Here is a 113,269-nt window from a genome sequence, read left to right as displayed (position 1 = left end):
TTCATCCGCAGCGTCCAGCGCCTGGCGTTGGCGCAACGCGCTGGCGGGGTCGGTGCGCGCCAGAAACAGCATGTTGTCGAGCATCCGCGCCAAGCGTTCGAGTTCTTCGACATTGGAGGCCAACAGCTGCTGGTAGCTTTCGATACTGCGCTGCTGTTGCAGGGCAACCTGGGTTTCGCCGAGCAGGTTGTTGATCGGCGTGCGCAGTTCATGAGCCATGTCGGTGGACACCTGGCCCAATTGCACAAAGCCCTTGGACAAGCGTTCAAGCATGGTGTTGAACGACTCGATCATCGGCAGCAATTCTTGGGGTGCGCCCTGGCCGTCGAGGCGCTCGGCCAGGTTGCCGACGCCGATCCCTTGCGCGTGGCGGGCGAGGCGGCGCAAGGGCAGCAAGCCGCGATGCACCAGCAGGTAACCGGCCAACGCCAGGACGATCGCAGCGATGCTCGCCAGGATATAAACGCTCAACCGATAGCTGGCGAGTACGGCGGTGCGCTCGGTCATCAGGCGGCCGCTGGTGACTTGCAGGCTGCCCAGGTCACCCGAGTCGATGGTCGCGGCCACGGTTGAAAAAGGAATGCCGTTAAGCCCCGGCAAATGCTGCACATCGCTCAGCGCCAGTACGTGATCCTTGGGCACTGGTTTGACCGAAGGCAACTCGATATTCGCCGGGTTCACCAGCAGCAACGGTTGTTGGCCGGGGGCGCCGATGCTCAATACGGATTCGCGGTTGCCCAGCATGTTCTGGAACAACTCGGGCTTTGTCTGGATCAGGCCCAGGGTATTGCTGTCGTTGAGCAGGTTGCGCAGTTGATCCACTCGGGATATCAGCGCGGTGTCGTCGCGGCGCACCAGCTCGCGCTCCAGCTCGCGGTACAGGGCCACGCCCAGGGTGGCCAGCAGGGCAAAGGCGAGCAAGGCGAATATCAGTGCCAGGCGCAGGGTCAGCGAATAATGGCGAGCGCGGCTCATGGCTGGGTATCGAAGCGGTAGCCGATGCCACGCACGCTGTGGATCAACTTGAGCTGGAACGGGTCGTCGATTTTCAAGCGCAGGCGCCGCACGGCCACGTCGACCACATTGGTGTCACTGTCAAAATTCATGTCCCATACCCGCGAGGCAATCAGCGAGCGTGACAGCACCTGGTCCTGATGAGTGGCGAACAGGTGCAGCAGGGCGAACTCTTTATTGGTCAGGGTAATGCGCGTGCCAGCGCGGGTGACGCGGCGCTTGAGCACATCGATTTGCAGGTCGGCGATGTGCAGGTGTTCTTCTTCACGTGTCGGGCCGCGTCGGGTCAGGGTGCGCAAGCGTGCGACCAGCTCGGCGAAGGAGAAGGGCTTGATCAGGTAGTCGTCGGCGCCCAGCTCCAGGCCTTTGATGCGGTCGGCAATGTCATCGCGGGCGGTGAGAAACAGTACCGGCGTGTCGGCTTCCTTGCGCAAGCGGCGCAGTACTTCCCAGCCATCCATCTTCGGCATCATCACATCGAGCACGATCACGTCGAACGGCGTTTCCAGGGCCTGGTGCAAACCGTCCACGCCATCGCGGGCCAGGCTCACGCTGTAGCCCAGCTCCTGCAGGCCATTGAGCAGGTAATTGCCGGCCTTGGGTTCGTCTTCGACTACGAGGATGTTCATGGGAAAGCCCTGGTTCGATGGGGTGCGCAAGTTTAGCCTGATCAATTGTCACTGGCGCAACCGGTGCCCTGCACGCGGTAGTCCAGCACATGCTCACGATCCTGGTGGTCCAGGTAGCGCAGTTGTGCCGGGACGATACCGCATTGGCCGTAGGAGTCGGTACTGGACAAAACCTTGGCGACATCCAGGTGGACGAAGAAGCCGGTCTGATCATGGATCACGGGAGCGGCCTGGGCGGTGCCGGCAGCGAATACCGAGCCGGTGGCGAGCAAAGCGGCAAAGGCGAGGGCAAAGCGTTTCATGGCGAGATCTCTGTTTAAAGTGGCTGCCGGGGTTGGCAGTGAGTTCACAGTAACCAGGCGACCCGAACAGCTAACCAACAGGATGATGACAAGTTCGTCATTCAGGGTTTAACGCTGGCGCCTCGCAGCGTTTACAAGTGCCGAGGTGAACCGTAGATTGCGTGGGGTCGATCATTGCTTGAACCCATGGAGAAGCCGCGTAGTGTCCAGTCGAAATCCAGCCGTATTCAGTCAGCGTTACCGTGCCTTCCTGTTCGATATGGACGGCACCCTGCTCAATTCCATCGCCGCTGCCGAGCGTGTATGGAGCCGATGGGCTGAACGCCATGGGCTGGATGTGCAGGCTTTCCTGACGACCATTCATGGCGCCCGCGCGATTGATACGATCACGCGCCAGGGGTTGCCGGGTGTGGATCCCGAGGCGGAGGCGGCGTGGATTACCGAGGCTGAATTGAACGACGTCGAGGGTGTCGTGGCGCTTGCCGGTGCGGTCGCGTTCCTGAACCGCTTGCCGGCCGATCAGTGGGCACTGGTCACGTCTGCGCCCAAGGCACTGGCGTTGCGCCGAATGCAAGCGGCCGGTATTTCCATGCCGGCGGTAATGGTGACGGCCGAAGATGTCGCCAGCGGCAAGCCGGATCCTGCGTGTTACGTGCTTGGCGCCCAGCGCCTGGGCGTGCCGGTGCAGGATTGCCTGGTGTTCGAGGATGCGACAGTAGGCATTCGAGCAGCAGAAGCGGCGGGAGCGGACGTGATGGTCGTGACCTCGACGCACCTGGCGCCTATGGCGACTGAACATGCCTGTATCGAGGGATATGAGGGGTTGCAAGTCGTGCGAGAAGCGGATGGCCTGCTGACGCTGCGAGAAAAGATAGACAGTCAGCGTGCGGTTTTTTGATGGGCGCGATGCGCCTCGCGCTGGCACAGCTTACGCAAAATAGTCTTCTGAATCGGCTTGAGACAGAACGCAAACAGGTAGGCACACAAGAGTAAGGCGAGGTCCAGCCAGGAATGGTCTGCGGCGTCGACGGCCGCCTCGGCTTCCAAACGCAGGCCATACCCGAGCGCCAGAAAGACCAGCCCTATCAGCAAGGCGATCGTCCAGGAAAGGGAAACCATGGGCTGTGTAACGGTTGGCCTCATCGACGTGCTCCTGAAATGCACTCGGACCGCAGGATGACGTGGGATTTGGCTGCAAATGATGCAACAAGTTCCGGGGAGCATGGCAGTTTCATCTTGCAGCGCAGGCCGATGTACGAGGCGCACAGCTCGGGTAGAAAAAGAACGGGTCAATCAGGGTTTTCGCCAGCCGTTACGGTGAAGCAAAAGGCTGGCTACTGGAGGTGCTTCAAGGCGTCTGGTTTTTGTCCGGCGCAGTGAGGCCGGCCTGGATGCGCTGATAAATTTCCTCGCGGTGCACGGCAACATCCTTGGGGGCGTTGATGCCGATTCGTACTTGCTGGCCGCTAACGCCCAGGATGGTGATCGTAATGTCATCACCGATGTTTATGCTTTCACCAACTTTGCGGGTGAGTATAAGCATGGACTTCTCCTTGATTACTTTTAAGGACACATGTTCAGACAGGGCAGGTGTCGGATGTGCGTAGCTTACTGCGAAGCGCTTCCCTGTGACTGCCTCTTTTAGGACGCATAGAGGCGACATTAATTCCCATGGCGGCATCATACAGGTCGCGATACATCATTCGCATTGTTTAAGCCAATGTTTATGACGGCCAGAATAGACAGTGAATGGTAAAGTCGCCTCTTTATCTTCAAAGGAGCAGGGCAGTGCGTAAAGTAGCGATGGCAATTGCGGTGTTGGCGTTGGCCGGATGCGGCGAAGGTAAACCTGTCGATGCGCCCAAGGCCAAGCCTGTCGTGACCCAAAGCCAGCCACAAACCGGTGCGATTGCCGCTCAAGAATGGGATGTATGGGTGGGCCCGCCGGATCACAAGCTGCAGGCGATCACGGACCTGACCGCCTGGTTGCTGGAGCATGGTTTCAATTTTTATATCGTGAAGGTCGACGGCAAGGATCAGGTCCTGCTGGGGCCGTTTGCGAGCAAGGCCGAGGCTGAGGCGAAGCAGACCCTGCTCAACGAAAAGATGGCGCGGGCCAAGAAAAACGACACCGTGTCAGAGGTCATCGAACACAAGGTCACCCAGTAACAAGTCGGGTGGGCGGGTTTTGCGCCCACCTTCAGCCACAGGCCTTCAGGTTCACCGGGCCGACGAACTCATTGCCACGGCCCATCACACAGCCCACCGTCTGGTTGCGCTGGCGCTCCCAGGCTTGCACCGGATAGGTCTTGTTCCAGGCTTCATACAGCTGGCGATCCTGTTTCGACAGGCGCAGGCCGTATTGCTTGCTCATATAAAAATAGGTGCGCGCGATCATTCCGCGGATGGACGGACGCGGCATGACCTTCTTGGCCTTGAAGTCCACTTGCGTCAGGCATGAACCGTATTGCCCGCTTTGCACCGGCAGCCAGCCGAAGCTGAAGTTGTTGCGGTCGCCATTTACCTCGCCGATGCTCGGCACCAGGTTGTGCAGGTCCGCTTCGGCGCGCTTGAACACGTCGTCATGGCGCGTGCAGTTTTTACGCCCGCCATTTTGCCAGCACTGACGTTGATGGCCGATCTGCCAGGCGGGCACGATGTGTTCCCATTCGATGCGTGCGGCGCGGTTGGCGTTCTTGCGCGGGATGTAACCACAGGCTTTCAGGTCTATACGGTTACCGGTGTATTTGCAGCCGCAGTAGAACTCGGTGGACTGCGGAGCGTAGAGCTTCCAGGCGATTTTTTTGGCTTCACTGAAAGTGCGGGGGGCTTGGGCGTTGGCGGTGACAGCAAACAACAGGCAGCACACAGCAAAAAAACGGACACTCATTCAATCAATCTTCCTTCGGCACAACCCAGAAAATCTGCACGCCGCCGTCATCCCTATAGGCGAGGGTGACGTTGTCGTTTTCCGCAATCTCTTCAAGCAAGCGCGCCCATTCGTCCTCGGGCTCATCCGGCAGGCGGAAGATCAGCGCCGCCTTGGCCTTCTGCGCGTTGGTCGAATTGATGATTTTTTGGACGCGAATAGCCAGGCGCTGGTAGGCATCTGGCGGTGCGGGTGCTGCGGAGGAGGGCTTTGCCACGGAGTATTCCTTAGTAAGCTGTACGCACATACAGTATTTAACTGTAGGTAATTTCGCAACTGCTTAAATTCAAAGAACTCCGTCTGACAGCGAATTTGGAAATTTGCTGTGATTTTTTGCGAGGAACTGTAGGAGCGAACTTGCTCCTACAGATAAAGCCTGGAATCAATACTCCCAGAACATCCGTTGCAGCTCTTTGCTGTCCTGGGTCTTGGTCAGGGCGACCATCGCCAGGATGCGCGCTTTCTGCGGGTTCAGGTCAAGGGCGGCGACCCAGTCGTATTTGTCGTCGGGTTGCTCGGCGTTACGCAGCACCATGCCGCCGGCGTTGACGTGGGAAGAGCGAATGATCTGCACGCCTTGCTTACGCAATTCCACCAGAGCGGGAACGACCTTGGATGACACTGAGCCATTGCCGGTGCCGGCATGGATGATCGCCTTGGCGCCCGCTTGGGCCAGGGCCTTGTAGGCAGTGTCGCTCACGTTGCCGTAGCCGTAGGCAATTTCGACGTCGGGCAGGCTCTTGATGGTCTTGATGTCGAATTCCGAATCCATGGTGTGACGCTTGGCCGGCAGGCGGAACCAGTAGGATTTGCCTTCAACGACCATGCCCAGCGGGCCCCATGGGCTCTTGAACGCCTCGGTCTTTATATTGATCATCTTGCTCACGTCGCGACCCGACTGGATCTCGTCGTTCATGGTCACCAGCACGCCTTTGCCCCGTGCGTCCTTGCTGCCCGCGACGGCAACGGCGTTGTACAGGTTGAGCATGCCGTCTGCCGACATGGCGGTACCAGGGCGCATGGAGCCGACCACCACGATAGGCTTGTCGGTTTTTTCAACCAGGTTGAGGAAGTAGGCAGTTTCTTCAAGGGTGTCGGTACCGTGGGTGATCACGATGCCATCCACGTCCTTGTCGTCGGCCAATTCGGCGACGCGACGACCCAGTTGCAGCAGGTTGTCGTTGTTGATGCTTTCCGAAGCAATTTGCATCACTTGTTCGCCGCGTACATTGGCGATCTGGCTAAGCTCAGGAACACCCGCGATCAATTGTTCGATGCCGACTTTGGCGGCCTGGTAAGTGGCGCTGTTGGCCGCACTGGCGCCAGCCCCGGCAATGGTGCCGCCAGTGGCGAGGATCACCACGTTGGAAAGCTTGGTCTTGGTGTCGACTTCTTTTGCCTGAGCGGCAACGGGGAACAACAGCAGGAGGGCCAGCGCCCCAGGAACAAAGGTCTTCAATGCAGATTTCATTATTTTTCTCTCTGGTTTTTGATGAGTGCGGTAGCAGGTTCATCCAGAACACCCGGGCGACTCTGAACGCCTCGAGGTGCTGAGAAAGAGCAGGATTTGTACCAAGCCAATCATGCTCGGAGCGATAAAATAAGCTATTGATTTAAAACAATTTAAATGGGATTTTCAGTCTGGGTTGACGCGACGCCGTCCGGCTTTCCGAACGGAAGGCGCTTCGCTGTTCGGTTGTCCGAAAGCCAGCTCGGGTTGGCGCAGGTTATGTATGAGATCGTCGTTGCGCCTGTCGTTTCAACCAGCGGGAAAAGGGCAGGGTGGGTTCAGGATGAAAGGTGAACGACTGCCGTTGACAAATCTCGACAAGGTTCTCATAGTTCTGACAACGCAAACGTTTGCGAGATGTTTCTTCGACGCGAGCGTTGCTCACAATAATCATAAGATCGGAGTACACCCATGAAGCTGCCATTTGCAGGACGTCTTCTTGCTGTCGCTGTGCTTGCCGCCGCATCCGCTGCCCTGCCTCTCTCTTCTGCTTTCGCTGACGACGCCGCCGCCAAACCCAAGGTTGGCCTGGTGATGAAGTCCCTTGCCAACGAATTTTTCGTGACCATGCAAGAGGGCGCCAAGGATTACCAGAAATCCCACGCTGCCGACTTCGACATGATCACCAACGGCATCAAGAACGAAACCGACACCAGCGCGCAGATCGATATCGTCAACCAGATGATTCTGGCCAAGGTCAACGCCATCGTCATTGCACCCGCCGACTCCAAAGCGCTGGTCACCGTGCTGAAGAAAGCCTCGGATGCCGGCATCAAGGTGGTCAACATCGACAACCGTCTGGACCCGGACGTGCTGAAAAGCAAAAAACTCGATATTCCCTTCGTCGGCCCGGACAACCGCAAAGGCTCCAAGCTGGTGGGTGATTACCTGGCCAAGCAACTGGCCGCAGGCGACAAGGTCGGTATCATCGAAGGCGTACCGACCACCACCAACGCCCAGCAGCGCACCGCAGGCTTCAAGGATGCGATGGATGCTGCAGGCATGAAGATCGTCTCCACCCAATCCGGTAACTGGGAAATCGACCAGGGCCAGAAAGTCGCATCGGCGATGCTGAGCGAATACCCGGACCTCAAGGCACTCTTGGCCGGTAACGACAACATGGCCCTGGGCGCGGTCTCCGCCGTACGTGCGGCAGGCAAGGCCGGTAAAGTTCTGGTGGTGGGCTATGACAACATCGAAGCCATCAAGCCGATGCTGCAGGACGGTCGCGTACTGGCGACCGCCGACCAAGCGGCTGCCCAGCAAGCCGTGTTCGGCATCCAGAACGCGCTCAAGCTGGTCAAGGGCGAGAAGGTCGACGCCACCGACGGCGTGATCGAAACCCCGGTCGAACTCGTCCTCAAGAAGTAATCCCGGCAGTAGCCAACAGCGCCCGCTCGTCCTGAGCGGGCGCCTGGAGATTTTCCTATGTCATCTTCCGCCCCGAACGCTGTCCTCTCGGTCAGCGGTATCGGTAAGACCTATGCCCAACCGGTTCTGTCCGACATCACGCTCACGCTCAATCGCGGTGAAGTGCTGGCGCTGACCGGTGAAAACGGCGCAGGCAAGAGCACCTTGTCGAAGATCATCGGCGGGCTCGTCACGCCAACCACCGGGAACATGCAGTTCAATGGCCAGGCCTATCAACCCGGCAGCCGCACCCAGGCCGAAGCGCTGGGTGTGCGCATGGTCATGCAGGAACTCAACCTGCTGCCAACGCTGACGGTGGCTGAAAACCTGTTCCTGCATAACCTGCCCAGCCGTGGTGGCTGGATCAGCCGCAAACAGCTGCGCAAAGCCGCGACCGAAGCCATGGCCCAGGTCGGCCTGGACGCCATCGACCCGGACACGCTGGTCGGCAGCCTGGGCATTGGCCATCAACAAATGGTTGAGATTGCCCGCAACCTGATCGGCGACTGCCACGTACTGATTCTCGACGAACCTACGGCGATGCTCACTGCCCGTGAAGTCGAGATGCTGTTCGAACAAATCACTCGCCTGCAGGCCCGAGGCGTGGCGATTATCTATATTTCGCACCGGCTGGAAGAGTTGGCCCGTGTGGCCCAGCGCATTGCGGTATTGCGCGATGGCAAGCTGGTGTGTGTCGAGCCGATGGCCAATTACAACAGCGAACAATTGGTGACGCTGATGGTGGGGCGCGAGTTGGGCGAGCATATCGACCTGGGCCCGCGCACCATCGGCGGACCGGCCCTGACGGTCACAGGCCTGACGCGCTCGGACAAGGTTCGTGATGTGTCGTTCCAAGTGCGCGCCGGTGAAATCTACGGTATTTCCGGCCTGATCGGCGCCGGTCGTACCGAGTTGCTGCGCCTGATTTTCGGCGCCGACCCGGCCGACAGCGGCACCGTAGCGCTGGGGCCGCAGGCCAATGTAGTGAGCATTCGCTCACCGGTCGATGCGGTCGGTCATGGCATTGCCCTGATCACCGAAGACCGCAAGGGTGAAGGCTTGCTGCTGACCCAGTCGATCAGCGCCAACATCGCTCTGGGCAACATGCCGGAAATCTCCGCTGGCGGGCTGGTGAACAGCCGCGATGAAACCGCCCTGGCCAAGCGCCAGATCGACGCCATGCGTATCCGCAGTTCCAGCCCGGCGCAGTTGGTTTCCGAACTGTCGGGCGGTAACCAGCAGAAGGTGGTGATTGGCCGCTGGCTGGAGCGTGATTGTTCGGTGATGCTGTTCGATGAGCCTACCCGAGGCATCGACGTCGGTGCCAAGTTCGACATTTACGCCTTGCTCGGCGAGTTGACGCGCCAGGGCAAAGCGCTGGTCGTGGTCTCCAGTGACCTGCGCGAGCTGATGCTGATCTGTGACCGCATCGGCGTATTGTCCGCCGGGCGCCTGATCGAGACTTTCGAGCGCAACAGCTGGACCCAGGACGAATTGCTCGCCGCCGCCTTTGCCGGCTATCAGAAACGTGATGCGCTGCTCAACGATGCAGTGCCTAGGAATACCCCATGAAAACAACCACTTCCCCCGGTAAGACTGGCGGCAACTTCTACGGCCTGGGTACCTACCTGGGGCTGGCAGGTGCGCTGCTGGCGATGATTGCGCTGTTCTCGGTGCTCAGCGATCACTTCCTGTCTTATGACACGTTCAGCACCCTGGCCAACCAGATTCCGGACCTGATGGTGCTGGCGGTGGGCATGACCTTTATCCTGATCATCGGCGGCATCGACCTGTCGGTGGGCTCGGTACTGGCGCTGGCGGCATCGGCGGTCAGCGTGGCGATTCTGAGCTGGGGCTGGAGCGTATTGCCGGCCGCCGTGCTGGGCATGGGCTGCGCCGCATTGGCCGGCACACTCACCGGTTCCATCACCGTGGCCTGGCGGATCCCGTCCTTTATCGTGTCCCTCGGCGTGCTGGAGATGGCCCGGGGCGTGGCGTACCAGATGACCGGCTCGCGCACCGCGTATATCGGTGACTCGTTTGCCTGGCTGTCCAACCCGATTGCTTTCGGGATCTCGCCGTCGTTCATCATTGCGTTGCTGGTGATCATCGCCGCCCAGTTGGTGCTGACCCGCACCGTGTTTGGTCGCTACCTGATCGGTATCGGCACCAATGAAGAAGCGGTGCGACTGGCCGGCATCAACCCCAAGCCCTACAAGATCCTGGTGTTCAGCCTGATGGGTCTGTTGGCCGGCGTGGCCGCGCTGTTCCAGATTTCGCGTCTGGAAGCGGCGGATCCGAATGCCGGCTCGGGCCTGGAACTGCAAGTGATTGCTGCCGTGGTGATCGGCGGTACCAGCCTGATGGGCGGACGCGGTTCGGTCATCAGCACCTTCTTTGGTGTGCTGATTATTTCGGTATTGGCTGCGGGCCTGGCACAGATCGGCGCGACAGAACCGACCAAACGCATCATTACCGGTGCGGTGATCGTGATCGCCGTGGTCCTTGATACCTACCGCAGCCAGCGCGCCAGTCGGCGGGGCTGAACCATGGCAACGATCAAGGATGTGGCAGCGCTGGCGGGGATTTCCTACACCACGGTGTCCCATGTGGTGAACAAGACGCGCCCGGTCAGCGAGCCGGTGCGCATCAAGGTCGAGGCGGCGATCAAGCAGTTGGACTATGTGCCGAGTGCGGTCGCGCGCTCACTCAAGGCCAAGACCACCGCGACGATCGGGCTGCTGGTGCCCAACAGCCTCAACCCGTATTTCGCGGAACTGGCCCGGGGCATTGAGGACTACTGCGAGCGCAACGGCTACTGCGTGATCCTCTGCAACTCCGACGACAACGCTGAAAAGCAGCGCAGCTATTTGCGCGTGCTGCTGGAGAAACGCGTCGACGGCTTGATCGTAACCTCGGTGGGCGGCGATGACAGTGGCCTCGCCGCTGGCTTGAGTGCGGTGCGCACGCCCATGGTGATAGTCGACCGGGCACTGGACGGTATCGACGTCGACCTGGTGCGCATCGATCATGAAGAGGGGGCTTACCTGGCGACCCGGCACTTGCTTGAATTGGGCCATCGCGACATCGCCTGCATCGCCGGCCCGGCCCATACTCGCGTGGCGCAAATGCGTCTGGCAGGGTATCGGCGTGCGCTGCGCGAAGCCGGGGTTGAAATAGCGGCTGAGCGCATCCGGGAAAGTGATTTTACCAGCACCGGTGGTTATGCCGCCGCAGTGCAATTGCTTGCGCAGCAGCCCCCCAGTGCGATTTTTGCCTGCAACGATATGATCGGCTTCGGCGTGTTGCGCGCTGCGGCAGAGCAGAATATCCGTGTGCCGGGCGAGCTGTCGGTGATTGGTTTCGATGACATTCAAATGGGCCGGTATGTTTATCCGGCGCTGACCACGGTCGGGCAGTCGATCCTGCAACTGGGCGAGACAGCGGCTGAATTATTATTGCGACGTATAGCGACACCCCAACGCCCGATCGATCAACGTATCGTGACGCCGAGTATTGTCTTGCGTGAGTCGACGGCGCCGTTGGCCGGTGTGTTCGCCCAATACCGCTGAACCAGAATTGATGAGTACTGATGTATGCCAGCAAAAGTAGTGGTAGTAGGCAGCTTGAACATGGACCTGGTCACCCGCGCCAGTCGCTTGCCGCGCGCCGGTGAAACACTGATCGGCCAGACGTTTTCCACTGTGCCTGGTGGCAAGGGCGCCAACCAGGCCGTGGCCTTGGCGCGCCTGGGGGCGGATGTGGCGATGATCGGTTGCGTCGGTACCGATGCCTACGGCGGCCAACTGCGTGATGCGCTGGTGATCGAAGGCATCGATTGTCAGGCCGTCAGCACCATGGAAGGCTCCAGTGGTGTCGCGCTGATCGTGGTGGATGACAGCAGCCAGAACGCGATTGTGATTGTGGCGGGCAGTAACGGTCAGTTGACGCCCGACTCGATGACGGCCTGCGACGCGGTGTTGCAGGCCGCCGACGTGATCATCTGCCAGCTTGAAGTACCGATGGAAACCGTCGGGCATACGCTCAAACGCGGCCGCGAGCTGGGCAAGACGGTGATCCTCAACCCGGCGCCGGCCAGTGGGCCCTTGCCGGCTGCGTGGTATGCCTCGATTGACTACCTGATCCCCAACGAAAGTGAAGCCAGCGCCTTGAGCGGCGTAACGGTCGACTCGCTCGACAGCGCCAAGCTTGCCGCTACCGCGTTGATCAAGGCTGGCGCCGCTAAAGTCATCATCACCCTGGGCGCCCAGGGCGCACTGTTTGCCGATGGCAATAGCTTCGAACACTTGGTCGCGCCCAAGGTCACGGCGGTGGACACCACGGCTGCCGGCGATACCTTCGTAGGTGGCTTTGCTGCGGCATTGGCCGCAGGCAAGAGCGAAGCCGAGGCGATCCGATTTGGCCAGGTTGCGGCAGCGTTGTCGGTGACCCGTGCCGGCGCCCAACCTTCTATTCCTACCCTGCACGACGTACAAGGTTTTGTGCCCTCATGAAAAAGACCCCTCTGCTCAATATCGCCCTGTCGCGCGTGATCGCGTCACTGGGGCACGGCGACATCCTGGTCATCGGTGATGCCGGCCTGCCGGTGCCACCTGGCGTCGAGTTGATCGACCTGGCGCTGACCCAGGGCATCCCGGATTTCATCAGCACCCTGCGCGTTGTGCTCAGCGAAATGCAGGTGGAAAGCCACGTGCTGGCTGAAGAAATCCTGCTCAAGCAGCCGCCGGCGCTGACCGAGCTCAATGCGCTGACCGCACAGGCTGCGCTGGGCGAACGACGCCTGCTAAGCCATGACGCGTTCAAGCAACTGAGTGGCAAGGCGCGCGCCGTGGTGCGCACCGGCGAATGTCAACCGTACTGCAATATCGCGCTGGTCTCCGGCGTAACCTTCTAGAGTCCCCCCTACGACAAGGAGTGTTTTATGCAACGTGGTCTTCCATCCCTGAAAAACCTGTTTCGGAGTGTTCTGCTTTTGTCCGCACTCACAGCTGCAAGCGCCCAGGCGGCAGAAAAAATCGACCTGATCATCGATACCGACCCAGGTGCCGATGACGTGGTTGCCTTGCTGTTCGCCATGGCGTCGCCGGAAGAGCTGAGCATCCGCGCGCTGACGACCGTGGCCGGCAACGTGCGCCTGGACAAAACCTCGCGCAATGCACGCCTGGCGCGCGAGTGGGCAGGGCGCGAGGACATCCCGGTATACGCGGGGGCTCCGGCACCGCTGCTGCGCAAGCCGATCTATGCCGAGAATATCCATGGCAAGGAAGGGATTTCCGGTGTCACCGTGCACGAGCCGAAACAAGGCCTGGCTGACGGCAACGCCGTGGATTACCTGATCAAGACCCTGACGGCCGCCAAGCCCCACAGCATCACTATTGCCATGCTCGGCCCGCAGACCAACCTGGCCCTGGCATTGACCCAGGCACCAGAAATCACCCAGGGCATCAAGGAAGTAGTGGTGATGGGCGGTGCGCACTTCAATGGCGGCAATATCACGCCGGTGGCCGAGTTCAACCTGTTCGCCGACCCGGTGGCCGCCGAGATCGTGCTTAAAAGCGGCGTGAAGTTGACCTACCTGCCGTTGGACGTGACCCATAAGGTGCTGACCAGCGAGGCTCGCCTGAAGAAAATTGCCGACCTGAACAACAACGCAAGCAAGGTTGTGAGCAATATTCTTAACGAGTACGTCAAAGGCGATATGGAACACTACGGCATTCCTGGCGGGCCGGTGCATGACGCCACGGTGGTCGCCTACCTGCTCAAGCCGTCGCTGTTCAGCGGTCGCCAGGTCAATGTGGTCGTCGACAGCCGGGAAGGCCCGACCTTCGGCCAGACCATTGTCGATTGGTACGACGGCCTGAAGCAGGACAAGAATGCGTTCTGGGTCGAAAACGGCGACGCCCAGGGCTTCTTCGATCTGTTGACCGAGCGCCTGGCGCGTCTGAAGTAAACCCCTTACCGGTCGGCGTTCGCCGGCCGGTTCTTATGCGCGCTCGGGTGCGCCCATGTGGTCGGCCGGGTATTTCTCGAATACCTGGCTGATGAATGCTTGCGCGCCCTTGGTGCCGAGTTCCTTGACCAGCAGGTCGATACCGATGATCGCCAATTCCTCCGGACTCCCGGGGCTGTAGGAGCTTTGCCCTTGGGGCCATTTGGCTTTGATATCGGCTTGGAGCGTTACGGTGGTCATGGGAAATCTCGCGGTCTGTAGGTGCTGGGCAATGCGCTGGCGTGTGGCTGCAGCGGGCGCAGTTAACCATTTTGCGCGCAAGTTGGCACTGCTACTTAGGCATGAGGAAGGGGGTGTGCGACACTGTCCGCCTGTTTATTGGCCGGGAAACACTGCGTGCAGATCGATTTGAATAACCCCGAGAGTCTTACGCTGGTCGCTGTGCGCCAACTGCTGGCCAGCGCCAGTGACGATGAGCACACCCAGCTGCGGGTCAGCAAGGCGGGTATTGCCTACATTTCTTCAGGCGTGGTCGGGGGCGCTGATATAGGTGGTTTGCTGTTTCGCCTGGAGACCTGGGCAAAGGGTTCCGGTTATGTGGGTAACGTGGCCGCGAACGACGAAGTCTGGGTGATGCAGATTTTCAACGCGCTCAAGCAGAATTGGCCAACGCCGTCATCTGACTACATTGATATCTACTGAACATATTCATATCTAGTCACGATTGACGGGGCGCTTGCCGGGCGTGACTCAGGCAGACTTGCGCGTCAGACGTTAACGTCTTGAAACCAATCTGCTCACTCGCTGTCGCACGATCTCTGTCCATTTTTAATCATAGGAGGCTTCATGCCTTGGAAGCTCGCATCATTCGGTACTTTGTTGGCAGCGCTCGCGTTGGCGGGTTGCAGCACCCCGGGTGCCTCTGAGCCAGGCAAAGATGCCACCGTGACCGATGCTGGTCATAGCCGCTGTGAGTCGAAGGCTGCCGAGTTCACGATCGGCCAGAAAGCCTCGCCTCAACTGCTGGAGCAGGCGCGTACGCGTGCCGGTGCGCAGAACGCACGCATCCTCAAACCCAACGACATGATCACGCTGGAGTATCGCTCCGACCGCCTGAACCTGAACACCGACGATAACCTGGTGATCATGCGGGTCAATTGCGGCTGATAGCCACTGGCTTTTGCAGCATCCATAAAAAACCCCGTCACATGGACGGGGTTTTTTTAGCTCAGCGGAGAATTACTCGCCGCGAACTTGTGCAGCTTGCATACCCTTTTGGCCTTTCTCAGCCACGAAGGAAACGGTTTGGCCTTCTTTCAGGCTTTTGAAACCGTCGCTTTCGATAGCTTTGAAGTGTACGAACAGGTCGTCACCGCCACCTTGAGGAGTGATGAAGCCGAAGCCTTTTTCATCGTTGAACCATTTAACGGTGCCGGTTTGGCGATTAGACATGGTGTATCTCCAAGAAACATATATTTTCAGTAGTGCTGTGCTGCTCAGGCCAACTGGGCACACAGGGCTATCATAGTCGAAATGTTCGGCTTGGGAGCCCCCCCAAGGCATTGTTTGCTAATCAATCGCGTTGCGTTGCGTGCCTGTTTTGGCTGAAAGCCCCGTTCTACGGGGCTTTGGAGCGAAATATCAGCTGTTAAAAAAAGCCGTAAAAGCTACGTAATTTGTGAGAAACAGCCGTTTTCAGGCTGTTTTTCTGGCAAAAAAGACGCCCGATCGGTGAGCGTTCTTACTTTTTCTTAACCACTTTGCAGGACGAAATAGCCGCGACCGCTTTGTTTTTAAGCTCCGGGCTGGCGTTCTGGTTGGTCATCAATTCTTTGATTTCCGCAGTGCTCAATTCGGCGTTGATCTTGTCGGCGCCACATTCGCAATGGGCTTTGGCGGTTTTGGCGTCCACGTTCTGGCTGGCGGCAGCGCTGCAGTCGCTGACGAAGCTGTCACGGGCGCCAGCTGGCCAGTTCGAAGGTGCCGCTGCTTGCGCGCCGAGGGAAAGCAGGGTCAGGGAAGCGGCGAGGGCGAGTGTCGAGGTAAAACGCATCATGGGATGCTCCTTTGGGTCGAGGACGAACGGCGATTCTCGGGGTGTTTGAGGCGTGGCGTACAGCTCAAGTTCACTTTTGCGGCCATAAGGCATGGAATTTACTTCTACCGCAGTTCGTGTCGGCGCGATGACCGTTCATCTGTGCTAGCATCCTGGGCTTGGCTTTTTCCAGGTGCGCTCTATGCCGCCTTGCCAGCTCTTTTTTGTTCACTCCAGTCACTCTGGTTCGATTATCGGTTGGCCGAAAGGCTCCTGCCGCTGTAAGGCAGGCGTTCAGTATTGAGCGGCCTGGTGTTGGATCTTGTACTGGCTCATCCCAACCCACGTGACCTTTGGTAGGGGTCACCACTAGGAGAGGAGGCGCCATGCCAACTATTACTCTACCCGACGGCAGTCAACGTTCGTTCGATCATTCGGTTTCCGTAGCCGAAGTCGCCGCATCCATTGGTGCCGGCCTGGCCAAGGCCACCGTGGCCGGCAAGGTCGACGGCAAGCTGGTTGACGCCAGCGACCTGATCACTGCCGATGCCAGCCTGCAGATCATCACGCCCAAGGATCAAGAGGGGCTGGAGATTATTCGCCACTCTTGCGCGCACCTGATTGGCCACGCGGTCAAGCAGCTGTATCCCACCGCGAAAATGGTGATCGGCCCGGTCATCGACGAAGGCTTCTATTACGACATCGCTTATGAGCGTCCTTTTACACCGGACGACCTGGCTGCGATCGAGCAGCGCATGCACGCGCTGATCGAAAAAGATTACGACGTCATCAAGAAAGTCACCCCGCGTGCCGAAGTGATTGATGTGTTCACTGCGCGCGGCGAAGACTACAAGCTGCGCCTGGTGGAAGACATGCCGGACGAGCAGGCCATGGGCCTGTACTACCACGAAGAATACGTCGACATGTGCCGTGGCCCGCACGTGCCGAACACGCGTTTCCTCAAGTCGTTCAAGCTGACCAAATTGTCTGGCGCCTACTGGCGCGGCGACGCGAAGAACGAGCAGTTGCAACGGATCTACGGCACCGCCTGGGCTGACAAGAAGCAGCTGGCTGCCTATATCCAGCGTATCGAAGAGGCCGAGAAGCGCGACCATCGCAAGATTGGCAAGCGCCTGAACCTGTTCCATCTCCAGGAAGAAGCGCCGGGCATGGTGTTCTGGCATCCGAACGGCTGGACCCTGTACCAGGTGCTCGAGCAGTACATGCGCAAGGTCCAGCGTGAAAACGGTTACCTCGAGATCAAGACCCCGCAGGTGGTTGATCGCAGCTTGTGGGAGAAATCCGGGCACTGGGCCAACTACGCCGACAATATGTTCACCACCCAGTCGGAAAACCGCGACTACGCCATCAAGCCGATGAACTGCCCGTGCCACGTGCAGGTGTTCAACCAGGGCCTGAAGAGCTACCGCGAGTTGCCGATGCGCCTGGCCGAATTCGGTGCCTGCCACCGTAACGAGCCATCGGGTGCGTTGCACGGCATCATGCGTGTGCGTGGCTTCACCCAGGATGACGCCCATATCTTCTGCACCGAAGAGCAGATGCAGGCTGAATCCGCCGCGTTCATCAAGTTGACCATGGACGTTTACCGCGATTTCGGTTTCACCGAGGTCGAGATGAAGCTGTCCACTCGTCCGGAAAAGCGCGTCGGCTCCGACGAGCTCTGGGATCGCGCCGAAGCTGCACTGGCCGCCGCGCTCGACAGCGCGGGCCTTGCGTACGACCTGCAGCCGGGGGAGGGCGCCTTCTACGGTCCCAAGATCGAGTTCTCGCTGAAAGATTGCCTTGGCCGTGTCTGGCAGTGTGGTACCCTGCAGCTCGATTTTAACCTGCCGATCCGTCTGGGAGCCGAATACGTCTCCGAAGACAACAGCCGTAAACACCCGGTTATGCTGCACCGGGCGATCCTCGGTTCGTTCGAACGGTTCGTCGGGATCCTGATCGAGCACTACGAGGGTGCATTCCCGGCGTGGCTGGCTCCGACTCAGGCAGTGATCATGAATATCACTGATAAACAGGCAGATTTTGCCGCTGAAGTTGAAAAAACACTCAACGAAAGCGGATTTCGTGCCAAGTCCGACTTGAGAAATGAAAAGATCGGCTTTAAAATCCGCGAGCATACTTTGCTCAAGGTTCCCTATCTTTTGGTTATCGGAGATCGGGAAGTCGAGATGCAGACTGTCGCTGTGCGTACTCGTGAAGGTGCTGACCTGGGCTCGATGCCCGTCGCCCAGTTCGCTGAGTTCCTCGCGCAAGCGGTTTCCCGGCGTGGTCGCCCAGATTCGGAGTAATTATTATTAAGCGTGAAATGAGACAAGATAAACGAGCTGCACCGAAAGCCCCGATCAACGAGAATATCTCGGCACGCGAGGTTCGGTTAATTGGCGCTGATGGCGAGCAGATTGGCATCGTCTCGATTGATGAAGCGCTTCGTATTGCAGAAGAGTCCAAGCTGGACCTGGTGGAAATTTCCGCCGATGCAATCCCACCCGTTTGCCGGGTGATGGACTACGGCAAGTCGATCTTCGAGAAGAAGAAACAGGTTGCCGCAGCGAAGAAGAACCAGAAGCAGATTCAAGTAAAAGAAATCAAGTTTCGTCCAGGGACGGAGGAAGGGGATTACCAGGTAAAACTGCGCAACCTGGTACGTTTCCTGAGTGATGGGGACAGGGCCAAGGTATCCTTGCGATTCCGCGGCCGTGAGATGGCCCACCAGGAGCTGGGGATGGAACTCCTCAAGCGGGTTGAAGCTGACCTGCTCGAGTACGGTTCGGTCGAACAGCATCCTAAGATGGAAGGACGCCAGCTGATCATGGTCATCGCCCCGAAAAAGAAGAAGTAATCAACAGGGCACGGCAGGCCTTCTGATTATGTTTATCAACTGAATGCGGAGTATCCGAACATGCCAAAGATGAAGACTAAAAGTGGTGCTGCTAAGCGGTTTCTGAAAACTGCTAACGGTATCAAGCACAAGCACGCTTTCAAGAGCCACATTCTGACCAAAATGTCGACCAAGCGTAAGCGTCAACTGCGCGGTAGCAGCTTGCTGCATCCGTCTGACGTGGCAAAAGTCGAGCGCATGCTGCGCCTTCGTTAATTTTGGATCAAGAATAGAGGAAGTAACTCATGGCTCGTGTAAAGCGTGGCGTCATTGCCCGTAAGCGTCACAAAAAAATTCTGAAACTTGCTAAAGGCTACTACGGCGCGCGTTCACGCGTATTCCGTGTTGCCAAACAAGCGGTAATCAAGGCAGGCCAATACGCCTACCGTGACCGTCGTCAGAAAAAACGTCAGTTCCGCGCCCTGTGGATCGCTCGTATCAATGCTGGTGCACGTGTTAACGGTCTGTCCTACAGCCGTTTCATCGCTGGCCTGAAAAAAGCGTCCATCGAAATCGACCGTAAGGTTCTGGCTGAACTGGCCGTGAACGAAAAAGCGGTGTTTGCTGCGATTGTCGAGAAAGCTAAAGCCTCCTTGGCTTAAGTACCCCCGACAGTCACCCTGGGTTACTCCTGTAGCCCAAGGTGGTAAACGTCATAAATAGGGGAAGAGCCTTCAAGCTCTTCCCCTATTTTGTATCTGGAGTCTGTACATGGAAAACCTGGACGCGCTCGTCGCTCAAGCTCTTGAGGCTGTGCAAAGCGCTGAAGATATCAATGCCCTGGAGCAAATCCGGGTTCACTACCTTGGTAAAAAGGGTGAATTGACTCAGGTGATGAAGACCCTGGGGAATTTACCGGCTGAAGAGCGCCCGCAGGTCGGTGCGCTGATCAACGTTGCCAAGGAGCGCGTCACCGAGGTTCTCAATGCGCGCAAGGCGTCGCTCGAGGAGGCCGATCTTGCGGCCAAGCTCGCCGCCGAGTCCATTGACGTGACCTTGCCTGGCCGTGGCCAGGCCTCGGGCGGTTTGCACCCGATCACCCGGACTCTGGAACGTATCGAACAGTTCTTCACCCACATTGGCTACGGCATTGCCGAAGGCCCTGAGGTCGAAGACGATTATCACAACTTCGAGGCGCTCAACATCCCAGGCCATCACCCGGCCCGGTCGATGCACGACACCTTTTATTTCAACGCAAACATGTTGCTGCGCACCCATACCTCGCCGGTACAGGTCCGCACCATGGAAGCGAACAAGCCGCCGATCCGCATCGTCTGCCCAGGCCGTGTGTACCGGAGCGACTCCGATATTACCCACTCGCCGATGTTCCACCAGGTCGAAGGCCTGCTGGTTGATCGCGATATCAATTTCGCCGACCTCAAAGGCACCATCGAAGAGTTCCTTCGGGTGTTCTTCGAGAAAGAGCTGGCGGTGCGTTTCCGTCCATCCTTCTTCCCGTTCACCGAGCCGTCCGCTGAAGTCGATATGGAATGCGTGATGTGCAGCGGTAAAGGCTGTCGCGTGTGCAAGCAGACCGGCTGGCTGGAAGTGATGGGTTGCGGCATGGTCCACCCTAACGTGCTGCGCATGTCCGGGATCGATCCGGAAGAGTTTTCGGGCTTTGCCTTCGGCATGGGCGTTGAGCGTCTGGCCATGCTGCGTTACGGCGTGAACGACTTGCGTCTGTTCTTCGACAACGACTTGCGGTTCCTCGCGCAATTTCGCTAGTCGTAACGAATCTTTAGGAGAGCAGGATGAAATTCAGTGAACAATGGCTGCGTGGCTGGGTAAGCCCGCAGGTAGATCGCGACGAGCTGGTTGCTCGTCTGTCGATGGCCGGTCTTGAGGTCGATAGCGTTACCCCGGCCGCCGGTGTATTCAGCGGCGTGGTGGTGGGCGAGGTGCTGAGCACCGAGCAGCACCCGGATGCCGACAAATTGCGGGTGTGCCAGGTCAGCAATGGCGCCGAAACCTTCCAGGTCGTGTGCGGAGCGCCCAATGTGCGCCCGGGCCTGAAGATTCCATTTGCCATGATCGGTGCCGAACTGCCGGGCGACTTCAAGATCAAGAAAGCCAAGCTGCGCGGCGTCGAGTCCAACGGCATGCTGTGCTCCCAGGCCGAGCTGCAGGTAGGCGAGGGCAACGACGGCTTGATGGAACTGCCGGGCGACGCGCCAGTGGGCCAGGACATCCGTGTTTACCTGGAGCTGGAAGACGCCAGCATTGAGGTCGACCTGACCCCGAACCGTGGCGATTGCCTGTCCCTGGCCGGTCTGGCCCGTGAAGTGGGCGCGCTTTACAACGTGCCTGTTACCCGCCCGGTGGTTGCCAGCGTGCCTGCCGTGCACGACGACGTGCGCTCGATTGAAGTGCTGGCGCCAAACGCCTGCCCCCGTTACCTGGGGCGCGTGATCCGTAACGTCGACCTGTCCAGGCCGACTCCGCTGTGGATGGTCGAGCGCCTGCGCCGCGCTGACGTGCGCAGCATCGATGCGGCCGTCGATATCACCAATTATGTGATGCTGGAGCTGGGCCAACCGCTGCACGCGTTCGACCTCGCCGAAATCAATGGCGGCATCCGCGTGCGTATGGCAGAAGAAGGCGAGAAGCTGGTACTGCTCGACGGCCAGGAAGTCAGCCTGCGCGCGGACACGCTGGTCATCGCCGATCACTCCCGTGCCCTGGCAATTGCCGGCGTGATGGGCGGCGAGCACAGCGGCGTATCGGCGACCACTCGCGACGTATTCCTTGAAAGCGCGTTCTTCGACCAGATCGCCATCGCCGGCAAGGCCCGCTCATACGGCCTGCACACCGATGCGTCGCACCGCTATGAGCGTGGCGTGGACTGGAAGCTGGCCCGTGAAGCGATGGAGCGTGCCACTGGCCTGCTGCTGGAAATCACCGGTGGCGAAGCCGGCCCGATCACCGAGACTGTCAGCGAACAGTACCTGCCGTCCGTTGCGCCAATCACGCTGCGCGCCAAAAGCGTTGAGCAAATGCTCGGCCTGGTGATCGAGCCAGCCGAGATTGAGCAACTGCTATCGGCCCTCGGCCTCGCCATTTCTGCGGGTGGGGAAGGGCAGTGGCACGTTGAAGTGCCAAGCCATCGCTTCGATATCAGCCTGGAAGTTGACCTGATCGAAGAACTGGCCCGCCTGTACGGCTACAACCGCCTGCCGGTTCGTTACCCGCAAGCGCGTCTGGCCCCCCAGCCGAAAGCTGAAGCCCGTGCACATCTGCCGGAACTGCGTCGCCTGCTGGTTGCCCGTGGGTATCAGGAAGCGGTGACTTACAGCTTCATCGATCCAAAGCAGTTCGAGCTGTTCAACCCAGGTGTTGAGCCGCTGTTGCTGGCCAACCCCATTTCCAACGATATGGCGGCCATGCGTTCGTCGCTGTGGCCAGGCTTGATCAAGGCGCTGTCCCACAACCTGAACCGCCAGCAAGATCGCGTGCGCATGTTCGAAAGCGGCCTGCGCTTTGTCGGTCAGCTCGATGGCTTGAAGCAAGAGTCGATGCTGGCGGGTGTGGTCTGCGGTAGCCGCCTGCCGGAAGGCTGGGCACAAGGCCGCGATGCCGTGGACTTCTTTGACGTCAAGGCTGACGTGGAAGCGGTGCTGGGCTTTGCCGGTGCGCTGGACGCCTTCACGTTCCTGCCAGGCAAACACCCTGCGCTGCACCCAGGCCAGACGGCGCGTATCGAGCGCGAAGGTCGTTTGGTCGGCTTTGTCGGTGCCATTCACCCGGAACTGTCGAAAACCCTGGGCCTGGATCGTCCAGTCTTCGTTTTTGAGCTGGTCCTGGCTGAAGTTGCGTCGGGTAAGATGCCCAAATTCAGCGAGCTTTCGCGCTTCCCTGAAGTACGCCGCGACCTGGCCCTGATCGCCGGCCGTGAAGTCGCTGCCACTGCCGTTCTGGATGTAATCCGAGAAAATGCAGGGGAATGGCTGACAGACCTCAGGCTATTTGACGTCTATCAGGGTAAAGGCATTGATCCGCATAGAAAAAGCCTTGCGGTTGGCTTGACCTGGCAGCATCCATCGCGCACTCTTAATGACGATGAGGTGAATACCACGACACAAAATATCCTCACCTCGCTCGAACAAAGGTTGAACGCCACGTTAAGGAAGTGACGTATGGGGGCTTTGACGAAAGCTGAGATGGCGGAACGTCTGTACGAAGAGTTGGGTCTGAACAAGCGCGAGGCCAAGGAATTGGTCGAGCTGTTTTTTGAAGAGATCAGGCACGCTCTGGAAGACAACGAACAGGTCAAATTGTCCGGTTTCGGCAATTTTGACCTGCGGGACAAACGCCAGCGGCCTGGCCGCAATCCAAAAACGGGAGAAGAAATCCCGATCACGGCTCGCCGTGTGGTCACCTTTCGTCCAGGGCAGAAGTTGAAGGCCCGAGTTGAGGCTTATGCTGGAACCAAGTCATAACGACGAACTACCCGTCATCCCGGGCAAACGCTACTTCACCATCGGTGAAGTCAGCGAGCTGTGTGCGGTAAAACCGCACGTGCTGCGCTACTGGGAGCAGGAGTTTCCTCAACTCAACCCCGTCAAACGCACTGGGAACCGCCGGTATTATCAGCGCCAGGATGTGCTGATGATCCGGCAGATCCGCGCGTTGCTGTACGACCAGGGGTTCACCATCAGCGGCGCGCGCCAGCGCATGTCCGGTGATGAAGCCAAAGACGACACCACCCAATACAAGCAAATGATCCGCCAGATGATCTCCGAACTCGAAGATGTGCTGGTGGTGCTGAAGAAGTGATTCAGGCTTTAAAAATACTTCCACATTTCAAAAGCTTGCGGTATATTCCGGTTCGCTTCGTTAAGAAGCAAACCCAGTAACACGCCTAGTCGGGGCGTAGCGCAGTCCGGTAGCGCACTAGCATGGGGTGCTAGGGGTCGAGTGTTCGAATCACTCCGTCCCGACCATATTTTTCAATGACTTAGCCGAACTCTAACCAGTTCGGCTTTTTCATGCGTAGGGACTTTTGCGGGGGATCATCCCGATTTCCTCCTCAAGATCGTCAGCGCTGGACCCCTAGAGTCAGTTGCCGAAACTTTGTTCGCAGCCTCAATCAAGTGCTGCAGCTCCGGGGTAGAATAGTGGCTAGTAATGCTGCCGTTCTTATGCCCCAACAGTGCTTTCCGATCTTCCTCTGTCACGCCTGCTGCACGTAGCCTTCTGCCAAAGGTGTGCTTCAGGTCGTGAATCCGGAATGCCCTGAACCCTGGATGCGCCGGCGACTGGTTGCTTTGTTCCCATTTGTCCGCCGAACGCTTCTTGGCCTTCCTCAGGCCGAGTCATTCATTCTGTCCATGGTGGTGGCCCCATATTGATCTGGCTGTCCGTAGGGGAACACCAGGTCTTTGTGCAGGCCGCGTTGCTTGTCGATGATGTTCATCGCCACCCTGTTCAGGATCACCAGGCGTTCATCGCCGTTCTTCACACCTGCTTTATCACTTCGCCCGCCGAATCCGGCAGGTATCAGAAATACGCTGGTATTTAGATCCGGCACCTGTATCTCCCATTCCCATCGCAACTTGCACACTTCCTGCTCCCTGCATCCCGTGTTCACCTTGTAGAGGGCCATCCTCAACAAATGATCCGGCAGTTCGGGAAACAGACTCGCCTACTCTTCCCACGACATCGGGTAGGGCTTCCTGGCTGACCTCTTTTCCTCAAGCATCGATATCATCGGCACGCTTTCCAGCCAGGGCCGTTTTTCAGCATCGCACCATTTGCGGTGGCATAGGTTCAAGATCCTGACGACACGTTGCAGGGCTATATTGACCGTCCTGTTCGATACGCCTGGCTTGACCTTCCCTATGTCCGTCTTGCTTGGCCGCTGCCTGTCACGGATGAATGGGGCCAAGGTCCCGTCATCAATGTGTGTGATTGGCAGATCGCCGATGTACGGGTCAAGCTGTTCGATGTGGGATGCGGAAAGGCCGATCGATGCTTGGTCTTTGAACTCAACCAGGAATCGGGTCGCCGCCTCACGCCAGGTTCGCACCTGAGCAGGGCTTGGCGATTCTTTCCGTCCAGATACTGGCGCACGGCTTGGACGAATACGCTGTTCATGCTGCGATCCGCGGTGTTCGCAGCTGCTTCAATGTCAGCGCGTAGGCCGTCCGGCAGGCGCACCACAAACTTGTCGGCGGTGCGGGAATCGTATTGATTGGTGCTCATGATGATCTCCTGGGTATCTCCAAAATATGGGGGAGCTGGCTGAGTGGGTTAATCGCCTGATTTCGGCGTGGTGATAAGTAGGAATAAGCAGGCACTCGCAATGAGCCAGACTGCGGTACCGAAGAAAGCCGCAGCCACGTCGAAATCCGAGGAACTGCTGATCAGGTAGTGGGCGGCAAAAAGCAGCCAGGCGCTAGAAGCGGTGATGTAGAGCAGGATGGAAATCAACACTTTGAATAGCTGAAGCGGTGTGATGGGTTTACGTGACATTCACTTTCTACAGGGCGAGCAAGGGCCCGCCGCGTTGTTGGCTTTCGCAAAAAAATTGAGGTGCTCTTGTTTCGCCATGAGGTGGCGAAGGAGTGGCTGTAAATTAGCAATAGCTAAATAAATTAGCAGATTATTTTTGCTGATTTCAGTTTGCTAATTCACATGCCGAAATAAACCTGCCTGGGGTGGCTCGTAGTGGCGAAGTAATGGTGCTAAATTTTGCGCACCGGTCGCGTCTGGGGTTAGCCAGTCGCGCGATGGAGAGGCATAGGATGAAGATCCGTCAGATCGACAAAACACAAAATAATAATCACAGGAAGTGAATCATGAAAATTATCACCCTCGTACTCGCGGCAGTTCTTGCCGTCACCTCTGTATCTGCAATCGCTCACGGCGGTCGTACCGACAAGCAGGGCTGCCATAACGACAAGAAAGCGGGAACACGGCATTGTCACTGATTCAAGCCCTGAGGATTTTGGAGCGTCTAGGCCTTGCAGCGAATGAGGCAGATGCCCAGGCCGTTGAGGATGTGCATCGTGTTTCATTCGGACGAGGATCGGTTGGCGAGGTATGTGGATGAGGTGAAGGACGGTCGAATAACCCGTACCGCGGAACAGCGCAAATAACTGCAAGGCGAGAGCAGAGCTTCTGGAGCAGGTTTGGGGTCTGGGCTTGGCTGGCATTGCTCATGGTGATTCCTTTCACTTCCGACACTGGCTGGCCGGGTGGGGGCTCATCCAATCGTAAGCGGGTATTCAGCCCTGGCTTCGTTGTGCTCTGCGTGTTCGTTGCAGTGATTGAGTTGATAGTGCCGAACCACTTCTATGGCGTGGTCGGGTGAGCTGACGGTCGACTGATATCAGATTTATAGCTGGATGGGGCGGCATTGAGATGGTTCTAGGGATGGTGGAAGTTATAGCCAAGAGACCGAACAGCAGGCCGTCTATTTTTTGTTGTTTATCATGGAGTTAACGATGAAAAATCAAGGTTTGCAGGCCATTAAAAAGCAGTTCACTCTCGACCTAGGTGTGGAGGTCCAGCGAGATGTCAACGGGATAGAAATGGGTATTCTGGAAAACGGAATACCATTTCTCACACAGCGTGGCTTGGCATTGGCAACTGGAGCGCAGCGTAGTGCGATCCAAGAGATAACCCAAGAATGGATCGACCACTTCGACGACGAAATCCTGACGAAGGATAGAATTTCATTTATCAGAGAATACTTGTTCGCTCAGGGATACACTGATAAATCCCTATATATTGAGACCGTACGAGAAGGGAAGCCACATTACGCATACCCTGACGTCGTTTGCATGGCAATTCTCGAATATTATGCATTTGAGACGAAATCACCTAACAAGCAAGCAACTGTTAACTATAGGAATTTTGCAGCGCTCGGATTACGTCGTTTTATATACGACTCTCTAAACTATACCCCGGGTGACAAATGGCAATATCACCATGAAAGGGTATCCATACTTAACAATGCTGCACCCTTAGGCTATTTCATAATTTTCAACGAGATAACGGGTCTCATAGTGGATCTGATAACTGCTGATCTCACCGTAAACCACAAAACTATACCTGACATAAGCGTTGGTCAGATGTGGGCTAAACACTGGAGAGAGTTTAACTATTCATCTATATACGGTGAGCGTGTACCTTGCCAGCATAATTATCCGGCTCGATACCCGCAGGCAAAAAGCAATCCGCAAGAGGCTAGCGCTTATCCGAACCATGCCCTCGCCGAATTCCGCAGATGGTTTAGGTACGACTATCTCGTCACTAGATTCCCGGAGTACATATTGAAAAAAGCGCCAATGTTGACAGGGGGCAAGGCAGAGGCGCTGAAGATCGGATCTATGTACCAACCGAAACAGATAAAATAGCTATAGAGCCTGGCCCAGCGCCGGGCTTCTTGTATCTGGCGAATCCCCTACTCTGCTATCGTGGCACGCTCTGATTACAATGGAAGCAAAGAAGAATGGACTCATGGAAGACTCTGTTAATCACCTTATTGGCGCTAGTTGGTACTCAAGCAGTGGGCGCAGAAAATGCAAACCCTATCGATAAAGGGCTGATCATTACCACGTTTCTACCCACCATCTTGATTGCGGGAACCACATCCCTCACGACCGAGCCACCAGAGACATTCAAATCAGCCAAGACTGATGCCCTGGCTTTCATTGGCTCAGACGGCGAGATTCGTGGCGCGGAGTTTGAGCAGGCGTCCCGGTATTATCGTTCGGCCTACACCTCGCCTCATATGTCCGACATGCAACTGGCCCAGGCAATCGCTACCTCGTACTGAGCGCGACCTTTCACGACCTTTTCACAGTCGAGCGCCTATGGTTACCCCAGCTCCTAGTGAACATCCCTTTAAGCCCGCTATCCCCCATCGCGGGCTTTTCTTTGTCTGATCTAAAGCGATTTCGGGTCAATCCCAATCAAGCGAAGAGACTGTGCAAGGGACTCGTCCAGCACGACTTCGCCAGTGGTGGATGCCGTCTGATTGATGCCAACCGTTCTGAACTTAAGAGTCTGCCCCGCTAGCATCTGCCTCAAAATTGACTTGGCCTTGTCCCCGCCCGTAATGGTGTAAGGGCTCATTATCTTGTAAACATTTTCCATGGCCTGAGCCTGGGTCTTTCCCTATGATCCCAACGAGCTTGAACGTATTTTGAACGGAGAATCCCAATGAAGGGCGAAAATGCAGCAGACGTTGCGACGAAGATTCATGGTTCGTCGAAGATGTCTGATTTTTTCCGCCACGGGTCCGTGGAGGAAAGACGGGCGGTTTATCATATGGCAGCTAGTGCAGCCATTGAAGAGCAGAGGGAAGTGATCCGCGCAGCGAAACCTGGCGAAACCCTGACTGTAAAACCTCGATAATTCCGTATTCTTGTCCTTAAGCCCAGCCTCGCGCTGGGCTTTTGCATCTGGCTCAAGGCTTTTCAGCGTTGGCCTTCTCCAGCAGGGCAGCTATGCCCTCAAGCAGCACCAAGTCCGACTCCTTGAGTTTTCCCTTCGCCGCGGCCCTGGCGAGCTTTTCGATAACCGCAATTGCTCGCGGCGTAGCCTTGTCCTGGAGGGCTTAATAAGCCGACGCTGCCTCTCTCACCACATCCTGACGGGTGTACTCGCGCTCGATCATCGCCGGACCGCCCGTTCGGGTTGACCAACACACCAGGCGTGAGCCCGATTTTCTGCTCCAAGTTGAGCGCCGCCTTCTCGCCCAGGGAGCGATGCCCGTTGAGGATCTGGGACAAATAGGATGCGTCCAGATCGTGCTGGTCGGCGAGTCTTTCTGGCTGAATGGGCCGATGACGCGCGCCCCAGAAGCATTTGTCGAACAAGATGATCGAATTGTCCGGAATTTGTCCCAGAAACGTTTCGGCCAACCGCATTTCACTGCCCCGATAAGGGCTGAGCTGCGCATCGAGGATGACATGAGAACGGACATTCATCAGCGCAACGAGCCGCAGCATCGGAAACGGGGTCTGACGGTCGGTGCCGGTATTACCGGAGCCGAAATGCTCTCTGAGCTCAGGTGAGTCAGCAGTTCGCAGCAGTGCACCATCCACCGAAGCGGCGCCGTCGTATCGTGGCTTGCGCCGAGAGGTTCAGCGCACTCGCTACCCACTCGATAGGGATGTTCTGAGTGAAGGTACTCAGGTCAGAAAAATTGAAGAGATCGCCGAGGTCGAGCAACTGCTGCTGAATGGGCATAAAAAAATCCGATGCCAGGGGTCTGACATCGGATTCTCTAGAAAGCCCGGCTTGGACTCAAATGCTTAAGTGAACAGCATTACGGTCAGGCGCCGGGCTTTTTGCGTCAGATCTGTCGGAAGATCGCTTCCTTCGGAAGGGTATACCCCTCCATTTCTGTTGTTAGCGCGAGGCGTTTGTCCTCAGGGCTCATATCTCGAGCCTGTGCTGGTGTCCAGCCATGTTTGTTGACCAGATACAAATGCACCGCGTCCAAGCCATAGAGGTTGCCAAGATCGTGGTTTTTTCCGCCAAGTGATCGCCAAATACATCCAACGAATATGCGATATCGGCTTCAGCATGGAGTAGTCGGTAAGTAGCTTCGTAATGTTCTAGTGCTCTTGCCATGAGAGTAAAGCTCCTTAGGGTCAGGGATAAGATGTCATTGATATGCGGAAGATCACGGCGTAAGGCCGCAATATCTTTCTTTGAGGGTAAAGCCACCGCACCGGTTTTTTTGTTCAGACGTTAGCCCTGAATTTCGACCTCAGTAACGGTTACAGTTTGCCGAGCCGCATAAAAGCCACGCTTGCTAAGGGAGTCCATGACCTTTTCACTCTGAAGCCCCATCGGTAGATCTTTGAAATCTACCTGCCCATGGAAAGTTAAGCCTTCCATGAACTTCGAGCCTTCGCCAGAAATACGCGGAATTTCTTTTCCATCCTCTACGATCAGGATTTTATCCAGAGCTTTGTCGCGGTAGATATCTACGAGCATTGCAGTTCCTCGTCCATGGTGGTGCCAAGATGGCTCCTCTTGTGCAGGGCTTGTTAGCACGATTTGTTTTGATTTGCCAAACCGACCAGCGAGTCGGTTTTTATTTCTCGAATTTACCTGTAGTTAGGACATCCTTCGGGACGGCCTGGACGTCGGTAGCCGGATAGTGCGACGTACGGAAATAACACCGGCAGCCCACGTATTAATCCTTTCTATTTTTTCTTATGGAAGGGGAGAGCTCTCGCAGCAGATCTTGTAGAAACCAAGAGCCCAGCAGAGTGAAATATAGTAGCTCTAGGACCTCGGTGCGCTCTATTGGCTTTGTACTGAAACCGAATGACGCCCAGATCCATAGGGTCCAAGAAATGAATCCAATACTGACACCAAACTTCGCCATGAACCTGGCTACGTTCGCGGTCATGTTCCCTGTCAACTGGCTGATTCGATCGATTGCAGCGGATTTGCTGAGCTGGTTAGCTATGACTGTCGCGATGATTGTCACCACAGTAGTGGTGATGATAGTCATGAGGGTATCGTTCGGCATCCGGTAATCCTTCCTTTTCTTGCCTGATGTGAGAGTCGGCAAGGTTAAGCGAAGGATCATCCGGATTACAGAAAATCTCAGGGCCTCGCCAAGTGCGGGGCTTTTTATTGCTCCAGTTTCACCTGTAGCCAGTGCAGCCTTCGGGAGCTCCTGGACGCGGTATCGCCGGAAGTCACGCGTCACGAAAGAACGCCGGCAGTCCACGTATTTATTTCGCCTGCAGGTTGCTCAAGTATCCTTTGCTAGCAGTTGAAAAGTGGATTCATGCTCAATCTAGACTTCAGTCGAGCCCAGCACTCTCAATATCGGCGGGATGGCTGACCTGTGGCCTCTATGCCCACGGGAAGTCCTTGCCGGGCCATGCCTGGGCGGTGGAGTTAATGGATTTGAACTGCTGATTCCACTAGGTGCCGAAACAGCTACCACCCAGAGGATATAGCGATGACTGAAGAAAAGAAGAAAGAGCCCGAGCAGGAAACCCCAGCGCACTCCACTGAGCAAGAGCGTGAGCGCTTGAAGGACTTCAACAAAGACGGCATTCCGCCTGGCGCTTGCTGATCTGTTCGCCACTTGACCCAATAGGCAGGACGTCCTAGCTGGATGGCCTCGACGCCAGGTTCATAACATCTCGTTGCTCCGCTGAAAGCGACCTGCCTGGTCAGCAGGCCTGGAATGTCCTGCCTTACCTCCTTCTGCTGTCAGTTCAGGAACGCAAAGGACGGCAGGCTTCTTCCAGAACGGCGCGTACAGCCTGGCATAACTCATCGTGCCCGGGCTTTTGGCGGAAGTCTCGAAGTTGTTGTTGAAGGGCGGTGAAAGCAGTTCCTTTGACGGTCTTTGCCAGGCTCAGTAGGGGGTCTGGTTGAATGTATTGCAGGTGGTCGGGCGCCATGTACAGCCCATTGAGGTTCTGGTAGTCAGCGTCGATCCAGGCGTACAGGTGATGGTCAAAGCGCTCGACAAACCGATAGCGACCAAAGTCCATGATCTGCAGCTGCAGGGTCTCGACGCTGGACTTCCCGGCCAGTTGTACAGTTTAAACCTGTCAATGTCTTCCACCGTACTCAGTGCGTTTTTGCCTCATAGACCTCCTTGTTCCGGGGGAACCTTGTTGGCCGATATCCAAAGATTTTCGATGCTCAGCAACGGCGGCTGGTTGTCTGAGGGCAATGCTCCCTGTGCCAGTTGGGTCGGATCGTCGGCGCTGAATGCGCGCAGGGTCAGGTCGACCCGGGCGTTGCCCTGGGCCGTGGCTTTTTCGGCCAGGCGCCAGCGATCGATGGCCTGGCTGAATGTGCTGATGAAGGCAGGCGGGGTGTTCAGCGAAGTGCTCACCGGCAACATCAGCGCGGCCGGCAGCACGGTGCGCGCGACGACTCCCTGCCCGGCGATGTCGTAGCTGTAGCGCCCCTCCATGCCCACCTGGACCGTGGTGCCGTTGCTGCCTGAACCCAGGGCGGCAAAAAACACATTCAAGTAATCCTCCAGACTCGCCTTCGCCACTGGCACGCTGTCCAGGGAAAAGCTGTCCTGAATGATGTGGGGGCTGATGCTGTCGACAAAACGCACGACCGGTGTGGAGAAGCGGAACAGCGGGTTGGTGTGCAAGGTGCCGATCTGCGCGGCGGGGAACAGGATGCGGTTGCGCTCCACCGACAGCGAAGCCCACGCGTCCTGATGATCGAACACGTTGAGGGCCGGCAGGCTGGTACAGCGCTCGTTGACCAGCAGCGCTTGCGCATAATCGAGCCATTCTGCCGGCACCACATTCTTGAGGCGATAACGGTAGGCGACCGCCCCGGGGATGTCCGGATCGATGACACTCACCGCCTCGTACTGCGTCGGATCTATTTCCACCCGCGGCGCCGGCAGGCTGACCTCGCCCCATTGCGCCAGGGTGGCGCTGATTCGGCCGGTACCTGGATCGTAGCTGGCCGCCACATCGTTGATGGTCATGTCCAGCAACAGGGTCTGGGCCGCCTCTTGCCCGTCGACCATCACCCAAGTGAGCACCTGGCTGAAGGCGCAGGTCAGCGCCTGAGGGGGCACAAACGCGGTTTTACTGCGGATCGGACTGGCCCAGGCATGGTAGGCATCGGTGACCTCCTGGACGATGTACACGAAGGCCGCCACCGCATGCTGGGCCGCAGCGATTTGCACTTCGGTCGGCTGGCTGACATTGATCGCGGTGAGGTTCTGCTGCATGGCCACTTCGATGCTCGGGTAAACAGTGACGAACTGGGCCAATGCCGCGACCAGGCTTTTACCGGTGCTGCGCAACGCTCCGTTGGTTGTCGGGGTGTTCAGGGCTATGGCGACGTTGAGGCTGTCCTGGGCGGCACCCCGGACCAGGGAGTCAAAGGCATAAGTCCACTTGCTCAGGTCCGAAGCACTTTGCGCCGGCTGTGCCCAGGCTGTCGCGGTCTGGCGCTGGACCGTCGGGGGTTCAGGCAAGGCTCGCAGCAGCACCGGCAGGTTCATGGTCTGCCCTCCGGCCAAGGGGATCAGCAACGGCCCGCCGATCAATGAGATCCAGTTCGACTGGGTGTAGCCGCTGATCCCCGGGACGCTGCGCACGTCGTGTTCCAGGTGACTGACCTGCAACGCCAGCTCCAGTGGTACATAGCTCCTTGCTGCCTCGTTGCGCGAATTGAACACAAACGCAAGGGCGCTTTCGCCAACCGAAGCCTGCAAGCGAATGCGGCCGCTGCCGAAGGCGTAGTTCTCGTTCCCTGTGCCGAGCGTTGACTGACTGGTACCCGATACGGTCGGCTGGCCGTACAGCGACAACGTTTGGTCGGTCGCGCTGCCTTGCACGCTGAAGCCGACGATAGCGGTGGTGCTGTAGGCCGAGTACAGCTGGTTGAGCAGGGCCTGGCGCAGTTTTTCAGCCGCTGCGGCCCGGGTTGCCCCGTCTTGCGGACCTGCCGATAGCACCGGTTCCAGGGTGGACGCGATATCGTCAGCCAGCACCTGTTTGGCGCTGAGGATTTTGCCGAGATAACCGTCCTTGAGCGGGTCCTTGCTGCCGAGCAGGATGTCGAGCAGGAACACTGAGGGGGTATAGGTCGGTGACAGGAAGCCGTCGATGGCCTTGAGGGCTGTTTCGAACCAGAGGTTCTGATCGACGCCCGTGAGGTTGAGTGTCGCCAAGTCATCGCCAGGGAACGGCTGGTCCGGCCGGTAGGTGGGGTAGATCTGCACGCTGTCGGAGGTCAGGCTGTTAGCGATCGGCCGGGCTGCGAAGTAGCCTGGGACCGGATCGATGCGGTAGCGAATACCTGCCGCGCCCTCCTGCTCGGCGAAACGGACGGCCCACAGCGTCTGGCTGCGTCCGTCCGGCGTGCTGCCGGGGTCTGCGGTGCCGCTGCCGACCCGTGTCAGCCAGGCGCCGGGGCGCAGGAACAGCGCCTCGAAGGCTGCGGCGAACACGCTATATCCACTGGTGCTGGCGGTCACTGGATCGGGGACCGGCAGCAGCGTACTGGTCACTGCCACGCCGCCTGCCAGGCCGGCGACATCCGGCGCCACCAGGGTCGAGACCCTCCGCAGGCTGAGGGTCAGGCTCAGGGGCAGGACCGAGCCGGGCGCGAGGCTATCGATATCCACCGCCAGGCACAGGCGCACGGTAGCGGGTGGTGCTGCAGTTGCGCCCTGGATCAATTGCCCGAGGTACAGAATCACCCCGTTGATGTAGTCCAGCAACGGCTGCGACTGGCTGACGTCGAGCTGGCTCAGCGGCTGGGCGAACAGGCTGTTGACCAGTTCCACGCTGACCGCGCGGCCGTTGCACCAGGGCAGGTTCAAGTCCTGGTAGGACTGGTTCAGTTGGTAGTAGATCAGGCTGAACATCTCCAGATCCTTACCGGCCTGGACCTTGATGTCGCCGCCGCCGGCCGGGTCGTAGCTGGAGGTGTCGAGGCTCAGGTGGATAACCAGTTGCACGCCGCCGGCAGCGGCTTCATAGGTGTAGAAGGCGCGGGTGTTGGGCCAGGCCGACAGGGCGATCAGGCGATCGTTGTAGCGCAACGGCAGCGGAGGATGGTTGAGGCTGCCACTGTAGCCGGGCGGCGGCTGCTGGAAGGGCGTCACGGTGATATTGCCAAAGATGTCCAGCCAGGAGAGGTTCACCTGGGCGAAGCTGCCCACACCTCGATAGGGGTTGTCGGAAGCGGACGGCAGGCCTGGGGCCACCGGCTGCGGGGCGGCATTGCTGGTAGCGCGGCGGGCCAGGCCAAGGGTTTGCTGATAGAAGTACTGGCTGTCCTCGGCCAGGGCGTTGAGGGCGTCGCGCCGGCTCTGCGGGTTGCGCATGGCTCGACGATGGATTTGCGCCTCAAGTTCATCCGCCCCGATGTCCGGCCGCTGTGGCCCGAAGGGCAGGGCCAGGTCGCTGGCGATGAACCAGGGCGAGCCGTCGATGCCCGCACTCAGCACCGAGTAAAGGTTGTACAGGTAGGCACTGGCATAACCGTCCGGGTCCACACTCGGGGAATCCACCGGTGGCGGGTTGTCACGCAGGACACTGAAAGCGGCATTGCCTTGGTTGAACACCGCTTGCAAATCGAAGGTCCGGGTATCCAGCGTCAACGCACTGCCGCTGGCCAGCAGCCCGACTACCCGCTCGGCGCCGACCGCCAATGCATCGAGATCGAGCCCGTAGTAGTCGGCCAGGGACCGCACGCTGTTGCCCGGTGCAAGGCTGCCGTCAACGACATAGACCAGTGCCGGGATGAACAGCGCCACGGTGCTGGCGGCGCTGACGCCGGGGTTGAGGGCCGCGATCTGCGCGGCGCTGACCGGTTGCAGTGCCCCCACCGAGTAATAGCGGGCCAGATTGTCGAGGATTGCCGCGGGCACGCCATTGCCTGCGCTGGAGTCGGCCGGTGTCACCAAGTGAATGATGCCGTCTATCGGTACTTGTGCGTTCGTGGTCAGTGTCGCGCCCGGATTGAGTTCGGCAATGCGGCCGGAGCCGATACCGTAGAACGTCGCCAGGCTTTCCAGGCTGTCACTGGCGCGGGTCGGCTGGCTGACACCGGCGGTGCTGGCCGAGCGCAGGGCCATGTGGCTGCCTTGCTGGATCACCGTATCGGTGGTCACAAAGGCATTGATGAAGTTGCACAGGCGGCCTAGCAGGGCACCCCGTGGATAGGTCATTACCAGGGTCAGGGTCGCCGTGCCACTGTCGTCGAAAATCCCATCGGGCAACCCGCTGGCGGCGATCACGTCGTAATAGCTCAAGTAGTAGCCGCCCGAACGGACGGTAGACAGTTCCCAGAGCAGTTTTACCACTTCCTGGGGGGATTGAGGATGCCGCGCGGCCCCGCGTCGTCGGCCGTGCGCGGGGTCATCAAGTCGGGTGGCGGGTTGGTTTCGGTCGACAGGTTGGTCTGCGTCAGGAACGCGAGGAAGTCGCTCTGTGCCTGACTCAGCAGGTTGCTGGCCTTGGCATTGCCCTGGGGCATCAGCAGGAACTGGCCGCTGATGATTGACGTACCCAGCTCGCTCACCGCGCTCAACAGGCGCTCCAGTAATTGCGCATCGGTGGCCGAAGGGCCGAGCAGTTGGTAGGTATACGCCAGGCTGCTGCCATCGCTGGCAATGACGCCGGGCTGGGCCTGGGGCAGCCGCTTGATGGTGAAGTCAACCCGGGTCGCGTAGCTGTAGGAGGCTATTTCACGGCGAGTAGTTTCGAGGGTCGCGGGGTCGGTTGAAACTTCCCAGGGAGTGAAGGCCGGCAGGTAGGGCAGTTGCTGCGAGAGATCAGGCAGTTGCGGGGCGAGACAGCCTACACGCTGGTTGCTCAGTCGGACCAGGCCATCCGGCAGGGACCAGAGTATCGGTTGCACGCTGGGCGCCGCTTCGGTTGAGGCTCGCAGGTTCGGCTGGCAGAGGTCACGCAACTGCTGCAGGTCAGCGGTCGACCACAGGGAGATGCTTTTAACCGCATAGTCTTTCGGGCTGCGGGCAACGGTCGGCAGCAGGCTGATGCTCGGTGCCGGCTGGAACTTGCCTCGTTGCGCGTAGGCCAGTACCACGCAAAGGTTGCTGTAGGCCTCGTTCAGGTTCATTGAGCCGCTGCTGCCGCCGGCGATCGTTACGAACGACAAGTCGACACCATGGCTGCTGGCGTCCCGGCTCAGGCTGATGGGGAAGTCAGTCCCGGGCATCTGGTCGGTTGGCGTGGGGAACTGCTGGCCGGTCAGTTGATAGAGACCATAGGCGCTCTGGTTGTTTGGGTAGAGAAATTGCGCGCCCAGGCTCAGGCCGCCCATGCCCGCCGGGTTCGACGGCAGGCGCAGGCCATAGGCCAAAAAGCGCGAAAGCATGCCGGCCAATTGGGCCAGTTGATCGGTGCCCACCACCACGGCCCACAGGTCTTGGGTAAAGAGGCTATCGAGGGCTGTCAGGGTGATCTGTTGCGTGGCAAATAGCGGCCCGACACTGACGTTGCCGGACAGCGGATCGCTGAACAGAGCCATGGCACTCACGCCAAAGCGTGCGCCGCTGCTGTTCAGGCTGTCGCCGGCGGCGGTCTGGTACGCCAGGCTCGGCAGCAGCAACGGTTGGCCCGGCAACAGCAGGTCGGCCATGATGTACAGCGCGCTGTCCCGGGCCAGTGCGGGCAGGTCGATTCCCAGGGCCCTGGCCAGGCTGTTGAACGTTTCTCCGGGGCCCGTGGTGTATTGGTGAATGTCGTTGCCCACCATCAGGCTGATGAGTTGACCGGCGGCAATCACCGTCGAGTTGCCGTTGGCCAGGATCAAACCCGCCGCAGTGGTCGTCCAACGGGCTGGCACGGCGCTGTCGGACCAGGCCCGTGCGACGCTTGCCAAGGTGTCGCTGCTTTGCAAGGCATAGGCGGGCAGGGGGATGTGCAGAGTCAGCCCATCGGTCAAGGCGACTTCGGCATTGGGCCGGACAATATCGTCGAGGGTCAGGCTGTTGCCACGTGCTTCATTGGTCCATTGCAGGATCTGCTCGATGGAGTTGCCGTTGGCCGTGGCATAGGCGTAGTCGTCAAAGGCATTGAGGGCGACCTGCAATAGTTGCCGGCCAATAACCATGAAGGCATCGGTAAAAATCACGGCGGCCATCGATTCGTTGTCATCGTCTGCAGCGCGCAGCGGCGGCGCGCTGCGCTCATCCTTGGCCGTGACAACGGCCGCCAGTTCCTTGAATAACTGCGCGACGTTGCTGCGATAGGTGCTGTTGGTGCCCACGTACTGGAGAAAGTCCAGGGTCGCGCTGCCGGCGTTTGCCAGGGGGACGTCCAGGGACAGGCCGTCGAAGACCGGGAACAGCACCGAGCCGGCCTCCAGCACCTGCTTGATCTGCGCCTGGTTGGCAGCGTCGGGCAAGGTGATGCTGACGTCGAAGGACGACAGGAACGTCAACAACTCGCTGATGCCGAACGGCGGGTTGGCCAGGTCGGCAATGCGTTCGATATCCACCTCCAGCAGGGCCTTGTCCACCAACGTGCCGAGGATGTCGGCCAGGGTGTCCTGCTCGCTTCTGGCTGAGCCCAGGGTGCCGATCAGCCACGGCAGGTAATCGGCGCACAGGCGCTCGAAACTGCTGGAGCCAACCGCCTGCCGTGTTTGTTGAGTCGGGGACGGTGCGTCCATGGTCAACAGGAACACGAAAGCACCTTGCTGGCCGCTGTAGCTGTTCACGCCTTCGTTGCACATCACGGTGAATTGCGGCGTCGCGTACAGGTTCAATGCCGGCTTGGTTGCACTGCGCGGCACCGACATTGCCTTGGGGGTGACGGCCCGTCGCTGGCCGGCGAGCTGCAGATGCCGAGCCTGGCGAGCCAGCAGCGCGGTCGGCTCGGCCCAGGGGGCCGGGCCGCTGTTGAGGGCATTGATCTCGAAGCGCGCCGAGACGTCGGCATGGAATGAAAAGCTGATGCTGAAACTGAACAATCCCAGGTCAATCTTGACCTTGACGCTGACTTCCACTGTGGCTCTGGCGGCGATAGGAATTGGCATGTAGCTCTCGTACGTCAGCGAGAGCGACAGGGTGATGCGCACGTTGACCGCCGCCGAAATAATCGCGAAGTCGATGCTGCCGTAGAGCAGGCCGATGACTCCGACTGTGCCCTGGATCTTGAAGTAGTAGTCGTCCTGCACACTGCCGTTGGCCGTGACCAGCGCGGTGGACGGGCGATAGGCGTGAAAGGCGGCGATAGTGCCCTCCAGGATGCCGAATACCGTCAGCGCGAAGCCGGCCTTGAGCGGCCCCTTGACGAAGTTGTAGCCCAGGCCCAGTTGCAGGCCCAGGCCGAAGACAATCACCGGGTCGAAAGTGCCCTGGGTGGTCTTCGGTACCTGGGTCGCGGTGACCGACGAGAGCTTGCCCAGGTAGAAACCACCGGCACCCAGCACTGGCACGCCGTACACGATCGCGCTAATCGAGAACGAGCGGCTAAAGTCGAGATTGTAGGGGAAGCCGATGTCGATGAAAAAATCGCCATTGGTATAGATCTTCACTCCGATCTCCGGCAGCACGATCGATACCGCACCGAAGTTCAGGTTGCGGATGCTGTCGGGAAAGGTCCATTCGATCTGGTAGACGCCCACATCGTCGGTGATTTTCTTGTAGAGGATGTCGAGCACCAGATTACCCAGCGCCTTGGCCTTCTCTCCGGCAAGGGCCAGGCGCAGGCCGTAGAGGTTGGGGTCGTTGAATACCAGCATCAGGTCGACGGTCCAGTCCTTGCCGGTCTTGAGCAGCAACAGTTGCCCGGCGATCAGCCAGTCGCTGTTGCGGTTGTAGTACGGCGTGCCCTTGGTACCGCTGTCGCCAGGGTTCAGCGGGTTGCTGGAACCGGTGGTTGAAGGCACCGCTTTCAAGGCGTCGATCACCGCTTTGGTATTAGCGAAGCTGTCGTAGCCACTGATGGCCACGCGTTGGCCAAGTACCAGCAACGGTAGGCTGAAATAGTCCGTACCTTGGCCCGGAACCGAAGGCAACTTGTCCACGGGCTGACCTTTCTGGGGATCCAGCAGGTTGCTCCAGTCCTGTTGTTCCTCGGGATTGTTGCCTTTGAACACAGAAGAGCCGTCGATGCCCAGGGTGATTTTGTCAACGCCGTCGACCTTCTTGCGCTCGAACACCAGGCCGTCGATGCTCATGAAGCCCAGGTCGATCTTGCTCGCCAGGGTGTATTTGGCGGCGATGGTCGGCGTGCTGCCGTTGCTGGTTTCCAGGCTGATGATCAGCGACAGGCCGTCGAGGGAAACCTGGTTGAGCACGTCCCAGGGTGAGTCGAGCGTGAAGTAGGGGTCGCCCAGGGACTGCATGAGTTTCTGGATCAGACGCCCCAGGCTCCAGTTTTTCAGGGTGAAGGTCAGGGTTTTCTTGTCGACCTGATAAATCGCCGTCAAGCCTTCCCAGGACAGGCTCAATTGGGCATTGCTGCCCTGATTGTCGGGCGCAAAGCTATAGCCCAGCAGCACGCTGTCGTTGAGGAAGCTGAAATTCCACAGCGTAGTGGCGCTGCCACTGTACTGCTGTTGGGCGGGTTTGCTGGCGTCGTAGCTCAGGCTCAGGGTGGCCAGGGTGTCGACGCTGAAGGCCTGGCCCAGGTTGAAGGTCCAGCGCAGGCTACCGGCGACGGTGTAGCGGTCGATCGGCGTCGCACCGGTGGCAAGAGTGGCGTCCACCTCAAGCGTGTCGACCAGCAGGGTGCCGGGCAGGAAGTCGGGGAATGTGAAGGCGCCACCGAAGCTGAGGAATTGGCTGACCAGCTGTTGCACATCCACCGGTTGCGCCAGCCGTGCGGCGACGGTCCAGGTGGCTGGGGACTCGGTGCCGTCATAGTCGATGCTGGCGTTGGCGAAATACGGCCCGATGCCAACCAGTCCGCCGATGCCTGCCTGGTAAGTGGTGACCGGCGCGGTATTGGCGACACCGCTGGCACTGGTGGGGGTGGTGGCCTTGATATAAAGCTGACCGTCGGTGACCGAGAGTATCGGCAGGCCGTCGAGCGTGAACAGGTTCAGGTCCAGTTCGAAGCCGGCGTTGAAGGCGTAGCTCTTGGCGCCCACGTCAAGGCTCAGGCCTACGTCGGACAGCGAGGCATCGACGAAGCTTTTGGGAATGCGGATCAAACCCAGGGTGAGCGCGGCAATCAGGTCGTTGAGATTGGCGGTACCGTCAAAACGTGCAAGCAGCTGGAGGTCGGAATTGAATTGGACGAAGAACAGGCCGTTTTCTCCGGTGGTCTTGCCCTTGAACACCTCGGGTAACAACAGGAACTGGGTCTGGAACAGAAAACTATAGGCACTGCCCTGGGGAAGATAGTTGATGCCCCACACCAACTCGAAATCGGTGACGCCGAAAACCAACTGGTTGGTCGGGTCCTGCAAGGGGACCCAAGGGTGCTCGACATTGATCACCGTCGGGTCTGCGCCCAAGGTCACGCTGGCGCTGCTCAGGGCCAGGCTGGGGCTAGTGGTGCCGCTGAGGCTGAGGCTGCGCAGGCCGATCCCGGAGAGGAACTGCTGCAAGACCGGTGGCGTTCCCGTGAAAAAACTGCCTTTGTTGTCCAGCAACTCGATGACCGTGGCCGGGGTCAACAGGGCGCTGCCGTCGTCGCTGTGACCGAGGTAGAAATTGAACGCGTTGCCATTGTTGATCTGGGCCAGGGCGCGCATCTGGTAGTCGATGGATTGACCGCGCTGGTCCGTCAGGCTCAGGTCGAGGCCCAGATACAGGCTGACCTGCTGGTCGTAGAAGGCTTGCGCCGGGTCGTCGCCGTCCTGCAGTTCCGGTGGGCCGATGATCAACCCGAAAACCGGCGCATCGACACTCAGGTACAACAGTTTCAGGCCGCTGTCCGCGCCGAGGAAAGGCGCCTGCAGGGTCGTGGTCGGCATGAAGATATCGATCCCGTCGACCTTGGCGAAATCCATGCTGCCGCTGAAGGGCAGGGCCAGGGTTGGAAAGCCCAGGCCCTGCACCACCGCGACCGCATTGCTGAGCTGGGCGGGCGGCGTCAGGTTGGCGGCAAAACCCTGGCAGGGACCCAGGTTGTCATTGAAGGTGAACACCGCGTTGCTGATCGCTGCCCACTTGAAGGGAATCCCGGTGGCAAAACTCGACAGATCGGACCAGCTCCAACTGGCCGGCGTGGTGACGATCTCCAGGCTCAGGGCCTGCGCGCCGTCGATGCCGCTCAGGCCGAAGGTCAGCACCAGCCCCTGCTGCACGTCCTGCTGCAGAAACCGCGCACTGACGCCCGTGACCTTGAACGTCTGGCTGGCCGGGTTCAGCGGTTGCACGCTTTGCGCGGTCAGGCTGATCGACAACCCGGCGACAGACGATTGGAAGGCCGCGTTGAGGTCGCTGTCCAGGCTGTCGGAAACGCTGACGCCGGCGTCAGCCAGGCCTGCGATCAGGTAGTCACGGGTAAGGAGGATCGGGGCGCCGGCATCGCGAGTCAGTGCCGCAGCGAGGTTGCTCAGTGGGTTGTTGGCCATCTGTCTTCTCCTTGAATCAGACCGTCACGAACAGGGCCAGGTGATCGCTGGTGGAGCGGATGTGCCCCATGTTTCGCCAGCCACGGAAACGTTGCCGGTCGCCAGCGGCGAATGCCGGCGCCGGTGATGGCGGCCAGCCGAGCGGAGGCGCCTGGAAATCGCTGGCGATGGCCACCATGCCCACGGGCGCACCGCCAGGCGCGGGGTTGACCACATTCAGCGGCGTGCCGACCACGGTGTTGGCGATGGTGAAGTTCCCGGCCGCGCCGCCACGCACCAGGATGTTGTCGATCGAATACAGGTTGCTGCTGCTCGACGAGCCGATGTAGCGGTAACCCGGATAAGGCACGGCGCCCACGTTGGTCGACCAGAAGATCGTCGATTTCTTGCTCTTGAGGTGGGTGGCGAAATAGCCCATGTAGGCATCCAGGGCCGGAGGCGGGGCCGCAGCCGGTGGCTGCAGTTGCAGGGCGTACCCCAGGCCCGTGAGCGGGGCGTAGCGCAGTGGATCATTGCCGGTCTGGCTCAGCAGGTTGACATTGAAATCACCGGTGATGACCCGGGTTTCCAACGCGCCCAGGGCGGCGCTGATGTCACGCACGTTGGCCAGACCGTTGAGGTAGGCATTGGCCGCCACGTACTGCGGCGGCGAATGGATGGCAAACAGCGTGAGGTTGCGCTGCACCACCACGGGCGGGCCGTCGACGGTTTCACAGAACGTCACCATATAGGGTTCGCGCAGGCCGCCATAGTTGAGGGGCGCGCCGAGGTTATCGACGAAATCGACCCGCGCCGCGCACCGGCTTTCGGACAGGTTGCCGGGGTTAAGGGCGGCAGGGGGAATAGCGCGACCGGCGACGGTAAAACAAGCGTTGGTCTGTAGCGGCGGGTAGTTGCCGGCGGCGGGCGCGGGCAAAACGGTGGGGTTGAAGCTGATGCCATTGCCCGCTGGTGACCAGGCGTTGGGGCCGGTGAACAAGCGCCTGCCGGCCGCCACGCCGGGGCCCGCCGGGATCACCGGTTTGTAGAACACCGCGACGCCCTCGGCTCGCCCGGCCTGGCCGACCACCAGGGGCGGCACCAGGTTCCAGGCAAGGCCGGTCAGGTTGCGGATGCGCAACAACAGCTCCACGCAACCTTGCCAGCCGCCGGTTGGGGAAATCAGTGAGCCTGGGCCGTGGCTCGGGCCGCTGGCGGTCTCTACCACCACGAAGATGTCCGGGTTGAAGGCGGTGATATGGGCCAGGATCAGCGCCAGTCGGTCCGCAGCGTTCAGGTCGGGAATAAACGCCCCGGCGCGGTTCCGCTTGGTGCTCAAGGGGCGGATCTTGTTATAGCCGAAGCTCTCGATGTTCCAGTACAGGACGCGCGTCATGAGGCGATCTCCGATGGCCCGGTCAGTGCCGGATGCGTGGACGTATCCGGCGTCAGGGCCAGCAGGCGTTCGGTGTCGCTGTCCGGATCTTTGACGTAGGCGGCATACCAACCCAGGCTGCCGGAGGACCGAGGGTCGCCAAACAGGAAAAACTGCAGGGTCGCCCCTGGGGGCAACTTGGCGATGCCGAGGATCTTGATGCCGATATCGGTCAGTTGCAGGTTGAAGAATTTCGCTTGCGGATCGGGCTGTCCTGGGATGGTCTGGTAGAGCAGTTTGATCGGTCCGGTGGACACCTTGATGATTCCCTGCAGGGAAAACACGCTGGCGGATGGCGCGGCGCCCGGCAGGCTCAAGCCAACGAACAGCATGGGGTTGGCGTCGGTGCTCTGGCTGTCGGGCGACCAGGCAACCAACAGGTCGGACTCGAAACCAGCGCCCGAGACCAGGGCGCCGGGCGATCCCATGGTGACTTTGTAGACAATGCCCGACCAGGCTCCGGACATAGGCTTGAGCGACAGGTTCTCCGGCAGGACCGGGAGAAAACCGTAGTCCGCGGGTTTCTTCTGTTCCGGCGCCTGGATGAATTGCTTGAGCTGCAGGGTCAAACCCTTGTAGAGGCTTTTGCCGCGAACCTGGCTGGTGACCGGATCGAATCCCAGGTTGCCGGGATTGAAGCTGAAGCTCACGGCGTTGGGTGTGGCGCTGGGAAAACTCATGCCGATCTGCAGGTTGGTATAAGCCAGGCCCTCGTTGCGCGGACTGCCGTCTTCGCTGCCAAAGGACAACAGGTCGAATGGCCCGGAGGAGGTCTCGAGCAGGGCGAAGTCCAGCTTGCCCCACAACAGGAAACGACTGGCGGTGGTGACGCCGCTGTCCGGGCTGCCCAGGGTGTTGAACTGGATGCGATTGACGGATGCTGCCGGCAGCACGTTGCTGTCCAGGTTGAACAGGTAGCTCTGGCTTTGTTCGAAGACATAGGTGGTGGTGTCGTTTTGTTGCAGGGCGCTGCCGTCGAGGACCATGGCATTTACGGCACTCGGATTTTCGGCGCGTCGTGTGGCCTGGATCGCTGAACCGAACAGGCGGTCCAGGCTCAGTTGGATGCGACTGTTGAAGGTCACCAGCCTGGACTGACGAAACAGTGCCTGGAGCTGCAGGACGCTGAAGGCATAACCTTCGGTCGTGGCCAGGGCGATGGGCATGTCGGCGTCCGCGCCGTTGGCCCGGGCCTGTTCATAAGCCGGGTTCTGATAGTCGATCAGTCCGAAGAGGTTGGAAATGCCCTGGATATCCAAGGTGTCGTCCTGATGGCTGATGCGACTGACGCTGGCGCCGAAGTGGTGGGCGAGAAAGCGGCTGTAATCGATGCCGGCGGCGATCCCGGCCAATTGCTCGGGGAGGCTGTCCAAGGGCAGGTCGGCGTTGAGCACCATAAAGCCTTTCCATTCGGGGTCGTTGACCTGGGCGACGAAGTCCGCATAGAGGCTGTCCGGTGTTGCGGCGGCCTTGAGCTCGGCGGCGCTGATGAAGTCCTGCAGCCACTGGGACAAACCGGTGTAGGCCAGGGTCTCAAGCCCCGGCATCAGGTCTGCGGTTTTCGAGAACGTCTCGGGCAGGGTCCAGCGGTTGGGATTGTCGATGCGCTCTTTCAGGCTGCCACTGCAATATTTCATGATCAGCACGTTGCGGTAGCTGGTGGTTTGCACGCCGGCACCGATATTGGCGATGAAGTGCCAGCCGGCGATCTCCAGGTGGTTGCTGAACGTTGCGCCCTGGGTGAAAAACGGTTGCGGGTTGACGCCGACGAGAAATAACTGATTGGTTTGCAGCGCCTCGTGCAGTGCCTCGGTGGGCTGTTCGAAGGCAAAATCCAGCATGCTCTCGGCAGATTTCGAGCGTGCCAGCAGCACTTTGCGGTAGCCGATACCGTCCGGGTCCAGGTCCACCAGCAAGCCTTGCGGTGTGGTCGCCCGGTCGGGTTTTTCGGCCGCGCCAGCCGGGGCCCGTTGCAGGCGTTTGAGCCGTGCGGCCCGCCTGCCCGGCAGGGTGGCGGCGCTGATCAGGCTCTTGCGCGAGGCCGCAAGAATCTCGCTCTCGAACTGGGTCAGGTTGACGCCCGGTGTATTGGGCATGCCGGCATACGGCACCAGGGGGAAGGCGAAGCCGGGGGTTTGCGGGAGCGGTGTGCGTGGCGCGGCGGGGGCCAGCATCACGGTGGCGCCAGCTGCGGCGGCCTGGCCATAAAGCGGGCTGCCGTCGGGCTGTGCGCTGTAGGCCGGGATAGAGGCGCCGGCAATCAGGCTGCTCCAGGAGGTCCGGTAGTCGCCGGTCAGCAGGGCGGTGACCGCGCCGCTGGTGGGGGACACCAGGCTGCTGGTCGGGAATGGGAAGACGGGTGCATACGCCGATTGAGCGGCGAGCAGGCGTATGCGGTCATTTTCGGTGGGGCTGGCCGCAGGATTGTAGTTGGAAAAGCTCAGCCATTCGGTACCGAAGATGCCGCACAACAGCGATTGCCCGACGGCGGCGGGAAGGGTCGGCACACTTAAGCCATAGTCACCGCTCAGGGTGAGGCTGTAGCTCGCGCCATCATCACAGAACACCAGGCTGGCCGCGTGGGGCAGGGGCCAGCCATTGGCATCGAGGCCATTGAGCGGGACCAGATTGATAGGGTTGCCGGCAGTGCTGCGCCATTGACTGGGCAGCAAGGTGCTGCCGGCAGCGGCGAAGGCCAGGCCGGTTCGGATCAACCCGGCGGCCAGTTGCGTTGCACTGATGTGCTGGTTCAGCCGGTCCAGCGGGTCGAGGACACCGCCCATGTTCAACGTGGCCGGCATGCCGATCGGGTTGAACACCGGGTAGTTGAGCAGGGTGTTGCCGTTCCCGGTGTTGACCACATAGGCAAAGCCGGTCTGGAAATACCGCAGCGCAGCCACAGGGTTGTAGGTCAAGGCATAAACCAGGCTTGCGGCCTGGCTACCGTCCAGCGGTATATAGGCCAACGGCTGCAGCGGGGGAGTCAGTTGCAGGCCGCTGTCTGCCTGCAGTTTGTCGTTGAAGCCCATGCTGATCCCGGTACTGGACTTCAGGCGCAACGCGTTGAGGTCGGCATCGTATCTGACGAAGGTGCCGAAGTTGATGAAGAAGGTCAGGCGGTCGCCGAGCTTTATGTTGAGGTTGTTCTGCACTTGGCAGGACGTCCCCAGGCTGATGCGCAACCCATAGTCGTTGAAGCGTTTGGGCGCCGGCAGGTTGCTGCCCGGCAACCAGAGCAGCGCCCTGCCGACGAAGTTGCGCTGCTCGACGGCAAACAGAAAGGCATAGAGGGCGGTGACGAAAGCCGACGGGTCGCTGCGTAGGCTGACCGGCTCGCTGGGGGCGAACAGGTAATGGCCGGCCTGCTTATCGAACGCATCGGCAGGGCTCAGGCTGGCCGGCAAATCGGCTGGTAGGGTGCCTTGGGGCATCACGTAGCCGCGCCAGCCATAACCACTGTCATCGGGCAGGGCATAGGCCGCGCTGTTGGCAATTTGCTGATAGTCGGATGGGGTGGTGGCGCGGCTGGTCATGTCTATCCCCTGCAATTGTCGGCACGGCCACGAATCCACGACCAGTCGGCGATGCTGCCGGCGTAGTGGTTGGGCAGGTTATGGCCGGACTGGAAAGTGCCATCGAGGCTGAGCTGCCCCCGCTGTTCCTGGGTGGCGGGACGAAACGACAAGGCCCCTCCCTGGATATGCACCGGCCCGACGCTGGATTTGCGCAGGGTCACGGGGGTGGCGGTAGCCATGACGGTGTAGCGGTCGATCAGGTTCGTGGCGTAGTAGAAACTCACTTGGGCCGTCAACGCGTTGCTGCTGTCGGGTTTGTAGGGATCAAGCAGTTCCACGGTCACTTGCAGGTCCGGCAACAAGGGTTGGCGGTAGTGGGCAATCACGCTGGTGGTTGGGCTCTGCCAGCGGATAAGGTCGCCGCGATAGGCTTGCGCGCTGTCCTTGTTGTCCTCGTGCGTGCCTTCGATATTGAAGTCGGCGAGCACATGCGAAGTGTTCGGAGGGGCACAGAAAAATGCGCCCAGGCTGCCACGTATGCGTTGCCCATCGCTGGCCAGGTCAAAGGTGGCAGTGGGTGTGTCGGCCGTCATGCTCAACCCGGTCAGGCCAGCGCCGCCCATGGACAGTTCGGCGTTCACCCGGGCCTCGCGACTGTCGACGACCAGAACGAACAGCACCGGACCCACCTGACGGCTGACGCTCATGCCGGGCAGCAGTATCGGCCCTGGCAGGCAGGGTGCCGGGGTCGCCGAAGAGGCGGAAGGAGCGGGAACAAGGTCGGCGCAGCCCGAGGTCAGGGAGGCGTACTCGACGCTGGAAAAAGTATGGCTGAACCCGTCAGGCGAAGCCGTCGGCGCATGTCTGCCGGTCGCCATTACCCACAGGATGCTTGCCAGAATCGCGCCCAGTGTTAACCAGCAAACCCGGGTATAAAGCATCCGATGCTTTGTCACGGGAGGGTACCGTCCATGTCCCGTACTGCGTTAATGAAACCGGCGTACGTGCGCGTCCGCCGGCTTCAAGGATGGGGTCTGGCTAAAGAACCCGTATGGATCAGGAAAGGCTGAATGTACCGATGTTGGTGCTGGTGAAAGGCGTCTCGGAACCGCTGTCGACGATGACGCCAGTGAACAGGATGCTGAACCCCGCGCCGACGTTTTGCAGCGTCACCTTGGCGCCCGCGCGCAGGATCACCGGTCCGGCAGGGGCGTCGGCGGAGAGCGTTTGCGTTGAGGCAGTGTTATTGACTTGGGTAGCCCACAGCAGGTTGTTCTGGTAGTTGAACGTGACCTTGGTGGTTTCGTTGGGATCGCCGTTATACGTGGTCACGGAGTTGCAGTTGATGGTGAGGGGCGTGGTGACGGTATTTACCGAAGTGAAGGCGTTCATTTTGAATATCCTTTTCCAGTGTTGGTCATGATCCAGGGAGCTGAATCGAGTGAGAGTCTAGGCGTGCTTCTTCGCCTGTAAAGGCAGGGCGTAAACAGAATTTGGTGCATTTTTTCGCCAGTTTTGCGACGAGCGCGTGGCTTGCTTAGCGTCCAACTGACTGTAATCAGATGGCTTTTTGGAATGGGGCAGGGTATGGCTAAATGCCTCTAATAGCGTTTTATAAGCATCGTTAGGCCGAAATAGTCGTTCGATCAGTTCCCTGGGCATGCCCATGCGAAAAAGCAGTATTGGCCATGGAAGAGGCGGTAAAAATCCTTTCCCGGCGATACACCTTCGCGCGTGGTGCCGGAGTAAAACGCTTGCCTGTTTTTCCTCGCCGGTTATTTAAGGGAAAGTGTGTGAATAATTAAGGCGTATGGCTATTTGCAACCAGTGGCAATTGGCTGCCAACGCTCTAAATCAGTGCATTCAGCAATGTTTTGTATTTATATTTCCCTCGCACAGGAACTAGCGCTATAACTTCCAGTCGATACCCCCGGCTAACTCCCGGCAGGGCTATGGCGAACTAATGGCATTGTTCGGTAGTTCCAAATAGCCATACTTCTCGCCCTATCAGATATCACATTCATTATGTCGTCAGCCCCCATCAATGCCTGCCAGATGCCTGTCCCGCACACCGAGCAGGTGTGCGCATGGTTGATGGCGCATGCAGGGCTGAAGACCGTCGACCTGGACCGCGCCAGACGCTTATCCACCGAGGGTAGCGACCTGCTCGGTCTGCTCACGCGCCTGGGGTTGGTCAGCGAAATCGAACTGGCCCGCGCCTGGGCCGCCTTGCTCGATGCGCCGCTGGTGCACGCCGATGCGGCGCCGCCGTTGCTCGACCCTATGCCCGCGCTGACCGAGCGCTTCATGCGCCACTACCAGCTGGTGCCCATCGGTTGGGCCGATGGCGGGCTGCGCGTACTCGCGGCCAACCCGGCCCAGCTGTATCCATTCCAGGCCCTGGCCTATGCCTGCCAGGTGCCGATCTGGCTGGCCATCGGCCCGCGCACGGAAGTCGACAGCCTGATCGAGCGCTACTACGGCCAGGGCCGATCCGCCATGGGCACACTGGTGGAGAACCTGGGCGAGCAGGGCGGTGCGCTGGAAGATATCGAGCACCTCAAGGACATGGCCTCCGAAGCGCCAGTGATCCGCCTGGTCAACCTGATCCTGCAGCGCGCCGTGGAGCAGCGCGCCTCGGATATTCACATCGAACCCTTCGAACACCAGCTCAAGGTGCGCTACCGCATCGACGGCGTGCTGCACGACGCCGAGGCGCCGCCGGCCAGCTCCTCGGCAGCGGTGATTTCCCGGGTGAAGATCATGGCGCGCCTGGATATTGCCGAGCGCCGCCTGCCCCAGGACGGTCGCATCATGCTGCGTATCCAGGGCAAGGAACTGGATTTGCGCGTGTCCACGGTGCCCACCGCTTTCGGCGAATCGGTGGTGATGCGCTTGCTCGACCGGCAGACCGTGCAGTTCGATTTCCCCAGCCTGGGTTTCGATGGTCAGCGCCTGGCCACTTTTCTTGAACTGCTGGAACGGCCCCACGGCATTCTGCTGGTGACCGGGCCGACCGGTTCCGGCAAGACCACCACCCTCTACACCGCGTTGTCGCGCCTCAACACCCCTGAGCGCAAGATCATCAGCGTCGAAGACCCGGTCGAATACCAGCTCGAAGGCATCAACCAGATCCAGGTAAAACCGGCCATCGGCCTGGACTTTGCCGGTGTTCTGCGCTCCATCGTGCGCCAGGACCCGGACGTGATCATGATCGGCGAAATCCGTGACCTGGAAACCTGCCGCATCGCCATCCAGTCCGCACTCACCGGCCATCTGGTGCTGTCGACCCTACACACCAACAGCGCCGCTGCCAGCATCACGCGGCTGCTGGACATGGGCGTCGAAAGTTACCTGATTGCCTCGACCGTCAGCGGCATCCTTGCCCAGCGCCTGGTGCGCCGCCTGGACCCGGCCACCCGCGTCGCGTTCGAAGCGCCAGCCGCGTTGATCGAAGAACACGGCCTGGACCGTCTGACCGACCAGCGCCCGATCCTGCTCTACCACGGCGATTACCATGGCCGCAGCGCCCTCACCGAGTTGCTGGTGATGAACGATGAAGTGCGCGGCCTGTTGATGCGCCACGCCGACGCCGCTACCCTCGAGCAAGCCGCTCGCCGCGCCGGCTTGCGCACCTTGTATGAAGAGGGCTTGCGCCAGGCGCTGGCCGGCGTCACGAGCCTGGAAGAAGTGCTGCGCGTCACCCGTGGGGAACCGGCGTGACGCTGTTCAAGTTTCGTGCGCTCGACAGCCAGGGTGTCGCCCACAACGGCACCCTGCAAGCCAAGGACCAAGCCGCTGCCGTCGCCGCATTGCACAAGCGCGGCCTGCTGCTGTTGCAGATCGAGACAGCGGGCCGGCCCCTGTTGAGCCCCGCGCGCGGAGCATTGAAAGGCGCGGGCCTGGTCAGCTTCACGCAACAACTGGCGACCTTGCTCGGCGCCGGCCAGCCCCTGGAACGCTGCCTCGGCCTGCTGCTCAAGCAGCCCGGCTCGCCCCAGGTGCGCGGTTTGATCGAACGCATCCGCGACGAGGTCAAGGCCGGCAAACCGTTATCGGCCGCGCTGGAACAGGAGGGCGGCAGCTTCTCGCCGCTGTACCTGAGCATGGTGCGCGCCGGTGAGGCGGGCGGCGCGCTGGAGCGTACCCTGCGCCAGCTCAGCGACTACCTGGAGCGCAGCCAGCGCCTGCGTGGCGAGGTGATCAACGCGCTGATCTACCCGGCGTTCCTGGTGGTGGGCGTGCTGGGTTCGCTGGCGCTGTTGCTGGCGTACGTGGTGCCGCAATTCGTGCCGATTTTCCAGGACCTGGGCGTGCCGATCCCGCTGATCACCGAAGTGATCCTGGGGCTCGGCGAGTTTCTCGGCGCCTATGGGCTACTGGTGCTGGCCGGGTTGATTGCCCTGCTGTGGGCGCTGGTCATCGGCCTGCGCGACCCGCGCCGCCGCGAGCGCTGTGATCGCCGCGTGCTCGGCCTGCGCGTGCTCGGCCCGCTGCTGCAACGGGTCGAAGCGGCACGGCTGACGCGCACCTTGGGCACCTTGCTCAGCAATGGCGTGGCGCTGCTGCCGGCGCTGGTGATTGCCCGGCAGGTCTGCAGCAACCGTGCGCTGCAGGCGCAGGTGGCGATGGCCGCCGAATCGGTGAAAGCCGGTGGCAGCCTCGGCCAGGCGTTTGGCGGCCAACCCTTGCTGCCCGAACTGGCGCTGCAAATGATCGAGGTCGGTGAACAGGCCGGTGAACTGGACAGCATGCTGCTCAAGGTTGCCGATATTTTCGACGTCGAGGCCAAGCGCGGCATCGACCGATTGCTCGCCGCACTGGTGCCCACCCTGACCGTGGTCATGGCGGTGCTGGTGGCGGTGATCATGCTCGCGATCATGCTGCCGCTGATGAGCCTCACCAGCCATATATGAACTTCAAGGAGCTATAACGATGAATGCCCGACGCCGCCAAAGCGGTTTTACCCTGCTGGAAATGCTTGCCGTGATCGTGCTGCTGGGCATTGTCGCGACCATCGTGGTACGCCAGGTCGGCGGCAATGTGGACAAGGGCAAGTACGGCGCGGGCAAGGCCCAACTCGCCGGCTTGAGCATGAAGATCGACAGCTACGCGCTGGACGTTGGCTCGCCGCCCACCAGCCTGCAACAACTGGTGGACAAGCCCGCGACGGCGTCCGGTTGGGCCGGGCCCTACGCCAAGCCGTCGGAATTGAAAGACCCGTTCGGCCACGCGTTCGGCTATCGCTTTCCCGGTGAGCATGGCGCCTTTGACTTGATCTTCTACGGCCAGGACGGCCAACCCGGCGGCGAGGGCTACAGTGCCGACCTGGGCAATTGGGAATAAGCGGCCCATGGCCCAGCGTGGATTTACCCTGCTGGAAATGCTGGTGGTGATCCTGCTGATCAGCCTTGCTGCCGGCTTGCTCAGCGTCGGGCTGCGCCAGGGCCTGCAAGCGGCCAAGGAGCGTCGGGTGGTCGGGCAGATGGTCGAGGCGCTGCGCACCACGCGGGCCGGGGCGATTATCAGCGGCCAGGCGGCGCGTACCGAGTTCGATCTGCCCAACCGTGCGTTCAGCGCGCCTGGCCGGGCGCCGCTGCACTGGCCGCAAGCGCTGCAACTGAGCGTGCACACCGCCGAGCAGGCCGGCTCGGCGGTTGAGTTCTACCCTGACGGCAGTTCCACCGGCGGCAACCTGTTGTTGGTCAGCGGCACTCGGCGCTGGCGCATCGATATCGGCTGGCTGACCGGCAGCGTGCAGTCCAAGGCGTTGCCATGAAGCGCCAGGCCGGTTTCACCCTGCTCGAAATGCTCGCCGCCCTGACCCTGCTGGCGGTGTGCAGCAGCGTATTGCTGGTCGCCTTCGGCCAGAGCGCGCGTTCCCTGGCGCAGGTGGCGCGCAGTGATCGGCTGGCGCATGCGGCGCTCACGGTGCTTGATCAGGAAACCGCCGGCCGCCTCGACAGCGGTGTGCGCCAGGGCGAACTGGATGGCATCCACTGGCAACTGACCCTCAGCCGCCAACAGCCGCAGCTGTATCGCCTCGACCTGACCGTCAGCGAAGGCCCGCACCAGGCGCATTTCAGTACCTTGAAGGCGCGCCTGTGAAGCGCCGCGAGCAGGGCTTCACTTTGCTGGAAATCCTCGTGGTACTCAGCTTGCTCGCAGTGCTGCTGGTGCTGGTCGGCGGCGCCTTGCTGGGCGCCAATCGTGCGGTGACCAAGGCCCAGCGCTACACCGTCAGCCTGGACGAAATGCGTGCCGCCCAGCAGTTCCTGCGCACCGCCATCAGCGAGGCGCTGCCCCTGGATGTGACGGAAGACGACAGCCAGGCCGAGGGCTTTTTCAGCGGCACGGCCGAGCGCCTGCAGTTTGTGTCGACCTTGCCCGGTGTGCTCGGCGGCGGTATCCAGCGCTTTACCCTGCAGCAGGTCGACCAGGCCTTGCAGGTGCAGTTCGCACAGTTGGAATCCCACATCAATCCCGCCCGCGTCGAACCGCAGGTGCTGCTCAACCATGTCGAGCAGCTGCAGTTCAGCTACCGCGGCCTGTCGCCCCTGGGCCAGCCGACCGGTTGGGTCGCTGACTGGCCCTGGCCGAGGCGCTTGCCGTATGCGGTGCGCATCGTGGCCAACGTCAACGGGCCGGTGCCGTGGGTCACCCAAGTGATTGCGCTGCGCCTGAACCTGTCCAGTGGGAGCCTGGAAGAATGAAGCGCCAGCGCGGTGCGGCGTTGCTGCTGGTGCTGTGGGTGCTGGCATTGCTCAGCGTGTTGCTCGGCGGCCTGGCCGGTTGGGTGCAGTTGCAAAGCCGCCAGGCCCTGTGGCTCAAACAGCATACCCAGACGCAATTGGCGGCCCAGGCCGGCATCGCCATGGTGATGGCGCAACAGCACTGGGTGGCCGATGGGCGCGCTATGGCGCTGGGTTTTGACGACGCGCGGCTGCAGGTGAGGCTGCGCAGCGAGCGCGGCAAGTTGTACCTGATCAACGCCTCGGCCGATGACCTCACGCGCCTGGCCCTGGCCTGCGGCGCCACGCCGGTCCAGGCGCAGCAATGGGTCAAGGCACTCGAGGCCCGGCGTACACAAGGCCTGGCGCCGTTTCGGGTGCTCGAAGAAGTGCGTCAGCTGCCGGGCATGACCCAGGCGCTCTACAGCCAATTGCTGCCCGAAATCACCTTGTGGAGCGACCTGGATCGACCCGATCCGGCGTTCGCCAGCCCCTTGATGCGCAACGCGCTCAACCTGCCAAGCCGCAATGCCGAGGGCGCCGACCCCGGCCAAGTGGTGGAAATCGACAGCCGCGCCGAGCGCCCCGGCGGTTATCAGGCGCGCGTGCGCATCACCGTTTCACTGAGCCCAGCGGAGGACAGCGCACAGCCCTATCGGGTGCTGCGGTGGCAAGAATGAATCGACTCGAACCTATCGCCCGCCATTGGCGCGGCAGCCTGGCCCAACAGGCCTGGCGCCTGTGGCTCACGGAGCTGCGCGGCTGTGTGCCGGGCTGGCTGGCACTCAAGGAACCGCCGGAGCGCATCCATCACTGGCCGCTGAGCGCGCCGGTCGATGCGGGCCATGCGCGCCAGGTGCTGATGCTCGGCCCTGACGACGTGCTGCGGCAAACCGTGCACCTGCCCCTGGCCGCGGCGCGCAACCTGGCCAATGTGGTGGGGTATGAACTGGACCGCTATACCCCGTTCGATGCCGAGCAGTTGTACTTCGTCGTGCGCCAGGAACAGCGCACCGCTACGCACCTTGAGGTGACGCTGGTAGCGATCCTGCGCGAACGCCTGAACCAGATTCTCGCCGACTGCGCCACCCTGGGCCTGCGGCCTCATCGGGTGGATGTGGCAGGCATGGGCATCGATCTGTTGCCCGCTGGCCTGCGCCCGCGTCAACGCGCACAGGGCTTAGGCTTGCAACGCAGCCTGCCGTGGCTGTGCGGCGCCTTGCTGATCGCGGCGATGCTGTTGTGGCTCAACGACCGCCAGCGCGTCCTCGATGCCATGCAGCACAGTGTCCAGCAACAAAAAGCCCAGGTGGCCCAGGTGCATGCCCTGCGCCAGCAACTGCTCAACACCCAGGGCGCGGCGCAGTACCTCACGCGCCGCAAACTGGCGCAGCCGCCCTTGGCCGGGCTGCTGAATGACTTGACCCGCTGCCTGCCGGCCGACACCTGGCTTGAGCAATTGGACGTCAAGGACGGTGAGATTTCCATCGCCGGTCAAAGCGCCAAGGCCAGCGGCCTGATTACCCGGATCAAAGGCTGCCACCGTTTGGAAAACGCCCAGTTCGAAGGGGTGATTCAACCCGATGCGCGCACCGGCAAGGATCAGTTTGCCCTGCGTGCCCACTTGCGCCAGGAGGCTGCCGATGCGCCGACCCCTCACACCCCGTGAACGTCGCGGAGCCGCCTTGCTGGTGCTGGCCGCTGTGCTGGGCGCAGCCTACTGGCTGTTGATCGACAGCTGGTTCGCCGGGCCGCTGCGCAGCATGGGTACCCACGCCGAACAGTTGCGCGAACAACAGCAACGCTATGCCAGCCTGTTGCGCCAGGGCGATGCACTGCGCCAGCAGCTTGAGCAGGCACGGCAGGACCCGGCCAGCAGCGCCAGCCTGTTGCCGGGGGACGACTCCGACGTGGTCGCCGCCGACCTGATGCAGCGCCTCGCCGACCTGATCGCCAGCCAGGCCGGCCGTGGCGGCGGTTGCAGCCTGACCCAGCGCAAGCCCATCACCGCGGGGCAAGACGCTGGCGAGCCGTATCGCCAGGTCAAGGTCAGCCTGACCCTTGAGTGCGCCATCGAACCGTTGACCGCGATTCTGCATGCGCTGGAGTATCAGCCGCCGTATCTGTTCGTCGATGAGCTGCGCATCCGGCGCAGTCGCGAGGCGCCCGCACGGGGCGGGGCGGGCAAGTTGGTGGTGAACCTGCTGGTACGCGGCTACTTGCAACCGGCGCGGGTGGCACCATGAACGGCACACTGCGCCCCTTGGAGTGGGGCTTGCTCGGCCTGGCCGGGCTATTGGGACTGTTGATGGCCGTGATCCTCAGCAGCATCGGCGATGAACCGCAGTGGTTGCCCGAGGAGCCCGCGCCGGTGCAGCCCGCCGTCAACCTGCAGGCGCCGCCCACGGTGGCCCTGGCCGACCTCGCCGGTACCTGGCAGGCGCCGCTGTTCAGCCCGGATCGCAGCCCTGACCGTGTGGCGGGCAAAGCGCGGGTCACCAGCCTGTCCAGCCTGAGCCTCAGCGGCATCTTGATCACCGGCAACCTGCAAATGGTCATGCTTAAACAAGCCGACGGCCCACCCCTGACGGTGCGCCTGGGCCAGAGCCTGCCCAACGGCTGGCGCCTGGAACACCTCACCCCGCAATCGGCGCGCTTCGCCCTGGACGGACGCACCCAGACCCTGAGCCTGTACGGCAAGCGGTTGCCCTCGATTTCTCCTTCTCGCGAGCCCCTCCCTTGATTGATATGCGCACCCCGTTGTTTTGCCTGGCCACCACCGTCGCCCTCGGCGGCTGCGGTGCGTTGCCCGACCGCCTCGACCCGGATAAAGAACTGCTCCACGAAGCCCTGCAGGGCACCGGTTCGCAACGCCCACCCAGCGAAGCGCCCGTGCTGCAAAGCCCCCAGCCCGAGGCGAAGTCACCCGCGCCGCGCCAGTTGATTCGCGGCAACCAGCAGTTCCTGCGCGCGCCTGCATCAACGCCTGCGTTGAAGGAGGCGGGCGGCGACATCGTGTTCAACTTTCAGGACCAGCCCATCGAAGCGGTGATCAACAGCGTAATGGGCGACCTGCTGCACGAAAACTACAGCATCGCCCAAGGCGTGAAGGGCAACGTCAGCTTCTCCACCTCCAAACCGGTGGATAAGCAGCAGGCGCTGTCGATCCTCGAAACCCTGTTGTCCTGGACCGATAACGCCATGATCCGCCAGGGCAACCGCTATGTAATCCTGCCGGCCAATCAGGCGGTGGCCGGTAAGCTGGTGCCGCAGATGCGCGTGGCGCAGCCCGCCAGCGGCCTCTCGGCACGCCTGTTCTCGCTGCGCTATATCTCCGCCACCGAGATGCAGAAACTGCTCAAGCCCTTCGCCCGGGAGAACGCCTTCCTGCTGGTGGACCCGGCGCGCAATGTGCTGAGCCTGGCCGGCACGCCGGAAGAACTGGCCAACTACCAGGACACCATCGACACCTTCGATGTGGACTGGCTCAAGGGCATGTCGGTGGGCGTGTTCGGCCTGCAACGCGCCTCGGTGGCCGAGCTGATGCCCGAGCTGCAAGCCATGTTCGGCGCCGACAGCGGCACGCCCCTGGCGGGCATGCTGCGGTTCTTGCCGGTGGAGCGCACCAACTCGGTGGTGGCGATTTCTTCCCAGCCCCAGTACCTCAGCGAAGTGGGTGACTGGATTCGCACCATCGACGAGGGCGGCGGCAATGAGCCGCAGATGTACGTGTACGACGTGCGCAACATGAAGGCCGCGGACCTGGCCAGGTACCTGCGGCAGATCTACGGCAATGGCGCGATCAAGGACGACACCCCGGCCAAGGTCGCGCCGGGGTTGCGCACCACTACGCTGTCCTCGTCCACCAGCGCAGGGCTGCAGGCCAACACCCCCGCGCCCGCCGCCGAGGAACCCACGCAGGAGAGCAGCGAGGAGACCCCGGCGGCGCCGATCAGCGACCTCGAAACCGGCACCCGTATCACCGCACAAAAAAGCAGCAACCAACTGCTGGTGCGCACGCGTCCGGCGCAATGGAAAGAAATCGAAGCGGCGATCAAGCGCCTCGACAACCCACCGCTGCAAGTGCAGATCGAGACGCGCATTCTCGAAGTCAAACTGACCGGCGAACTCGACCTTGGCGTGCAGTGGTACCTCGGCCGCCTGGCCGGCAACTCCACCAGTACCACGGTCGCCAACGCCTCCGGCAGCCAGGGCGCGTTGGGCGGTGGCGGGGCAGGGTTGGGGGCGGCGGATTCGTTATTCTATTCCTTCGTCAGCTCCAACCTGCAAGTGGCCCTGCATGCCCTGGAAACCAACGGCCGCACCCAAGTGCTGTCGGCGCCGTCGCTGGTAGTGATGAACAACCAGCCGGCGCAGATTCAGGTGGGGGACAACATTCCCATCAGCCAAACCACCGTCAACACAGGTGACGCCGATACCACCTTGAGCAGCGTCGAATACGTGCAGACCGGCGTGATCCTCGACGTGGTGCCGCGCATCAATCCGGGCGGCCTGGTGTACATGGATATCCAGCAGCAGGTCAGCGATGCACAGAGCGCGGGCAGCGACAGTGAAACGCCGGTCAATCCACGGATTTCCACGCGCTCGGTATCGACCCAGGTCGCCGTGCAAAGCGGGCAGACGGTGTTGTTGGGTGGGCTGATCAAGCAGGACAACGCCGAGAGCGTCAGCGCCGTGCCGTACCTGGGCAAGATTCCCGGCCTGCGCTGGTTGTTTGGCAACACCAGCAAATCCAAGGACCGCACGGAGTTGATCGTGCTGATTACCCCACGGGTGATTACCAGCAGCAGCCAGGCACGGCAGGTGACGGATGATTACCGCCAGCAGATGCAGCTGTTGCGGCCCGTTCAGTAAACGCCGTACCCATGTGGGAGGGGGCTTGCCCCCGATAGCAGTGGATCAGCTGTGGATGCAGTGACTGACACTCAGCTATCGGGGGCAAGCCCCCTCCCACATTTGAATCTCTGTATGTCTAAAATATTATTTATATGAATAAAGATATTTATAAATAATGAAATTAACAAATATTAGCTTATGCCCAAATAGCATTATATTTTTGAAATTCATTCCGTTATGTTTGGTCTCAACAGCCTACCCCAAACCCCGGATGGTACCCAGCGTGATTCAGATTCTGCGCACCTGACCGGGTAATCCCCGGCAGCAGAATCGTTGGAACGGAGTTCAACGTATGTTGCCCCTTCAAGCCCCTCGCTCGCCCCACACCTAATTCAAACCGCACCCACACCTTGAACACCGGCCATGCCGCGTCTGGCGCGTGCCTGCCCGACCCTGCGATTTGAAAAACCGGGATCAGCGATGAAGCATGTTCTACCCCCCACCGCAGCCTTGACCTTGTCCCTGCTGGCCGCCGCGGCCCAGGCCCAGGGCGACAGCACCCTGTCCACCGTGGTCGTCACCGGTAACCGTGGCGCCGAGCAACGCACGGTCACCAGCAGCCCGGTGCCTATCGATGTGGTCAGCGCCAAACAACTGCAAAGCACCGGTAAACCCGGTTTGATGGAAGCGCTCAGTGCGGTGATTCCATCGCTGACGCTACCGGAAAAAACCGGCTGGGACGCCAGCGGCATTGCCCGCGCGCCCAACTTGCGTGGCTTGAGCGCCGCCGAGGTGCTGGTACTGGTCAATGGCAAGCGTCGTCATACCAGCGCGACCCTGAACATCAACGGCATCAACACCGGCGCCGCACCGGCTGACCTGGACCTGATCCCCATCAGCGCCATCGACCATGTGGAAGTGCTGCGCGACGGCGCCGCCGCCCAGTATGGTTCCGACGCCATCGCCGGGGTGATCAATGTGATCCTCAAGGCCGACACCAGCGGCACCTCGATGACCAACGCCGGCCTTGGCTATGACGGCAAGAAGCAGACCGTGCAGCAAAGCCTCAACAAAGGCTTTGAAATCGGCGACGGCGGCATCGTGCAACTGGCCCTGGATGCGCGCAGCCAGAATGACGACAACAAGGCCAGCGCCAACGGCTACAGCTATGAGCAAGCCTACGGCCTGGCCGGCAAGTCCACTTACGGCGGCTACGGCACGCCCAAGACCAACCTGCTGACCCTGGGCTACAACGCCGAACTGCCGATCGACGACAGCCTGAGCCTGTACTCCTTCACCACTTACTCACGGCGCAAGGCCGAGCAGGGCCAGAACTTTCGCCTGCCGACCATCACCAACACCATCACCACCGGGCCCAACGGTTATCCGGCCGGCTACACGCCCACCTGGTACATCGACGAAGACGATTTCCAGGCCGCCTTCGGCGGCAAAGGCACCGTGGGCGAGTGGGACTGGGACCTGTCCACCACCTACGGGCGCAACGAAGCGGAGCAGGGCACCACCCATAACCAGAACCCGTCCCTGGGCGAGGCCACGCCGAACAGCTTCACCTCCGGCACCTGGATTTCCACCGAGCTGACCACCAACCTGGACTTCAAGCGCGGCTTCGATATCGGCCTGCAAAAGCCGTTGGACCTGTCCTATGGCCTCGAGCACCGGCGCGACACCTATGAGGTGCAGGCCGGTGACTACGCGTCCTATGCCAACGGCGGCTACTGCGTGGCACCGGGCAATTGCGCGTCGTCCGGGGCCCAGGTCACCAACGGCATTTCCCCGGACGAAGAAAGCACCGCCTCGCGCAACAGCGTCGCCGGTTACGTGGATGCGAGCTTCAACCCGCTGCCGGACTGGTACGTGGGCACCGCCGTGCGTTATGAGCATTACAACCAGGGCGTGGGTGCTACTCGCAGCGGCAAATTGACCACGCGCTACGACTTCACGCCGCAATTGGCCGTACGCGCCACCGTGAGCAATGGCTTCCGTGCGCCGTCCCTGGCCAACAGCCTGTTCAGTGCGCGCTCGACCACCTATGGCGTGGTCGACGGGGTGTACCAGTCGATCAACTACGGCGTACTGCCAGTCGGTTCGGCGGCGGCCAAGGCGTTGGGCGCCGAGGACCTCAAGCCCGAACGCTCCACCAACTTCAGCCTCGGTTTGACCCTCACCCCCACCGACCGCCTGAGCTTCACCGCCGATGCCTACGTGATCAACCTGCGCGACCGCATCACCCTCACCGGCACCTTGCTCGGGCCGGAAGTCACCCAGGTGCTGCAGAACAACGGCGTCAACTCCACCTCTGGCGGCCAGTACTTCATCAACGGTGCCGACACCCGCACCAAGGGCCTGGACCTGGTCAGCAGCTACAACCACGACCTGGGCGCGTTCGGTGCCGTGAAGTGGACGGCCGCGTTCAACTGGAACCAGACCAAGATCCTCAATTACAAAGAATCGACCGCTATCCTCGGCACCTCCTACGAGCTGATGGACCGCGAGGCGCGCAACCTGATCACCGACGTGCAACCCAACACCAAGCTGATCCTCGGCGGTGACTGGAGCATCGGGCGCGTGAACCTCAACCTGGCCCTGACGCGCTACGGCGCCTACAAGGAAGTCAACGCCTCGGCCAATCGCGACCTGGACCGCGTCTACAGCGCCAAATGGATCACCGACCTCGACCTTGGCTACAACCTCACCAAAGACCTCAACCTGGCCATCGGCGCCAAGAACCTCTTCGACATTTACCCCAAGAAACAAGGCGTGCCGAGCAGCACCATGCTCGCCAGCTACGGCACCTATTCGCCCTATGGTTTTACCGGCGGGTACTACTACACCCGGCTGACTTATGCCTTCTGAGGCCTGCGAGGAATAGAACATGCCCATTGTCGCCAAACCTTACGACCTGATTGATGAGGTCAACCATTACCCGATCCGCACGCGCCGCGCTTCCACGCCGATCAAAGCCCTGCAGGTGGTGCCGGCCCGGCATCCATGGCGCTGGGCCGGGTCGATCTTTGCCGCGCTGGTGCTGCTCGCCATCGTGCACTCCCTGGCCACCAACCCGCGTTGGGAGTGGGGCGTGTTCGGCCAGTGGTTCTTCTCGCCGTCGGTGCTGCGCGGCCTGGGGCAGACCCTGTTGCTGACGCTGCTGAGCACGCTGTTCAGCGTCATTCTCGGCACCGCGCTGGCCCTGGCGCGGTTGTCGGGCTCGCCGCTGCTGGCGGCGTTGGCCTGGGGTTATATCTGGTTCTTCCGCTCGATGCCGGCGCTGCTGGTGCTGATCATCCTCTACAACTTTGCCTACCTGTACGACCACATCGTGATCGGCGTGCCGTTCACCGAGCAGGTGTTCGCGCAATGGTCCACCGTGGATGTGCTCAGCCAGTTCACCGTGGCGGTGCTGGGCCTGAGCCTGATGCAGGCGGCGTACGCGGCGGAGATCATCCGCGGCGGTTTGATCGGGGTGGATGCCGGCCAGCATGAAGCGGCGGCGGCATTGGGACTGCCGGCCTCGCGGCGGATTTTCCGGATCATCTTGCCCCAGGCCTTGCGCTCGATTCTGCCGTCGGGTTTCAACGAGATCATCGGCCTGGTCAAGGGCACGTCCATTGTCTACGTGCTGGCCCTGCCGGAGCTGTTCTACACCGTGCAGGTCATCTACAACCGCACCCAGGCGGTGATCCCGCTGCTGATCGTGGCCACGGTGTGGTACCTGATCATCACCACGGTGCTGACCAGCGCCCAATACTACGTCGAGCGCCATTTCGCCCGTGGCACCGCGCGCGTGCTGCCGCCGACACCGCTGCAACGCCTGCGCTTTTGGCTCAAGGAGAAATCCCATGGCTGAAGCACGCGCAGGACGCATCCAGATCCAGGGCGTGGGCAAGCGGTTCGGCAACCAGCAGGTGCTCGATAACATCGACCTGACCATCGATCCGGGCAAAGTCACGGTGATCCTCGGGCCCTCCGGCTCGGGCAAATCCACCTTGCTGCGCACCATCAATCACCTGGAAAAGATCGACAGCGGGCATATCACCATCGACGGCGAGTACGTCGGCTATCGGCGCAAGGGTGACCTGCTCTACGAGCTCAAGGAGCGCGAAATTCTCAAGCGGCGCATCGACGTGGGCTTCGTGTTCCAGAACTTCAACCTGTTCCCGCACCTCACCGCCTGGGAAAACGTTGCCGAAGCGCCGTTGGCCCACAAACGCTGGAGCAGGGCCGAAGCCCAGGGCAAAGCCGCCGAACTGCTGACCAAGGTCGGCCTGGCGGACAAGCTCAAGGCCTACCCACGCCAACTCTCCGGCGGCCAGCAACAGCGCGTCGCCATTGCGCGTGCCCTGGCGCTGGACCCCAAGGTGTTGTTGTTCGACGAACCCACCTCGGCCCTCGACCCGGAGCTGGTGGGCGAAGTGCTCGACGTGATCAAGGGCCTGACCCGATTGGGCGCGACCCTGGTGATCGTCACCCACGAAATCGGCTTTGCCCGCGAGGTGGCCGACCATGTGGTGTTTCTCTGCGACGGCCAGTTGATCGAAGAAGGCCCGCCCGAACAGATCTTGCGCCAACCCCGACATCCCCGCACCCAGGCCTTTCTCGGCAAGGTGCTTTAGTTCAAGGAGTGACTGCCCATGTTTAACCATCCCCTGCGCGTGGCCTTGCTGGCGCTTGCCGTCGGCACCGCACAACACGCGTTTGCTGTGCAGCAGGTCGACCTCAGCCCCGACCGCCCGCGCATTCATGCGCCCCGTAACGAGGCGGCCATCGCGCAAATCCCGCCGGGCTTCAAGTTCGCCCAGCCGGGCAAGTTCACCGTGGCCGTGTCCGGTGTGGCCGGGCCACCACTGGCGCTGCTGGCCAGCGATGACAAGACCACCATCGGCAGCGAAGCCGACACCGCGCAGTTGGTCGCCGACAGCCTCGGCCTGCAACTGAACGTTGTGCAGACCAGTTGGGAAGACTGGCCCCTGGGCGTCAGTTCGGGCAAGTACGACGCGGTGATCAGCAACGTCACCGTGACCGAGGCGCGCAAGAAGCGCTTTGACTTCGCCACCTATCGACAGGACGTGCTCGGGTTTTACGTGAAGAGCACCAGCCCGATCAGCGAGATCAAACAGGCCGCCGACATTGCCGGGCTGAAGATCATCGTCGGCTCCGGGACCAATCAGGAAAAAGTCTTGCTGGCGTGGAACGAGGCCAATGAAAAGGCCGGCCTCAAGCCTGCACTGTTGCAGTACTTCGACGACCAGGCCGCCGCGCAGCTGGCGGTGCAGTCGGGGCGCAGCGATGCGTTGTTCGGGCCCAACTCGGTGTACGCCTATTCGGCGGCAATCACCGGCGGCATCAAGCGCGTCGGCACCGTCAATGGCGGCTGGCCGTTGCAGGCGGATATCGCCGTGACCACGCGCAAGGACAACGGCCTGGTCAAGCCGATCCACACCGCCCTGGAAGGTGCGATTGCCGGAGGGCAATACGCGCAGGTGCTGCAGCGCTGGGGGCTGGATGTGGAGCGCGTCGATGCATCGCTGATCAACCCACCGGGCCTACCGGATTAGGAGTCGCGAACATGACACTGACACGACGTGAAGCGCTGTCCAGCATTGCTGCAGTCGGCGGCGAAAAGGCGGTCGAGGATGCGCTGGCCGCATTGGGCCTGGGGCCGTCTTCACACCGGCGCCCGCAACCGCTGAAACTCAAGAACGGCGTGGGGCAGGGCACCCGCGTGCTGGTGCTGGGCGCCGGGATTGCCGGGCTGGTCAGCGCGCTGGAACTGAGCCGGGCCGGGTTCACCGTGCAGGTGCTGGAGGCGCGCGACCGCGTGGGTGGGCGCACTTGGACCCTGCGCAACGGCGACCGCGTGGACTACAAGGATGGCCGCTCGCAAACCGTGGCGTTCGATCCGGGCCAGTATTTCAACGCCGGCCCTGCGCGTATTCCCAGCCAGCATCGCACGATCCTCGACTATTGCAGCGAATTGGGCGTGCCCCTGGAAGTGCTGGTCAACAGCAGCCATGGCGCCCAGGTGCGGCCCGACCTGCAGCAACCGGCGTTCACCGTCGGCCAGGCGGTCAACGATGCACGCGGGCATCTGTCCGGCTTGCTCGCCAAGGCGGTGCAGCGTGATGCGCTTGACGACGTCTTGACCCTTGATGAACGCACGCGACTGCTCGCGTTCCTGCAGGTGTATGGCGACCTTTCCCAAGCGCTGGCGTACGAGGGCAGCTTGCGTTCCGGCCACCTGGAATCGCCTGCGCACCCCGGTGCACTGCCAGCCAGCGCGCGGCCGCTCGATCTTGAACGCCTGCTGCATCCAGAGCTGTGGGGCGCGCTGCTGCACACCGAATTCCCGGAGTTTTCGGCAACCATGTTCCAGCCGGTGGGCGGCATGGACCGGATCACCGAGGCGTTCTACCAGCGCGTGCGCGAGCAGGTGCAGCTGGGCGCACAGGTACGGCAGATTCGCCAGTTGGGAGACGGCGTCGCGGTGACCTATCACGACCAGCACAGCGGCCGTGAACAGGTGGTGCGCGCTGATTACCTGGTCTCTACCTTGCCGCTGCCGTTGCTGGCCAAACTCGACACCGACTTCAGCGACCCGATCAAGGCGGCCTTGCTCAGCACCCGCAGCGACCAGGCAACCAAAGTGGCGTGGCAATCGCCGCGCTTCTGGGAAACCGATTATCGCACTTATGGCGGCCTGTCCTGGGTCGAACACCCGGCGCGCTTGCTGTGGTACCCGAGCAACGACCTCAATACCCGCGAAGGCGTGCTGGTGGCCGGTTACGTCACCGGGGAGGGCGCCGACGTGTTCGGCGCGCAGTCGTTCGACGCGCAATACGCCGCTTCCCGGCACGCCGTGGAACTGCTGCATCCCGGTTACTCCAGGCACCTGCGCCATCCGTTGGCGGTGTCCTGGGAGCAGATCCCCTACAGCGAAGGCCCGTGGCTGCAACGCGAACACTTCCCGGCCGATGCCAGCGCGCTGCTCGAACAGGCCCACGGCCGCGTGTACTTCGCCGGCGACGGTCTGGTGCAAAGCGGCGTGGGCATCTGGCAGGAATCGGCGGCCAATTCGGCGCGGCATGTGGTTGCGCAACTGGCCGAGCGCGTCACCCAACAACGACAGATCGCGGCCGTGGCCGCGTCATGAGACTGCGCTGTCGTGGCGAGGGAGCTTGCTCCCGCTGGACTGCGTAGCGGTCCCAATCGTGTTGAGCTGGGAGCTGGGTGACCGCCATCCCGGCCCAGCGGGAGCAAGCTCCCTCGCCACAAAGGGTATGGGGCAGCCTTCGAGATTTGTGTAAACCTTCAATCAAGGAGCAACACCATGAGCGACAGTATCCAACGCACCAGCGTCGGCGATTTTCCCATCTCGCAAACCGTGACCGTACCGGCCTCGGCCAGCCTGATCTTCGTCAGCGGCACCTTGCCGGACCTGGCCGACCCGAACGTCCCTGGGGTTTACGGCAACACCGAAGTGCAAACGGTTTCGGTGTTCAACAAACTGCGCAAAATCCTTCAGCAGCAGGACCTGGACCTGGGCGATATCGTGCAGTTGCGGGTGTTTTTGGTGGGCGCCGCTGAAACCGACGGCAGGTTGGATTTCGCCGGGTTGCAGCGCGGTTATACGCAGTTCTTCGGCACCCTCGAACAACCGAACAAACCGGCGCGCACCGCGTTGCAGGTGGTGGCGCTGCCCCTGCCGGGGGCGTTGGTGGAAGTGGAGGCGGTGGCGGCCAGGGCCGGGTGATGTCAGTCACTGCGCGGCGTCGAGGCGTTCCTGGGTAGCGCGGTCGATCAGCGCACGCAGCGCCTCGAATAAGGGCTCGGCATCCGTATGTTTCTTGCCGTATGCCAGGTTGAAAGCGTAATCGAAATCCGGCGGGTTGAGGCCCTGGGTGTGCTGCAGCAGGGTCTCCAGCTTGTCCATCGCCTTGACGGCTTTGGCTTCCGGCGACAGTGCGTTCTCGTAGTCATCCCACAGCGTCAGAATCTGGCTTTTCAGGGGCCCATCCAGGGCTTGGGTCAACTGCAGCAGGTCGCGCCGCTCCTGCTCGCCCTTGTTGGGAAACGCCGCCTGGCTGACTGCTGGAATGTCACCGTTAATGGCTTCGCCCAAGTCATGGATCACGCACATCTTGAGGATTTTAAGCAGGTCCAGGCCGGGCAGTTGATCGGCGAACACCATCGCCATCAGGCACAGGCGCCAACTGTGTTCGGCGGTACTTTCCGTGCGTCCCGAAGCGGTGTGGGCGCTTCTGAGCACGTCCTTGAGTTTCTCGGCTTCGCGCAGAAAGTCGAGGCGGCCTTTGATTTTTTCGAAGTCCATGACGCTGCCTCCATCAGGTTGATGATGCAGGTAAGCCTAGGTGCGCTGGCGCGGTGCGTCCACGCATAAAAAATGCACGAGGCCGGTCAGAGCGTCTCGACCAGACGCGCGGCGCTGCCATCGCTGAGGATCAGGCGTGTCCAGCGACACAGGCTTGGGCGGATCGGCACGAGGCTGGAGTCGTTGCTGCCGGTGCTGAATTGAAGCGCTGGCGGCGCCTGGTTCTCGCGCCAGCCGGTGTGATCCAACGCGGCTTCCACCTGGCGGATTTCCGCTGTCGCATAACGCCACAGCGATTGGCCCATCAAGTCGACCAACGGGCGGCTGAACTGGGCGGCGCGGGAGGGCGAACAGGCCAGGAGGCGGTGCGTCAGGTCGCACACCAGGTGTACGGCGCGCGAGCTGTCTCTGACCAGCCCAGCCAGGGCCTGATCAGCTGCGGTGTCAAGCCGAGCGGACAGCAACCGTTCCAGCTGTTGATGCGCGGCAGCGTCCATGGCTTGCAGGCCATTCTCCCAGCGGGACAACGTCGATTGGTTTACGTTGAACATCTGTGCGGCATGGGTTTGCTTGACGCGGTGTAACAGGCGCCATCGGCGCAGCGCAATGCCCGGAATGGCGGGCTGGAGTATCAGGGCGGGCATTTCGCGTTTCCTCGTCAATGACAGGCCGGCGGGCTACAACTGCAATGCCTGCTGTTTGAGCCTGCGCTTTTGCTCGAATGGCAACGTCTCATTATCCCCATACGGCGCGCTGTACCAGTTGCCGTAAGTCGGATTGGGCAGCAGAAACCAGCGCTGCCCCAGCCAGTTCACATAGGGCGCCACTGCCTTGCGCTGGGCCGCCAGGGTGTTGTGCTCGGCCTGTACGAAATCCCCCAGGGAATCGCCGGCCATCAGCAGCACGCGCGCGTGGCTGGCGACCCATTGGCGGCGGCAGGTCTTGCCGTAGCCGGCGCTTTCGCAATGGCCGATGGGGGTGCTGGCGGCCAGGATCTGTTCGTCGCGCTCGATCGGAAAACCACGCAAGCGCAGGTTTCTGACTGTGGCCGCGACCTGGCTGTGTTCGCGGTTGGTGAGGTAATAGACCTCGATGCCTTTTTGCCGAGCCGCCTGCAGGAACGCCACCGAACCGGGCAGCGCCTGGGCCTTGGCTTGATCGACCCAGGTGTTCCAGCGGTCATAGGAATAGACCTGGTTATGGATAATGTCACGGGCATTGAGCGGCACGTTGTCCAGCAGGGTTTCGTCGATATCGACCACCACGGCCGGGGGCAATCCTTTCAAATCCCGTGCAGGCAAGGGCAGGGCGTCCCAGGTGGGATCGGCCAGGGCTGTATCGAGTTGGCGGGTAGCGTTGGCGAACAGCTGGCGGTAGATCAGCTCGTGCTCGATGGAGGTTTGGGTCCAGAGCACGGCGTCGAGCTGGTCGTTGGCCGGTGGGGTTTGCTGGCAACCGGTGAGGGCAATGGATAAAAGGCAGGCGCTGGCGAAAATCAGGTTGCGCATTGAAAGGCTCTCAGCGATGGGTAGGCTCAATCATAAGCGCTACCCGTCGGCCTTGCGATCAATCCAATGGGTCTTGATGCCCTTGGCCCAGGCCACCGTATAGAAACAACTGAGCAGCACGATGCCCCATTGCTCGGCATTGATCGACGACCAGAACCAGAACGGCTGGCCGGCCATGCCGAACAGGCAGGCGTAGCGGCGTACGTGCAGGCGTTTGCTTTGGCTGAACCAGATAGCGACGACGCCGAGGGCGGCGATCATGATTTGCGCGATCAAAGCGATCTCCTTGATCAAGGTGAGAGGGCACAGGCCCCTCCCACCTGTTGAACGGCTGTGTCGCCGAAGGTTATTTGTCCTTGCGCGCATCCATGGTTTTTTGATGCTCGGCAAGGAACGGCTGCTCCGCCGGATCGAAGCGATCGATCCCTGCGGTAAACCGGTGCCAGTACGGATACAGCGGCTGGCGACGCGTCACGGCCTCGATGCGTGAGGATTGCTCCTCGGTCAGCTTCAGCTCGGTGGCGGCAAGGTTGTCGCGCAGATGCGCCTCGGTGCGGGCGCCGACGATCAGCGAGGTGATCCCCGGGCGATCCTTGAGCCACGCCAGGCAAGTGCGCGCCACCGAGACCCCGTGTTCATCGCCCACGGCAGCCAGGGTTTCGATGATGTCCAGCGCGCGTTCCTGGTCGTGCACGTAGGGTTCCGGCCAGTCGCTGCCCTGGCGGGTATTGGCCGGTGGTTTATGCCCGCGCCGGGTCGAGCCGGTCAGCAGGCCTTCACCCATCGGTCCCCACACCAGCGTCCCGACCTGCTGGTCCAATGCCAGCGGCAGCAGCTCGTACTCGGCCTCGCGGGATTCGGGGGTGTAGTAGATCTGCTGGGTGATCGGCTTGAGCATGCCGTGCAACTCGGCCTTGCCCAGGGTTTTCATCATTTGCCAGGCGGTGAAGTTGCTGGTGCCGAAGTAGCGGATCTTGCCCGAACCGACCAACAGGCGCAGCGCCTCGAGCGTCTCTTCGATGGGGGTCAGGCCGTCCCAGTTGTGCAGTTGGTACAAGTCGATATGGTCGGTGCCCAGGCGCTTCAAGCTGGCTTCACAGGCGCGGATCAGGTGATAGCGCGATGAGCCGGAATTGTTCGGGTTCTGGTCCACCGGGCTGCGGCCCTTGGTTGCCAGCAAGATGTCGTTGCGCTTGTCGCCCAGGGCTTTACCAACCACTTCCTCGGCCAGGCCATGGGAGTACAGGTCGGCGGTATCGATCATATTCACCCCGGCATCGAACGCGATATCGAACATACGCCTGGCCTGGGGCACGTCCACCGCACCGCATTTCTCGAACTCGGCGCGACCGCCAAACGGCACGGTGCCCAGGATGATTTCCGAGACCAGCAGGCCGGAATGACCCAGTTGTCGGTATTGCATGTTGCCTCCTACTTTGCGTTGCACGTGAAGGTGTGAACGATGAGAGTGGCGATAGTTTGAATTTTTTCGTGAAAACTTCGCGCCACAGGTTGTTGGTGAGGCAATCAGGAATCCCACCGCCTCCCCGGCATGAGGACTGGCGCGGTTCGACCCGTGATTGATTTTTGCGGCAGCGCCAGTGTTGGGCACGGTAGGGGTAGTGCTGTTGATGTACCGGCGGTGGTTCTCGGGCAGTCATCGGACTTTGCAGGAGCGGTTTGAGGAGTGCGCTTGTAAGTTAAAAGTACTGTAGGAAAGTTCCTTAGTGTATGTATTAATAATTAACCCCAAACGTAGTTTTTGGGCGTTTTGCTAGAAAGTTCTTACCTACATTTCTTCAGGCGAATAGATGGGTGTTTTACCTGTGCCTACCTATCCGTTTTGCTAGCTATTATTTTTTCGAATGATTTGCTAGCGTTTGAGGCTACCGCAACGTGTTCAGGGGTTTGGAGATGGAGCTGGAGGATATTGGCAACACGCCGCTAGTCGAATTGGCGTCGCTTTCCGAAAATGGGAATAGGGTCTTTTCCAAATGCGAGTTTCTGAACCCTTCCGGAAGTCATAAGGATCGAACGTATTTAAATATTGTGAGTCGACTGGAAGAGGCCCGAATTATTAAGCCGGGTATGACGCTGATTGACTGCTCTACTGGAAATGGAGGCGCCGCACTGGCTTGGATCGGCAGATTAAAAGGCTACAAAGTAAAGATATTTATGCCTGAAGGTATGACTGAGGAGCGGAAAGCGCAGATACGCTCTTATAATGCTGAAATAGTGGAAACTCCAAAAGAATTGTTCTTGTCGGGTTCAGTGCTCCAAGCGAAAGCTTACTTGTCGGAAAATCCGTCTGAGAATAGCTATTATCTGGATCAGTCCAGTTGTTTGTTGAATAAAGACGGTTGGAGGGTCTGTGGCAATGAAATAATTAGGCAGTTTGGTGTGCAGAATGTCGTGCCTGATTTTTTTGTATGCTCAATTGGCACAGGGGGCACGTTCTCTGGTATTGCTGAGGTATTAAAGCAAGCGTACGGCGAAATTATAACGATAGCGTTGGAAGTTAGTAGTTCGGCGCCTTTGTTCTCACAGAGAAATAAACTGCCGTTTAATCATCGTCCCCATAATTTAATGGGGTTAGGCGCGGGGGTGATGTCGCCTAATACAGATCCCGATCTAGTTGATGAAGTAAGGGTGGTTGATGGCTCTGGCACGTGGTCTCGGATGAAACAGTTTATTAGGGCAGAAAAGCTCCCCATTGGACCCACCTGTGGCGCTAATCTGCTGATGTGTGATGAGCTCGTTCGAACGCTCAAAAACAAGACCATAGTTACCGTGTTTTTTGATAGTTCCTGGAAATACGCGAGCCGTTGGGATGGGCTCTACCCTGAGTACAGTGAGGTGAACTATGTTACTGGAAGAGATTTATAGAAAAGCCAACGTCGTATGGTCAGGGAAATCACTTACCACCGTGAACGAGTTTACTGATCAGATACCTGCATTGCGGCCAGAAGTTCTGATGGAGGTTGCTCATAAAGTAATCAAAGTTATGAATCATGATATTTCGAAAATTGTCACAGAGGAGGATAAGGGTGTGGCATTGGCGACCACCGTCTCTCTATTAACAGGCATTCCCTTAGCCATAGCAAGGTGGTATTCCTATAGTCTTGGTGGTCTCAATGAGCAAGTGGTTGCTATTGAATCGGAATACTTTCAAGGGCAGCTCTATCTCAATGGAGTTGAGGCGGGTGATCGAGTGGTCATTATTGATGACACATTAAGTTCTGGTGGTGCGGTCATTGCATTGGTCGAAGCTGTAAAAGCAGCTGGGGGTGAGTTGGTAGATATCGTATGCGCCGTAGAGAAGGTTGGAAACGGTGGGGCTGATAATGTAAGGAGAACGACGGGGCTTGCCGTTAAAACAATTATGAAAGTGGCGGTTAGCGAGAATGGGGTGAGCATTGAATGAAAACCATCGAGCGCGCTAAATGTTAATGCAACGAACCGGATTGATCATCGGCTTGGTATTTTGCTTGATCAGTGCAGCGTTCGACGTCTACGTTGCGTTGATCACCCAATCGATCAGTACGCTGAACGTTATCTTTTATTGTTTTATCACATCAGCCTGTTTTTTTGGTGCTTGGGCGTTCTTTCGAAATATGCGTTCGCTGTGCTCCAAATTAAGAGCCCAATGGCCATTGGTTGTGATGGTCAATCTTGCGGTTCTACTCAATTGGGGAGGGCTGTTCTACGCGCTGCGTTATCTCGAACCTGCAGTAGTTGGGGTTGCCTCGGTAGCCTGTGGTCCTGCACTCACATTGGTTATTTCGTTGCTTAACAAACGTAGCGTCAAGGTTGCTCTCGCGGATGCGCTGGTTTCATGGCTGGTACTCATCTCGGTAGCGATCATGTTGTTTAATTCCTTTATGGGGGACAGTGGTGTAGTCACCACCACCGGCGGGCAGCGAGTCCTGGGTATTGCTAGCGTATTGGCGTGCGCGTTGGGCACGGTCATGTACACGGTTTTCTCCAAGGAAATGTTCGCTCGCCAATGGTCTGTCTACGAGATTCTGGGTATTAGGAATATCGCAATGGTTGGCGTTTGTGCCGTTGCAATTCCTGCCACGGGGGGCAGTTTTTTACTCGATCGTGAGTTGATTCCGCCTATGGCGGTGCTGGTGGTGTTAGGGCATTTGCTGCCTATTTACCTGATCCAGAAAACTATCTATTACCTCGCGCCTATTCACGTTTCCCTGGTATTGCTGACGCTTCCTGTATTTGTCTTGTTGCTGCAGTACATGGATGCGAGAGTTGAATTCTCCTTTGCCAGCGTTGCAGCGGTTACTGTGATTGTTTTTTTGCTGTTGGGCAGGGCGTTGCATGCATTGAAAAGGGAGGTTGTATGAGAGTCGTCATGGTCGATGGGTTTTCATCCGGGAAGTTCTTGGCGAAGCGATTGAAGGACGAAGGCTGTGTACTGGTGCATGTGGCTTCATCAGAAACGCTGGACAGTTACTATTACAAGGGTTTTGACTGCGCGCTCTATGAGCAGATGATCGTCAATCGTGATTTTGCAACGACTTTGGCGGAAGTCCAACGCTTCAAACCGCAGTTCATTCTTGCAGGCGCAGAAACGGGTGTGCTCCTGGCTGACTATCTGAATGAGCGATTGCAACTGCCTTATCGCAATCATTTCGACAAAACCAACGCGCGTCGAAACAAGTACGAAATGATCCAGTGCATAACCCAGGCGCAGATTCCGGCTGCACGGCAGTTCATGGCTGGTTGTTGGGAGGCTGCTCAACATTGGATCGATGAGCACGGACGTTATCCGGTGGTCATCAAACCCCTCGAAAGCGCAGGCGCCGATGGTGTGTTTATCTGTGAAGATAGGCACGCCTGCAAGGCTGCTGTGGAGCGTCTGTTGGGGACGACCAATAAGTTGGATATTCCTAACACCCAAGTTCTTATTCAGGAATACCTGGCGGGGCTGGAGTATGTGGTGAATATGGTCTCCCTCAACGGACAACAGCTTGTTACTGAAGTCGTACGTTACCAAAAGCAGCGAACGCCGAGCGGTGGCATTCTCTACGACATCGATGAACTGATGGGGTCCGATTCGCCGATTTATCCAGTGCTTGTCGACTACACACGAGCAGTAGTGCGGTGTCTCGGCATTCAAAACGGTCCTAGCCATGCGGAGGTCATGTTCACTGAAGACGGGCCGAAATTAGTGGAAATTGCCGCCCGCACCGACGGCATTCTTCGACCAGACGTCTCAAGGAAAACCACTGGCCTTGGACAGATCGACGCTGTGGTTTTATCCCTCCTGCAGCCGGAGGTCTTTCGGCAGCGGTTGGCACGGAAGGTTGATTATCGGCGCCTGCAACATGCCTACAACGTTTGCTTGATCAACCGCTCAGAAGGCAGCTTCGAAAAGGATGGTTTTTTGCAACAACTGCTCAAGCTCGAGTCGTTTTTCGAGGCAGTGTTTTACGTTGAGAACGGCCAGCCGATCGGCGTGACCCAGGATGTATTCAGTCAGCCGGGCACAGTGTATTTGGTTCATACCGACCCAGTGGTGATCGAGGCGGATTACCGCAGGATTCGCGCACTCGAATTCCAGGGAGCTTATCTGACTGCCGGCTAGCAGCGTCAGCGCGGAATCGCGTTATTGTTTCATTATCTGAAATGCTGGATTGTACAATCTGGTAATTCCGCTGACGGTTGGTACATAAGAAGATTGCAGCCATCGACACGATATTCGGTCGACAACGCCCTGGAGTCCGTCATGCCCGCAATCAAACTGTATGGTTTCCCCTTGTCCGGCCACTCCCATCGGGCCGAGCTGATGCTGTCCCTGCTGGGCCTGCCCATGGAATTTATCCTGGTGGACCTCAAGCAAGGCGCGCATAAATCGCCCGAATTCATTGCCACCCTTAACCGCTTTGGCCAAGTGCCGGTGATCGACGATGGCGGGACGATACTGGCGGACTCCAATGCCATCCTGGTCTACCTGGCTGCCACCTATGGCAACGGCCAGTGGTTGCCCGCTGATCCGGTCGGGCAGGCACGGGTGCAGCGTTGGCTCTCGGCTGCGGCCGGTCAATTGCATGCCGGGCCTGCCACTGCGCGGTTGGCCACGGTGTTTGGCGCCGACGTGGACGCGGACGTCGCCATCAACCGTGCCCATGCACTGCTGAACGTAATGGAGCAGCAACTGGGCGAGAGCCGCTTCCTGGCTGGCGATTCGCCGAGCATTGCCGATATCGCGTTCTACACCTACACGGCGCATGCGCCGGAAGGCAATGTGTCGCTGGCCGACTATCCTCAGGTGCGCGCCTGGCTGGCCAGCATTGAAGCGCTGCCGGGTTTCGTCGGCATGCCGCGCACGGCGGCGGGTCTGCAATCAGAGTAACCAGCAAGGGGCGTCGATGGACCGTTTTCATGAAATGCAGGTGTTCCTCGCGGTGGCCGACGAGGGCGGCTTTGCCGCCGCCGCACGGCGTCTGAACACCTCGCCGCCCAGCGTGACCCGGGCGATTGCCGCCATGGAACAACGCATCGGCACCCAGCTGCTGGCGCGCACCACCCGCAGCCTGCACTTGACCGAAGCCGGGCAGCGTTACCTGGAAGACTGTCGGCGCATCCTCGCCGAGCTGGACGAGGCCGAGGAAGCGGCAGCGGGCAGTTATTCGATCCCCTGCGGGCAACTGAACGTGACCGCCCCGGTGCTGTTCGGCGAGCTGTTCGTGGCGCCGACGCTGGGCGATTATCTCGACCGCTTTCCCCAGGTGAGCATCAATGCGCTGCTGGTCGACCGTGTGGTCAATATGAGCGACGAAGGCGTCGACGTGGCCGTGCGCATCGGTCATCTGCACGAGCCGGGGCAGCAGGCGATCAAGGTCGGCGAAGTGCGCCGGGTGGTGTGCGCATCGCCCGCTTACCTCGACCGGCATGGGCGACCCCAACGGCCTGAACACTTGCGTGAAGCGAAGATCGTGGCCTCATCCGCCAGCCAACGCCTGGATGAATGGGCATTTGTCGACGCCGGCCAGGCGCTGACGGTAGCTATCGAGCCGCGCCTGGTGGTCACTGCGAACAACGCCGCGATCAACCTGGCGCGCCTGGGCTGGGGCATGACGCGGGTGCTGTCCTATCAGGTGGCGGCGGCGGTGGCGGCGGGTGAGCTGGAGCTTGTGCTGCAGGATTTCGAGCCGGCAGCGCTGCCGGTGCAGGTGGTATTCCAGAACAACGGGCGAGTGCCGGCCAAGGTTCACACCTTCGTCGATTTCCTTGCCGATCGGCTGGGGCGTGACGTGGCCCTGAAACCGCTGATTAAGCCGCGCGACTGATGGAACGTTATCGCGATATGCAGTTGTTCGCGGCGCTGGCCGGGCAACCGAGCCTGGCGGCGGCGGCGCGCGTGGCGCAGGTCTCCGGCCCGACCCTGGTGCGGGCGATTGCGCGTCTGGAAGGGCGTTTGCGCGTAACGTTGTTGCAGCGCAGTACCCGTGGGGTCAGCCTGACCGACGCGGGCGATGCCTATATGGCCGACTGTGTGCGGCTGCTGGCGGCGGTGGAGGCGGCTGAAGCTTCGGCCAAAGGGTTGCATAGCCAGGCCCAGGGCAATCTGCGGATATTCTTGCCGTTGCTGTTCAGCCGCTATGTGATGGCGCCGGTACTGGCCGCGTATATGGACCGTTACCCGCAGATACGTGTGGTGGCTCACTATCACGACTACTACCCGAACCTGCACGAAGAAGGGCTGGACGTGGCGGTGCTGATCGGCGAGTTGCCCAGCTCGTCATTGATCGCACGGCCGGTGGGGCATGTGCGGCATATCCTCTGCGCCAGCCCCGGTTACCTGGCCGCCCACGGAGAACCGCAGCATCCCGCCGCCCTCAAGCAGCATCATTTGATCGCCAATACCGACCCGGTGCAGTGGGACTTCGCGCACTATCAGCTCAAGGCCCGCGCACGGCTGCGCTGCGCCACGGTGCAGGGTTCCATCAATGCGGCCTTGACGGGGGCAGGGCTGCTGCGTTGCCTGAGCTACCCGGTGCACGAGCACTTGCTGAGCGGCCGGCTGCGTCGCGTATTGCCTGGCTTTGAATTGCCTGCGGTACCGGTGCAGGTGGTGTATCGCGAAGGTCGCCATGCGTCCATGCGCGTGCGCAGTTTTGTCGATGACTGTGTAGCGGCCTTGCGCGAGCACCCGGCGTTTCAGTTGGAGTAACAGTGGATTGCCTGGGGTGGTCATTCTCTCGGCGACAGGTCAGGCGCAGCATCCAGCTATCACAACGAGAGGTGAACGCCATGAACGCGATCGACGCATCCCCCTGGCATAGCGGCGAAAGGCAACTGCAGGAAAGTGCCGGCGTGGCCGAACGCATGGCCGTGATCGGCCCCAAGGTGATACGCGATCACCTGCCGGAGCAGCATCGCGATTTCTTTCCCTTGTTGCCTTACCTGATGCTGGGCGTGGTGGATGAACACGGCATTCCATGGGCAACGATGCTCGAAGGCGCGCCAGGCTTCGCCCATTCGCCTGATCCGCAGCGGTTGCAAATCGACAGCCTGCCCTGCAGAAGCGATCCCGCCGGGGCGGGCCTAGCGGTCGGCGCGTCCGTCGGCGTGCTCGGTATCGACTTGAACACCCGCCGTCGCAATCGCATGAACGGGCGCATCGGCGCGCTGGATCACGACGGCTTTGCGGTGGACGTGGTGCAGAGCTTCGGCAACTGTCCCAAATACATCCAACTGCGACCTGTCGATACCATTGCGCGCCAACCTGGCAGCGTGGCTGAGCGCAGCGACAGCCTGGATGGCGCTGCACACACAATGATCCGCAATGCCGACACCTTCTTCGTCGCCAGTTATGTCGACCTGCACGGCGAGCGCTCGGTGGATGTTTCCCATCGCGGCGGCAGCACCGGTTTTGTGCGGGTCGAGGGCAATGTGCTGACCATTCCGGACTTTGCCGGCAACCTGTTCTTCAACACCCTCGGCAACCTGCAAGCCAACCCGCTGGCGGGGTTGTTATTCATCGATTTTGAATCGGGTGACGTACTGCAAGTGGCCGGGCGTACTTCGCTGATCCTCAGCGGGCCGCAAGTGGCCGAGTTCGAAGGGGCGCAGCGGTTATGGACGGTGACCGTGGAACAGGTGGTCCGCCGTCCGGCAGCATTGGCCTTGCGTTGGCAGTTCGCCGAGTTTTCGCCCTATAGCCTGGCGATGGGAAGCTGGTAGCCAGGCGCGGTCTGGCGGGCGCTGGAGGTCAAATGTGGGAGGGGGCTTGCCCCCGATAGCGGCGGTTCAGCTGGCTCATTTGTGGCTGATGCACCGCCATCAAATCGCTTGCGGCAGCTGAAATTGCGCTGAGGATTGTTCGGATGAAAACGTCGCCGTTGAGGAATTGTCCGATGGAAATCAGCTGAAATAGAAGGACGTTGTTACCTGTTACGCCTCTGATATCAGGAACCTTTCCCACTGGCTTGCCACGCATGAGGACTTGTTGCATCAAGACCGACGGTGTCGGTTGGCAAGTAATGTTTCCTGAATCGCAGTGTGAGTTGCCTGGTGCGATTCCCATCCTTTGCTAAATGAGGCTATACAAGATGGTCACGCTTAACACGTCTGACACTCGACAGGCTTATTGCGCCTATGCAACGTCTGCGCAAGTTGAAAACACACAGGGCCCTTCAACTTCCGATCGATTCAATCGTTTCGGACAAGTGCCAGCTCATCATGCGATTGGTCGAACTGTCCAGTCGAGCGGTAATGATCGAGGAACAGCTGAGCTGTTGAACTTACTCACGACGCTGGTAACAACACTTAAAACGTGGATGAACGAGGGAAGTTTGCCTCCCACCCCACAGCCACCCGTGACCGTAATACCCAAACCGTTTATTCCCAGGCCGCCGGTCGATATCGCGCCGATCCCCGATGCCGCGCAGCCCAGTAGAAGCCGATGGAAAGAACAACTGGCACCGTTCATGAATCGGTCAGATCTGGCCAGTAGCCGAAACGCTTTCGATACTGAACTTATTGAAATGTTTTCCGATAACAACAGCGAGCCGTCGAACACGTTTTTGTCTGAAAAAGCCCCAGGGCAAAAACCCGACGATATCCGCAACGGGCTGCGCGCCACCTATGAGAACTTTCCCTACCTGGGTACCACGGGCAGAGAAGAACACGTGGCGGCGATCAAGGTGGCCATGGCCACCTTCGGGCAAAATCCAACCGGGGTGTTCACGCAAGTCGTCAAGAGTGGAGATGGCTATAACGTCACGATGAAAGACGGCTTCAAGCTGCATATCACCGGTGAAGAGCTGCAACTGGCGGCCAAGGCGGCGAAATTCAGTGGCGGCGATGAAGGCATGGTCAAGGATGCGCAATTTCTGTTTGGGGTAATGAGCAAGCGTCAGCACCTGGAGCAGGCGCGCAACAATGCAACGGACCCGTTCTACAGCATTTATGGCAAGGACAGCGCTTACCACGCCCACCGTACTTATCCGGGGGTACTGGCGGCAGCGGGACAGGGCATCGGCGGCGGCGCGGCGTTGTCGTACCTGGGCCTCAAAGAACATATGCAGATCATCGATGCCAGTGCACTGGGCGCGCGCGTCGGGGTGCCATTGGACAAGGGCGAGCGACACAAGAATGGTGCGCTCTTTGATGGGGTCATGGAGGGGCAGTTATATAACCAGCCCGTTTCGCCGTCGTTGAAGGTTGTAACGCTTAGCGATTGAATGGGATAAGTACAGCGTATTAAATCTGCTTATTGTCATTGGAACACTGGGCCATGGTGATTATGGCGCTCAAGTTTCGTGCGCCTTTTTTTAAGTCAATTATGTGAGTGACTGAAGATGTTAGTGCCTAGCGTTAGTTATGCTGCGCCTGGTTTTGCCGAGGCAAGTGCCGCCGTCATTTCTCCAGGTTCCTCGATTGAAGTTGCACGCGCCGGAGCGGCTGAACAGTTAAGTGGGCTGGTCACGGAGTTGGGGCGTTTATTAGTACTGCTGTCAGCGCGATTTAAAACGCAAGTCGACGTGAAACCCTCGCCTGACCCGATGGATAATCTACCTTATGATAACGACTCAGTGAATGAACGGCCCGTCGATAATCGCCACGACTTCCTGAAGGGAACGTCGACGAATAGGGGCGTCAAACCTGCTGATATTTTCAAGGACTTCTATCAGTTGCAGGAAGGCAACTGCGTGACGATATCCGCCATTAAAGCCGCCATGATGAGATTCGGTCACAACCCTCACGGTATTTACACCTCCGTCCACGCCACCGACGCCGGCTACCGTATCGTCATGCGTGATGGGTTCAAGCTGGACATCACCCGTGATGAGTTGCACCAGGCCCAGGCCGGCGCGAACTTCGGCGCCGACCGACCCAATGATGTACTGGTCAATGCGCAGTTCTTATATGCCGTCAGCGCCAAGCGCGCGTATCTCGAAAATAACGACGGCACGGCCAATCAGAGCTTTGCCGCCGCGATGCGCAGTTTGAATGATGGCGAGTATCCGGGGCAGGCGTTGCGTCGCCTGGGCTTAAAGAACTTCGTTGCCCCCGCAACCGTCCAGGACTTCCTCAACGGAGCCAGCGGCACGATAGCCGACTTGCGTCATTCAATGGCAGTGGTCGACGGCTTTTTGGATAGTTATGGGGACAAACAGCAACTGAATGGACGCGACTGGAACGGCTATTCCTATATCGGCCTGAAGTTGCTCTAGCGCGACCGCCAGGCTCGGTGGCTCGCCCCACGCATCGCCCAACGCGGTACACAGATTCACCTGCGCGACCCTTTTTTCTCGCGGCAGCAAAGCCAGTCAATCAAGAAACAGCGCTGAGCCGTGGCGAGGGAGCACGCTCCCTCGCCACATTTTATGAGGTTGTCTTCAACGGCCTCATACACTCGATGGAGCGATCCACGGTTGTTTTGGCAATCTCCAGCAAATGCCACACCGCCAGGATCTTCGCCCGCTCAGGGCTGCTCAGCAACTCCCCGCAATCCAACGCCGTCGCCGAAGCGCTGTCGAGCAAGCTGGCGGTGTAGAGCAGCGCATCTTCGAAGCTCAAATCTTCGTTGACGCTGTGGAATCCTTGGGTGGGCAGGTAATGGTCGATGGCCCGGTTGAACGCAGCGCGGTCTTTGGCGGGATCGAAGGGTGGATCGGGGAGGACTTTGTTCATGGTGTAGCTCCTTGTGAGTATTGGAGCCGACGCCTCTCGCGACTAAACGAAGGTGGCGGCTGTACGCAGGTTAGTCGACCGGCCACAAGGAAATCCGGCGCGCCCGAAGGCGCCCTGCGCACAGCCACCATAAAACTCCATGTGACCATGCGCCTTGTGACATACCGAGCGACTAAACCCGATCACTGATGAGCAGTGACAGGCCGCAGACTAGCCTCCGATTCCAACAGGCACAAGGCGGCGAGGATTGTCTCGGAAACGTCCTGCTATTTAAAGAGATGTGGCTTGCTGGCCCTTTGAAAATGTTTCAGCGGGTGAACGACAGGGGATCGTTCCCACGCTCTGCGTGGTAACGCTTCCTGGGACGCTTCGCGTCCCGCCAACCGCTACTGGACACAGGTGACGCAGAGCGTCACGGGCTGCTTTCCCACGCGGAGCATGGGAACGATCGCCTTGGCGGGTGGGCTTGATAACCGCCGGGTATCCAACTGAGACTCCACGATCCAACTGTGGGGACTTGCCCCAATGCCACTGTAGGAGCGAGCTTGCTCGCGAAAAACGGCCAGGCGACGCGTTCATTCTGAATAAACGCGGGGGCCCTGAGTTCTTCGCGAGCAAGCTCGCTCCTACAAAAAAGCCTTAACTGACTGGCATTGGGGCTTGCCTCCGATGGCGGCCTGACAGCCGACGAAAATATTGCATATCAGGCCGTTTTCGAAGGCTTCATGCACTCGATAGAGCGATCCACGGTTGTTTTGGCAATCTCCAGCAAATGCCACACCGCCAGGATCTTCGCTCGCTCAGGGCTGCTCAGCAACTCCCCGCAATCCAACGCCGTCGCCGAAGCGCTGTCGAGCAAGCTGGCGGTGTAGAGCAGCGCATCTTCGAAGCTCAAATCTTCGTTGACGCTGTGGAATCCTTGGGTGGGCAGGTAATGGTCGATGGCCCGGTTGAACGCGGCACGGTCTTTGGCGGGATCGAAGGGTGGATCGGGGAGGACTTTGTTCATGGTGTAACTCCAACTGGAAGGTAAGGAGCCACACCCTTCGCGACTAAACGGAGGGTGGCGGCTGTACGCAGGTTAGTCGACCGGCCAGTTGGACCCGGCGCACCCTAAGGTGCCCTGCGCACAGCCACCATGAACATGGTGACAGCTTGCGCACAACTGGAATCCGAGCGACTAAACCCGATCACTGATGAGCAGTGACAGGCCGCAGACTAGCCACCGATTCCAACCGGCACAAGGCGGCGGGGATTGTCTCGGAAACGTCCTGCAATTTAAAGAGATGTGGCTTGCTGGCCCTTTGAAAATGTTTCAGCGGGTGAACGACAGGGGATCGTTCCCACGCTCTGCGTGGTAACGCCTCCTGGGACGCTCCGCGTCTCGCCAACCGCTACTGCCTACAGGTGACGCAGAGCGTCACGGGCTGCATTCCCGCGCGGAGCGTGGGAACGATCGCAGGCAGCCCTGACACCTCTCGGTCCCCTGTGGCGAGGGAGCTTGCTCCCGCTGGGGCGCGAAGCGGCCCGGTCTTTGTTAAACATGACGAAACGCCAGCTATTGTGTGACCCAACAGTGGCCGTGCTCGCTTATGCATTGCCCGCGTCTCAATGCCCTTCGGGAACAAACGCCACGCTCCCCCCCGACCGCTTCTGAAACAACCGCTCCCCATTATCCGGTTGCGTCGTGACCACCTGATGATCCGCCCCCAGAAACGCCAGCGGCGCGGGATCTTCCCTGGAGTACTGCGCGACGATAATCGTGTGCTGCGGGTCGAACCCCTGGCCGCTGGTTTTTTCCAGCCAGGCCATGAACGCGGCGCTGTCGCCCTGGCGCGGGAAGTCCTGGGTTTCGTTCACGTAGTAGAACGGTTTGCCGCCGTTCTGCAGGTACATGGGTAACTTGTTGTCGACTTCCACTAGTACCAGTTGCCATTGGTTCCACGGCGCGCTCTTCACCGCCTGGGCTTGGACGTCCTCGGCGAAGCGGGTCACGCCGCCGTTGCCGGTGGTCCAGGGATAGATCACGCCCAGCACCAACAGCAGCAGGCCGGCGGCGATGCCGAAGCTTTTTTGCCAGCGCGGCCAACGGGCCGGGTGTTGGCGCAGGTGCTCGCTCAGCCACCAGGCGGCGAGTAACTGTGCGAAGGGCACCAGGGGCAGTACGTAGTAACTGCGTCGGCTGCCGCTGGCGGTGAAGAACACGAACAACAGGCCCAGGCTCCACACCAGCCAGCGTACGTTGTGCGGCGTGCGGTGCCAGTGGCGCAGGGCGAGCCACGCGCCGAGCATCCAGCATGGCGCCCACGGCAGGGTGTAGACCGGCAGGTAGATCAGGTAGGTGTAGATCGGGCCCATATGGTCGAAGGGGTCGAAGAAGCGCACGACGTTTTCGCGAAACACCAATTCCAGGCCGCTCTCGCCGTAGGTGGGGGCGCCGTAGAGGTGGGACAGTCCGAAGGGAATGGCGTAGAACGCGCCGGCGATGAGCAGGGCCAGTACCAGCCGCAGGTTGAGGTGGCGTTTGTAGCGGTGTTCGCTGAGCAGGTGTGGCAACAGCGCGAGCCCCGGCAGCACAAACCCGATCAGGCCCTTGAACAGCGATGTGGCTGCCAGCAGCAGGAAGAATACGGTATAGCGGCCCAGCCGGGTGTCATCCGGCCCGCGCCAGTACCACCAGACCGCCGCCAGTACGCCGCACACGGTCAACACATCGGCCGTGGCCACGCGGGCCCAGAACAGGAAGTAGAAGGTGGTGGCCAGCATCCAGCCGGCAATCAGCCCGGTGCCTTTGCGAAACAGCTGTTCGCCGATCAGGTACACCAGCCAGATGCTCAGCCAGGCGGCGATCACCGAGGACAGGCGCAGTGACCACGGGCCAAGGCCACCCATCAAGTTGGCGAAGCCGGTGATCAACCAGTAGGAGGGCAGGGGTTTGTCGTAATAGGGCGTGCCCTTCAGGTACGGATCGAAGTAGTCACCGCTTTGCAGCATCTGCAGGGCGATATTCGCCCAGCGCGTCTCCGGCCCCCACAATTCGCGACTGCCCAGGCCCAGCAGCAGGAGCAAGGCCGAGACACCCAGCAGTAAAGCCAGGGCGCCGCGTTCGGTTTTCCATAAGCGCATGGGCTCTTTCCTGTGAGTCGATCAAGGTTGTTGGGGGTAAATCGTCAGCACCAGGTCGCCCTTGCGGTAGCGCTTGCCACCGGGCGGCAGTTGGCCTTCCTCAAGGTGTTCGCTGGTGCTCATGACGCGCATCAGCACGCCGACCGAACCTTGGCGGCGGGCCTCGGTCAGCCAGGACTGAACGCTGTCCAGGGTGACCTTGCGCGGCTGCGAATCCGGGTAGTCCAGGCCGTAGCGCAGTTCGCCCGCGGTGTTGTAGAACGCCACGTCCGGCCGGCGCAGGCGCCACGCCAGGGCCGACGCCGAGCCCAGTTCATTGCTCAGCAAAGCATGGGTGTGTTGCAGTTCATCCAGATGTTCAAGCACGAACTGGTCGGGCATTTCGTTCGCCGCGATGGTGTGCGGCATGCCCGCCGGCAGCAGCGCCACCAGCAGGCCGATACCCAGGGCCGGCGTCGCCCATAAGCTCAACGGGCGCATCGCTTGCAGCAGATTGGCCAGGATCCAGCCGAGCAGCACGATAAAGGTCAGGGACAGGCTGAACATCTCGGCGTGGCTGTTGCTGTAGATCGGGTTGGCGATCTGCAGGTAAATCAGCGTGACCATGGCCGCCATGCCGAGGATGAAGTTGAGCGCGCCGTTGATGAAGATCGCACGGGGCTTGTGTTGGTTGATCAGGTCGATCAAAGCATGGCCCATCAGCAGCGCCAAAGGTAACAGGCACGGCATGATGTAGGTCGGCAGCTTGCCGCTGCTCAGGCTGAAAAAACCCAGGGGCAGCAACAGCCACAAGGCGAGAAAGGCAATGGCGGGCTGGCGCTTGTCTTTCCAGGCCTTGAGCAGGGTGACGGGCAACAGGGCTGACCAGGGCAGGCATGCCACCACCATGATCGGCAGGAAAAACCAGAACGGCCGCGCATGCTGCGCCGTGTCCGAGGCGAAGCGGCGGATGTGTTCATGCCAGAAGAAGAAGCGCCAGTAATCCGGTTCCTGCACATGAATCGCCAACGCCCACGGCAAGCAGACCAGCACCGCGACCAGGATCGCCAAAGGCCCGTACCGCAGCAACTCGCCGACGCGTCGCTGCCACATCAGGTACGGCACGGCGATCAGCACCGGCAGCAGCCACGCCAGAAAGCCCTTGGTCATGAAGCCCACGCCGCAGGCCAGCCCCAGTAAGGCCCAGGCACCCAGGCGACCGCGTGGGGTGGCGCTGTCGAGCGCAAACCAAAGCGCGACCAGGCTCAGGTTGACCCAGAAGGTGAATTGCGGATCGAGGTTGGAATAGCCCGCTTGCCCGGCTACCAGGCCGAAGCTCATGTACAGCAGAGCGCAGGCGAAGCTTTTACGCGGCTCGTTCCACAGGCGGCGGGCAATCACGTAGGCCAACAGCACGCTCAACGCCGTGGTCAGGACAGAGGCGATACGCACGCCGAACAGGTTCTCGCCAAACACCGCCTGGCCCAGAGCGATCAGCCAATAACCCGCAGCTGGCTTCTCGAAATAACGCACGCCCATGAAGTGCGGCGCCACCCAGTTGCCGCTCATCAACATTTCCTGGCTGACCTGGGCATAGCGGGTTTCATCCGGGATCCATAAGCCGTGCAAACCCAACGGCAGCACGAAGAAAATGACCAGGCCAAGCAAGAACACCGGCAAGGGCTGCAATCGGCTCATGACCGTGTCACGCCATGGCGTTCAGTCGTGCGTGCGAAGTTTGAACAGTTAAAGACGTCAGGCATTAAGAGGGTCACTAATTCATTGGGAAGTTAGGGCGTCCTGAACTAACAGGCGCACTTAAAATGCCAGACGCAGGCTGTCGTCTTGCTGAACGCACTACTGGGCAATATGTAAAAAAGTGTATTTAAAGTTGCTTCAGCGCGGCGGCCCACTCCTGGATTTTCATCGTGCCGATTGCTTTGAGTGTGCTGTTGGGCAATACCTGTACGAAGAGTGCGCTGCCATACTCGGCGGCTTGCGCATGGGGGTAGCCGAGTGCCTCCTGGAAATCACTCATGCAGGCGCTATGGGTGATCAGCATCAGGTTGCGGTCCGCCTGTTTATGGCTGAGGATTTCTTCGCCCATGGCATTACCGCAGATGGCGAGGGGGCCAGGGGACAGCTCGGTCTTGCCGAACATGAACAGCGACGTCTGCGCAGTACGCGTGGTGGGGCTGCTGAGCACGTCGGTGCGCTCCATGCCCAGTGTCTCAAAGGCTATGCCCAGGTCGGCCGCGCGTTGCGTGCCATTGACCGTCAGGCCGTCGGCCGGACCGTAGCAGGGGTTGTGCGAGCGGTCGCAGCGCTCTTCGTGGCGCACCAGCACGACCAGGTCGCCGTTGCGCCAGCTGGCGAGCACCCCGGAGGTGACCAGGCGGTTGCCGATGCCCAGATCTTCCGGTGACCGTGGCCAGAATACAAAACCGGTCAAGAGCAGTGCGAACACAATGATACTTGCTACTGGCACGCGGAATTTCTTCAGGCGCTTTAACCTCGCCCGTGGGGGTTTGGTCAGGGTGATGTCTGCCACGTTGTTCACCATGGACACGAATGAATGTTTTGTTGTTAAAAGACAGACGCAACTAATACGGCAGATGCCCTTAGTGGAGCAAAAGCCTGTCATAGGGCTGCTGTCTTTTAGCTGAACATATGGATATTAAGAAACACTGCTTTGGGCAACTTTGAAGTGTCCGGTTAATGAGGCGTGGGTGGGAATTTAAAGTGTCTGGGGTGGGCGCGCGGTGAAATCAATGTGAAAAAATTGCGTAGAAACGCGCGGCAGCCGTTATTCTCGTTTGCAGTCCTTAACCCGAGTGTTGGTGATGTTGCAGGTAGAAGGTGTTGTTAAACATTACGCGACCCCTCAAGGCCCGCTGGCCGTTCTGGCAGGCGTCGATCTGCACCTGGGGGCGCGCAGCAGCCTCGCGCTGATGGGCGAGTCGGGCAGTGGCAAAAGCACGTTGCTGCACCTGGTGGCCGGGCTCGACCGCGTGGATGGCGGCAGCATCCTGATCGGCGGCCAGCGCCTCGATCGCCTTAACGAAGGGCAGTTGGCCCATTGGCGACGCACCGAAATCGGCCTGGTGTTCCAGCAGTTCAATCTGATCGGCAGTTTGCGCGTCGAGGACAACCTGGCGTTCCAGGCGCGCCTGGCCGGGCGTTTCGATCCGCTGTGGCAGGCGCAGTTGGTGGAGCGCCTGGGGCTGGGCGACCTGCTCAAGCGTTACCCGGAGCAGCTCTCCGGCGGCCAGCAACAGCGGGTGGCTGTGGGGCGCGCACTGGCGTCGCGCCCCGGCCTGCTCTTGGCCGACGAGCCCACTGGCAACCTCGACGAAACTACCAGCGACGAGGTGCTGCAACTGCTGCTCGACCTGCTGCGCGACAGCCCCACCAGCCTGTTGATGGTCACTCACAGCCCGCGTCTCGCCGCGCGCCTGGATCGGCAGGTGGTGCTGCACCACGGCCGCGTCGTGCCGATGGACCCGCGCTGAGATGGCGGTGTTCCATTGGGCGCTGCGGGCGCTGTTGAGCCATTGGCGGCGCCACCCCGTGCAGTTTTTCAGCGTGCTGACCGGCCTGTGGCTGGCCACCGCGTTATTGACCGGGGTGCAGGCCCTCAACAGCCAGGCGCGCGACGGCTATGCGCGCGCCAGCCAGTTGATCGGCGGCGCACCGCAAGCCAGCTTGAGCGCGCCGGACGGTGCCGGCTTCCCACAGGCGTTGTTCGCCGAGCTGCGCCGCGCTGGCTGGCCGGTGTCACCGGTGGTGCAGGGGCGAATAGTGCTCAAAGGGCATGAAGAACAGCGCCTGCAATTGATGGGCATCGAGCCGGTGTCGTTGCCCGGTAGCGGCAGCGTGGCGGGGCAACGCTTGAGCCAGGCACAGATGCTGGCATTTTTCGAGGCGCCGGGGCGCACCTGGATTGCCGCGCAAACCTTGCAGGCCCTTGGCTTGCGCCCAGGCGAACAACCACTGACGGCTAACGGGCAACGCCTGCCGCCGCTGCAGGTGCAGCCGGACATGGCCCCCGGCATGTTGCTCACCGACATCGGCTTTGCCCAGCCCTTGCTCGACATGCATGGACGGCTGTCGCGCCTGCTCCTGGACAACCGCTTCGCCGCCGGCCATCCCACGCCGCCCGCCGGGCTGCAACTCAAACAGGGCGACGACAATAACCTCTCGCGCCTCACCGAAAGCTTTCACCTGAACCTCGACGCCTTGGGCTTTCTGTCCTTTGTGGTGGGGCTGTTTATCGTGCACGCGGCCATCGGCCTGGCCCTGGAGCAACGCCGGGGCCTGCTGCGCACCCTGCGCGCCTGCGGGGTCAGCGCACGCATGCTGATCCTGAGCCTGGGCGTTGAGCTGGGGTTCCTCGCCTTGCTCGGCGGCGTGCTCGGTGTGGCCAGCGGTTACCTGCTCGCCAGCCTGTTGCTGCCGGATGTCGCGGCCAGCCTGCGCGGCCTGTACGGTGCCGAAGTCGCCGGCCAACTGAGCTTGAGCCCGTGGTGGTGGCTGGCCGGTTTGGGCTTGAGCCTGCTCGGTGCGTTGCTCGCCGGGGCCAGCAGCCTGTGGCGTGCGGCACGCTTGCCGCTGCTGGCGCTGGCCAACGCCCAGGCCTGGCATGAGGCCCATGGGCGTTGGTTGCGACGCCAGGGCTGGGTGGCGGCCGCGGCCCTGCTCATCGCCTTGCTGGCGCTGGTCTGGGGCAACAGCCTGGCCGCCGGGTTCGTACTGATGGCAGCCTTGCTGCTGGGCGCCGCACTTGGCTTGCCGGTTCTGCTCAATGTGCTGTTGAAGGGTGTGCTGGGGCGCAGCCGTTCGGTGCTGGGCCAGTGGTTCCTGGCCGATTGCCGCCAGCAACTGCCGGCCTTGAGCCTGGCATTGATGGCGTTGCTGTTGGCCCTGGCGGCGAACATCGGTGCAGGCTCGATGACCTCGGGTTTTCGCAGCACGTTCAACAATTGGCTGGAACAGCGCCTTACCGCCGAGCTGTACCTCAACCCGCAAAATCCGGCCCAGGCGCAGCACCTGCAGGCGTGGCTGGCGCAACAACCGCTGGTGCGTGCGGTACTGCCCAGCTGGCAGGTCGCGGTGCAACTGCAAGGCTGGCCGGCGGAGGTGTTTGGCGTGGTCGACGACCCCACCTATCGCCAGCACTGGCCGTTGCTGGAGGCAGCGAGTACGCCCTGGGACCGCTTGCTGCAGGACGACAGCGTGATGCTCAGCGAGCAATTGGCGCGGCGCTTGAACGTCCGGCTGGGCGACACGGTACAAGTCCCCACGCCCCAAGGCCTATGGGCGCCGGAAATCGTCGGAATCTACGCCGATTACGGCAACCCCAAGGGCCATCTGCTGGTCAACGCCAAGCACTTGTTGGCGCATTGGCCGAGCCTGTCACCGGTGCGTTTCAACTTGCGCGTGGCGCCCCAGGACGTGCAGCCGCTGATACATGAAGTGCAGCGTGAATTCGCCCTGGAAGACAGCCGCATCGTCGATCAACAACAACTCAAGGGCTGGTCCAGCCAGGTCTTCGAACGCACCTTCGCCGCCACCGCCGCGTTGAACAGCCTGACCCTTGGCGTGGCCGGTGTGGCGCTGTTCATCAGCCTGCTGACCCAGAGTCAGAGCCGCCTCGGCCAACTCGCGCCGCTGTGGGCATTGGGGGTGACGCGGCGCCAACTGATGCTGCTCAACCTCGGCCAGACCTGGCTGCTGGCGGTACTCACCCTGGTGCTGGCGTTGCCGTTGGGGCTGCTGCTGGCGTGGTGCCTGGATGCGGTGATCAACGTACAAGCCTTTGGCTGGCGCCTGCCGTTGCAGGTGTTCCCGTGGCAGCTGGCGCAATTGATGGGGCTGGCGATGCTTGCGACCTTGCTCGCCTCGGCCTGGCCGTTGTGGCAGCTGTATCGCAGCCGCCCGGCGGATTTGTTGAGGACCTTTGCCCATGAAGATTAAAGCGTTGGGGTGGGCGGTGTTGCTGCTGCTGAGCGCCTGCGACCAGGCGCCGGCGCCCCAGGAGAGCTTTGCTGGCCTGGGCAGCGACGCGGCAGACTTCGTCCAAGTGGTGCCCGGCAAAGTCTTCAGCTTCCCCGAGGACCACGGCCCCCATCCGGGCTTTCGCATTGAATGGTGGTACGTCACCGCCAACCTCAAGGACGCCCAGGGCAATGCCTTCGGCGTGCAATGGACGCTGTTTCGCAATGCCGTGAAAGCGGGGCCGACACAAGCGGGCTGGCGCGACCCCACGATCTGGCTCGGCCATGCCGCCGTCACCTCCGCCACTCGGCACTCCGCCGCCGAGCGCTTCGCCCGGGGTGGCGTCGGCCAGGCCGGGGCGCAGGCGCAGCCCTTCAGCGCCTGGATCGACGACTGGACCTTCGCCACCCGCCCTGGCGCCGCCAACCCGTTGGCCGCCATGCAACTCAAGGCCCATGGCGCGCAGTTCGCCTACGACCTGCAGCTGACCTCCAGCCGCCCGCTGGTGCTGCAGGGCGACAACGGCTACAGCCGCAAATCCGACCAGGGCCAGGCGTCCTACTACTACAGCCAGCCGTTCTTCAGCGCCAACGGCAGCCTCAGCATCGACGGCCAGACCTACCAGGTCAGCGGCCCCGCCTGGCTCGACCGCGAATGGAGCAGCCAGCCACTGGCCGCGAACCAGACCGGTTGGGACTGGTTCTCCCTGCACCTGGACCGAGGCGAACACCTGATGCTGTTTCGCGTGCGGCAGAAGGACGGTGGCGGCTACCTCACCGGCACCTGGATCGACGCGCAAGGCCGTACCGAGACCTTGCATAACGCCGATATCCAACTGGCGCCGCTGATCACCACCCAGATCGAGGGGCGCAATATCCCCACACGCTGGTCGCTGAAAATTCCCGGCAAACACCTGGATATCACTATCGAAGCCGTTAACCCGAAGGCGTGGATGAACCTGGGAATTCCCTATTGGGAAGGGCCGGTGAAGTTCGACGGTGGGGTGGGGTATTTGGAGATGACCGGGTACTAGGATTTTTCATCGGGCTTGCTCCGACATGACCGACAAAAAATTCAGAAAATACTGTACATATAAACAGTATTGTCCTACAGTCCATCCCAGGTGACCGGATGTCACCGCTCACCTGAGCTTCAATTTTTTAACTATGGATGGATAAAAAAATGAAATCGAAAAAAGCCCTTATGCTAAGTGCGGCCGTGATGGCCTCCTGCTTCGTTTCGGCCTTCTCCCTCGCTGATCAAACGCCTCGGACACTCAGTGCCGAAGCGGTCAAGCAGGCCGCGAACAAAGCGCTCAAGTCCGGCAGCAAGCTGGACGCCTCGCAGGTCTCGCCGCAACTCAAAAAGAAACTGTCGGTGGCCAAGTCCGGCCAATCCAAGGCAGTAACCAAAGCCCTCAAGTCCGCACCGTTCGACAGCGTGGTCGGTGAGCTGAAGAAACCGGCGCAAAGCGAGCTGAAAAACGCGGCGGTTGCAGCGTTTGAGCCACTGTTCCCAACCCTGGATATCAACACGCTCTACACCGTCGATGGAGTGCAGGCCGGTAACGAATTTGCCTACCACTTCAACCTGCCGCAGAACGCGCGGGTGCAGGTACAGCTGGTCAACCAGAGCGCAGGCGCGGATATGGCGCTGACCCTGTTTCAGGACGACGGCCAGGGCAACCTGAGTGTGGTGGGGACTTCGGATGCCGCAGGCAATGCCGATGAATACCTCAACGGTGTACTGCCGGCCGGTGACTACTACTGGTACATGGTGGCCAATGTCGCCGATAACGCGCAGTTCAGTTTCGGCGTGGCGGTGGACAGCAACGTCGACGCGTTTGAGCCCAACGACAGCGCGCAAACCGCGTTCGTCTTGCCGGACTCGATGAACAAGCTCAGCGGTAACCTCGACAATGCCGGCGACGTCGATTATTTCGACTTCAAGGCGGTCCGTGGCCAAAGCGTGAGCATGTACCTGGCGGGCGACGAGAACGGCAGCCGTGAGCAGTGGATCTTCGATCGTTTCGATGGTGCCAATTGGATCACCGTGCCGGCGGGTTCCACCTCGACCTACCCGAGCGTCGCGCCGGGCACCACGGTGAAGGTGCGTGTGCGGGCCAACCCGGCGGTGGCGCAGGACCCAAGCAAGTATTACCAGTTGAGCCTGGGTTCCACGCCGAGCCTGAAGACGTTTGATGTGAAGGGTGACAACATCGTGCGGGTGCCGGTCAGCGAGGCTCCGCTGGCCACCCAAACCGCGCGGCAGTTGAACTGGTCGACCCAGTGGTCTGACTCCACCGGCGCGCCGTTGCTGGGCGTCACCCCGGTGCTGCGCGTGGACAACCACTTCGTTGACCTGAACTTCCACTGGGTCGACTACCCGGCGACCACCAACAGCGCCGGTGCGTCCACGGCCACGGCCAATATCGGCACCTGCTTCGGTGATTACACCACGGTGATCAACGACAGCAGCACCGGTGTGCCGTACCGGTGGAGAACCACCTACAACGAGGGTGGCTGGCGCATCGAACTGGCCGAGTTCCCCGGCGTGGGCGTCGGCGGTGATAGCAAGCCATACGTCAGCCTGGGGCATATCTGCACCCAGACCATCATCCCTTGACAGCGTGATGTGAAACAGAAGGGGCAGCCTCCAGAGGCTGTCCCTTTTTTTGCTTCGTGTGTATAGATCGTTCCCACGCTCCCGCGTGGGAATGCAGCCCGTGACGCTCTGCGTCACCTGTGCGCGGTAGCCGAAACGTGCAGCGGTTGGCGCGACGCGGAGCGTCGCAGAAGGCATTCCCACGCAGAGCGTGGGAACGATCAGCTCCCTCCCACATTTGAATCAAGACTGATCAACGGCCCCTTGCGCGGGCCTCATTTACTTGCTAGCTTCTCGCAAAATGTTAACGATAACATTTGCTCTAAAAATAAAAACAAAACAGAGACCCACGCCATGAAAATGCTCCCGAAAACCCTGTGTTTACTGGCTGCCAGCATCACCCTGGGCAGCGTTTCCGCCGTTTTTGCCGACGTCGCCAAACCGATCCGCATCGGCGCTTCGTTCCAGGAAATCAACAATCCTTATTTCGTCACCATGAAAAACGCCCTGGAAGAAGCTGGCGCGAGCATTGGTGCGACACTGATCATCACCGACGCCCGCCATGACGTGTCCAGGCAAGTCAGCGATGTCGAAGACATGCTGCAAAAAGGCATCGATATCCTGCTGATCAACCCGACCGACTCGGTGGGCGTGCAATCGGCGGTCAAGTCCGCCCATGCCGCCGGTGTGGTCGTGGTGGCGGTGGACGCCCAGGCCGATGGCCCGCTGGATTCCTTCGTCGGCTCGAAAAACTACGACGCCGGTTTCCAGGCCTGCGAATACCTGGCCAAAAATATCGGTGACAAAGGCAACATCGCCATCCTCGACGGCATCGCCGTGGTGCCGATCCTGGAACGTGTGCGCGGTTGCAAGGAGGCGGCGGCCAAGCACCCGCAGATCAAGATTGTCAGCATCCAGAACGGCAAGCAGGAACGTGACCAGGCGCTGACCGTCACCGAAAACATGTTGCAGGCCCAGCCCACCCTCAAGGGCATTTTCAGCGTGAACGACAATGGCTCCCTCGGTGCGCTGTCGGCCATCGAAGCCAGCGGCCTGGATGTGAAGCTGGTCAGCGTCGACGGCGCGCCGGAAGCGATCAAGGCGATCCAGAAACCCGGCAGCAAGTTCATCGCCACCTCGGCCCAATACCCCCGCGACCAGATCCGCCTTGCCTTGGGCATTGCCCTGGCCCGGAAGTGGGGCGCGCAAGTGCCCGCCACGCTGCCGGTGGACATCACCTTGATCGACCAGGCCAAGGCCAAGGACTTCAGCTGGTAAATCGCCCGCGCCCCACGCCCGCCGTGGGGCTCGGGTTGTCCTTCTGAATGCGAGGTCGGCGGTATGAGCAGTCTTCTGAAGCTGGAAAACATCTGTAAGCGTTACCCGGGGGTGCAAGCCCTCACGTCCATCAACCTGCAAGTGGAGCGCGGCGAAATCCACGCGTTGCTCGGGGAAAATGGCGCGGGCAAATCCACCCTGATGAAAATCCTCGGCGGTGTCGAGCATCAGGACGAAGGGCAGATCCTGATCGACGGCCAGGCCCGGCAATTTGCGACCTACCGGGACGCGATTGCCGCCGGCATCGGCATCGTGTTCCAGGAGTTCAGCCTGATTCCCTACCTCACGGCCGTGGAAAACATCTTTCTCGGCCATGAGCTGAGCAACCGCTTCGGCCTGTTGCGCAAGCGCGACATGCGTGAGGCCTGCGAAGCGCTGTTCAAGCGCCTGGGTGTGTCGATCAACCTTGATTGCGCGGTCAAGCACCTGAGCGTGGCCGAGCAGCAGTTTGTCGAAATCGCCAAGGCCCTGGCCCTGGACGCGCGCTTGCTGGTGCTCGATGAGCCCACCGCGACGCTGACCCCCAGCGAAGCCGAGCTGCTGTTCGAGATCATGCGCGAGCTCAAGCGCCAGGGCGTGGCGGTGATCTTTATCTCGCACCATCTGGAGGAGATTTTCCAGGTGTGCGACCGCATCAGCGTGCTGCGCGACGGCGCTAACGTGGGCGTCACCGATGTGGCCGACAGCGACATCGACCGCTTGGTCGAAATGATGGTCGGCCGCCGCCTGGCCTGCAGTTTCCCGCCCAAGCCCACCACTGCACGCGGGCCTTTGCTGCTGGAGGTCAAGGACATCCAGCTGGTGCGCAACGGCCCGCACAACCGCTTCAACCTGCACCAGGGTGAGATCCTCGGCTTTGCCGGCCTCGTCGGTTCGGGCCGTACCGAGCTGGCCCTGGGCATGATGGGCGCGCTGCCCTCGGTGAGCAAAGACGTATGGCTGCGCGGCGCAAAGGTCAGCCTCGACGACCCGGCCCAGGCACTTGCCCATGGCATCGGCCTGCTGCCGGAGAGCCGCAAGAGCGAAGGGCTGATCACTGACTTCAGCATTCGCGAAAATATCTCGCTGAATAACCTGCCCAAATACCAGAACGCCACGGGCCTGATCGACAAGGCCAGGGAATGCGCCAGCGTCGAAGCCCTGATGCGCCAGCTGTCGATCAAGGCGCCCAGCGCGGAAAGCCGAGTGTTCAACCTCAGCGGCGGCAACCAGCAGAAAGTCGTGATCGCCCGCTGGATCAACCACCACTGCGACGTGCTGGTGTTCGACGAACCCACCCGTGGCATCGATGTGGGGGCCAAGGCGCAGATCTACGCGCTGATGCGCAGCCTGACCGAACAGGGCTACGCGATCATCATGATTTCCTCCGAACTGCCGGAAGTCATCGGCATGTGCGACCGCGTCGCGGTGTTCCACAAGGGCGCGATCGTCAAGGTGCTGGAAGCGTCCGCCGTCAATCCTCAAGAGGTCATGCGCCATGCAACAGGGGGCTCCAGTGAATACGTCCATTAACCTTGCAGGCAGCGGCCGGTTGCGCCTGAACCTGGCGCGGCTGCTGCGCTCGCCGGCGTTTTATCCCTTCGTCGGGCTGGTGGTGGTGACCCTGGTGATGATCCTGGCCAGCGACACCTTTCTCACCGCCAGCAACCTGTCGAACATCGCCCGCCAGGTGTCGATCAACGCGATTATCGCGGTGGGCATGACCTGCGTGATTCTCACCGGCGGCATCGATCTGTCGGTGGGGCCGGTGATGGCGTTGTCCGGCACGCTCACGGCCGGCTTGATGGTCGCGGGTGTGCCGCCGGGCCTGGCCATCGGCGCCGGGATGCTGGTGGGTGTGGCGTTCGGCATCGGCAACGGCCTGTTCGTGGCCTACCTGCATATGCCGCCGATCATCGTGACCCTGGCGACCATGGGCATCGCCCGTGGGTTCGGGCTGATGTACACCGACGGCTACCCGATTTCCGGGCTGCCGGAGTGGTTCGCCTTCTTCGGCCGCGCCAGCGTGTGGGGCATCCAGGTGCCGATCCTGATCATGCTGCTCACCTACCTGGCGGCTTATGTGCTGCTGCAGCACACACGCATCGGTCGCTACATCTACGCCATCGGCGGCAATGAAGAGGCGGTGCGCTTGTCCGGGGTGCGGGCGGCGCGCTTCAAGTTGCTGGTGTACGGCATCAGCGGCCTCACCGCCGCGATTGCCGGGCTGGTGCTGACGTCGCGCTTGATGAGCGGCCAGCCGAATGCCGGCGTGTCGTTCGAGCTGGACGCGATTGCCGCCGTGGTACTGGGCGGTGCATCAATTGCCGGAGGGCGTGGGGTGATCGTCGGCACGTTGCTGGGCGCGATGCTGCTCGGCGTTTTGAACAACGGCCTGAACATGCTTGGCGTCTCGCCTTACGTGCAGAGCGTGATCAAGGGCGCAATCATTTTGCTGGCGATCTTTATCAGCCGTCAGCGCCATCGATAAACACTGATCAACACAGGACGAACACCATGGACAAGCACACCGAGATGCAAGCCGTCGTCTGCCACGGCCCCAAAGACTACCGCCTGGAGCGCATCGGCAAACCCCAGGCGCGCGCCAATGAACTGGTGATCCGTATCGCCGCGTGCGGTATCTGCGCCAGCGACTGCAAGTGCCATTCCGGCGCGGCGATGTTCTGGGGCGGCGACAACCCCTGGGTCAAGGCGCCGGTGGTGCCGGGCCACGAGTTTTTTGGCTATGTGGTGGAGGCGGGCGAGGGCGCCGAGGAACACTTCGAAGTGGCGGTGGGTGACAAGGTGATCGCCGAGCAGATCGTGCCGTGCGCCAAGTGCCGTTTCTGCAAGTCGGGCAAATACTGGATGTGCGAAGTGCACAACATCTTCGGCTTCCAGCGTGAAGTCGCCGAGGGCGGCATGGCGCAGTACATGCGCATTCCCAAGACCGCCATCGTGCACCGGATTCCCGAGTCGGTGTCCCTGGAAGACTCGGCGCTGGTCGAGCCGATGGCCTGCTCGATCCACACGGTCAACCGTGGCGATATCCAGTTCGATGACGTGGTGGTGATTGCCGGCGCCGGTACCCTGGGCCTGTGCATGGTGCAGGTGGCGGCGCTGAAGACGCCGAAAAAACTGGTGGTGATCGACATGGTCGACGAGCGCCTGGCGTTGGCGAAGAAGTTCGGTGCCGATGTGGTGATCAATCCGTCCCGCGACAACGCCCGCGAGATCATCAACGGCCTTACTGATAAATACGGCTGCGACGTGTACATCGAGACCACCGGCGTACCGGCCGGCGTCACCCAGGGCCTGGACCTGATCCGCAAGCTCGGGCGTTTCGTCGAGTTCAGCGTGTTCGGCGCCGAGACCAGCGTGGACTGGTCGATCATCGGCGACCGCAAGGAGCTGGACGTGCGCGGCGCCCACCTCGGCCCGTATTGCTACCCGATCGCCATCGACCTGTTCGAGCGCGGCCTGGTCACCTCCCAGGGCATCGTGACCCATGACTTCCCGCTGGATGACTTTGCCGAAGCCTTCGAGCTGGCCAATTCCACGAAGTCGATCAAGGTCTTGTTGAAGCCGGTGCTCTGACCATGGACTACGTGATCGGGGTCGACATCGGAACCCAGAGCACCAAGGCGCTGCTGGTGGATGCCCACGGCACGCTCATCGCCCAGCACAGCCAGGGGTATCGCGTGGATACCCCGAAAGTGCGCTGGGCCGAACAATGGCCGCAGGTCTGGTTGGCGGCGGTCGAGGCGTGCGTGGCGCAGTGCATGGTCAAGGCCGGTGTGGAGCAGGCGCAGGTCAAGGCGCTGTGCATCAGCAGCCTGTATGGCGGTTCGGGGATTGCGGTGGATGCGCAGATCACCCCGTTGCACCCGTGCCTGATCTGGATGGACCGGCGCGCTGGCGAGCAGGTGCAGTGGGTGCGTGAGCACATGGACCTGGAGCGGCTGTTCGCGATCACCGGGAATTCGGTGGACAGTTACTACGGCTTCACCAAGATGCTCTGGCTCAAGCAGTATCGGCCTGAGGTGTGGGCCAAAACGCGCTACCTGCTGCCGCCCAACAGCTACATCAACTGGTGCCTGACTGGCGCGCTGGCGGTGGACCACAGCAGCGCCGGCAATATCGGCGGTGTCTACGATGTGGCTGCGCGCAGTTGGTCGGGCGAGATGCTCGACGCGCTGGGCATCGCGCAATCGATGATGCCCGAGCGGTTGGTGTATTCCGGTGAAGTGGTGGGCGGTCTGCTGGAAGACTGGGCCGACCGCCTGGGCTTGCAGGCAGGCACGCCGGTGCTCGCCGGTGGCGTGGATGCGGCCATGGCGACCCTGGCCGCAGGCGTCACCCAACCGGGAAACCATGTGGCGATGATCGGCACCAGCATGTGTTGGGGCTACCTCAACCAGCAGGTCGACGCGCACCACGGGTTGGTGAGCATGCCTCACGTCTATAACGGCCATCGCGACCTGTACATCTTCGGCGGCGCGATCACCGCCGGGGCGTCGGTCAGCTGGTTTCGCGAGCAGTTCTGCCAGGCCGAGGAGCAACAGGCCCAGGCCACCGGCCAGGACAGCCTGGCGCTGCTGGAACAGGGCGCGATGACGATCCCGGCGGGCAGCGAGGGCTTGTTGTTCCTGCCGTACCTGATGGGGGAGCGCAGCCCGGTATGGGATGACCGCGCCAGTGGCAGTTTTGTCGGGTTGAACCTGTATCACACGCGCCTGCACCTGTACCGCGCCGTGCTCGAAGGGGTGAGTTTTGCCCTGCGCCACAACATCGAAGCCGGCACCCAGGGCGCGCATTCCCTTGACCCGCGTTTGATCGTGGTGGGCGGTGCGAGCCATTCGGATCTGTGGATGCAGATCATCGCGGATGTGACGCGCTACCCGGTGTACACCATTGTCCAGGAAGTCGAAGCAGCGCTCGGGGCCGCATTGTTGGCGGCGCATACGGTGGGGATGGTCAGTGATGGGCAGATGGATAAGGGCTGGGTGCAGTTGACGCTGCGCGCACAGCCCAAGCGCGAGAACGTCGCGATCTACGACCAGGCGTTTTCCGAATATCTGAAGCTCTACCCAGCCCTGAAACCGATCATGCACAACCTGCAAGCTACCTGAGCCAACACCGCCCAAAAATGTGGGACGGGGCTTGCTCCCGATAGCGGTGGGTCAGTCACAGCAGCAGTGGCTGACACACCCTCATCGGGAGCAAGCCCCCTCCCACAGGGGATCTTCGTTGTTTTCGGAATTTCATTTATGCAGGCCAGCTTTGCACCTCGGCCCCACCTGATTCAACACCATCCAAATGTGGGAGGGGGCTTGCCCCCGATGGCGGTGGGTCAGTCACAGCTGCATTGGCTGACACGCCCTCATCGGGAGCAAGCCCCCTCCCACAGGGGTTCTTCATTATTTTGGGAATTCATTTATGCAGGCCAGCTTTGACTTCACCCGTCACCGCATCCTCGTCACCGGCGCCAGCAGTGGCATCGGTCGCGAGATCGCCCGGCAGCTCATCCTCAGCGGCGCTGAAGTATTCGCCCTGGGCCGCGATGCTCAAGCTTTGGCCGAATTAGGCTGCCATACCCTGAGCCTGGATATCGCCGACAGCGCGGCCCTCGATAAAGCATTGCAAGACTTGCCGCCCCTGCACGGCCTGGTCAACTGCGCCGGCATTTCACGCCTGGAGCCCGCCGTTTCCATCAGCGCTGCGGCCTTCGACCAGGTGATGAACGTCAACGCCCGCGCCGCTGCGCAGGTGGCCAGCCGTGTCGCGGCGAGGATGATCGAGGCGAGCATCGCCGGCAGTATCGTCAACGTGTCCAGCCAGGCCTCGCTGGTGGCCTTGGATGATCACCTCGGCTACTGCGCCTCCAAGGCCGCGCTGGATGCGATCACCCGCGTGCAATGCGCTGAATGGGGCCGCTTCGGCATTCGCGTCAACAGCGTCAACCCCACCGTCACGCTCACGCCGATGGCGACCATGGCCTGGTCGGATCCGGCCAAGCGCGATCCGGCGCTGGCCGCGATTCCCCTCGGCCGGTTTGCGCAAACCGTGGAAGTGGCGTTGCCCGTGCTGTTCCTGCTCAGCGATGCCGCCAGCATGATCAGCGGCGTGAGCCTGCCCATCGATGGCGGCTATACCAGCCGCTAGCCGTTCTCCAGCTGCCCGGCGATAACCACCTTGTCCCGGGGTTTGTGCGGGTCTTGCAGGCGATCAAGCAGCAGGCGCACCGCGCTGCTGCCAGCCAGGGATGCGTCGTGGGCCACACAGGCGATGGGCACACCGAAAATGTCGGCGAAGGGCAGGCGGTCGATGCCGCAGATGGTCAGGCTGTCATGGGCGATGTTGTGCATGCGCAACGCGCGCAGGGCGCCGAGGGTGATCAACTGGTTGAAACCCATGATCGCGTCCGGCGCCGAGTGCGCGGCGAGGTAGTCGAGGGTGTGCAGGTAAGACGGCATCAACGTGTAGTCCCCGGCCTGCACTTCGACCTGTACCTGGGGATGTTCGGCGAGCACTTCGCGCAGGCCCTTGAGGCGTTCCACGGTGATGCGCGAGTGCTCGGGGCCGGTCAGCACCAGCAGGCGCTCCAGGTTCGGGGTCTGGCGCAACAGATACTGTGCGGCCTGGATGCCGCTGTGGTAGTTGTCGAGCACCACGCGGCTGAATGGGCTGTCATGCAGCGTGCGGTCAAGCAGCACCACCGGCGTCTTGCCGTTGCCCAGGCGCTCGAGATAGTCGGGCTGGTAGCTCGGCTCATCGGAGACCGGCGACAGGATGATCCCTGCCACGCGATACCCCAGCAGGGTATCGACGGCCTTGCTTTCCAGTTCTTCCAGCTCATCGGTGTCCACCAGCATGATGGTGTAGCCGTGTTTTTTCGCTTCGCGGGAAATCGCCTTGATCATCTCGCTGTAGAACGGGTTGTCCACCGACGCGGTGATCACACCGATGATCAGGCTCTCACTGCGCTTGAGCCCGCGCGCGAAGGCGTTGGGCACGTAGTCGAGCTCGCGCGCCACTTCCAGAATGCGCGCCAGGGTGGCGGGTTTGACCAGGTCAGGTTTGCTCAGCGCCCGGGACACGGTGATGGTGGTCATGCCCACCCGTTTGGCGATGTCGCTGATGGTGACGGACTTTTTCTTGTTCATCGGTAAGGCTGCGAGAGGAAACACCCGCAGGCTAGCATGGGCGCAGGGGCAGGGTGATTCAAATCAGCGGGTCCCAGCGTTGGGACCAGTCACCTTCGGCCTTGACCACCTCGCGCAACAGCGTCAACGCCTGCTGCAGCACCGCCGAGTCCCGGGCCCGCGAGTACACCAAATAGGTCGGGAAACTGAACTCCGGCGCCTTGGCCACGCGCTGCATCACGCCGCTGTCCAGGTAGCTCTGCACCACCCGCGTGCGGAAGTACCCGGCGCCGCCGTTCTCGAGGATGTACTGCAACGCCAGCGGCCCCAGGTTGAAACTCACCGCCGCGCGCGCCCGGTCGGGCAGGGCGGCGTCGTGCTGCTGGCGAAAGCCTGGGCCCCAATCGATATACACGTAGGGCTCGGGCTTGCTCGCCAGTTGCACCAGGATCAGTTTTTCTTCCAGCACCTGCTCCACCTGCAAGCCCGGCCAGTACTGCGGCTGGAACACCAGCGCGGCGTCGAGCACGCCCAGTTCCAACTGGCGCAACAGGTACTCGCCTTCACGCACTTCAGTGCGCAACGCGTGCCCCGGTATCCGCTCGCGCAGCGCCTTGGCCCAGCCGAGCATCAACGGGTTGCACAGGCTGACTTCGCCGCCGATATGCAGCACATTGCGATAGCCATCGGGCAACGGCAGGTCACGGCGTGCCGCTTCCCAGGTTTGCAGCAACTGGTTGGCGTACACCACGAAGGCCTCGCCATCGGCGGTCAGCCTGGCCCCGGCGCGATTGCGCACGAACAGCGTACTGCCCAACTGGTTTTCCAGGTTTTTCACCCGTGCGGTGATGGCGGTCTGGGTGACGTGCAGTTTCTCCGCCGCCGCGGCCAGGCTGCCGCAGCGGGTGATTTCGAGGAAGGTGCGTGCCAGTTCGATGTCCATGAAGCCCCCCGGAAATGAATGGAGGGCATTGTAGTGGAATGCGGTCAAAACTGTGGGAGGGGGCTTGCTCCCGATGGCGGTGGGTCAGCTAGGGATGTAGTGGCTGACACACCGCCATCGGGAGCAAGCCCCCTCCCACATTGGATCTACAGTGTTCCGGTGATTGGGGCTTGCAGGTGTTGGGTGGGGAATGCCTTGGCGTAGGCGTGGCACACCCTCAACACCTGCTCATCGGCAAACCGCGCGCCCACCACGTGCAACCCCACCGGCAGCCCATTCGCCGCCAGCCCGCACGGCACCGACGCGGCCGGTTGCTGGGTGAGGTTGAAGGGGTAGGTGAACGGCGTCCACTGCGTCCATTCCTCCAGGCCCGAACCCGGCGGGACGGTATGCCCGGCCTCGAACGCGGTGATCGGCATCATTGGTGACACCAGCACGTCGTAGTGCTCATGGAACGCCGCCATCCGCGCGACCAGCGCCGCACGGGCTTCCAGGGCCGCATTGAAATCATCCAGGCTCAAGCGTTCGCCTCGTTGCGCAATGCGCAGCAAACCGGGATCGAGCAGTTGCTTGTGTGCCTCGCTCATGCTGCGAGTCAGGCGCGCGGCGCCGGCGGCCCACAAGGTGCTGAACACCTCCAACGGGTCGCTGAAGCCGGGGTCGATCTGTTCGACATGGGCGCCCAACTGCACCAGGCCATCGACCGCTGCGGCGACCACCCTGGCCACCTGCGGGTCCACATCCACGTAACCAAAGGTGGGGCTGTAGGCGATGCGCAATCCCTTCAGGTCGTTACCTGGCGTCAGCCACGGCGTGGTCCTTGGCGCACCGATCAGCCCGTCCCGCACGTCCGGCTGCGCCACGGCCTGCAGCATCAGCACGCTGTCTTCCACGGTGCGCGTCATCGGGCCCAAGTGCGACAGGATCGTCATCGAGCTTGCCGGCCATTGCGGCACATAGCCAAAGGTCGGCTTGATGCCGAAGGTGCCGGTGAACGCACAGGGAATCCGGATCGAGCCGCCCGCGTCGCTGCCCTGGTGCAGCACGCCGAGGTTCAGCGCAGCCGCCGCCCCGGCGCCACCGGACGAACCGCCTGCCGTGGTGCGGGTGTCCCAGGGGTTGCGCGTGATGCCGTACAGCGGGTTGTCGGTGACGCCTTTCCAGCCGAACTCCGGGGTGGTGGTTTTGCCCAGCAGCACCGCGCCGGCCTTGCGCATGAAGGCGGTGAAGGGCGCATCGACGTCCCACGGCCCTTCGGCGGACGTGGTGCGCGAACCCTTGCGGGTGGGCATGCCCATCGTCAAGGTCAAATCCTTGATCGAGGCCGGCACGCCATCCAGCGCGCCGCAGGGCTGGCCTTTGAGCCAGCGTTGCTCGGCGGCGCGTGCCGCATTCAACGCACCTTGCGGGTCCACATGGCAGTAGGCATTCACCAGCGGGTTATAGCGCTCGATACGCAACAGCGCATCCTCGGTGACCTCCACCGGCGACAGGGTCTTGTCGCGAAAATGCTGCAGCAGTTGCACCGCCGTCAGTTGGCCTATTTCGCTCATGGCTGGGCTCCCTGTGCGGCATTGACCATGGCGCGCAGCAATACCGCGCAACCCGCCGCCAGGTCATCCGGCGCGGCGTTTTCGATTTCGTTATGGCTGATGCCGCCTTCACACGGCACAAAGATCATCCCGGCCGGGCCCAGTTCGGCGACGAAGATCGCGTCATGCCCGGCGCCGCTGACGATATCCATATGGCTCAAGCCCAAGGCCTTCGCGCCGTCGCGCACGGCGTTCACGCAGGTGGGGTTGAAGTCCAGGGGCGGGAAGTCGGCGGTGGGGGTCAGTTCGAACGTCAAGCCGTGCCGGGCGGCGCTGGCTTCGATCACGCCGCGCACTTCGTCGACCATGGCGTGCAACTTGTCCGCATGCAGGTGGCGCAGGTCGAGGGTCATGTGCACCTGGCCGGGAATCACATTGCGTGAGCCGGGGTGCAGGCTCAGGCAACCGACGGTGCCGCAGGCGTGAGGCTGCTGCTGATGGGCGATGCGGTTGACCGCGCTGACCACCTCGGCGGCTCCCACCAGGGCGTCCTTGCGCAGGTGCATCGGCGTCGGCCCGGCATGGGCTTCGACACCGGTAAGGGTGAGGTCGAACCATTTCTGGCCCAGGCAGCCCATCACCACGCCGATGGTGGTGGCCTGGTCCTCCAGCACCGGGCCCTGTTCGATATGCGCCTCGAAATACGCGCCCACCGGATGGCCCAGCACAGGGCGGGAGCCGGCATAACCGATGCGCTGCAACTCTGCGCCCACCGACAGGCCATGTTCGTCCTGTTTGTCGAGGGTGTCCTGCAGGTCGAACTTACCGGCGAATACCCCGGAGCCCATCATGCACGGCGGGAAGCGCGAGCCTTCTTCGTTGGTCCACACCACCACTTCGATGGGCGCTTCGGTTTCGATTTGCAGGTCGTTCAGGGTGCGGATCACTTCCAGGCCGGCCATTACCCCGTAGCAGCCATCGAACTTGCCGCCGGTGGGCTGGGTGTCGATGTGGCTGCCGGTCATCACCGGGGGCAGGGCGGGATTGCGCCCGGCGCGGCGGGCAAAGATATTGCCGATGGCATCCACGCTGACGCTGCACCCGGCGGCTTCGCACCACTGCACGAACAGGTCACGGGCCTGGCGGTCCAGGTCGGTCAGGGCCAGGCGGCACACGCCGCCTTTGGCCGTGGCGCCGAGCTTGGCCAGGTCCATCAAGGATTGCCACAGGCGGTCGCGATCGATCAGCGGGGCGTTGCTGGTTAGCGGTTGCGCAAAGCTGTTCATGGGCATTCTCCGGTCAGGCACTCAGGGCCAGGTAGCGATTCTTGATGGTCGGGTCGGCGCGAAAATCTGCGGCGCTGCCTTCGTACACCACGCGGCCCTGTTCGAGTACGTAATGGCGGTCGGCGAGCTTGTCGCAGACCATCAGGTTCTGTTCCACCAGCAGCACGGGCAGGCCGTCGTCCTTGACCTTGCGCAGGATCTTCACCAGTTCGTCGACGATCACCGGGGCCAGGCCTTCGGTAGGTTCATCGAGGATCAGCAGCTTGGGATCGTTGAGCAGCGCGCGGGCGATGGCGAGCATCTGTTGCTCGCCGCCGGAGAGTGCATGGCCGGCGTTCTTGCGCCGTTCCTTGAGGCGCGGGAACATGCCGTACACATCCTCCAGCTGCCAGCGGCTGGTCTTGCGGGCGGCGATGCGCAGGTTTTCCTCGACGCTGAGCAGGCGGAAAATCCCACGGTTCTCCGGCACCAGCGCCAGGCCCTGGCGCGCGATTTGAAAAATCTTCTGGCCCACCAGCGCCTGCCCGTTGAAGTGAATCTGGCCCTGGCGCGGGCAGATGATGCCGAGGATGCTGCGCAAGGTCGTGGTCTTGCCGGCGCCGTTGCGCCCGAGCAGCGTCACCAGTTCACCGGGGTTGACGGTCAATGACACGCCTTCGAGCACGTGGCTCTTGTCGTAGTAGGAATGGATATTCTCGACGATCAGCATCAGGCGGCCTCTCCCAGATAAGCACTGCGCACACGTTCATCGGCGCGCACGAATTCCGGCGTGCCTTCCACCAGGATCTGCCCGTGGCTCATCACGGTGATGCGTTGGCTGATGGACATGACGATGCTCATGTTGTGTTCGATCAGCAGCACTGTGTGGTCGCGGCCCAGATCGCTGATCAGTTGGGTCATGATCGGAATGTCATCGATGCCCATGCCCGAGGTGGGCTCGTCGAGCATCAGCAGTTTGGGCCTGGAACAGATCGACATGCCCACTTCCAGGACCCGCTGCTGGCCGTGGGACAACTCGCCGGCCAGGGTGTCGGCGCGGGCGGTGAGTTGCAGGCGTTCCAGCACCTGGTCGGCCATCTCCAGGTGTTCGCGCTTGCTGTCCACGCGGCGCCAGAAATTCAGGGCGCGCGCACCGTCACGGCCCTGGGCGGCCAGGCGCAGGTTTTCGCGCACGCTGAGGTTCTGGAACAGGCTGGTGAGCTGGAACGAGCGCGCCATGCCCAGGCCGACGCGGGCATGGGCGGGTTTGCGCATCAGGTTCCTGCCGTCGAAATGGATCGCGCCGGCAGTGGCTTGGCGCTCCCCGGTGAGGCAGTGAAACAGGCTGGTCTTGCCCGCGCCGTTGGGGCCGATGATGGTGTGGATAGTGCCGGCTTCGACCTTGAGGTTGACGCCATTGACCGCATGGAACGCGCCGTAGGCCAGTTCCAGGTCTTGGGTTTCCAGCAGGATGCTCATAGTCCTTCCTCCTTGGCGACGACGGCGGTTTTGCGGCTGCCGCGCACCTTCTCGAACAGCGACACCAGGCCGCCCCACAAACCGCCGCGCATGAAGACCACCACCACGATTAGGATCACCCCCAGCAGCATCAGCCAGCGCGGCCACAGGTCGGAGAGGAAATCGCCGAGCAACACGATGGAACCGGCACCCAGCAACGAGCCGAACAGCGAGCCGGTGCCGCCGACGATGGTCATGATCAGGATGTTCTCGGACATCGCCAGGTCGATGTTCGACAGCGGCACAAAGTGCAGCAGCATCGCGTACAGCGCCCCGGCGATGCCGGTGACCGCGCCGGACAACACAAACACCAGGATCTTGAAGTGCCGCGTGTCGTAGCCGATGGCCGAGGCGCGGGTTTCGTTTTCGCGGATCGCCATCAAGGTGCTGCCGAACGGCGAGGCGATAACCCGGCGCGCGCCGATAAAAATCAGCAGGAACAGCGCGGCGACAAAGCCGTAGAAGGCGCGGGCGTCGGCCAGTGACAGCAGCACGCTGTCACCGATACGGATCTCCGGGCGCGGCACGCTGAGCAGGCCGTTGTCGCCGCCGGTCCAGTCGCTCAGGGTGTAGGCGACAAAGTAAGCCATCTGGCTGAACGCCAACGTGAGCATCACGAAGTAGATGCCGGTGCGGCGGATCGCCAGGGCGCCCACCAGCAACGCCAGGAAACCACCGACGACGGCAGCACCCAGCAACGCCGTGAACAGGCCCCATTGCAGGTGGATCATCAGCAACGCCGCGCAATACGCACCGGCACCAAAGAAAATGCCTTGGCCGAACGACAACAGCCCGGTGTAGCCCAGCAACAGGTTGCAGGCCAGGGCGGCCATGGCAAAGATCAGGATTTCGCTGGCCAGGGTCGCCGAAGGCAATATCAACGGCAGGCCGATCAGCACCGCCACGACCCACAGCAACATGGCGCGCGATTGCGTCTTGGCAAACGGCAGGGGGGTTTTCTCGCTCATGTCAGGCTCTCCCGAACAGGCCGTAGGGGCGTACCAGAATCACCACGGCCATTGCGCCGTAGATCATCAGGCTCGCGCCCTGGGGCCAGAGTGTGGTCATCAGGCTTTGCACCACGCCCACCAGCAAACCGCCGACCAGCGCACCGCTGAACGAACCCATGCCGCCGATCACCACCACCACGAAGGCGATGCCGAGAATCTCCGGGCCCACGAACGGCTGCGCACCGCGCAACGGCGCGAACAGCACACCGGCCATGCCGGCCAGGCCAACACCAAGGGCGAAGGTCATGGAGAACAGGCGGAAGATATTGGTGCCCAGCAGCGATACGGTTTCGGTGCTCTCGCTGCCGGCGCGTACCAGTGCACCGAAGCGCGTGCGTTCCAGCAGCAGCCACAGGCCCAGGCCCACCACCGCGGAAAACACGATGAGGAACAGGCGGTAGTAGGGGTAGACGAAATCGCCCACCACCAGCACGCCGCGCAGCAGTTCCGGTACCGCGACGCTCTTGCCCACCGGGCCCCAGATCATCACGCTGGCTTCCTGGATGATCAACGCGATGCCCAGCGTTACCAGAATCTGGAACATGTGCGGCAAGTGATAGATGCGCTGGATCAGCAGGCGCTCGATCACCCACGCCAGCGCGGCCACCATCAGCGGCGCGATCAGCAACGCCAGCCAGAAGCTGCCGGTGAGGCTGACGGCGGTGTAGCAGATATAGGCGCCCAGCAGGAAGAACGCGCCGTGGGCGAAATTGACGAAGTTGAGCAGGCCGAAGATGATCGTCAGCCCGACCGCGATCAGGAAGTAGATCATTCCCAACCCGAGGCCGTTGAGTATCTGGAACAGGTAAAGATTAAGCATGCGCAAGCCCTCAGCAGGATGCCGGTGCGATAGTCAGAAACTCAGACGAGCGTGCAGCCCGTGGCTTCCACCGGCGGGAAGGACTGGCCGGCGCTGAGCACCTTGGCCAGGTCGTCCTTGTCGGTCATATCGGCGGCGGCCTTGCCTATCAGCAGGTAGTAGTCCTTGATCACCTGATGGTCGCCGGCGCGGATCGATTCCTTGCCGGTCGGGCCTTCATAACTCAGGCCCTGCAGGGCCTTGGCCACGGTCGGCCCGTCGAAGCTGCCGGTAGCGACGATGGTCTCGAGCATCACCTTGGTGCTGATGTAGTCAGCGGCGAGCGGGTAGGTGGGGTTGATGCCGTATTTGGCCTGGGTCAGCTTGACCAGCTCGCGGTTGAGCGGCGTATCGACCTGGTGCCAGTACTGCGCACCGAGGTACACGCCTTCGAGAATATCGCTGCCCAGTTCCTGGAACTGGTCGAGGCCGGCGGACCACACCAGCAGCACCTTCATGCGTTCCTTGATGCCGAAATTCACCGCCTGGCGCAGGGTGTTGGATGACTGGCTGCCGAAGTTGAGCAGCACCAGTACATCGGGCCTGGTGGAGATGGCGTTGGTCAGGTAGCCGGAGAATTCCTGCTCCTGCAAGGAGTGGTAGCTGTTGCCGACGTGTTCCAGGCCGTGTTCCTTGAGTACGTTTTTCGCGCCTTCGAGCAAAGCTTCACCGAACACGTATTGCGGGGTGATGGTGTACCAGCGCTTGGCGTCCGGCAGCAGCTTGATCAGCGGCAGCATGGTTTCGCGGATGGCGCCGTAGGTGGGCACCGACCAGCGAAACGTGGCCTTGTTGCAGTCCTTGCCGGTGACCTCGTCGGCGCCCACCGGGGTCATGAACACGCCGCCGACTTTGTCGACCTCCTTGGCCACTGCCAGGGCCGACGAGGACAGCGTGCAGCCCTGGAAGAACCGCGCGCCGTCCTGCTGAATCGCCTCCTGCACCTTGCGCACCGCCTTGCCGGCATTGCCTTCGGTGTCGATGACCTTGTAGTTCAACGGGCGGCCGAGCACTTGCGGGTGCTGCTCCACCGCCAGGCGCGAACCCATGTCGGCAAACTTGCCATAGCTGGCAAAGGCGCCAGACATGGACTTGAGGCCGTAAAAGGTAAAGGGCTCGGCGGCGAATGCCGCACGCACGCTCAGCGGGAGGCTGAGGGCGGAGGCGAAGGTGAGACTGGCTTTCAATAACGTACGACGCTGCATGGGGTGACTCCCTGGTTTAGTTATTGGCAGGAGCGGCAAGGGCGATACGGTGGAGCAAGGGCCTGTGGGCAGGCTTTTATGGGATAACTCGATTCAGCGGGTGAACTCGGTCAAGTGTGGGAGGGGGCTTGCTCCCGATAGCGGTGGATCAGGTACAGATGCAGTGGCTGACACTCAGTCATCGGGAGCAAGCCCCCTCCCACATTGGATTTGTGGTGTTTGGGTTAAGAGTGATCGAACTCCAGCAGGAAGTGCGGGCTGACTTGGCCTTCCAGTGCAGTCATGTGGTGTTCGGCATCGCACATGTGTTCATGCATCAAGCTGCGCACCGCGCTTTCATCCCCAGCGCGAAAGGCGATCAGCAATTGCTTGTGGTAGTCGAGGTTGGCCGCATCGAACTGTTTGCGCTTGGGCTTGTAGGCTTTTTTCAGCACCACCAGGTCGCGCAGCAGGTCGTTGAGGAACTGCGCCATGAAACCGAGCAGCGGGTTGGGGCAGGCCTTGGCCAGCAGGTTGTGAAATTCCAGTTCCGCCAGACGCTGTTCGCGCTGGCCGGCTTCGCTGTCTTCGGGGGCGCTGCAAAAGTCCACGTTGTCTTGCAAGGCCTGGTAGTCGCTCTCGCTCAAGCGCCCGAGCACCGACAGCGCCAGCTCCACTTCGATGACCTTGCGCAGTTGATACACCTGCTCGCCATCCAGGTGCTGGAAGTGCAGGTAGTTGCGCAGTGCGCGGCTGGCGGGTTCGGTGCCGGCCTGGTTCAGGTAGGCGCCGCCGCTGGGGCCGGTGCGCGTACTCACCAGGCCTTCGACTTCCAGCGCCTTGAGCGCTTCGCGGGCCGAGCCCTTGGAGCACTGGAAGCTTTCCATCAGCTCGCGTTCGGTGGGCAAGCGGTCGCCGGGCTTCAAGGCGTCGGTGACGATGGAGCGCTTGACCGACTCGACGATCACATCGGACAGCTTCTGGCGTTTGCGGCGTAGTGGACGGCTCAGCATGGTTTCGATTTATCGTATTAATGCGGATAAATAGCACTTAATAACGATCGGGCCGCAGCGTCAACGCAGGGTGTCGTTTCTGGTATCAACAGGTCGTAAACGTCAGGGTCAGTCCCAGCCGCCACGGTCGAGGCAGCGTGTGTTCGCCGGTGGCCGTTTGCCGAAAACCAGAAAATCACCGAGCCAGCGGCTGACACAGCCGTCACCGCTGGCCTGGGCGGGTTCCTTGAGCAGCAGCAGCTCGACGCCGGAAGCCACAGGTTCGCCGCGCCCGGCGTTGACCAGCACCATGCGCGCGATGCGTTCGGGAAACAGCGTGGCATAGCGGTTGCCCAGTCGCGCCGCGTCGGCATTGCCGACGTAGTTGAGTTGAGCCTCGCCCAGTTGCTCACGGACATACTCCATATCCCGCGCCGCCTGTTCGACGGCGGCGTCCTGTTGCAGGTCGCGGGGGCTCAGTTCGATGACGTCGTAGCGGTCGACCAACGTGCGGTAAGCCTGGGTGGCATAAGACTCCCAGCGGCCGACCAGATGCAGGGCAAAGGTGGCGTTTTTAGCTGCACGCGGGTCGCCGGACTGGATAAACACCACGCCCTCACGGTTGAGCGGGTCGCGTGCGCCGACGCGTGTCACGCTCAGGCGTAGGCGGCCGCGGCCGGGTGCGGCATGGTCGCGGGGCACCGTCACCTGGCCGCATTGGGTGCGCGCGAGGACTTCGGGGTCGAGGCGTTCAAACGCCGGGAAGGGGCAATCCAGTAACCAGTCAATGGCGGTGGGCGTGATCAAGGGATCGGCCAGGGCCAGGTGGGCGATCAGCCAGGCGCCGAGGCAAACCAGGCATTTTCCAACAACGCTGGGTTTCATTAAAAGGTCCTGGAAGAGCCGTGTGAAGGCGGCTTTTTTACCAAGGACCTTGGGTCTAATAATGTAAGGCGATTAAACGGTTTGTGTACGAAACTGGAGTTTCGTTTTTCAGTTGCCGCTACTCCAGCCACCGCCCAGCGCTTTATACAACGCGATGCTGGCCTGCAAGCGCGACAGTCGCAGTTGCACGTTCAAGTCCTGGGCCGCGTACAAGGTGCGTTGGGTTTCCAGCACCGTGAGCAAATCCTCGGCACCGGCCTGGTAACGGCTTTCTGCGATCTGGAACGCGGTCTGTGCCTGTTGCAGCTCCTCGGCTTGCCATTGGCGCTGCTGGTCCAGGCGGGTGATGCTGCTGAGGGCTTTTTCCACGTCGGCAAAGCCGTTGATGATCGCCCCTCGGTAGGTGTGCAGCAGCTCATCCTGGCGCGCGCGGGCCTTGTCGCGTTCCGCGCTTAAACGACCGTTGTTGAAGATCGGCGCCACCAGGCCCGAGGTCAGGGTGTAGAACGGGCTGCGCAGGATGTCGTCGGCTTTGTACGCGCCCGAACCCAGGGTCGCGCCCAGGGTGACGGCAGGCAACATCGCCGCACGGGCCACGCGCACGTCGGCGCTCGCCGCCGCCAGTTGTGCCTCGGCCTGGGCCAGGTCGGGGCGCCGGCTCAATAACTGGCTCGGCACGCCGGGCCCGATGCTTGGCCAGGTCAGTGCCTGGAACGCCTCGTTGCCCAGGGCCAGCGCCTGCACGGGCTGGCCGAGCAACGCGGCAAGGGTGATCCGCGAATCTTCGGCCAACTGCTCGATCAGCGGCAGTTGCCGTTGCTGGCTGGCCACCAGGCTTTTCTGTTGCGCCAGCTCCAGGGCTGTGGCGGAACCGGCGTCGTAGCGGGTTTGCACCAGCTTCAGCACATTGCGCGCATTCGCCAGGTTCAGCTCGGCGATCTGCAGGCGCTGGCGCGCGGCCAGGGTTTGCGCGTAGCGGTCGGCCACGTTGCTGAGCAGGGTCAGCTCAACGTTGGCCTGGTCGAACTGGCTGGCCTGCAGGCTCTGCAGTGCGCCGTCCCGTGCGGCGGCGCGGCCGCCCCAGAAGTCGAGTTCGTAGCTGGCCGTGAGGTTGGCGTCATAGCTGCTGACGGTTCTGTTGCTCTCGGTGGCGTTCAGGTCCGAGTTGCCGCTGCCGCGCAGCAGCTTTTCACGGGTGGCGGTGAGGTTGAACTTGACCTCAGGCAGCAGCGGCGCGCCGGCAATCACCGCCGTTGCCTGCGCCTGGCGCACGCGGGCCATGGCGGCGGCAACGTCGAAACTGTCACGGCGGGCCTGGTCGATCAGGCGGTTGAGCGAGGGGCTGCCAAATTGCGTCCACCAGCGCTGGTTGGCGGCTTGGCTGGCCGCGCGCTCGGCGTATTGCCAGGCGGCGGGCGGCGCGATGCCGCTGTCGACGGCGGGCGCATTACCCGCACAGGCATTGAGCAACAAGCACAGGCTGAGCAGCGCCAGCGGCGGTGCGAGGGGTCGTTTATTCACTGGTCAACGCCTTAACCGGATCGAGCCGGGCAGCTTTACGGGCCGGCATAAAGCCGAATACGACACCGGTGACCAGCGCGCAGCCAAAGGCGCCGAGCACCGCCATCAGGGAAAACTGCACCGCCACCTCGGCCAGTACCAGCACGCCGCCCACCAGCAAGGCCAGGGCAATACCCAGCAGCCCGCCGACCACCGAGAGCATCACCGCCTCGGTGAGAAACTGGCGCAGGATGTCGCGCTGACGGGCACCGGTGGCCATGCGGATGCCGATCTCGCGGGTACGTTCGCGCACGGTCATCAGCATGATGTTCATCACGCCGATGCCGCCCACCAACAGGGAAATCGCCGCAATCGAACCTAGCATCAACGACAGTGTGTTGGCCGTGCGCGCCTCGGCCTGGATCATCGCGGCGTTGTTGGTCAGGTGATAATCGTCCTTGCCCTGGTGCAGGCGCTTGAGCAACTGATTGATGGCCTGCTCGGCGGCGTTCACCCGGGTGGCGTCGGCTGCGGCAATCACCACGTACTCCGGGTTATAGCTGCCGAACAGGCGGATGCTGGCGGCGGAGTAGGGGATGGCAATGCGGTCATCACTGTCTTTGTTGCCCGAGCTGGAGCCTTTTTCCTGGAGCACGCCCACCACCTGGAACGGCACGTTTTCGATCAGGATGTACTGGCCGATGGGGTTGACCAGGCCTTTGAACAGCTTGTCACGCACCCGGGCGCCGATCACCGCGACGGTGGCGGCGTTGCGTTCGTCGGCTTCGGTAAAGTAGCTGCCCTCGACCACCGGCCAGTTGAAGATGCTCGGAAACTGGGTGTCGTTGCCGCCGACATAGGCGATGTAGTCGATGTTGCCGAAACGCACGCCGGCTTCGGCGCCGTTGACCGGCATGATCCGTTTCACCTGGGGCAGGGTGGCCAGGGCGGCCACATCCTGTGGGGTGATGATGCCCAGGGGCGTGCGCGGGTTGGGCGACGAACCACTGACATACAGGATGTTCGAGCCGAACGCGCCCATCTGCGCCATGACCTGGCGCTTGCTGCCTTCCCCCACGGCCAGCATGACCACCACCGAGGCCACGCCAATAATGATTCCGAGCAAGGTCAGCGCGGTGCGAAAGCGGTTGATCCACATCACGCGCCAAGCCGCTTGCAATGCGT

General features: G+C 61.1%; 106 protein-coding genes, 1 tRNA gene and 3 pseudogenes (2 of these 110 only partly in view). 62 read left to right on the top strand and 48 right to left on the bottom strand.

The window, feature by feature from the left end:
- The 3 genes in view from C4J86_RS17005 to C4J86_RS16995 are tightly spaced (at most 41 nt apart) and all read right to left on the bottom strand, a layout consistent with a single transcriptional unit that may run on beyond the window.
- Positions 1-975, bottom strand: partial view of a heavy metal sensor histidine kinase gene (locus C4J86_RS17005; RefSeq protein ID WP_124371246.1) — the 5' portion only. The gene continues 426 nt to the left of window position 1, outside the view; 975 of the gene's 1,401 nt are visible here — the first part of the coding sequence; the start codon lies at positions 973-975; the stop codon falls past the left edge of the window.
- Positions 972-1,643 (bottom strand): heavy metal response regulator transcription factor, encoded by a 672-nt coding sequence (locus tag C4J86_RS17000; RefSeq protein ID WP_124367657.1) that lies wholly within the window; start codon positions 1,641-1,643, stop codon positions 972-974. Before C4J86_RS17000 ends, C4J86_RS17005 begins: the two co-directional genes overlap by 4 nt.
- Positions 1,644-1,684: 41 nt before the next feature.
- Entirely contained in the window at positions 1,685-1,945 is a 261-nt protein-coding gene (locus tag C4J86_RS16995) for a DUF2790 domain-containing protein (RefSeq protein WP_124371245.1), read from the bottom strand.
- 202 nt (positions 1,946-2,147) lie between these two features.
- Here C4J86_RS16995 and C4J86_RS16990 point away from each other — a divergent pair, with 202 nt between their 5' ends.
- On the top strand, positions 2,148-2,843 hold the full coding sequence (locus C4J86_RS16990) for an HAD family hydrolase (RefSeq protein ID WP_124371244.1): 696 nt from the start codon (positions 2,148-2,150) through the stop codon (positions 2,841-2,843).
- On the opposite strand, the gene C4J86_RS16985 is transcribed toward C4J86_RS16990, so the two are convergent.
- Both C4J86_RS16985 and csrA read right to left on the bottom strand, forming a co-directional pair.
- Complete coding sequence (locus C4J86_RS16985) at positions 2,825-3,088, bottom strand: hypothetical protein (RefSeq protein ID WP_124371243.1); 264 nt, start codon at positions 3,086-3,088, stop codon at positions 2,825-2,827. The two genes, C4J86_RS16990 and C4J86_RS16985, sit on opposite strands and share 19 nt — an antisense overlap.
- A 205-nt stretch (positions 3,089-3,293) precedes the next feature.
- On the bottom strand, positions 3,294-3,488 hold the full coding sequence (gene csrA, locus C4J86_RS16980) for a carbon storage regulator CsrA (protein ID WP_003192511.1): 195 nt from the start codon (positions 3,486-3,488) through the stop codon (positions 3,294-3,296).
- 260 nt (positions 3,489-3,748) lie between these two features.
- Between csrA and C4J86_RS16975 the strand changes: the two genes are divergently transcribed.
- Positions 3,749-4,114, top strand: a complete 366-nt coding sequence (locus C4J86_RS16975) for an SPOR domain-containing protein (RefSeq protein ID WP_124368997.1) — start codon at positions 3,749-3,751, stop codon at positions 4,112-4,114.
- 31 nt (positions 4,115-4,145) lie between these two features.
- Here the strand turns inward: C4J86_RS16975 and C4J86_RS16970 are convergent, their stop codons facing one another.
- The 3 genes from C4J86_RS16970 to C4J86_RS16960 all read right to left on the bottom strand — a co-directional run bounded on the left by C4J86_RS16970 (position 4,146) and on the right by C4J86_RS16960 (position 6,345).
- Positions 4,146-4,835, bottom strand: a complete 690-nt coding sequence (locus tag C4J86_RS16970) for an endonuclease (RefSeq protein WP_124371242.1) — start codon at positions 4,833-4,835, stop codon at positions 4,146-4,148.
- Between the two features lie 4 nt (positions 4,836-4,839).
- Complete coding sequence (locus C4J86_RS16965; protein ID WP_124404699.1) at positions 4,840-5,091, bottom strand: DUF1654 domain-containing protein; 252 nt, start codon at positions 5,089-5,091, stop codon at positions 4,840-4,842.
- A gap of 165 nt (positions 5,092-5,256) precedes the next feature.
- Positions 5,257-6,345, bottom strand: coding sequence for an asparaginase (locus C4J86_RS16960; protein WP_124367653.1), 1,089 nt, complete (start codon positions 6,343-6,345; stop codon positions 5,257-5,259).
- A gap of 450 nt (positions 6,346-6,795) precedes the next feature.
- Between C4J86_RS16960 and C4J86_RS16955 the strand changes: the two genes are divergently transcribed.
- The 7 genes from C4J86_RS16955 to C4J86_RS16925 are packed head-to-tail and all read left to right on the top strand — an operon-like array spanning position 6,796 to position 13,765.
- The gene (locus tag C4J86_RS16955; protein WP_124359095.1) at positions 6,796-7,755 is read left to right on the top strand and encodes a sugar ABC transporter substrate-binding protein; all 960 of its coding nucleotides are present in this window, start codon (positions 6,796-6,798) and stop codon (positions 7,753-7,755) included.
- A gap of 57 nt (positions 7,756-7,812) precedes the next feature.
- A complete protein-coding gene (locus tag C4J86_RS16950) occupies positions 7,813-9,366 on the top strand; it encodes a sugar ABC transporter ATP-binding protein (RefSeq protein ID WP_124371241.1) in 1,554 nt (517 codons plus the stop codon).
- Complete coding sequence (locus C4J86_RS16945; protein ID WP_003174987.1) at positions 9,363-10,340, top strand: ABC transporter permease; 978 nt, start codon at positions 9,363-9,365, stop codon at positions 10,338-10,340. The genes C4J86_RS16950 and C4J86_RS16945 overlap by 4 nt, the downstream gene beginning before the upstream one ends.
- A gap of 3 nt (positions 10,341-10,343) precedes the next feature.
- Complete coding sequence (locus C4J86_RS16940) at positions 10,344-11,366, top strand: LacI family DNA-binding transcriptional regulator (RefSeq protein ID WP_124363577.1); 1,023 nt, start codon at positions 10,344-10,346, stop codon at positions 11,364-11,366.
- A 24-nt stretch (positions 11,367-11,390) separates the two neighbouring features.
- On the top strand, positions 11,391-12,308 hold the full coding sequence (rbsK, locus tag C4J86_RS16935; protein ID WP_124371240.1) for a ribokinase: 918 nt from the start codon (positions 11,391-11,393) through the stop codon (positions 12,306-12,308).
- Positions 12,305-12,709: a D-ribose pyranase gene (gene rbsD / locus C4J86_RS16930; protein WP_124363575.1), complete on the top strand. Its 405-nt coding sequence runs from the start codon at positions 12,305-12,307 to the stop codon at positions 12,707-12,709. The genes rbsK and rbsD overlap by 4 nt, the downstream gene beginning before the upstream one ends.
- Before the next feature lie 27 nt (positions 12,710-12,736).
- Positions 12,737-13,765, top strand: a complete 1,029-nt coding sequence (locus C4J86_RS16925) for a nucleoside hydrolase (protein WP_124367647.1) — start codon at positions 12,737-12,739, stop codon at positions 13,763-13,765.
- Between the two features lie 33 nt (positions 13,766-13,798).
- Here the strand turns inward: C4J86_RS16925 and C4J86_RS16920 are convergent, their stop codons facing one another.
- Positions 13,799-14,005 (bottom strand): hypothetical protein, encoded by a 207-nt coding sequence (locus tag C4J86_RS16920; RefSeq protein ID WP_124367646.1) that lies wholly within the window; start codon positions 14,003-14,005, stop codon positions 13,799-13,801.
- 156 nt (positions 14,006-14,161) lie between these two features.
- Between C4J86_RS16920 and C4J86_RS16915 the strand changes: the two genes are divergently transcribed.
- Together C4J86_RS16915 and C4J86_RS16910 are read left to right on the top strand one after the other, a co-directional pair.
- Positions 14,162-14,467: a hypothetical protein gene (locus C4J86_RS16915; RefSeq protein WP_124363572.1), complete on the top strand. Its 306-nt coding sequence runs from the start codon at positions 14,162-14,164 to the stop codon at positions 14,465-14,467.
- A 144-nt stretch (positions 14,468-14,611) separates the two neighbouring features.
- Complete coding sequence (locus C4J86_RS16910) at positions 14,612-14,932, top strand: I78 family peptidase inhibitor (RefSeq protein WP_124371239.1); 321 nt, start codon at positions 14,612-14,614, stop codon at positions 14,930-14,932.
- A gap of 72 nt (positions 14,933-15,004) precedes the next feature.
- On the opposite strand, the gene C4J86_RS16905 is transcribed toward C4J86_RS16910, so the two are convergent.
- A complete protein-coding gene (locus C4J86_RS16905) occupies positions 15,005-15,217 on the bottom strand; it encodes a cold-shock protein (protein ID WP_003234260.1) in 213 nt (70 codons plus the stop codon).
- 289 nt (positions 15,218-15,506) lie between these two features.
- Positions 15,507-15,821 (bottom strand): hypothetical protein, encoded by a 315-nt coding sequence (locus tag C4J86_RS16900; RefSeq protein WP_015884935.1) that lies wholly within the window; start codon positions 15,819-15,821, stop codon positions 15,507-15,509.
- Positions 15,822-16,186: 365 nt separating this feature from the next.
- Between C4J86_RS16900 and thrS the strand changes: the two genes are divergently transcribed.
- The 9 genes from thrS to C4J86_RS16855 all read left to right on the top strand — a co-directional run bounded on the left by thrS (position 16,187) and on the right by C4J86_RS16855 (position 23,642).
- A complete protein-coding gene (gene thrS / locus C4J86_RS16895) occupies positions 16,187-18,109 on the top strand; it encodes a threonine--tRNA ligase (RefSeq protein ID WP_124371238.1) in 1,923 nt (640 codons plus the stop codon).
- The gene (infC, locus tag C4J86_RS16890; RefSeq protein WP_015884933.1) at positions 18,109-18,660 is read left to right on the top strand and encodes a translation initiation factor IF-3; all 552 of its coding nucleotides are present in this window, start codon (positions 18,109-18,111) and stop codon (positions 18,658-18,660) included. The genes thrS and infC overlap by 1 nt, the downstream gene beginning before the upstream one ends.
- A 60-nt stretch (positions 18,661-18,720) precedes the next feature.
- Positions 18,721-18,915, top strand: coding sequence for a 50S ribosomal protein L35 (gene rpmI, locus C4J86_RS16885; protein ID WP_002553160.1), 195 nt, complete (start codon positions 18,721-18,723; stop codon positions 18,913-18,915).
- A 29-nt stretch (positions 18,916-18,944) separates the two neighbouring features.
- Positions 18,945-19,301: a 50S ribosomal protein L20 gene (gene rplT / locus C4J86_RS16880; RefSeq protein ID WP_005789679.1), complete on the top strand. Its 357-nt coding sequence runs from the start codon at positions 18,945-18,947 to the stop codon at positions 19,299-19,301.
- Between the two features lie 109 nt (positions 19,302-19,410).
- Positions 19,411-20,427 (top strand): phenylalanine--tRNA ligase subunit alpha, encoded by a 1,017-nt coding sequence (gene pheS, locus C4J86_RS16875; RefSeq protein WP_034099107.1) that lies wholly within the window; start codon positions 19,411-19,413, stop codon positions 20,425-20,427.
- A gap of 26 nt (positions 20,428-20,453) precedes the next feature.
- Positions 20,454-22,832, top strand: a complete 2,379-nt coding sequence (pheT, locus tag C4J86_RS16870; RefSeq protein WP_124371237.1) for a phenylalanine--tRNA ligase subunit beta — start codon at positions 20,454-20,456, stop codon at positions 22,830-22,832.
- Between the two features lie 3 nt (positions 22,833-22,835).
- The gene (gene ihfA / locus C4J86_RS16865; RefSeq protein WP_002553164.1) at positions 22,836-23,138 is read left to right on the top strand and encodes an integration host factor subunit alpha; all 303 of its coding nucleotides are present in this window, start codon (positions 22,836-22,838) and stop codon (positions 23,136-23,138) included.
- A complete protein-coding gene (locus C4J86_RS16860) occupies positions 23,119-23,475 on the top strand; it encodes a MerR family transcriptional regulator (RefSeq protein WP_003219935.1) in 357 nt (118 codons plus the stop codon). Before ihfA ends, C4J86_RS16860 begins: the two co-directional genes overlap by 20 nt.
- Before the next feature lie 90 nt (positions 23,476-23,565).
- Positions 23,566-23,642, top strand: a tRNA-Pro gene (locus C4J86_RS16855).
- Positions 23,643-23,711: 69 nt separating this feature from the next.
- Here the strand turns inward: C4J86_RS16855 and C4J86_RS16850 are convergent.
- The 3 genes and pseudogenes from C4J86_RS16850 to C4J86_RS16840 form a co-directional block, all read right to left on the bottom strand.
- Positions 23,712-24,730, bottom strand: a pseudogene (locus tag C4J86_RS16850) (tyrosine-type recombinase/integrase); the annotation flags it as partial.
- Between the two features lie 38 nt (positions 24,731-24,768).
- Positions 24,769-24,903, bottom strand: a pseudogene (locus C4J86_RS27435) (Arc family DNA-binding protein); the annotation flags it as partial.
- Positions 24,904-24,951: 48 nt separating this feature from the next.
- Positions 24,952-25,173 (bottom strand): hypothetical protein, encoded by a 222-nt coding sequence (locus C4J86_RS16840; protein ID WP_124371236.1) that lies wholly within the window; start codon positions 25,171-25,173, stop codon positions 24,952-24,954.
- Positions 25,174-25,499: 326 nt separating this feature from the next.
- Here C4J86_RS16840 and C4J86_RS16835 point away from each other — a divergent pair, with 326 nt between their 5' ends.
- The 5 genes from C4J86_RS16835 (at position 25,500) to C4J86_RS16810 (ending at position 28,065) form a co-directional block, all read left to right on the top strand.
- On the top strand, positions 25,500-25,631 hold the full coding sequence (locus C4J86_RS16835) for a YHYH domain-containing protein (protein ID WP_094030725.1): 132 nt from the start codon (positions 25,500-25,502) through the stop codon (positions 25,629-25,631).
- A 164-nt stretch (positions 25,632-25,795) separates the two neighbouring features.
- Positions 25,796-26,014: a hypothetical protein gene (locus C4J86_RS27105; protein WP_124372450.1), complete on the top strand. Its 219-nt coding sequence runs from the start codon at positions 25,796-25,798 to the stop codon at positions 26,012-26,014.
- A gap of 133 nt (positions 26,015-26,147) precedes the next feature.
- Positions 26,148-27,062: a hypothetical protein gene (locus C4J86_RS16825; protein ID WP_124371235.1), complete on the top strand. Its 915-nt coding sequence runs from the start codon at positions 26,148-26,150 to the stop codon at positions 27,060-27,062.
- A 95-nt stretch (positions 27,063-27,157) separates the two neighbouring features.
- Positions 27,158-27,484 carry a DUF2388 domain-containing protein gene (locus C4J86_RS16820; RefSeq protein ID WP_124371234.1) on the top strand — a complete coding sequence of 109 codons (327 nt, stop codon included), beginning with the start codon at positions 27,158-27,160 and terminating at the stop codon, positions 27,482-27,484.
- Positions 27,485-27,870: 386 nt separating this feature from the next.
- Positions 27,871-28,065, top strand: coding sequence for a hypothetical protein (locus C4J86_RS16810; protein ID WP_124371233.1), 195 nt, complete (start codon positions 27,871-27,873; stop codon positions 28,063-28,065).
- A gap of 437 nt (positions 28,066-28,502) precedes the next feature.
- Here C4J86_RS16810 and C4J86_RS27430 read toward each other — a convergent pair.
- The 10 genes and pseudogenes from C4J86_RS27430 to C4J86_RS16750 all read right to left on the bottom strand — a co-directional run.
- Positions 28,503-28,760: pseudogene (locus C4J86_RS27430) on the bottom strand (transposase); the annotation flags it as partial.
- 649 nt (positions 28,761-29,409) lie between these two features.
- Positions 29,410-29,658, bottom strand: a complete 249-nt coding sequence (locus C4J86_RS16795; protein ID WP_124371231.1) for a hypothetical protein — start codon at positions 29,656-29,658, stop codon at positions 29,410-29,412.
- 202 nt (positions 29,659-29,860) lie between these two features.
- A complete protein-coding gene (locus C4J86_RS16790) occupies positions 29,861-30,184 on the bottom strand; it encodes a hypothetical protein (protein ID WP_124371230.1) in 324 nt (107 codons plus the stop codon).
- Between the two features lie 721 nt (positions 30,185-30,905).
- Positions 30,906-31,187, bottom strand: a complete 282-nt coding sequence (locus C4J86_RS16780; protein ID WP_124371229.1) for a hypothetical protein — start codon at positions 31,185-31,187, stop codon at positions 30,906-30,908.
- Positions 31,188-31,282: 95 nt separating this feature from the next.
- Positions 31,283-35,446 carry a hypothetical protein gene (locus tag C4J86_RS16775; RefSeq protein WP_124371228.1) on the bottom strand — a complete coding sequence of 1,388 codons (4,164 nt, stop codon included), beginning with the start codon at positions 35,444-35,446 and terminating at the stop codon, positions 31,283-31,285.
- A 44-nt stretch (positions 35,447-35,490) separates the two neighbouring features.
- On the bottom strand, positions 35,491-41,694 hold the full coding sequence (locus C4J86_RS16770; RefSeq protein ID WP_124371227.1) for a hypothetical protein: 6,204 nt from the start codon (positions 41,692-41,694) through the stop codon (positions 35,491-35,493).
- 16 nt (positions 41,695-41,710) lie between these two features.
- A complete protein-coding gene (locus C4J86_RS16765) occupies positions 41,711-43,069 on the bottom strand; it encodes a hypothetical protein (RefSeq protein WP_124367584.1) in 1,359 nt (452 codons plus the stop codon).
- The gene (locus tag C4J86_RS16760; RefSeq protein WP_124371226.1) at positions 43,066-46,641 is read right to left on the bottom strand and encodes a hypothetical protein; all 3,576 of its coding nucleotides are present in this window, start codon (positions 46,639-46,641) and stop codon (positions 43,066-43,068) included. The genes C4J86_RS16765 and C4J86_RS16760 overlap by 4 nt, the downstream gene beginning before the upstream one ends.
- 2 nt (positions 46,642-46,643) lie before the next feature.
- A complete protein-coding gene (locus C4J86_RS16755) occupies positions 46,644-47,579 on the bottom strand; it encodes a hypothetical protein (protein WP_218567877.1) in 936 nt (311 codons plus the stop codon).
- Between the two features lie 100 nt (positions 47,580-47,679).
- Positions 47,680-48,015, bottom strand: coding sequence for a hypothetical protein (locus C4J86_RS16750; protein ID WP_124371224.1), 336 nt, complete (start codon positions 48,013-48,015; stop codon positions 47,680-47,682).
- A gap of 663 nt (positions 48,016-48,678) precedes the next feature.
- Here C4J86_RS16750 and C4J86_RS16745 point away from each other — a divergent pair.
- The 17 genes from C4J86_RS16745 (at position 48,679) to C4J86_RS16665 (ending at position 65,979) form a co-directional block, all read left to right on the top strand.
- A complete protein-coding gene (locus C4J86_RS16745; RefSeq protein WP_124371223.1) occupies positions 48,679-50,346 on the top strand; it encodes a GspE/PulE family protein in 1,668 nt (555 codons plus the stop codon).
- Positions 50,343-51,539 carry a type II secretion system inner membrane protein GspF gene (gene gspF, locus C4J86_RS16740; RefSeq protein WP_124371222.1) on the top strand — a complete coding sequence of 399 codons (1,197 nt, stop codon included), beginning with the start codon at positions 50,343-50,345 and terminating at the stop codon, positions 51,537-51,539. The genes C4J86_RS16745 and gspF overlap by 4 nt, the downstream gene beginning before the upstream one ends.
- A 19-nt stretch (positions 51,540-51,558) precedes the next feature.
- Positions 51,559-51,969: a type II secretion system major pseudopilin GspG gene (gene gspG, locus C4J86_RS16735; protein WP_124363483.1), complete on the top strand. Its 411-nt coding sequence runs from the start codon at positions 51,559-51,561 to the stop codon at positions 51,967-51,969.
- Positions 51,970-51,976: 7 nt separating this feature from the next.
- Positions 51,977-52,402 carry a GspH/FimT family pseudopilin gene (locus C4J86_RS16730; protein ID WP_124371221.1) on the top strand — a complete coding sequence of 142 codons (426 nt, stop codon included), beginning with the start codon at positions 51,977-51,979 and terminating at the stop codon, positions 52,400-52,402.
- Positions 52,399-52,731, top strand: coding sequence for a type II secretion system protein (locus C4J86_RS16725; RefSeq protein ID WP_124363481.1), 333 nt, complete (start codon positions 52,399-52,401; stop codon positions 52,729-52,731). The genes C4J86_RS16730 and C4J86_RS16725 overlap by 4 nt, the downstream gene beginning before the upstream one ends.
- Positions 52,728-53,336: a prepilin-type N-terminal cleavage/methylation domain-containing protein gene (locus tag C4J86_RS16720; RefSeq protein ID WP_124371220.1), complete on the top strand. Its 609-nt coding sequence runs from the start codon at positions 52,728-52,730 to the stop codon at positions 53,334-53,336. Before C4J86_RS16725 ends, C4J86_RS16720 begins: the two co-directional genes overlap by 4 nt.
- The gene (locus tag C4J86_RS16715) at positions 53,333-54,034 is read left to right on the top strand and encodes a general secretion pathway protein GspK (RefSeq protein WP_124371219.1); all 702 of its coding nucleotides are present in this window, start codon (positions 53,333-53,335) and stop codon (positions 54,032-54,034) included. Before C4J86_RS16720 ends, C4J86_RS16715 begins: the two co-directional genes overlap by 4 nt.
- Positions 54,031-55,023, top strand: a complete 993-nt coding sequence (locus tag C4J86_RS16710) for a type II secretion system protein GspL (RefSeq protein WP_124371218.1) — start codon at positions 54,031-54,033, stop codon at positions 55,021-55,023. The genes C4J86_RS16715 and C4J86_RS16710 overlap by 4 nt, the downstream gene beginning before the upstream one ends.
- The gene (gene gspM / locus C4J86_RS16705) at positions 54,998-55,600 is read left to right on the top strand and encodes a type II secretion system protein GspM (RefSeq protein ID WP_124371217.1); all 603 of its coding nucleotides are present in this window, start codon (positions 54,998-55,000) and stop codon (positions 55,598-55,600) included. Before C4J86_RS16710 ends, gspM begins: the two co-directional genes overlap by 26 nt.
- Positions 55,597-56,097 carry a general secretion pathway protein GspN gene (locus tag C4J86_RS16700; protein ID WP_124371216.1) on the top strand — a complete coding sequence of 167 codons (501 nt, stop codon included), beginning with the start codon at positions 55,597-55,599 and terminating at the stop codon, positions 56,095-56,097. The genes gspM and C4J86_RS16700 overlap by 4 nt, the downstream gene beginning before the upstream one ends.
- Positions 56,098-56,102: 5 nt before the next feature.
- Complete coding sequence (gspD, locus tag C4J86_RS16695; protein WP_124372449.1) at positions 56,103-58,229, top strand: type II secretion system secretin GspD; 2,127 nt, start codon at positions 56,103-56,105, stop codon at positions 58,227-58,229.
- Between the two features lie 462 nt (positions 58,230-58,691).
- Positions 58,692-61,085: a TonB-dependent siderophore receptor gene (locus tag C4J86_RS16690; RefSeq protein WP_124371215.1), complete on the top strand. Its 2,394-nt coding sequence runs from the start codon at positions 58,692-58,694 to the stop codon at positions 61,083-61,085.
- A gap of 19 nt (positions 61,086-61,104) precedes the next feature.
- Positions 61,105-62,076 (top strand): amino acid ABC transporter permease, encoded by a 972-nt coding sequence (locus C4J86_RS16685; protein WP_124367572.1) that lies wholly within the window; start codon positions 61,105-61,107, stop codon positions 62,074-62,076.
- Complete coding sequence (locus C4J86_RS16680; RefSeq protein ID WP_124371214.1) at positions 62,069-62,842, top strand: amino acid ABC transporter ATP-binding protein; 774 nt, start codon at positions 62,069-62,071, stop codon at positions 62,840-62,842. The genes C4J86_RS16685 and C4J86_RS16680 overlap by 8 nt, the downstream gene beginning before the upstream one ends.
- Before the next feature lie 18 nt (positions 62,843-62,860).
- Positions 62,861-63,784 (top strand): ABC transporter substrate-binding protein, encoded by a 924-nt coding sequence (locus tag C4J86_RS16675; protein WP_124371213.1) that lies wholly within the window; start codon positions 62,861-62,863, stop codon positions 63,782-63,784.
- Between the two features lie 11 nt (positions 63,785-63,795).
- The gene (locus tag C4J86_RS16670; RefSeq protein WP_124371212.1) at positions 63,796-65,379 is read left to right on the top strand and encodes an FAD-dependent oxidoreductase; all 1,584 of its coding nucleotides are present in this window, start codon (positions 63,796-63,798) and stop codon (positions 65,377-65,379) included.
- Positions 65,380-65,556: 177 nt separating this feature from the next.
- Positions 65,557-65,979 carry a RidA family protein gene (locus tag C4J86_RS16665; protein ID WP_124371211.1) on the top strand — a complete coding sequence of 141 codons (423 nt, stop codon included), beginning with the start codon at positions 65,557-65,559 and terminating at the stop codon, positions 65,977-65,979.
- Between the two features lie 6 nt (positions 65,980-65,985).
- On the opposite strand, the gene C4J86_RS16660 is transcribed toward C4J86_RS16665, so the two are convergent.
- From C4J86_RS16660 to C4J86_RS16640, 5 genes are all read right to left on the bottom strand, one after another.
- Positions 65,986-66,558 (bottom strand): HD family hydrolase, encoded by a 573-nt coding sequence (locus C4J86_RS16660; protein WP_124367567.1) that lies wholly within the window; start codon positions 66,556-66,558, stop codon positions 65,986-65,988.
- 86 nt (positions 66,559-66,644) lie between these two features.
- Complete coding sequence (locus C4J86_RS16655; RefSeq protein WP_124371210.1) at positions 66,645-67,202, bottom strand: helix-turn-helix transcriptional regulator; 558 nt, start codon at positions 67,200-67,202, stop codon at positions 66,645-66,647.
- A gap of 33 nt (positions 67,203-67,235) precedes the next feature.
- Entirely contained in the window at positions 67,236-68,066 is an 831-nt protein-coding gene (locus C4J86_RS16650) for a 5'-nucleotidase, lipoprotein e(P4) family (protein ID WP_124371209.1), read from the bottom strand.
- Between the two features lie 39 nt (positions 68,067-68,105).
- On the bottom strand, positions 68,106-68,342 hold the full coding sequence (locus C4J86_RS16645; RefSeq protein WP_124363466.1) for a hypothetical protein: 237 nt from the start codon (positions 68,340-68,342) through the stop codon (positions 68,106-68,108).
- Positions 68,343-68,412: 70 nt separating this feature from the next.
- Complete coding sequence (locus C4J86_RS16640) at positions 68,413-69,489, bottom strand: aldo/keto reductase (protein WP_124371208.1); 1,077 nt, start codon at positions 69,487-69,489, stop codon at positions 68,413-68,415.
- Positions 69,490-69,980: 491 nt separating this feature from the next.
- On the opposite strand from C4J86_RS16640, the gene C4J86_RS16635 reads away from it, so the two are divergent.
- The 8 genes from C4J86_RS16635 to C4J86_RS16600 all read left to right on the top strand — a co-directional run bounded on the left by C4J86_RS16635 (position 69,981) and on the right by C4J86_RS16600 (position 77,273).
- Positions 69,981-70,952 carry a cysteine synthase family protein gene (locus C4J86_RS16635; protein WP_124371207.1) on the top strand — a complete coding sequence of 324 codons (972 nt, stop codon included), beginning with the start codon at positions 69,981-69,983 and terminating at the stop codon, positions 70,950-70,952.
- The gene (locus tag C4J86_RS16630; protein WP_124371206.1) at positions 70,930-71,490 is read left to right on the top strand and encodes a phosphoribosyltransferase family protein; all 561 of its coding nucleotides are present in this window, start codon (positions 70,930-70,932) and stop codon (positions 71,488-71,490) included. The genes C4J86_RS16635 and C4J86_RS16630 overlap by 23 nt, the downstream gene beginning before the upstream one ends.
- 19 nt (positions 71,491-71,509) lie before the next feature.
- Complete coding sequence (locus C4J86_RS16625) at positions 71,510-72,427, top strand: DMT family transporter (protein WP_164487779.1); 918 nt, start codon at positions 71,510-71,512, stop codon at positions 72,425-72,427.
- Positions 72,424-73,671 carry an ATP-grasp domain-containing protein gene (locus tag C4J86_RS16620; protein WP_124371205.1) on the top strand — a complete coding sequence of 416 codons (1,248 nt, stop codon included), beginning with the start codon at positions 72,424-72,426 and terminating at the stop codon, positions 73,669-73,671. The genes C4J86_RS16625 and C4J86_RS16620 overlap by 4 nt, the downstream gene beginning before the upstream one ends.
- Positions 73,672-73,812: 141 nt before the next feature.
- On the top strand, positions 73,813-74,439 hold the full coding sequence (locus C4J86_RS16615) for a glutathione S-transferase family protein (RefSeq protein ID WP_124371204.1): 627 nt from the start codon (positions 73,813-73,815) through the stop codon (positions 74,437-74,439).
- Positions 74,440-74,455: 16 nt separating this feature from the next.
- Positions 74,456-75,376 (top strand): LysR family transcriptional regulator, encoded by a 921-nt coding sequence (locus tag C4J86_RS16610; RefSeq protein WP_124371203.1) that lies wholly within the window; start codon positions 74,456-74,458, stop codon positions 75,374-75,376.
- Entirely contained in the window at positions 75,376-76,260 is an 885-nt protein-coding gene (locus C4J86_RS16605) for a LysR family transcriptional regulator (protein ID WP_124371202.1), read from the top strand. Before C4J86_RS16610 ends, C4J86_RS16605 begins: the two co-directional genes overlap by 1 nt.
- 80 nt (positions 76,261-76,340) lie before the next feature.
- On the top strand, positions 76,341-77,273 hold the full coding sequence (locus C4J86_RS16600) for a pyridoxamine 5'-phosphate oxidase family protein (RefSeq protein WP_124371201.1): 933 nt from the start codon (positions 76,341-76,343) through the stop codon (positions 77,271-77,273).
- 28 nt (positions 77,274-77,301) lie between these two features.
- Here the strand turns inward: C4J86_RS16600 and C4J86_RS16595 are convergent, their stop codons facing one another.
- Positions 77,302-77,544, bottom strand: a complete 243-nt coding sequence (locus tag C4J86_RS16595) for a hypothetical protein (RefSeq protein ID WP_124435714.1) — start codon at positions 77,542-77,544, stop codon at positions 77,302-77,304.
- Positions 77,545-77,827: 283 nt separating this feature from the next.
- Between C4J86_RS16595 and C4J86_RS16590 the strand changes: the two genes are divergently transcribed.
- On the top strand, positions 77,828-78,775 hold the full coding sequence (locus C4J86_RS16590) for a type III secretion protein (protein WP_177412750.1): 948 nt from the start codon (positions 77,828-77,830) through the stop codon (positions 78,773-78,775).
- Between the two features lie 117 nt (positions 78,776-78,892).
- Positions 78,893-79,768 (top strand): hypothetical protein, encoded by an 876-nt coding sequence (locus C4J86_RS16585; RefSeq protein WP_256681705.1) that lies wholly within the window; start codon positions 78,893-78,895, stop codon positions 79,766-79,768.
- Between the two features lie 151 nt (positions 79,769-79,919).
- Here the strand turns inward: C4J86_RS16585 and C4J86_RS16580 are convergent, their stop codons facing one another.
- The 5 genes from C4J86_RS16580 to C4J86_RS16560 form a co-directional block, all read right to left on the bottom strand.
- Positions 79,920-80,228, bottom strand: coding sequence for a DUF6124 family protein (locus C4J86_RS16580; RefSeq protein WP_124371199.1), 309 nt, complete (start codon positions 80,226-80,228; stop codon positions 79,920-79,922).
- Positions 80,229-80,931: 703 nt separating this feature from the next.
- Positions 80,932-81,237 (bottom strand): DUF6124 family protein, encoded by a 306-nt coding sequence (locus tag C4J86_RS16575; RefSeq protein WP_124371198.1) that lies wholly within the window; start codon positions 81,235-81,237, stop codon positions 80,932-80,934.
- Positions 81,238-81,836: 599 nt separating this feature from the next.
- Positions 81,837-83,354: a glycosyltransferase family 39 protein gene (locus C4J86_RS16570; RefSeq protein WP_124371197.1), complete on the bottom strand. Its 1,518-nt coding sequence runs from the start codon at positions 83,352-83,354 to the stop codon at positions 81,837-81,839.
- A 21-nt stretch (positions 83,355-83,375) separates the two neighbouring features.
- A complete protein-coding gene (gene arnT, locus C4J86_RS16565; protein WP_124371196.1) occupies positions 83,376-85,031 on the bottom strand; it encodes a lipid IV(A) 4-amino-4-deoxy-L-arabinosyltransferase in 1,656 nt (551 codons plus the stop codon).
- Positions 85,032-85,218: 187 nt separating this feature from the next.
- Positions 85,219-85,896: a histidine phosphatase family protein gene (locus C4J86_RS16560; RefSeq protein WP_177412778.1), complete on the bottom strand. Its 678-nt coding sequence runs from the start codon at positions 85,894-85,896 to the stop codon at positions 85,219-85,221.
- Positions 85,897-86,176: 280 nt separating this feature from the next.
- Here C4J86_RS16560 and C4J86_RS16555 point away from each other — a divergent pair, with 280 nt between their 5' ends.
- The 10 genes from C4J86_RS16555 (at position 86,177) to C4J86_RS16510 (ending at position 99,416) form a co-directional block, all read left to right on the top strand.
- Positions 86,177-86,845: an ABC transporter ATP-binding protein gene (locus C4J86_RS16555; RefSeq protein WP_124371195.1), complete on the top strand. Its 669-nt coding sequence runs from the start codon at positions 86,177-86,179 to the stop codon at positions 86,843-86,845.
- 1 nt (position 86,846) lies between these two features.
- Positions 86,847-89,309 carry an FtsX-like permease family protein gene (locus C4J86_RS16550; RefSeq protein ID WP_124371194.1) on the top strand — a complete coding sequence of 821 codons (2,463 nt, stop codon included), beginning with the start codon at positions 86,847-86,849 and terminating at the stop codon, positions 89,307-89,309.
- Positions 89,299-90,363, top strand: a complete 1,065-nt coding sequence (locus tag C4J86_RS16545; RefSeq protein ID WP_124371193.1) for a lipocalin-like domain-containing protein — start codon at positions 89,299-89,301, stop codon at positions 90,361-90,363. Before C4J86_RS16550 ends, C4J86_RS16545 begins: the two co-directional genes overlap by 11 nt.
- 149 nt (positions 90,364-90,512) lie before the next feature.
- Positions 90,513-91,955, top strand: a complete 1,443-nt coding sequence (locus tag C4J86_RS16540; RefSeq protein ID WP_124371192.1) for a hypothetical protein — start codon at positions 90,513-90,515, stop codon at positions 91,953-91,955.
- A 333-nt stretch (positions 91,956-92,288) separates the two neighbouring features.
- Positions 92,289-93,212, top strand: coding sequence for a substrate-binding domain-containing protein (locus C4J86_RS16535; protein WP_124371191.1), 924 nt, complete (start codon positions 92,289-92,291; stop codon positions 93,210-93,212).
- A 63-nt stretch (positions 93,213-93,275) separates the two neighbouring features.
- The gene (locus C4J86_RS16530; RefSeq protein WP_124371190.1) at positions 93,276-94,784 is read left to right on the top strand and encodes a sugar ABC transporter ATP-binding protein; all 1,509 of its coding nucleotides are present in this window, start codon (positions 93,276-93,278) and stop codon (positions 94,782-94,784) included.
- Positions 94,750-95,742 (top strand): ABC transporter permease, encoded by a 993-nt coding sequence (locus C4J86_RS16525; protein WP_124363446.1) that lies wholly within the window; start codon positions 94,750-94,752, stop codon positions 95,740-95,742. The genes C4J86_RS16530 and C4J86_RS16525 overlap by 35 nt, the downstream gene beginning before the upstream one ends.
- A 26-nt stretch (positions 95,743-95,768) precedes the next feature.
- Positions 95,769-96,848, top strand: a complete 1,080-nt coding sequence (locus tag C4J86_RS16520) for an alcohol dehydrogenase catalytic domain-containing protein (protein ID WP_124371189.1) — start codon at positions 95,769-95,771, stop codon at positions 96,846-96,848.
- Between the two features lie 2 nt (positions 96,849-96,850).
- Positions 96,851-98,383, top strand: a complete 1,533-nt coding sequence (locus tag C4J86_RS16515; RefSeq protein WP_124371188.1) for an FGGY-family carbohydrate kinase — start codon at positions 96,851-96,853, stop codon at positions 98,381-98,383.
- A gap of 307 nt (positions 98,384-98,690) precedes the next feature.
- Positions 98,691-99,416: an SDR family oxidoreductase gene (locus C4J86_RS16510; RefSeq protein ID WP_124367547.1), complete on the top strand. Its 726-nt coding sequence runs from the start codon at positions 98,691-98,693 to the stop codon at positions 99,414-99,416.
- Here C4J86_RS16510 and C4J86_RS16505 read toward each other — a convergent pair.
- From C4J86_RS16505 to C4J86_RS16445, 13 genes are all read right to left on the bottom strand, one after another.
- A complete protein-coding gene (locus tag C4J86_RS16505; RefSeq protein WP_124371187.1) occupies positions 99,413-100,417 on the bottom strand; it encodes a LacI family DNA-binding transcriptional regulator in 1,005 nt (334 codons plus the stop codon). The genes C4J86_RS16510 and C4J86_RS16505 overlap by 4 nt on opposite strands.
- Positions 100,418-100,475: 58 nt before the next feature.
- Entirely contained in the window at positions 100,476-101,339 is an 864-nt protein-coding gene (locus C4J86_RS16500) for a LysR family transcriptional regulator (protein ID WP_124367546.1), read from the bottom strand.
- 146 nt (positions 101,340-101,485) lie between these two features.
- Positions 101,486-102,892: an amidase gene (locus tag C4J86_RS16495; protein ID WP_124371186.1), complete on the bottom strand. Its 1,407-nt coding sequence runs from the start codon at positions 102,890-102,892 to the stop codon at positions 101,486-101,488.
- Positions 102,889-104,157 (bottom strand): Zn-dependent hydrolase, encoded by a 1,269-nt coding sequence (locus C4J86_RS16490; RefSeq protein WP_124371185.1) that lies wholly within the window; start codon positions 104,155-104,157, stop codon positions 102,889-102,891. Before C4J86_RS16490 ends, C4J86_RS16495 begins: the two co-directional genes overlap by 4 nt.
- Positions 104,158-104,170: 13 nt before the next feature.
- Positions 104,171-104,866, bottom strand: coding sequence for an ABC transporter ATP-binding protein (locus C4J86_RS16485; protein WP_124367543.1), 696 nt, complete (start codon positions 104,864-104,866; stop codon positions 104,171-104,173).
- Complete coding sequence (locus C4J86_RS16480) at positions 104,866-105,615, bottom strand: ABC transporter ATP-binding protein (RefSeq protein ID WP_124371184.1); 750 nt, start codon at positions 105,613-105,615, stop codon at positions 104,866-104,868. Before C4J86_RS16480 ends, C4J86_RS16485 begins: the two co-directional genes overlap by 1 nt.
- Positions 105,612-106,622 carry a branched-chain amino acid ABC transporter permease gene (locus tag C4J86_RS16475; RefSeq protein WP_124371183.1) on the bottom strand — a complete coding sequence of 337 codons (1,011 nt, stop codon included), beginning with the start codon at positions 106,620-106,622 and terminating at the stop codon, positions 105,612-105,614. The genes C4J86_RS16480 and C4J86_RS16475 overlap by 4 nt, the downstream gene beginning before the upstream one ends.
- A gap of 1 nt (position 106,623) precedes the next feature.
- Positions 106,624-107,484, bottom strand: a complete 861-nt coding sequence (locus tag C4J86_RS16470) for a branched-chain amino acid ABC transporter permease (protein ID WP_124371182.1) — start codon at positions 107,482-107,484, stop codon at positions 106,624-106,626.
- A gap of 41 nt (positions 107,485-107,525) precedes the next feature.
- On the bottom strand, positions 107,526-108,728 hold the full coding sequence (locus tag C4J86_RS16465) for an ABC transporter substrate-binding protein (protein WP_124371181.1): 1,203 nt from the start codon (positions 108,726-108,728) through the stop codon (positions 107,526-107,528).
- A 224-nt stretch (positions 108,729-108,952) separates the two neighbouring features.
- The gene (locus tag C4J86_RS16460; RefSeq protein ID WP_124367538.1) at positions 108,953-109,720 is read right to left on the bottom strand and encodes a FadR/GntR family transcriptional regulator; all 768 of its coding nucleotides are present in this window, start codon (positions 109,718-109,720) and stop codon (positions 108,953-108,955) included.
- A gap of 108 nt (positions 109,721-109,828) precedes the next feature.
- Positions 109,829-110,584, bottom strand: a complete 756-nt coding sequence (locus C4J86_RS16455) for an alpha/beta fold hydrolase (RefSeq protein ID WP_124371180.1) — start codon at positions 110,582-110,584, stop codon at positions 109,829-109,831.
- A 108-nt stretch (positions 110,585-110,692) separates the two neighbouring features.
- Positions 110,693-112,105, bottom strand: coding sequence for an efflux transporter outer membrane subunit (locus tag C4J86_RS16450; RefSeq protein ID WP_124371179.1), 1,413 nt, complete (start codon positions 112,103-112,105; stop codon positions 110,693-110,695).
- Positions 112,098-113,269: the 3' portion of a MacB family efflux pump subunit gene (locus C4J86_RS16445; RefSeq protein WP_124371178.1), read on the bottom strand. It continues 802 nt past the right edge of the window; the window shows 1,172 of its 1,974 coding nt (coding positions 803-1,974); its start codon lies off the right edge, out of view; the stop codon is at positions 112,098-112,100. The genes C4J86_RS16450 and C4J86_RS16445 overlap by 8 nt, the downstream gene beginning before the upstream one ends.

Source organism: Pseudomonas sp. R2-7-07 (genome assembly GCF_003852355.1).
Lineage (GTDB): Bacteria > Pseudomonadota > Gammaproteobacteria > Pseudomonadales > Pseudomonadaceae > Aquipseudomonas.
Note: the sequence above shows the minus strand (reverse complement) of the source record. Positions and strands in the feature narration are given on the sequence as shown.

Bases quoted from the DNA above. Each gene is read 5' to 3' on its own strand.
- C4J86_RS16690 (WP_124371215.1), top strand. From the start codon at position 58,692: ATGAAGCATGTTCTACCCCCCACCGCAGCCTTGACCTTGTCCCTGCTG.
- C4J86_RS16650 (WP_124371209.1), bottom strand. From the start codon at position 68,066: ATGCGCAACCTGATTTTCGCCAGCGCCTGCCTTTTATCCATTGCCCTC.
- C4J86_RS16470 (WP_124371182.1), bottom strand. From the start codon at position 107,484: ATGCTTAATCTTTACCTGTTCCAGATACTCAACGGCCTCGGGTTGGGA.
- C4J86_RS16595 (WP_124435714.1), bottom strand. From the start codon at position 77,544: ATGCAACAAGTCCTCATGCGTGGCAAGCCAGTGGGAAAGGTTCCTGAT.
- C4J86_RS16560 (WP_177412778.1), bottom strand. From the start codon at position 85,896: ATGGTGAACAACGTGGCAGACATCACCCTGACCAAACCCCCACGGGCG.
- C4J86_RS16495 (WP_124371186.1), bottom strand. From the start codon at position 102,892: ATGAGCGAAATAGGCCAACTGACGGCGGTGCAACTGCTGCAGCATTTT.
- ihfA (WP_002553164.1), top strand. From the start codon at position 22,836: ATGGGGGCTTTGACGAAAGCTGAGATGGCGGAACGTCTGTACGAAGAG.
- C4J86_RS16710 (WP_124371218.1), top strand. From the start codon at position 54,031: ATGAATCGACTCGAACCTATCGCCCGCCATTGGCGCGGCAGCCTGGCC.
- C4J86_RS16790 (WP_124371230.1), bottom strand. From the start codon at position 30,184: ATGACTATCATCACCACTACTGTGGTGACAATCATCGCGACAGTCATA.
- gspD (WP_124372449.1), top strand. From the start codon at position 56,103: ATGCGCACCCCGTTGTTTTGCCTGGCCACCACCGTCGCCCTCGGCGGC.
- C4J86_RS16960 (WP_124367653.1), bottom strand. From the start codon at position 6,345: ATGAAATCTGCATTGAAGACCTTTGTTCCTGGGGCGCTGGCCCTCCTG.
- C4J86_RS16490 (WP_124371185.1), bottom strand. From the start codon at position 104,157: ATGAACAGCTTTGCGCAACCGCTAACCAGCAACGCCCCGCTGATCGAT.
- C4J86_RS16545 (WP_124371193.1), top strand. From the start codon at position 89,299: ATGAAGATTAAAGCGTTGGGGTGGGCGGTGTTGCTGCTGCTGAGCGCC.
- C4J86_RS16995 (WP_124371245.1), bottom strand. From the start codon at position 1,945: ATGAAACGCTTTGCCCTCGCCTTTGCCGCTTTGCTCGCCACCGGCTCG.
- pheS (WP_034099107.1), top strand. From the start codon at position 19,411: ATGGAAAACCTGGACGCGCTCGTCGCTCAAGCTCTTGAGGCTGTGCAA.
- C4J86_RS16615 (WP_124371204.1), top strand. From the start codon at position 73,813: ATGCCCGCAATCAAACTGTATGGTTTCCCCTTGTCCGGCCACTCCCAT.
- C4J86_RS16985 (WP_124371243.1), bottom strand. From the start codon at position 3,088: ATGAGGCCAACCGTTACACAGCCCATGGTTTCCCTTTCCTGGACGATC.
- C4J86_RS16730 (WP_124371221.1), top strand. From the start codon at position 51,977: ATGGCCCAGCGTGGATTTACCCTGCTGGAAATGCTGGTGGTGATCCTG.
- C4J86_RS16600 (WP_124371201.1), top strand. From the start codon at position 76,341: ATGAACGCGATCGACGCATCCCCCTGGCATAGCGGCGAAAGGCAACTG.
- C4J86_RS16575 (WP_124371198.1), bottom strand. From the start codon at position 81,237: ATGAACAAAGTCCTCCCCGATCCACCCTTCGATCCCGCCAAAGACCGT.
- C4J86_RS16570 (WP_124371197.1), bottom strand. From the start codon at position 83,354: ATGCGCTTATGGAAAACCGAACGCGGCGCCCTGGCTTTACTGCTGGGT.
- C4J86_RS16950 (WP_124371241.1), top strand. From the start codon at position 7,813: ATGTCATCTTCCGCCCCGAACGCTGTCCTCTCGGTCAGCGGTATCGGT.
- C4J86_RS16945 (WP_003174987.1), top strand. From the start codon at position 9,363: ATGAAAACAACCACTTCCCCCGGTAAGACTGGCGGCAACTTCTACGGC.
- C4J86_RS16910 (WP_124371239.1), top strand. From the start codon at position 14,612: ATGCCTTGGAAGCTCGCATCATTCGGTACTTTGTTGGCAGCGCTCGCG.
- C4J86_RS16625 (WP_164487779.1), top strand. From the start codon at position 71,510: ATGTTAATGCAACGAACCGGATTGATCATCGGCTTGGTATTTTGCTTG.
- C4J86_RS16520 (WP_124371189.1), top strand. From the start codon at position 95,769: ATGGACAAGCACACCGAGATGCAAGCCGTCGTCTGCCACGGCCCCAAA.
- C4J86_RS16760 (WP_124371226.1), bottom strand. From the start codon at position 46,641: ATGACCAGCCGCGCCACCACCCCATCCGACTATCAGCAAATTGCCAAC.
- C4J86_RS16860 (WP_003219935.1), top strand. From the start codon at position 23,119: ATGCTGGAACCAAGTCATAACGACGAACTACCCGTCATCCCGGGCAAA.
- thrS (WP_124371238.1), top strand. From the start codon at position 16,187: ATGCCAACTATTACTCTACCCGACGGCAGTCAACGTTCGTTCGATCAT.
- rplT (WP_005789679.1), top strand. From the start codon at position 18,945: ATGGCTCGTGTAAAGCGTGGCGTCATTGCCCGTAAGCGTCACAAAAAA.
- gspG (WP_124363483.1), top strand. From the start codon at position 51,559: ATGAATGCCCGACGCCGCCAAAGCGGTTTTACCCTGCTGGAAATGCTT.
- C4J86_RS16585 (WP_256681705.1), top strand. From the start codon at position 78,893: ATGTTAGTGCCTAGCGTTAGTTATGCTGCGCCTGGTTTTGCCGAGGCA.
- C4J86_RS16765 (WP_124367584.1), bottom strand. From the start codon at position 43,069: ATGACGCGCGTCCTGTACTGGAACATCGAGAGCTTCGGCTATAACAAG.
- C4J86_RS16475 (WP_124371183.1), bottom strand. From the start codon at position 106,622: ATGAGCGAGAAAACCCCCCTGCCGTTTGCCAAGACGCAATCGCGCGCC.
- rpmI (WP_002553160.1), top strand. From the start codon at position 18,721: ATGCCAAAGATGAAGACTAAAAGTGGTGCTGCTAAGCGGTTTCTGAAA.
- C4J86_RS16535 (WP_124371191.1), top strand. From the start codon at position 92,289: ATGAAAATGCTCCCGAAAACCCTGTGTTTACTGGCTGCCAGCATCACC.
- rbsK (WP_124371240.1), top strand. From the start codon at position 11,391: ATGCCAGCAAAAGTAGTGGTAGTAGGCAGCTTGAACATGGACCTGGTC.
- C4J86_RS16955 (WP_124359095.1), top strand. From the start codon at position 6,796: ATGAAGCTGCCATTTGCAGGACGTCTTCTTGCTGTCGCTGTGCTTGCC.
- C4J86_RS16780 (WP_124371229.1), bottom strand. From the start codon at position 31,187: ATGGACTTTGGTCGCTATCGGTTTGTCGAGCGCTTTGACCATCACCTG.
- C4J86_RS16530 (WP_124371190.1), top strand. From the start codon at position 93,276: ATGAGCAGTCTTCTGAAGCTGGAAAACATCTGTAAGCGTTACCCGGGG.
- C4J86_RS16970 (WP_124371242.1), bottom strand. From the start codon at position 4,835: ATGAGTGTCCGTTTTTTTGCTGTGTGCTGCCTGTTGTTTGCTGTCACC.
- C4J86_RS16640 (WP_124371208.1), bottom strand. From the start codon at position 69,489: ATGCAATACCGACAACTGGGTCATTCCGGCCTGCTGGTCTCGGAAATC.
- C4J86_RS17000 (WP_124367657.1), bottom strand. From the start codon at position 1,643: ATGAACATCCTCGTAGTCGAAGACGAACCCAAGGCCGGCAATTACCTG.
- C4J86_RS16460 (WP_124367538.1), bottom strand. From the start codon at position 109,720: ATGCTGAGCCGTCCACTACGCCGCAAACGCCAGAAGCTGTCCGATGTG.
- C4J86_RS16820 (WP_124371234.1), top strand. From the start codon at position 27,158: ATGGACTCATGGAAGACTCTGTTAATCACCTTATTGGCGCTAGTTGGT.
- C4J86_RS16455 (WP_124371180.1), bottom strand. From the start codon at position 110,584: ATGAAACCCAGCGTTGTTGGAAAATGCCTGGTTTGCCTCGGCGCCTGG.
- C4J86_RS16840 (WP_124371236.1), bottom strand. From the start codon at position 25,173: ATGTCACGTAAACCCATCACACCGCTTCAGCTATTCAAAGTGTTGATT.
- C4J86_RS16465 (WP_124371181.1), bottom strand. From the start codon at position 108,728: ATGCAGCGTCGTACGTTATTGAAAGCCAGTCTCACCTTCGCCTCCGCC.
- C4J86_RS16725 (WP_124363481.1), top strand. From the start codon at position 52,399: ATGAAGCGCCAGGCCGGTTTCACCCTGCTCGAAATGCTCGCCGCCCTG.
- C4J86_RS16610 (WP_124371203.1), top strand. From the start codon at position 74,456: ATGGACCGTTTTCATGAAATGCAGGTGTTCCTCGCGGTGGCCGACGAG.
- C4J86_RS16925 (WP_124367647.1), top strand. From the start codon at position 12,737: ATGCAACGTGGTCTTCCATCCCTGAAAAACCTGTTTCGGAGTGTTCTG.
- arnT (WP_124371196.1), bottom strand. From the start codon at position 85,031: ATGAGCCGATTGCAGCCCTTGCCGGTGTTCTTGCTTGGCCTGGTCATT.
- C4J86_RS16770 (WP_124371227.1), bottom strand. From the start codon at position 41,694: ATGGCCAACAACCCACTGAGCAACCTCGCTGCGGCACTGACTCGCGAT.
- C4J86_RS16835 (WP_094030725.1), top strand. From the start codon at position 25,500: ATGAAAATTATCACCCTCGTACTCGCGGCAGTTCTTGCCGTCACCTCT.
- C4J86_RS16635 (WP_124371207.1), top strand. From the start codon at position 69,981: ATGGAGCTGGAGGATATTGGCAACACGCCGCTAGTCGAATTGGCGTCG.
- C4J86_RS16550 (WP_124371194.1), top strand. From the start codon at position 86,847: ATGGCGGTGTTCCATTGGGCGCTGCGGGCGCTGTTGAGCCATTGGCGG.
- csrA (WP_003192511.1), bottom strand. From the start codon at position 3,488: ATGCTTATACTCACCCGCAAAGTTGGTGAAAGCATAAACATCGGTGAT.
- C4J86_RS16480 (WP_124371184.1), bottom strand. From the start codon at position 105,615: ATGAGCATCCTGCTGGAAACCCAAGACCTGGAACTGGCCTACGGCGCG.
- C4J86_RS16905 (WP_003234260.1), bottom strand. From the start codon at position 15,217: ATGTCTAATCGCCAAACCGGCACCGTTAAATGGTTCAACGATGAAAAA.
- C4J86_RS16620 (WP_124371205.1), top strand. From the start codon at position 72,424: ATGAGAGTCGTCATGGTCGATGGGTTTTCATCCGGGAAGTTCTTGGCG.
- rbsD (WP_124363575.1), top strand. From the start codon at position 12,305: ATGAAAAAGACCCCTCTGCTCAATATCGCCCTGTCGCGCGTGATCGCG.
- C4J86_RS16685 (WP_124367572.1), top strand. From the start codon at position 61,105: ATGCCCATTGTCGCCAAACCTTACGACCTGATTGATGAGGTCAACCAT.
- C4J86_RS16675 (WP_124371213.1), top strand. From the start codon at position 62,861: ATGTTTAACCATCCCCTGCGCGTGGCCTTGCTGGCGCTTGCCGTCGGC.
- C4J86_RS16605 (WP_124371202.1), top strand. From the start codon at position 75,376: ATGGAACGTTATCGCGATATGCAGTTGTTCGCGGCGCTGGCCGGGCAA.
- C4J86_RS16525 (WP_124363446.1), top strand. From the start codon at position 94,750: ATGCAACAGGGGGCTCCAGTGAATACGTCCATTAACCTTGCAGGCAGC.
- C4J86_RS16745 (WP_124371223.1), top strand. From the start codon at position 48,679: ATGCCTGTCCCGCACACCGAGCAGGTGTGCGCATGGTTGATGGCGCAT.
- C4J86_RS16655 (WP_124371210.1), bottom strand. From the start codon at position 67,202: ATGCCCGCCCTGATACTCCAGCCCGCCATTCCGGGCATTGCGCTGCGC.
- C4J86_RS16555 (WP_124371195.1), top strand. From the start codon at position 86,177: ATGTTGCAGGTAGAAGGTGTTGTTAAACATTACGCGACCCCTCAAGGC.
- C4J86_RS16540 (WP_124371192.1), top strand. From the start codon at position 90,513: ATGAAATCGAAAAAAGCCCTTATGCTAAGTGCGGCCGTGATGGCCTCC.
- C4J86_RS16510 (WP_124367547.1), top strand. From the start codon at position 98,691: ATGCAGGCCAGCTTTGACTTCACCCGTCACCGCATCCTCGTCACCGGC.
- gspM (WP_124371217.1), top strand. From the start codon at position 54,998: ATGCGCCGACCCCTCACACCCCGTGAACGTCGCGGAGCCGCCTTGCTG.
- C4J86_RS16665 (WP_124371211.1), top strand. From the start codon at position 65,557: ATGAGCGACAGTATCCAACGCACCAGCGTCGGCGATTTTCCCATCTCG.
- C4J86_RS16700 (WP_124371216.1), top strand. From the start codon at position 55,597: ATGAACGGCACACTGCGCCCCTTGGAGTGGGGCTTGCTCGGCCTGGCC.
- C4J86_RS16750 (WP_124371224.1), bottom strand. From the start codon at position 48,015: ATGAACGCCTTCACTTCGGTAAATACCGTCACCACGCCCCTCACCATC.
- C4J86_RS16940 (WP_124363577.1), top strand. From the start codon at position 10,344: ATGGCAACGATCAAGGATGTGGCAGCGCTGGCGGGGATTTCCTACACC.
- C4J86_RS16500 (WP_124367546.1), bottom strand. From the start codon at position 101,339: ATGGACATCGAACTGGCACGCACCTTCCTCGAAATCACCCGCTGCGGC.
- C4J86_RS16660 (WP_124367567.1), bottom strand. From the start codon at position 66,558: ATGGACTTCGAAAAAATCAAAGGCCGCCTCGACTTTCTGCGCGAAGCC.
- C4J86_RS16630 (WP_124371206.1), top strand. From the start codon at position 70,930: ATGTTACTGGAAGAGATTTATAGAAAAGCCAACGTCGTATGGTCAGGG.
- pheT (WP_124371237.1), top strand. From the start codon at position 20,454: ATGAAATTCAGTGAACAATGGCTGCGTGGCTGGGTAAGCCCGCAGGTA.
- C4J86_RS16670 (WP_124371212.1), top strand. From the start codon at position 63,796: ATGACACTGACACGACGTGAAGCGCTGTCCAGCATTGCTGCAGTCGGC.
- C4J86_RS16825 (WP_124371235.1), top strand. From the start codon at position 26,148: ATGAAAAATCAAGGTTTGCAGGCCATTAAAAAGCAGTTCACTCTCGAC.
- C4J86_RS16900 (WP_015884935.1), bottom strand. From the start codon at position 15,821: ATGATGCGTTTTACCTCGACACTCGCCCTCGCCGCTTCCCTGACCCTG.
- C4J86_RS16795 (WP_124371231.1), bottom strand. From the start codon at position 29,658: ATGCTCGTAGATATCTACCGCGACAAAGCTCTGGATAAAATCCTGATC.
- C4J86_RS16485 (WP_124367543.1), bottom strand. From the start codon at position 104,866: ATGCTGATCGTCGAGAATATCCATTCCTACTACGACAAGAGCCACGTG.
- C4J86_RS16975 (WP_124368997.1), top strand. From the start codon at position 3,749: ATGGCAATTGCGGTGTTGGCGTTGGCCGGATGCGGCGAAGGTAAACCT.
- C4J86_RS16515 (WP_124371188.1), top strand. From the start codon at position 96,851: ATGGACTACGTGATCGGGGTCGACATCGGAACCCAGAGCACCAAGGCG.
- C4J86_RS16715 (WP_124371219.1), top strand. From the start codon at position 53,333: ATGAAGCGCCAGCGCGGTGCGGCGTTGCTGCTGGTGCTGTGGGTGCTG.
- C4J86_RS16580 (WP_124371199.1), bottom strand. From the start codon at position 80,228: ATGAACAAAGTCCTCCCCGATCCACCCTTCGATCCCGCCAAAGACCGC.
- C4J86_RS16920 (WP_124367646.1), bottom strand. From the start codon at position 14,005: ATGACCACCGTAACGCTCCAAGCCGATATCAAAGCCAAATGGCCCCAA.
- C4J86_RS16680 (WP_124371214.1), top strand. From the start codon at position 62,069: ATGGCTGAAGCACGCGCAGGACGCATCCAGATCCAGGGCGTGGGCAAG.
- C4J86_RS16810 (WP_124371233.1), top strand. From the start codon at position 27,871: ATGAAGGGCGAAAATGCAGCAGACGTTGCGACGAAGATTCATGGTTCG.
- C4J86_RS16505 (WP_124371187.1), bottom strand. From the start codon at position 100,417: ATGAACAAGAAAAAGTCCGTCACCATCAGCGACATCGCCAAACGGGTG.